98 protein-coding genes, 2 tRNA genes, 1 pseudogene and 1 riboswitch (2 of these 102 running past the window's edge) are annotated in these 114,672 nt (G+C 67.0%); of the genes and pseudogenes, 56 read left to right on the top strand and 45 right to left on the bottom strand.

What is annotated here, in order from left to right; all coding sequences use genetic code 11:
* The 3 genes from SOM47_RS06805 to SOM47_RS06795 form a co-directional block, all read right to left on the bottom strand.
* A protein-coding gene (locus SOM47_RS06805; protein WP_320505152.1) for a sigma-54 interaction domain-containing protein crosses the window boundary here: on the bottom strand, positions 1–1,319 show its 5' portion. 19 nt of this gene lie to the left of the window's left edge; 1,319 of the gene's 1,338 nt are visible here — the first part of the coding sequence; its start codon is at positions 1,317–1,319; the stop codon falls past the left edge of the window.
* A 230-nt stretch (positions 1,320–1,549) separates the two neighbouring features.
* The gene (locus SOM47_RS06800) at positions 1,550–2,311 is read right to left on the bottom strand and encodes a C40 family peptidase (RefSeq protein ID WP_320505151.1); all 762 of its coding nucleotides are present in this window, start codon (positions 2,309–2,311) and stop codon (positions 1,550–1,552) included.
* A gap of 132 nt (positions 2,312–2,443) precedes the next feature.
* Positions 2,444–2,980, bottom strand: a complete 537-nt coding sequence (locus tag SOM47_RS06795; RefSeq protein ID WP_320505150.1) for a C40 family peptidase — start codon at positions 2,978–2,980, stop codon at positions 2,444–2,446.
* A gap of 117 nt (positions 2,981–3,097) precedes the next feature.
* Here SOM47_RS06795 and SOM47_RS06790 point away from each other — a divergent pair, with 117 nt between their 5' ends.
* The 6 genes from SOM47_RS06790 (at position 3,098) to SOM47_RS06765 (ending at position 8,987) form a co-directional block, all read left to right on the top strand.
* Entirely contained in the window at positions 3,098–3,577 is a 480-nt protein-coding gene (locus SOM47_RS06790; RefSeq protein ID WP_042612288.1) for an FKBP-type peptidyl-prolyl cis-trans isomerase, read from the top strand.
* A gap of 610 nt (positions 3,578–4,187) precedes the next feature.
* Positions 4,188–5,444: a DUF418 domain-containing protein gene (locus tag SOM47_RS06785; protein ID WP_320505149.1), complete on the top strand. Its 1,257-nt coding sequence runs from the start codon at positions 4,188–4,190 to the stop codon at positions 5,442–5,444.
* Positions 5,445–5,529: 85 nt separating this feature from the next.
* Positions 5,530–6,897, top strand: a complete 1,368-nt coding sequence (gene gorA, locus SOM47_RS06780) for a glutathione-disulfide reductase (RefSeq protein WP_320505148.1) — start codon at positions 5,530–5,532, stop codon at positions 6,895–6,897.
* A gap of 73 nt (positions 6,898–6,970) precedes the next feature.
* Positions 6,971–7,888 carry a DMT family transporter gene (locus SOM47_RS06775; RefSeq protein ID WP_042614087.1) on the top strand — a complete coding sequence of 306 codons (918 nt, stop codon included), beginning with the start codon at positions 6,971–6,973 and terminating at the stop codon, positions 7,886–7,888.
* Positions 7,852–8,223, top strand: coding sequence for an MGMT family protein (locus SOM47_RS06770; protein ID WP_232767835.1), 372 nt, complete (start codon positions 7,852–7,854; stop codon positions 8,221–8,223). Before SOM47_RS06775 ends, SOM47_RS06770 begins: the two co-directional genes overlap by 37 nt.
* Positions 8,224–8,315: 92 nt before the next feature.
* Positions 8,316–8,987 carry a rhomboid family intramembrane serine protease gene (locus SOM47_RS06765; protein ID WP_042614086.1) on the top strand — a complete coding sequence of 224 codons (672 nt, stop codon included), beginning with the start codon at positions 8,316–8,318 and terminating at the stop codon, positions 8,985–8,987.
* 80 nt (positions 8,988–9,067) lie between these two features.
* Here SOM47_RS06765 and SOM47_RS06760 read toward each other — a convergent pair whose 3' ends face one another.
* On the bottom strand, positions 9,068–9,544 hold the full coding sequence (locus SOM47_RS06760; RefSeq protein ID WP_042614085.1) for a VOC family protein: 477 nt from the start codon (positions 9,542–9,544) through the stop codon (positions 9,068–9,070).
* Positions 9,545–9,694: 150 nt separating this feature from the next.
* Here SOM47_RS06760 and SOM47_RS06755 point away from each other — a divergent pair, with 150 nt between their 5' ends.
* On the top strand, positions 9,695–10,447 hold the full coding sequence (locus tag SOM47_RS06755) for a DUF4166 domain-containing protein (protein ID WP_320505147.1): 753 nt from the start codon (positions 9,695–9,697) through the stop codon (positions 10,445–10,447).
* Between the two features lie 155 nt (positions 10,448–10,602).
* Complete coding sequence (locus SOM47_RS06750) at positions 10,603–13,626, top strand: TonB-dependent receptor (RefSeq protein ID WP_320505146.1); 3,024 nt, start codon at positions 10,603–10,605, stop codon at positions 13,624–13,626.
* Between the two features lie 77 nt (positions 13,627–13,703).
* Here SOM47_RS06750 and SOM47_RS06745 read toward each other — a convergent pair whose 3' ends face one another.
* Together SOM47_RS06745 and SOM47_RS06740 are read right to left on the bottom strand one after the other, a co-directional pair.
* The gene (locus SOM47_RS06745; protein ID WP_320505145.1) at positions 13,704–15,710 is read right to left on the bottom strand and encodes a M13 family metallopeptidase; all 2,007 of its coding nucleotides are present in this window, start codon (positions 15,708–15,710) and stop codon (positions 13,704–13,706) included.
* 158 nt (positions 15,711–15,868) lie between these two features.
* Positions 15,869–17,974 (bottom strand): M13 family metallopeptidase, encoded by a 2,106-nt coding sequence (locus SOM47_RS06740; RefSeq protein WP_101100678.1) that lies wholly within the window; start codon positions 17,972–17,974, stop codon positions 15,869–15,871.
* 253 nt (positions 17,975–18,227) lie between these two features.
* On the opposite strand from SOM47_RS06740, the gene apbC reads away from it, so the two are divergent.
* Positions 18,228–19,082, top strand: coding sequence for an iron-sulfur cluster carrier protein ApbC (gene apbC, locus SOM47_RS06735; protein WP_042614082.1), 855 nt, complete (start codon positions 18,228–18,230; stop codon positions 19,080–19,082).
* Positions 19,083–19,145: 63 nt separating this feature from the next.
* Positions 19,146–19,718, top strand: a complete 573-nt coding sequence (gene dcd, locus SOM47_RS06730) for a dCTP deaminase (RefSeq protein WP_042614081.1) — start codon at positions 19,146–19,148, stop codon at positions 19,716–19,718.
* A gap of 49 nt (positions 19,719–19,767) precedes the next feature.
* On the opposite strand, the gene SOM47_RS06725 is transcribed toward dcd, so the two are convergent.
* From SOM47_RS06725 to SOM47_RS06710, 4 genes are all read right to left on the bottom strand, one after another.
* Complete coding sequence (locus SOM47_RS06725) at positions 19,768–19,935, bottom strand: LiaI-LiaF-like domain-containing protein (protein WP_042614080.1); 168 nt, start codon at positions 19,933–19,935, stop codon at positions 19,768–19,770.
* 16 nt (positions 19,936–19,951) lie between these two features.
* The gene (locus tag SOM47_RS06720; RefSeq protein WP_042614079.1) at positions 19,952–20,374 is read right to left on the bottom strand and encodes an HIT domain-containing protein; all 423 of its coding nucleotides are present in this window, start codon (positions 20,372–20,374) and stop codon (positions 19,952–19,954) included.
* Positions 20,371–21,045 carry a dienelactone hydrolase family protein gene (locus tag SOM47_RS06715; protein ID WP_042614078.1) on the bottom strand — a complete coding sequence of 225 codons (675 nt, stop codon included), beginning with the start codon at positions 21,043–21,045 and terminating at the stop codon, positions 20,371–20,373. The genes SOM47_RS06720 and SOM47_RS06715 overlap by 4 nt, the downstream gene beginning before the upstream one ends.
* Before the next feature lie 68 nt (positions 21,046–21,113).
* Positions 21,114–21,353 (bottom strand): hypothetical protein, encoded by a 240-nt coding sequence (locus tag SOM47_RS06710; protein ID WP_042614077.1) that lies wholly within the window; start codon positions 21,351–21,353, stop codon positions 21,114–21,116.
* 260 nt (positions 21,354–21,613) lie between these two features.
* On the opposite strand from SOM47_RS06710, the gene rimO reads away from it, so the two are divergent.
* Both rimO and SOM47_RS06700 read left to right on the top strand, forming a co-directional pair.
* Positions 21,614–22,987 (top strand): 30S ribosomal protein S12 methylthiotransferase RimO, encoded by a 1,374-nt coding sequence (gene rimO, locus SOM47_RS06705; protein ID WP_320505144.1) that lies wholly within the window; start codon positions 21,614–21,616, stop codon positions 22,985–22,987.
* A 29-nt stretch (positions 22,988–23,016) separates the two neighbouring features.
* The gene (locus SOM47_RS06700) at positions 23,017–23,853 is read left to right on the top strand and encodes a DUF3025 domain-containing protein (protein ID WP_320505143.1); all 837 of its coding nucleotides are present in this window, start codon (positions 23,017–23,019) and stop codon (positions 23,851–23,853) included.
* Positions 23,854–23,957: 104 nt separating this feature from the next.
* Here the strand turns inward: SOM47_RS06700 and greB are convergent, their stop codons facing one another.
* Both greB and SOM47_RS06690 read right to left on the bottom strand, forming a co-directional pair.
* Complete coding sequence (greB, locus tag SOM47_RS06695; protein WP_042614075.1) at positions 23,958–24,476, bottom strand: transcription elongation factor GreB; 519 nt, start codon at positions 24,474–24,476, stop codon at positions 23,958–23,960.
* Between the two features lie 43 nt (positions 24,477–24,519).
* Positions 24,520–26,025, bottom strand: a complete 1,506-nt coding sequence (locus tag SOM47_RS06690; RefSeq protein ID WP_192083263.1) for a helicase HerA-like domain-containing protein — start codon at positions 26,023–26,025, stop codon at positions 24,520–24,522.
* Between the two features lie 123 nt (positions 26,026–26,148).
* Here SOM47_RS06690 and SOM47_RS06685 point away from each other — a divergent pair, with 123 nt between their 5' ends.
* Positions 26,149–27,753, top strand: a complete 1,605-nt coding sequence (locus SOM47_RS06685; RefSeq protein ID WP_320505142.1) for a transglycosylase SLT domain-containing protein — start codon at positions 26,149–26,151, stop codon at positions 27,751–27,753.
* 199 nt (positions 27,754–27,952) lie between these two features.
* Here SOM47_RS06685 and SOM47_RS06680 read toward each other — a convergent pair whose 3' ends face one another.
* From SOM47_RS06680 to cysS, 3 genes are read right to left on the bottom strand one after another with little or no spacing between them, the layout of a single operon-like run.
* Entirely contained in the window at positions 27,953–29,200 is a 1,248-nt protein-coding gene (locus SOM47_RS06680) for an MFS transporter (RefSeq protein ID WP_320505141.1), read from the bottom strand.
* A complete protein-coding gene (locus tag SOM47_RS06675; RefSeq protein ID WP_192083266.1) occupies positions 29,197–29,649 on the bottom strand; it encodes a SufE family protein in 453 nt (150 codons plus the stop codon). The genes SOM47_RS06680 and SOM47_RS06675 overlap by 4 nt, the downstream gene beginning before the upstream one ends.
* A 56-nt stretch (positions 29,650–29,705) precedes the next feature.
* The gene (cysS, locus tag SOM47_RS06670; RefSeq protein ID WP_320505316.1) at positions 29,706–31,082 is read right to left on the bottom strand and encodes a cysteine--tRNA ligase; all 1,377 of its coding nucleotides are present in this window, start codon (positions 31,080–31,082) and stop codon (positions 29,706–29,708) included.
* A gap of 175 nt (positions 31,083–31,257) precedes the next feature.
* On the opposite strand from cysS, the gene SOM47_RS06665 reads away from it, so the two are divergent.
* The 11 genes from SOM47_RS06665 (at position 31,258) to SOM47_RS06615 (ending at position 42,520) form a co-directional block, all read left to right on the top strand.
* Positions 31,258–31,818, top strand: a complete 561-nt coding sequence (locus SOM47_RS06665) for a hypothetical protein (protein ID WP_320505140.1) — start codon at positions 31,258–31,260, stop codon at positions 31,816–31,818.
* Between the two features lie 262 nt (positions 31,819–32,080).
* On the top strand, positions 32,081–33,091 hold the full coding sequence (locus SOM47_RS06660) for an N-acetylornithine carbamoyltransferase (protein ID WP_320505139.1): 1,011 nt from the start codon (positions 32,081–32,083) through the stop codon (positions 33,089–33,091).
* A 60-nt stretch (positions 33,092–33,151) separates the two neighbouring features.
* Positions 33,152–34,348 carry an argininosuccinate synthase gene (locus SOM47_RS06655; RefSeq protein ID WP_320505138.1) on the top strand — a complete coding sequence of 399 codons (1,197 nt, stop codon included), beginning with the start codon at positions 33,152–33,154 and terminating at the stop codon, positions 34,346–34,348.
* Positions 34,349–34,438: 90 nt separating this feature from the next.
* The gene (locus SOM47_RS06650) at positions 34,439–35,527 is read left to right on the top strand and encodes an acetylornithine deacetylase (protein WP_320505137.1); all 1,089 of its coding nucleotides are present in this window, start codon (positions 34,439–34,441) and stop codon (positions 35,525–35,527) included.
* A 71-nt stretch (positions 35,528–35,598) separates the two neighbouring features.
* Positions 35,599–36,927, top strand: a complete 1,329-nt coding sequence (locus SOM47_RS06645; protein WP_320505136.1) for an acetylglutamate kinase — start codon at positions 35,599–35,601, stop codon at positions 36,925–36,927.
* The gene (locus SOM47_RS06640; RefSeq protein WP_320505135.1) at positions 36,924–37,526 is read left to right on the top strand and encodes a GNAT family N-acetyltransferase; all 603 of its coding nucleotides are present in this window, start codon (positions 36,924–36,926) and stop codon (positions 37,524–37,526) included. The genes SOM47_RS06645 and SOM47_RS06640 overlap by 4 nt, the downstream gene beginning before the upstream one ends.
* Positions 37,523–38,476 (top strand): N-acetyl-gamma-glutamyl-phosphate reductase, encoded by a 954-nt coding sequence (gene argC, locus SOM47_RS06635; RefSeq protein ID WP_042614063.1) that lies wholly within the window; start codon positions 37,523–37,525, stop codon positions 38,474–38,476. Before SOM47_RS06640 ends, argC begins: the two co-directional genes overlap by 4 nt.
* 40 nt (positions 38,477–38,516) lie before the next feature.
* Complete coding sequence (argH, locus tag SOM47_RS06630) at positions 38,517–39,812, top strand: argininosuccinate lyase (protein ID WP_320505134.1); 1,296 nt, start codon at positions 38,517–38,519, stop codon at positions 39,810–39,812.
* A 29-nt stretch (positions 39,813–39,841) separates the two neighbouring features.
* Positions 39,842–40,075 (top strand): YciI family protein, encoded by a 234-nt coding sequence (locus SOM47_RS06625; RefSeq protein WP_320505133.1) that lies wholly within the window; start codon positions 39,842–39,844, stop codon positions 40,073–40,075.
* Between the two features lie 7 nt (positions 40,076–40,082).
* Entirely contained in the window at positions 40,083–41,246 is a 1,164-nt protein-coding gene (gene proB, locus SOM47_RS06620; RefSeq protein WP_320505132.1) for a glutamate 5-kinase, read from the top strand.
* 17 nt (positions 41,247–41,263) lie between these two features.
* Positions 41,264–42,520, top strand: coding sequence for a glutamate-5-semialdehyde dehydrogenase (locus SOM47_RS06615; protein ID WP_320505131.1), 1,257 nt, complete (start codon positions 41,264–41,266; stop codon positions 42,518–42,520).
* 106 nt (positions 42,521–42,626) lie between these two features.
* On the opposite strand, the gene pgaD is transcribed toward SOM47_RS06615, so the two are convergent.
* The 10 genes from pgaD to SOM47_RS06565 form a co-directional block, all read right to left on the bottom strand.
* Complete coding sequence (pgaD, locus tag SOM47_RS06610) at positions 42,627–43,115, bottom strand: poly-beta-1,6-N-acetyl-D-glucosamine biosynthesis protein PgaD (protein WP_320505130.1); 489 nt, start codon at positions 43,113–43,115, stop codon at positions 42,627–42,629.
* A complete protein-coding gene (gene pgaC / locus SOM47_RS06605) occupies positions 43,112–44,362 on the bottom strand; it encodes a poly-beta-1,6-N-acetyl-D-glucosamine synthase (RefSeq protein ID WP_320505129.1) in 1,251 nt (416 codons plus the stop codon). The genes pgaD and pgaC overlap by 4 nt, the downstream gene beginning before the upstream one ends.
* Position 44,363: 1 nt before the next feature.
* Positions 44,364–46,265: a poly-beta-1,6-N-acetyl-D-glucosamine N-deacetylase PgaB gene (pgaB, locus tag SOM47_RS06600; RefSeq protein ID WP_320505128.1), complete on the bottom strand. Its 1,902-nt coding sequence runs from the start codon at positions 46,263–46,265 to the stop codon at positions 44,364–44,366.
* A gap of 1 nt (position 46,266) precedes the next feature.
* A complete protein-coding gene (pgaA, locus tag SOM47_RS06595; RefSeq protein WP_320505127.1) occupies positions 46,267–48,303 on the bottom strand; it encodes a poly-beta-1,6 N-acetyl-D-glucosamine export porin PgaA in 2,037 nt (678 codons plus the stop codon).
* Between the two features lie 276 nt (positions 48,304–48,579).
* Positions 48,580–49,800, bottom strand: a complete 1,221-nt coding sequence (locus SOM47_RS06590) for an MFS transporter (protein ID WP_042614056.1) — start codon at positions 49,798–49,800, stop codon at positions 48,580–48,582.
* Between the two features lie 171 nt (positions 49,801–49,971).
* A tRNA-Pro gene (locus SOM47_RS06585) sits at positions 49,972–50,048 on the bottom strand.
* 84 nt (positions 50,049–50,132) lie between these two features.
* Positions 50,133–50,209 (bottom strand) — tRNA-Pro (locus SOM47_RS06580).
* Between the two features lie 54 nt (positions 50,210–50,263).
* Positions 50,264–50,380, bottom strand: coding sequence for a cytochrome bd-I oxidase subunit CydX (gene cydX / locus SOM47_RS06575; protein ID WP_042614095.1), 117 nt, complete (start codon positions 50,378–50,380; stop codon positions 50,264–50,266).
* Between the two features lie 46 nt (positions 50,381–50,426).
* Positions 50,427–51,581 carry a cytochrome d ubiquinol oxidase subunit II gene (cydB, locus tag SOM47_RS06570; RefSeq protein ID WP_042614055.1) on the bottom strand — a complete coding sequence of 385 codons (1,155 nt, stop codon included), beginning with the start codon at positions 51,579–51,581 and terminating at the stop codon, positions 50,427–50,429.
* 15 nt (positions 51,582–51,596) lie between these two features.
* On the bottom strand, positions 51,597–53,183 hold the full coding sequence (locus SOM47_RS06565; protein WP_192083278.1) for a cytochrome ubiquinol oxidase subunit I: 1,587 nt from the start codon (positions 53,181–53,183) through the stop codon (positions 51,597–51,599).
* A gap of 221 nt (positions 53,184–53,404) precedes the next feature.
* Between SOM47_RS06565 and cydD the strand changes: the two genes are divergently transcribed.
* The 4 genes from cydD (at position 53,405) to SOM47_RS06545 (ending at position 59,817) form a co-directional block, all read left to right on the top strand.
* Positions 53,405–55,153, top strand: coding sequence for a thiol reductant ABC exporter subunit CydD (gene cydD / locus SOM47_RS06560; protein ID WP_320505126.1), 1,749 nt, complete (start codon positions 53,405–53,407; stop codon positions 55,151–55,153).
* On the top strand, positions 55,150–56,835 hold the full coding sequence (gene cydC / locus SOM47_RS06555) for a thiol reductant ABC exporter subunit CydC (protein WP_042614052.1): 1,686 nt from the start codon (positions 55,150–55,152) through the stop codon (positions 56,833–56,835). The genes cydD and cydC overlap by 4 nt, the downstream gene beginning before the upstream one ends.
* Before the next feature lie 144 nt (positions 56,836–56,979).
* A complete protein-coding gene (locus SOM47_RS06550) occupies positions 56,980–58,476 on the top strand; it encodes a S8 family serine peptidase (protein WP_320505125.1) in 1,497 nt (498 codons plus the stop codon).
* A 129-nt stretch (positions 58,477–58,605) separates the two neighbouring features.
* The gene (locus SOM47_RS06545; RefSeq protein WP_320505124.1) at positions 58,606–59,817 is read left to right on the top strand and encodes a trypsin-like serine peptidase; all 1,212 of its coding nucleotides are present in this window, start codon (positions 58,606–58,608) and stop codon (positions 59,815–59,817) included.
* Between the two features lie 15 nt (positions 59,818–59,832).
* Here SOM47_RS06545 and SOM47_RS06540 read toward each other — a convergent pair whose 3' ends face one another.
* The 4 genes from SOM47_RS06540 to SOM47_RS06525 all read right to left on the bottom strand — a co-directional run bounded on the left by SOM47_RS06540 (position 59,833) and on the right by SOM47_RS06525 (position 63,081).
* Complete coding sequence (locus SOM47_RS06540; RefSeq protein ID WP_414715773.1) at positions 59,833–60,231, bottom strand: DUF1294 domain-containing protein; 399 nt, start codon at positions 60,229–60,231, stop codon at positions 59,833–59,835.
* The gene (metX, locus tag SOM47_RS06535) at positions 60,228–61,340 is read right to left on the bottom strand and encodes a homoserine O-acetyltransferase MetX (protein WP_320505123.1); all 1,113 of its coding nucleotides are present in this window, start codon (positions 61,338–61,340) and stop codon (positions 60,228–60,230) included. The genes SOM47_RS06540 and metX overlap by 4 nt, the downstream gene beginning before the upstream one ends.
* 251 nt (positions 61,341–61,591) lie before the next feature.
* Positions 61,592–62,434: an archaetidylserine decarboxylase gene (gene asd, locus SOM47_RS06530; RefSeq protein ID WP_192083281.1), complete on the bottom strand. Its 843-nt coding sequence runs from the start codon at positions 62,432–62,434 to the stop codon at positions 61,592–61,594.
* A complete protein-coding gene (locus SOM47_RS06525) occupies positions 62,431–63,081 on the bottom strand; it encodes an SCO family protein (protein ID WP_042614091.1) in 651 nt (216 codons plus the stop codon). The genes asd and SOM47_RS06525 overlap by 4 nt, the downstream gene beginning before the upstream one ends.
* A gap of 127 nt (positions 63,082–63,208) precedes the next feature.
* Here SOM47_RS06525 and prmB point away from each other — a divergent pair, with 127 nt between their 5' ends.
* The 8 genes from prmB (at position 63,209) to SOM47_RS06485 (ending at position 71,239) form a co-directional block, all read left to right on the top strand.
* Positions 63,209–64,138 carry a 50S ribosomal protein L3 N(5)-glutamine methyltransferase gene (gene prmB, locus SOM47_RS06520; protein ID WP_320505122.1) on the top strand — a complete coding sequence of 310 codons (930 nt, stop codon included), beginning with the start codon at positions 63,209–63,211 and terminating at the stop codon, positions 64,136–64,138.
* Positions 64,135–65,238, top strand: coding sequence for a chorismate synthase (aroC, locus tag SOM47_RS06515; protein WP_320505121.1), 1,104 nt, complete (start codon positions 64,135–64,137; stop codon positions 65,236–65,238). The genes prmB and aroC overlap by 4 nt, the downstream gene beginning before the upstream one ends.
* The gene (locus SOM47_RS06510) at positions 65,231–66,268 is read left to right on the top strand and encodes a 2-hydroxyacid dehydrogenase (protein ID WP_320505120.1); all 1,038 of its coding nucleotides are present in this window, start codon (positions 65,231–65,233) and stop codon (positions 66,266–66,268) included. Before aroC ends, SOM47_RS06510 begins: the two co-directional genes overlap by 8 nt.
* A gap of 79 nt (positions 66,269–66,347) precedes the next feature.
* On the top strand, positions 66,348–67,376 hold the full coding sequence (locus tag SOM47_RS06505) for an aspartate-semialdehyde dehydrogenase (RefSeq protein WP_320505119.1): 1,029 nt from the start codon (positions 66,348–66,350) through the stop codon (positions 67,374–67,376).
* 65 nt (positions 67,377–67,441) lie between these two features.
* Entirely contained in the window at positions 67,442–69,370 is a 1,929-nt protein-coding gene (locus SOM47_RS06500; protein WP_320505118.1) for a type IV pilus assembly protein FimV, read from the top strand.
* A 26-nt stretch (positions 69,371–69,396) separates the two neighbouring features.
* Entirely contained in the window at positions 69,397–69,762 is a 366-nt protein-coding gene (locus SOM47_RS06495) for a VOC family protein (RefSeq protein WP_042614044.1), read from the top strand.
* 53 nt (positions 69,763–69,815) lie between these two features.
* Complete coding sequence (gene truA / locus SOM47_RS06490; protein WP_320505117.1) at positions 69,816–70,586, top strand: tRNA pseudouridine(38-40) synthase TruA; 771 nt, start codon at positions 69,816–69,818, stop codon at positions 70,584–70,586.
* On the top strand, positions 70,583–71,239 hold the full coding sequence (locus SOM47_RS06485; RefSeq protein ID WP_042614042.1) for a phosphoribosylanthranilate isomerase: 657 nt from the start codon (positions 70,583–70,585) through the stop codon (positions 71,237–71,239). Before truA ends, SOM47_RS06485 begins: the two co-directional genes overlap by 4 nt.
* 18 nt (positions 71,240–71,257) lie before the next feature.
* Here the strand turns inward: SOM47_RS06485 and SOM47_RS06480 are convergent, their stop codons facing one another.
* The gene (locus tag SOM47_RS06480) at positions 71,258–72,151 is read right to left on the bottom strand and encodes a LysR family transcriptional regulator (RefSeq protein ID WP_320505116.1); all 894 of its coding nucleotides are present in this window, start codon (positions 72,149–72,151) and stop codon (positions 71,258–71,260) included.
* 96 nt (positions 72,152–72,247) lie between these two features.
* Here SOM47_RS06480 and trpB point away from each other — a divergent pair, with 96 nt between their 5' ends.
* The 4 genes from trpB to glmM all read left to right on the top strand — a co-directional run bounded on the left by trpB (position 72,248) and on the right by glmM (position 76,879).
* Positions 72,248–73,465 (top strand): tryptophan synthase subunit beta, encoded by a 1,218-nt coding sequence (gene trpB / locus SOM47_RS06475; protein WP_057687222.1) that lies wholly within the window; start codon positions 72,248–72,250, stop codon positions 73,463–73,465.
* A 39-nt stretch (positions 73,466–73,504) separates the two neighbouring features.
* On the top strand, positions 73,505–74,314 hold the full coding sequence (trpA, locus tag SOM47_RS06470) for a tryptophan synthase subunit alpha (protein WP_320505115.1): 810 nt from the start codon (positions 73,505–73,507) through the stop codon (positions 74,312–74,314).
* Between the two features lie 325 nt (positions 74,315–74,639).
* A complete protein-coding gene (gene accD / locus SOM47_RS06465; RefSeq protein WP_042615364.1) occupies positions 74,640–75,515 on the top strand; it encodes an acetyl-CoA carboxylase, carboxyltransferase subunit beta in 876 nt (291 codons plus the stop codon).
* Complete coding sequence (gene glmM / locus SOM47_RS06460; RefSeq protein ID WP_042615365.1) at positions 75,515–76,879, top strand: phosphoglucosamine mutase; 1,365 nt, start codon at positions 75,515–75,517, stop codon at positions 76,877–76,879. The genes accD and glmM overlap by 1 nt, the downstream gene beginning before the upstream one ends.
* 58 nt (positions 76,880–76,937) lie before the next feature.
* On the opposite strand, the gene SOM47_RS06455 is transcribed toward glmM, so the two are convergent.
* The 3 genes from SOM47_RS06455 to SOM47_RS06445 form a co-directional block, all read right to left on the bottom strand.
* Positions 76,938–78,818 carry a DUF3413 domain-containing protein gene (locus tag SOM47_RS06455; RefSeq protein WP_320505315.1) on the bottom strand — a complete coding sequence of 627 codons (1,881 nt, stop codon included), beginning with the start codon at positions 78,816–78,818 and terminating at the stop codon, positions 76,938–76,940.
* A 97-nt stretch (positions 78,819–78,915) separates the two neighbouring features.
* Positions 78,916–79,773 carry a polysaccharide deacetylase family protein gene (locus tag SOM47_RS06450; protein WP_320505114.1) on the bottom strand — a complete coding sequence of 286 codons (858 nt, stop codon included), beginning with the start codon at positions 79,771–79,773 and terminating at the stop codon, positions 78,916–78,918.
* The gene (locus SOM47_RS06445) at positions 79,766–80,911 is read right to left on the bottom strand and encodes a glycosyltransferase family 4 protein (protein ID WP_320505113.1); all 1,146 of its coding nucleotides are present in this window, start codon (positions 80,909–80,911) and stop codon (positions 79,766–79,768) included. The genes SOM47_RS06450 and SOM47_RS06445 overlap by 8 nt, the downstream gene beginning before the upstream one ends.
* A 302-nt stretch (positions 80,912–81,213) precedes the next feature.
* Between SOM47_RS06445 and SOM47_RS06440 the strand changes: the two genes are divergently transcribed.
* The 4 genes from SOM47_RS06440 (at position 81,214) to SOM47_RS06425 (ending at position 85,165) form a co-directional block, all read left to right on the top strand.
* Positions 81,214–82,149 carry an isopenicillin N synthase family dioxygenase gene (locus SOM47_RS06440; RefSeq protein WP_101100725.1) on the top strand — a complete coding sequence of 312 codons (936 nt, stop codon included), beginning with the start codon at positions 81,214–81,216 and terminating at the stop codon, positions 82,147–82,149.
* A gap of 658 nt (positions 82,150–82,807) precedes the next feature.
* Complete coding sequence (locus SOM47_RS06435; protein ID WP_320505112.1) at positions 82,808–83,671, top strand: pirin family protein; 864 nt, start codon at positions 82,808–82,810, stop codon at positions 83,669–83,671.
* 91 nt (positions 83,672–83,762) lie between these two features.
* Positions 83,763–84,485: an aquaporin Z gene (aqpZ, locus tag SOM47_RS06430; RefSeq protein ID WP_320505111.1), complete on the top strand. Its 723-nt coding sequence runs from the start codon at positions 83,763–83,765 to the stop codon at positions 84,483–84,485.
* A 218-nt stretch (positions 84,486–84,703) separates the two neighbouring features.
* Positions 84,704–85,165 (top strand): hypothetical protein, encoded by a 462-nt coding sequence (locus SOM47_RS06425; protein WP_042614549.1) that lies wholly within the window; start codon positions 84,704–84,706, stop codon positions 85,163–85,165.
* Between the two features lie 56 nt (positions 85,166–85,221).
* On the opposite strand, the gene SOM47_RS06420 is transcribed toward SOM47_RS06425, so the two are convergent.
* A complete protein-coding gene (locus tag SOM47_RS06420) occupies positions 85,222–86,073 on the bottom strand; it encodes a pirin family protein (protein ID WP_320505110.1) in 852 nt (283 codons plus the stop codon).
* A gap of 218 nt (positions 86,074–86,291) precedes the next feature.
* Between SOM47_RS06420 and SOM47_RS06415 the strand changes: the two genes are divergently transcribed.
* Together SOM47_RS06415 and SOM47_RS06410 are read left to right on the top strand one after the other, a co-directional pair.
* Positions 86,292–88,373, top strand: coding sequence for a carbon starvation CstA family protein (locus tag SOM47_RS06415; RefSeq protein ID WP_320505109.1), 2,082 nt, complete (start codon positions 86,292–86,294; stop codon positions 88,371–88,373).
* Entirely contained in the window at positions 88,373–88,597 is a 225-nt protein-coding gene (locus SOM47_RS06410) for a YbdD/YjiX family protein (RefSeq protein WP_057509146.1), read from the top strand. Before SOM47_RS06415 ends, SOM47_RS06410 begins: the two co-directional genes overlap by 1 nt.
* Before the next feature lie 40 nt (positions 88,598–88,637).
* Here the strand turns inward: SOM47_RS06410 and SOM47_RS06405 are convergent, their stop codons facing one another.
* From SOM47_RS06405 to SOM47_RS06395, 3 genes are all read right to left on the bottom strand, one after another.
* Positions 88,638–89,888 carry a DUF819 family protein gene (locus SOM47_RS06405; RefSeq protein WP_320505108.1) on the bottom strand — a complete coding sequence of 417 codons (1,251 nt, stop codon included), beginning with the start codon at positions 89,886–89,888 and terminating at the stop codon, positions 88,638–88,640.
* Between the two features lie 122 nt (positions 89,889–90,010).
* The gene (locus SOM47_RS06400; protein ID WP_320505107.1) at positions 90,011–91,291 is read right to left on the bottom strand and encodes a sensor histidine kinase; all 1,281 of its coding nucleotides are present in this window, start codon (positions 91,289–91,291) and stop codon (positions 90,011–90,013) included.
* Entirely contained in the window at positions 91,281–91,979 is a 699-nt protein-coding gene (locus SOM47_RS06395) for a response regulator transcription factor (RefSeq protein WP_320505106.1), read from the bottom strand. Before SOM47_RS06395 ends, SOM47_RS06400 begins: the two co-directional genes overlap by 11 nt.
* 174 nt (positions 91,980–92,153) lie before the next feature.
* Between SOM47_RS06395 and SOM47_RS06390 the strand changes: the two are divergent.
* The 4 genes and pseudogenes from SOM47_RS06390 to SOM47_RS06375 form a co-directional block, all read left to right on the top strand.
* A pseudogene (locus SOM47_RS06390) lies at positions 92,154–92,468 on the top strand (hypothetical protein); the annotation flags it as partial.
* A gap of 107 nt (positions 92,469–92,575) precedes the next feature.
* A complete protein-coding gene (locus SOM47_RS06385; protein ID WP_414715780.1) occupies positions 92,576–93,334 on the top strand; it encodes a phosphatase PAP2 family protein in 759 nt (252 codons plus the stop codon).
* A complete protein-coding gene (locus tag SOM47_RS06380; RefSeq protein WP_320505104.1) occupies positions 93,331–94,977 on the top strand; it encodes a phosphoethanolamine transferase in 1,647 nt (548 codons plus the stop codon). Before SOM47_RS06385 ends, SOM47_RS06380 begins: the two co-directional genes overlap by 4 nt.
* Positions 94,978–95,076: 99 nt before the next feature.
* A complete protein-coding gene (locus tag SOM47_RS06375) occupies positions 95,077–97,062 on the top strand; it encodes a M2 family metallopeptidase (RefSeq protein ID WP_042613527.1) in 1,986 nt (661 codons plus the stop codon).
* Between the two features lie 134 nt (positions 97,063–97,196).
* Here SOM47_RS06375 and SOM47_RS06370 read toward each other — a convergent pair whose 3' ends face one another.
* Positions 97,197–97,589, bottom strand: a complete 393-nt coding sequence (locus SOM47_RS06370) for a hypothetical protein (RefSeq protein ID WP_042613526.1) — start codon at positions 97,587–97,589, stop codon at positions 97,197–97,199.
* Between the two features lie 58 nt (positions 97,590–97,647).
* The gene (locus SOM47_RS06365; protein ID WP_320505103.1) at positions 97,648–98,886 is read right to left on the bottom strand and encodes a multidrug effflux MFS transporter; all 1,239 of its coding nucleotides are present in this window, start codon (positions 98,884–98,886) and stop codon (positions 97,648–97,650) included.
* 306 nt (positions 98,887–99,192) lie between these two features.
* Positions 99,193–99,295, top strand: a riboswitch (glycine riboswitch).
* Positions 99,296–99,355: 60 nt separating this feature from the next.
* Between SOM47_RS06365 and gcvP the strand changes: the two genes are divergently transcribed.
* Both gcvP and SOM47_RS06355 read left to right on the top strand, forming a co-directional pair.
* Positions 99,356–102,223 carry an aminomethyl-transferring glycine dehydrogenase gene (gene gcvP, locus SOM47_RS06360; protein WP_320505102.1) on the top strand — a complete coding sequence of 956 codons (2,868 nt, stop codon included), beginning with the start codon at positions 99,356–99,358 and terminating at the stop codon, positions 102,221–102,223.
* 279 nt (positions 102,224–102,502) lie between these two features.
* A complete protein-coding gene (locus tag SOM47_RS06355; protein ID WP_152620625.1) occupies positions 102,503–102,733 on the top strand; it encodes a hypothetical protein in 231 nt (76 codons plus the stop codon).
* A gap of 47 nt (positions 102,734–102,780) precedes the next feature.
* Here the strand turns inward: SOM47_RS06355 and SOM47_RS06350 are convergent, their stop codons facing one another.
* Positions 102,781–104,163: an amino acid permease gene (locus SOM47_RS06350; RefSeq protein WP_320505101.1), complete on the bottom strand. Its 1,383-nt coding sequence runs from the start codon at positions 104,161–104,163 to the stop codon at positions 102,781–102,783.
* An 82-nt stretch (positions 104,164–104,245) separates the two neighbouring features.
* Positions 104,246–104,956 carry an AraC family transcriptional regulator gene (locus SOM47_RS06345; RefSeq protein WP_042613521.1) on the bottom strand — a complete coding sequence of 237 codons (711 nt, stop codon included), beginning with the start codon at positions 104,954–104,956 and terminating at the stop codon, positions 104,246–104,248.
* A 119-nt stretch (positions 104,957–105,075) separates the two neighbouring features.
* On the opposite strand from SOM47_RS06345, the gene SOM47_RS06340 reads away from it, so the two are divergent.
* Together SOM47_RS06340 and SOM47_RS06335 are read left to right on the top strand one after the other, a co-directional pair.
* Positions 105,076–107,193, top strand: a complete 2,118-nt coding sequence (locus tag SOM47_RS06340; RefSeq protein WP_320505100.1) for a catalase — start codon at positions 105,076–105,078, stop codon at positions 107,191–107,193.
* A 21-nt stretch (positions 107,194–107,214) separates the two neighbouring features.
* A complete protein-coding gene (locus SOM47_RS06335; RefSeq protein ID WP_414715772.1) occupies positions 107,215–107,403 on the top strand; it encodes a hypothetical protein in 189 nt (62 codons plus the stop codon).
* Between the two features lie 18 nt (positions 107,404–107,421).
* Here the strand turns inward: SOM47_RS06335 and SOM47_RS06330 are convergent, their stop codons facing one another.
* Positions 107,422–108,189: a hypothetical protein gene (locus SOM47_RS06330; RefSeq protein WP_320505099.1), complete on the bottom strand. Its 768-nt coding sequence runs from the start codon at positions 108,187–108,189 to the stop codon at positions 107,422–107,424.
* 259 nt (positions 108,190–108,448) lie between these two features.
* On the opposite strand from SOM47_RS06330, the gene SOM47_RS06325 reads away from it, so the two are divergent.
* On the top strand, positions 108,449–109,357 hold the full coding sequence (locus SOM47_RS06325) for a L,D-transpeptidase family protein (protein WP_414715779.1): 909 nt from the start codon (positions 108,449–108,451) through the stop codon (positions 109,355–109,357).
* A 4-nt stretch (positions 109,358–109,361) separates the two neighbouring features.
* Entirely contained in the window at positions 109,362–110,057 is a 696-nt protein-coding gene (locus tag SOM47_RS06320; protein ID WP_192083985.1) for a M23 family metallopeptidase, read from the top strand.
* A gap of 121 nt (positions 110,058–110,178) precedes the next feature.
* Here the strand turns inward: SOM47_RS06320 and SOM47_RS06315 are convergent, their stop codons facing one another.
* From SOM47_RS06315 to SOM47_RS06305, 3 genes are all read right to left on the bottom strand, one after another.
* Positions 110,179–110,613, bottom strand: coding sequence for a pyridoxamine 5'-phosphate oxidase family protein (locus SOM47_RS06315; RefSeq protein WP_320505097.1), 435 nt, complete (start codon positions 110,611–110,613; stop codon positions 110,179–110,181).
* Positions 110,614–111,436: 823 nt separating this feature from the next.
* Entirely contained in the window at positions 111,437–112,729 is a 1,293-nt protein-coding gene (locus SOM47_RS06310; protein ID WP_042613514.1) for an adenylosuccinate synthase, read from the bottom strand.
* Between the two features lie 207 nt (positions 112,730–112,936).
* A protein-coding gene (locus tag SOM47_RS06305) for a gluzincin family metallopeptidase (protein ID WP_320505096.1) crosses the window boundary here: on the bottom strand, positions 112,937–114,672 show its 3' portion. The gene runs 505 nt beyond the window's last position; the window shows 1,736 of its 2,241 coding nt (coding positions 506–2,241); its start codon lies beyond the right edge, outside the window — the gene reads right to left on this strand; the stop codon is at positions 112,937–112,939.

Genomic DNA, 114,672 nt, shown 5'->3' with positions numbered 1-114,672 from the left:
TCCACCTGGTGCTTGCGGCACAGCCGGTACACGGTGACCCGCGAGACCTGCATGTGGCGTGCGCAGGCGGACACATTGAACTCATGTTCGCGCAGGGCCTGCAGCAGCAGCTCGCGTTCCACCTGCTCGCGCGCATCCTGCAGCAGGGCGCGTGCGGCGGCGGGCAGGGTGACCACCAGGTCCAGGTCGGACGGCTCGATCAGCTCGCCGTCAGCGACGATCGCCGCGCGCTGCACGCGGTTGAGCAGTTCGCGCACATTGCCCGGCCAGTCGAAGCGTTGCATGGCCTGGCGCGCACAACTGCTGAAGCCGCGCGCGCGGCCCGGGTGGCGGGCACGGAACTGGCGCAGGAAATGCTCGGCCAGCACCAGCACATCGCCACTGCGTTCGCGCAGTGCCGGCATCGCCAGCCGCAGCACGTTGAGGCGATAGAACAGATCACGACGGAAGCGCCCTTGTGCCACGGCTTGTTCCAGATCCACGTGGGTAGCGGCCAGCACGCGCACGTCCACCCTCAGGGGCTGGCTGCTGCCGACGCGTTCGATGGTGCCCTCCTGCAGTACACGCAGCAGGCTGGTCTGCGCATCCAGCGGCAGGTCGCCGACCTCGTCCAGGAACACGGTGCCGCCGTTCGCGCTTTCGAACAGGCCCAGCCGCCGTTGCGCCGCACCGGTGAAGGCGCCGCGCTCATGCCCGAACAGTTCGGACTGCACCAGGTTGGCCGGGATGGCGCCGCAGTTGACCGCCATGAAGGGATGATCGGCGCGCGCGGACATTGCATGCAGCGCATGCGCTGCCAGCTCCTTGCCGGTACCCGTTTCGCCGGTGACCAGCACCGGCAGGTCCACCGGGGCGAACTTGAACAGCGATGCGCGGGTGGCCAACAGGGCCGGACTGTCACCGATCAGCCGCTGCGCCGGGCTATCCGCCGCGCTGGCCGTATCCGGCTCGTCGCGCTGCAGGTGGTCCACCAGCCCGGCCAGGTCCTGCGGCATCACGTACCGATGCGGGCAGGCGTCGAGCAGCGGCTGCCAGCTGGGCGGGGGACAGGTGATTCCGCCGGGCAGGGCAGCCAGCAGCGGCAGGTGATCGTGCTGCTGGATCCAGGCCTGGACCGGAATCAGCGCATCGGCGGGAATCTGCCGCAGGTCGATCATGCCGACCAGTTGATCGCGGGCACGCAGCCCGACGGCCTGTGCGTTGTGCGGATCCACGCTGCGCACCTGCCAGCCGGCCGCCGCCAGGGCGGCGCGTTCGGCGGCCAGCGGATGGCCAAACCAGATCACGCACCGTGACTGAATCTCCGAGACCGCCGCCATGCCTCACCTGTCCTTGTAGAGGGGCGGTCGACTACTCAGGAACACGTGCGTGCCGCCCCCACGCCGCCATCCCGGCCTGGCATTGCTGCCCGACCGCCGCCGGATCCATTCCGGGGATACCAATGCAAACGCGGTTGGCAGCCGATAGCGGCCATTGGATTGGAGATCCGCCCATGAAAAAAGCCGCTGCAGGGCAGCGGCTTTCAACATGCGGCGCGGTATGGCGGGGCTTACAGTTCGACCCGGCGCGCCTGCATGAACTTGTTGCCCCAGTAGCCGGTCAGCAGGGTGTCCACGCGGACGTCCTTGCCGGTGCTCGGCGCATGCAGGAAGCGGCCTTCGCCGACATAGATGCCGACATGGTCCACGCGACCCTTGCGGCCGAAGAACACCAGGTCGCCTTCGGTCAGCGCCGTGCGGTCGGCGATCAGCTGGTTGTTGCGGTCGCTGGCCATGTCGCGGGAAACACGCGGCAGTTCCACGCCAAGCGCGGTGCGGAACACGTAGCCGACCAGACCGCTGCAGTCGAAGCCGCTGTCCGGGGTGTTGCCGCCCCAGCGGTACGGGGTGCCCAGCAGGGTCATCGCGCGGCGCAGGACCGACTGGATCTTGCCGTTCTCTTCGGCGCCGCCGACCACGATCGAACCCGATGCGCTGGTGTCGTAGTTGGCGAGCAGGCGGCTGAGGTCGCCGGCAACCATCGCCGAACGGTCCATCAGGGGAATGCTGTCATTGGCTGCAAGATGCGGCAGCAGGGCGGCCAGGGTGGCGCTGGCGGCGGCATCGGCGCGGCTGCGCGTCGGTGCGGGTTCGGTCTTGGCTTTTGCAACGGCTACGGCGGCTTCGGCGGTGGCCGGTGCATTCTGTGCCCAGGCCGGCGCGCTGGTGAGCACGAGAGCAAGGGAGAGCAGGGCGGCGCGCTGGATGCGCTGGGTCAGGCGGGGTGAATTCACGGCGCGCTGGCCTTCACACATCAGTTCGTCGGTCGTCACTCGGCGGTCACAGGGTTGGAAGCGATGGGCAATCATGCCCTGCCAAAGCGTGGAACAAGTACAAATTTCGTTAAAGTTTCGTTTGTTTCAGTGTGATGTCCATCACGTTTTGGATCATTTCCCCTGTTCAGCTTAGTGCAGGACGCGTTTCGCTCCTGTGTAGTGGTCTTTCCAGTAGTGGCCGCCCAGGGAATCCAACCTGACGGTTCCACCGGAACTTGGCGCATGCACGAAGCGGCCTTCCCCGACATAAATTCCGACGTGGCTGACATTGCCACGGCTGCCGAAAAACACCAGGTCGCCGGTCGCCAGCCGCTGGGGCTCGATCTTCGGGCCCTGCACGGCGGCCAGTTCGCGCGAGGTCCGCGGCAGCTTCAGATCCACCATCTCGCGGTAGACATAAGTGACCAGGCCGCTGCAGTCGAAGCCGGATTCGGGCGTGTTGCCTCCGTAGAGGTAAGGCGTACCGACCAGCCCGATGGCGCGCATCAGCACCGCATTGGCGACCTGCGGGTTGGCCGGGGACGTACTCGGCCAGACCTGCGTGGCGGGCGGCGGGGCGGCGGGGCGGCGGGTCTTTCCGCCACCGCAGGCCGTCAGTGCGGCGGCGGCGATCAGCAGCGCCACGGTGGCCACGCGGCGGTGCCGTCCGGTCGAAACTGGCGTCATGTGCGTGATCTCCGGATAATGCGCGACCTCAGATAGGCCGTCATGATGGCGGCGTACCCGTCGGGCGGCAACCCGCCCCCACCGCCTGCCCTTGGCAGTTACCAGACAGAGTTGCGCATGAAGATCGAAAAAGACCGCGTCGTCCGTTTCCACTACACCGTGTCCGAAGTCGGCCAGGAGCCGATCGAGTCCTCCAAGGACCGTGAGCCGCTGGCGATCCTGGTGGGCCACGGCAACATCATCCCGGGCCTGGAAAAGGCCATGGAAGACAAGGAAGCCGGCGCCACTTTCGGCGTGGACGTTGTTTCGGCCGATGCCTACGGCGAGCGCCGCGAGGGCCTGACCCAGCGCGTGCCGAAGAAGCATTTCGGCAAGGAGAAGTTGGTGCCGGGTGCGCAGGTCGTGCTGCAGACCAACTTCGGCCCGCGCGCGGTGACGGTGCAGAAGGTGGGCATGAGCGTGGTCGACGTTGACCTGAACCACCCGATGGCGGGCAAGGACCTGCACTTCGACGTGGAGATCATCGACGTGCGCGAAGCCAGCGAAGAAGAGATCCAGCACGGCCACGTGCACGGCGATGGCGGCCACCAGCACTGAGTGCTGAGCGCATCTGAACCCGTTCGAACGGCCCGCGCAAGCGGGTCGTTTTTTTTTGGGGCAACAGCAACATCAACGGCTGCAGGGCTGTGTGTTGGCGGGGCGGGGTGGGTTGGCGGGAATCGCCGTGAATCCGTCCATGGAGGCTCGCCATCCGCATCCATGCGGATGAGCGTTCCCGCCAACCCACCCCGCCCCACCTTCGACAGGTCCATGGGGGCCATGGAACCTTCGGTAGCGCCGACCCACGGTCGGCGGAATGTTCCCGCCAACGGCCCGCTGCGCTCGCCGACCATGGCTATGCCGCTCGTCCTGACCGGCACCCTTCGGGCCGTCGCAAGCGACGTTGGCAGCGGCTCCTGCCGCTGCCTTCGGCGCTACCGCTTTTCTCTTTTTCTACGCGGGTGGCGGCCACAGGAACCTGTCCAGACGCCGGGTGGGTGGGGTTGGCAGGACGCTGAGCCGCATGGATGCGGCGATGCAGCCTACAAGGACGTACTTGCGGCGTGTCCTGCCAACCCCACCCACCCGGCGTCGAACACGCAGCCTGCTTTCAAACAACAGCCACCCGCGAGGGGGTCACACCCGTTCGACCCACCCCCACCGCATAATGGCGCCCCGCACCCCCGGATCCCCCGTGACCACCGCGACTCCTGCCTTGCAGCCGCTGCCCCCCGCCGACCGCATCACCGTGATGGACATCCTGCGTGGCGCCGCCTTGTTCGGCATCCTGTTGATGAACATCGAAGCGTTCACCGGTCCACTGGACCTGTCCTTCACCGGGGTGGATCCGCACTGGCACGGCATCGATTACCTCGCCGATGCGCTGGTGTATGTGTTCGTGCAGGGCAAATTCTTCCTGCTGTTCTCGCTTTTGTTCGGCGCTGGGTTCGCGGTGATGGCCCAGCGTGCACAGGGCGCCGGGCGGGACTTCACCCCGATCTACCTGCGTCGCAGCAGCGCCCTGCTGCTGATCGGCGCCTGCCATGCGCTGCTGGTGTGGTCCGGCGACATCCTGCTGGTGTATGCGCTGCTGTCCTTCCTGTTGCTGGGCACGCGACGCTGGCCATTGTCGATGCTGCCGGCAATGGGTGGGCTGGTGTATGCCTTCGCCGTGGGGCTCAGCCTGCTGTTCGCGCTGCTGGTGTGGGCGGCGGCGCGCGGTGGCAGCCCGCTGGACAGCGCAGGCAGCATGCGCGCGGCGCATGAGGTTCTCGAAGCCCAGCGCCTGGCATATGGGCAGGGAAGCTGGGCGCAGGCCAATGTGCAGCGGTTGGCCGACCTGCGCCACATGATCGGCGGCATCCTGATCACCGGCCCGGAAATCTTCGGCATGTTCCTGATCGGGGCCTGGTTCGCGCGCAGCGGTGCACTGGCCGATCCCACGCGCTTTGCGCCTCTGTACGCGCGCCTGCGCTGGATCGCCATGCCCGTGGGCGTGGTGCTGATGCTGGCCAGCGCCGCGTGGCATCCCTACCTGGCGCCCGGCGAGTTCACCGTGCAGACCGGGCTGTCCTACGCGCTGGCCGCGGTGGCCAGCCTGTTGATGGCGCTCGGCTATCTGGGCTGGATCGTGCACGCGCGGCACGCACTGGGCTGGCTGGCCGCCCCGGGGCGGATGGCGCTGACCCATTACCTGCTGCAGTCGCTGCTGTGCACTTGGCTGTTCTTCGGCTATGGCCTGGGCTTCTTCGAACAGCTGCCGCGTGCGTGGCAGCTGGTGTTCGCCGTGGCGTTGTTCGCGCTGCAGGTGGGCATCAGCCACCTGTGGCTGGCACGCTTCCGCCATGGCCCGATGGAATGGCTGTGGCGGGCGATGACCTACCTGCACTGGCCGCCGCTGCGGCGCACGCAGCCGACGCGCTGATCGGGCACCGTCACGTCTGGCGCGCGGCCGGCCGTGGCATGCTTTGCACTGCCCCCCTGTTGACGCAACGAAGCGAGCGAGCCCGATGACAAACACTGCGCATGACTACGACCTGATCGTCCTGGGGGGCGGATCCGGCGGCCTGGCCGCTGCCTTCCGCGCGGCACAGCACGGCAGGAAGGTAGCAATGCTGGAGCCCGGCGAACTGGGCGGCACCTGTGTCAACGTCGGCTGCGTGCCGAAGAAGGCGATGTGGCTGGCCGCCGACCTGGCCGGGCGCATCGGCCTGGCCCGCGCGATGGGCTTCGACGTCCCACTGCGTCCGGCGCTGTCCTGGAAGGAACTGGTGGTGCATCGCCAGGCCTATATCGAGAACATCCATGTCAGCTATCGCAAGCGCCTGGACGAGACCGGCGTAGTGCGCGTACCACGTCGTGGGCGGCTGGTGGATGCGCATACGGTGGAGTGCAGCGACGGGGTGCGCATCAGCGGCGAGCACATCCTGCTGGCCACCGGCGCCCACCCGCAGCGCCCCGACATCCCCGGTGCGGAACTGGGCCTGGTGTCCGATGACTTCTTCAATCTGTGCGACGCACCGGCGCAGGTCGCGATCGTCGGCGGCGGCTACATCGCGGTGGAGCTGGCTGGGTTGCTGCAGGCGCTGGGTAGCCGGGTAACGTTGCTGGTGCGCGGTGGCCGGCTGCTGGACCGCTTCGATGGCGAACTGGCGGCACAGCTGGCCGAGAACCTGTGCCACCAGGGAGTGCGCATCCAGTTCGACTACCGCCTGCGTGAACTCCAGCGCGACGATGATGGCCAGCATGTGCGCGTGCTGGGCCACGATGGTCCGTTGGACAGCGTGTTCGACACGGTGTTCTTCGCCATCGGCCGGCGTGGCAACTCCACCGATATCGGCCTGGAGCAGGTCGGTGTGGCGCTGGGTGACCGCGGCGAGGTGATCGTCGATGAGTGGCAGGACACGTCCGTGCCAAGCATCCACGCGGTGGGGGACATCGGCGGCAAGGTGGGCCTGACGCCGGTGGCGATCGCCGCTGCGCGGCACCTGATGGACCGGCTGTTCGGCGGCAAGCCGGACGCGAAGATGGACTACGAGAACGTCCCCAGCGTGGTGTTCTCGCATCCCCCGTTGGGCATGGTCGGCCTGGGCGAAGAGGAGGCGCGCGCCCGCTACGGCGAGGTGCGCACCTACCACAGCAACTTCCGGCCGATGCTGCAGGCGCTGGCCGACGGCACCCAGCGCAGCATGTTCAAGCTGGTCTGCGTGGGCGCCGAGGAGCGGGTGGTAGGCGTGCACCTGCTGGGCGAAGCGGCTGACGAGATCCTGCAGGGGTTCGCCGTTGCGGTGAAGATGGGCGCGACCAAGGCGCAGTTCGACGACACCGTGGCGATCCATCCCACCTCCTCGGAAGAAATCGTGCTGATGCGCGGCTGAGCGCGTAGTGCCGACCAAGGTCGGCATGCAGCAGGACGAGCAGGGCGGCGCGCATGCGATAATCGCGCGCTGCATGAGCGCTCCTTCGCCTATCGCCACCTCGTCCACCCGCATCGCGCTGGGAGGCATCGGGCTGGCCGCCATCGGTGCGGTGGCCGCGTCCGGCAAGGCCGTCATCGTCAAGCTGGGCCTGCGCCATGGCGTGGATCCGACCACGCTGCTGGCACTGCGCATGGCGATGGCGTTTCCGTTGTTCCTGCTGCTGGCCTGGTGGTCCTCACGCCGTGCCGCATCGCTGGGCTGGGCGGACCGCGCGCGCATCCTGTGGCTGGGTTTCACCGGCTATTACCTGTCCAGCTGGCTGGATTTCCAGGGGCTGCAGTACATCAGCGTGACGCTGGAACGGCTGATCCTGTACCTCAACCCGACCCTGGTGCTGCTGATCAACGTGCTGCTGGCACGGCAACGTCCGGGCCGTTGGCAACTGGCCGCGCTGGCGCTCAGCTATGCCGGCGTGCTGGTGGCCTTCGGCCATGACCTGCAGCGCGAAGGCGGGCAGATCGTGCTCGGCAGCCTGCTGGTGCTCGGCAGTGCGATCAGCTATGCGCTGTACCTGTTCGGCAGCGGGCAGGTGGTGGCGCGGATCGGCGCGGTGCGGCTGACCGCACAGGCCAGCTGCGTGGCCTGCGTGCTGGTGCTGCTGCACTTCGGCCTGACCCATCCGTGGCCGCTGCTGTTGCAGGCACCGGCACCGGTGCAGTGGCTGTCGCTGGTCAACGCCACGGTCTGCACGGTGCTGCCGGTGATGGCGATCATGCTGGCGGTCAAGCGCATCGGCTCGTCGCTGGCCGCGCAGGTCGGTATGCTCGGACCGGTTTCCACGATCGTGATGAGTCTATGGCTGCTCGACGAACCGATGGGTCCGGCGCAGATCGTCGGCACCGTGCTGGTGCTCTGCGGGGTGCTGCTGGTGACCCGCCTGCGGCGCTGACCCCGGAACAGGCACGCGAGCGCATCCTTGCGGTCATCCGCGCCATTCCGGCAGGGCAGGTGATGGGCTACGGACAGGTCGCCGCACGTGCCGGGCTGCCGGGCAGGGCACGACTGACCGCGCGCGTGCTGGGCATGAACGATGATCCGCAGCTGCCGTGGCACCGCGTGCTGCGCGCCGATGGCCGCATCGCCATGCCGGAAGGTTCACGCGGCTGGCGTGAGCAGAGCCAGCGGCTGCGTGCCGAGGGCGTGGTGGTGGAGCGAGGCCGCGTGCGCATGCCGGCGCTGGACCCGGCGCAGGCGCTGGATGCGGAGATCTGGGGGCCACGCTGAGCGCGACGGTGGGCTGAACGCGTGAGCGGCGGAAGGCAACGCCATCCACGGGCGCTGCCGTTATGATGGAGGCCGTTCCAGAGGATGCCCCCATGCTTCCGCGACTGCCCACCGTTACCAAGGCGTTGCTGATCGCCAACGCGATCCTGTTCCTGCTGCAACAGCCGTTCCTGCTGGGCGATGCGACCTTCGCACCGTTCATGCTGCAACCGCTGCAGGGCAGCTTCGATGCGTTTTCGCCCGGCGGCAATTTCCAGCCGTGGCAGCTGCTGACCTACGGTTTCCTGCATGGCAGCTTCGGCCATCTGTTCTTCAACATGCTCGCCGTCTTCATGTTCGGCGCGCCGCTGGAACAGACCTGGGGCGAGAAGCGCTTCCTGACCTTCTACCTGGTCTGCGTGGCCGGCGCCGGCCTGTGCCAGCTGCTGGTGGGCAGCCTGATGGAAAATCCGGCCACGGTGCTGGGGGCTTCCGGCGGCGTGTTCGGCCTGTTGCTGGCCTACGGCATGCTGTTCCCGAACCAGCGGGTGATGCTGCTGTTCCCACCGATTCCGATGAAGGCGCGCACGTTCGTGATCCTGTTCGGCGTGGGTGAACTGGTGCTGGGCGCCACCGGCTGGCAGCCGGGCGTGGCCCACTTCGCGCATCTGGGCGGCATGTTGTTCGGCTGGTTGCTGATCCGCTACTGGCGCGGCCAGCCGCCGTTCAAGCCGCGCCCGCCGGGCCCGCCGAAGCGGCCGAACCACCTGCGTTCGATCAAGTAAGACAGCCCAGGGTAGTGACGACCGCTGGCCGTCACGTGCGGGATGATCGGGTTGACGGCCAGCGGCCGTCACTACCGGGCTCACCGGATGGCGGCCTCGATGGTGGCGATGTCGATCTTGTGCATGGTCATCATGGCGTCGAAGGCGCGCTTGGCCAGCGCCTTGTCCGTACTGGTCACCGACTCCAGCAGGATGCGCGGGGTGATCTGCCAGGACACGCCCCAGCGGTCCTTGCACCAGCCGCACGCGCTTTCCTGGCCGCCGCTGCCGACGATGGCATTCCACAGCCGGTCGGTCTCGGCCTGGTCTTCGGTGGAAACCTGCAGTGAAAACGCTTCGGTCTGGCGGAAGGCGGGGCCACCATTGAGGCCGACGCAGGGCAGCCCGCAGACGGTGAACTCCACGGTCAGCACGTCGCCCTGGCTGCCTGATGGAAAGTCGCCGGGCGCATGATGGACGGCGACCACCTTGCTGTCCGGGAAGGTCTCCGCATAGAAGGTGGCCGCGTCCAGCGCGCCGTTGTCGTACCAGATGCAGACCGTGTTCTTGTGGACCATGGTGGTGCTCCCGAAGGGACGAGCGTGCAGCGATAGCACGGCCGATGTTAATCCCGGATCGTGTTCCACGGAGGCGCCGCCACGTTACCCTGTGGGCAGGGCGGACACGGACGGAACGCAGGTGAAGATTCTCATCCTCGGGGCTACGGTGTGTTCGGTGGGCGGCTGGCCCGGCTGCCGGCGGACCTTCCCGATCTTGAACTGCTGACCGCAGGGCGCAACCTGGCCGCGCCAACGGCGTTCTGCAACGCGTTTGCGGGCGATGCCTGCCTGCGCCCGCCTTCGCTGCAGCCGTTGTCTCCGCTGTTCCATCGGGTGTTGAACCGGATGAAGTCCGGCGAGCACCGCGGCGGCATGATGGTACGCGCCAAGGGGCTGCGTGCAGGCGTGTCCGTCGTGCAGAGCTGGCACTTGTTGGCCGAGGGCGATGACGGCCCCTACATTCCGTCGGTGGCCATCGAGGCGATCATCCGCAAGCTGCTGCAGGGAGAGCGCCCTGCGGTGGGTGCGCGAGCGGCCACGCATGCGCTGCAACTGGCGGACGATGAGCCGCTGTTCGAAGGCCGCTACACCCACACCGGATTCCGTCATGACGGAGCCGGTGCCAGCCTTTACCAACGCGTGCTGGGTACGGCGTATGCCACGCTGCCGGCGAGCGTGCAGGCCCTGCATGCGCCTTCGGCGGCGAAGCGTTGGCACGGCACCGCGCGCGTGGAGCGGGGCAGCGGGATGCTGTCGCGGTTGTTGGCAGGGAGGTTCGGGTTCCCCGCCGCAGGCGAGCAGGTGCCGGTCATGGTCGAGGTCACCGATGAGGCCGGTGGCGAGCGCTGGACGCGCACCCGGAGGAGAATGCGGGTGTCGCGAGTGGCTGGAACTCCGCTTTCGGCTGTCGTGCCTGTGTGACCGAGGCGGGCTGATTGCGTAACGGTGCGCCGTCATCGACCATGAAACGCCCTCATGTCGTGTTCTTCGTAGGCCTGCGGTTCAGCTGCTTGTTCAACTTGTGTTGCAGATCTGCGGTGGACCGCGGCCTGCTTCCCCTTGGACAAGGAGTTTGCATGAGCAGCATCAAGCGGGCCGCACCATTGAAGCGGACCAGCATCGTCGTGGCCCTGATGTCGATCATCGGCGCGGCCTCCGCACAGAGCACCACCGGCTCGCTGTACGGCAGCGCACCGGGCGCTGCGGGCGCCTCGATCATCGTGGAGAGCGACAGCGGTTTGAAGCGCACCGTGGAGGTGAATGCCAACGGCCGTTACACCCTCGGTTCGTTGCCGGTCGGCAAGTACACCGTGACCCTGCAACGCGATGGCAAAGTGGTGCAGCAGCGCGACAACGTGCAGCTCAAGGTCGGTGCGGGCACCGATGTCTCCTTCGCCGAAGCGGCTGCCACCACGCTGGAAACCGTGACCGTGACGGCGGCCCAGCTGCCGAAGATCGATGTCACCAACACCGTCTCGCGCTCGGTGATCACCTCCGAACAGCTGGATGTGCTGCCGCTGGGCCGCAGTGCCGAAGCGATCGCGCTGCTCGCGCCGGGCGTGGTTGCGGGCAGTGGGGCGTTCCTCAACGGTTCGCGGTCTTCGCTGTCCTTCGGCGGCGCCAGCGTCACCGAGAACGCGTATTACCTCAACGGCTTCAATGCCACCAATCCGCTCAACAATATCGGCGGGGTGAGCCTGCCCTACGGTTCGATCGACCAGCAGGAAACCTTCACCGGCGGTTACGGGGCCAGTTACGGACGCTCAACCGGCGGGGTGATCAACCAGCTCGGCAAGCGCGGGACCAACCAGTGGCATTACGGTGTCCAAGCCACGTGGCAGCCGGGTTCGCTGGCCGAATCGCCACGCGACATCCGCTACCCCGACGCTTCGCTGCCGCCCGGCTATGAACTGCAGGATCCGACCCTTCCCGGTTCGCTGTACCGTTCGCGGCGCGGCGACCGGACCGACCGGACCACCTATAGCGGCTATGTCAGCGGCCCGCTGATCGAAGACCGGCTGTTCTTCCATCTGGCTGGCGAAGTAGACAAGTCCAGCGGCGTCCTGACCCACAGCATCGAATCGGCACAGCAGGTGAAGCGTCATTACACCATCAATGCGCCGAAGTTCTACGGCAAGATCGACTGGAACATCAACGACAGCAATACGCTGGAGTACACGCGCATCCAGAATACGGATCGCTACGACGCCTACTACCGCGCCTACGACTACCCGACACGCCAGGAAGGCGAGCGCACCGGCACCTTCGCCAACACCACCAAGCTCAAAGACAACTTCGATATCTTCAAGTTCACCAGCTACCTCAGCGACGACCTGACGCTGAGTGCGCTGTGGGGGCGCAGCAGGCAACGCAACCTGGACGCGAACCCGCTGGATTCGTCCAACCCGTTCATCAGCGGAGCGAACAACCAGGATCCGTTGATCACCGGCGGCACGCCGATCCGCAACGACCAGGTTGCGATCAATGACAAGGCCTCCAATGCGGGCAGCAGTACGCGTGGCCTGCGCGTGGATCTGAAATACCGCATCGGCGACCATGAGCTCACCGCCGGCATCGACAACATGACGTTCAACGCCAGCAACGAAGGCCAGGCGATGACCGGTCCCGGCCATGCGTGGATCTATTCGCGCGTCGCCCCGGGCTCCTCGCCGTCGCCGGGCTTCGGTATCACTCCGCCCGGTGGTGACGGCTACTTCGTGCAGAAGTACATCTTCTCCACCACCACCAGCATGTCGCTGCAGCAGAAAGCGTATTACCTGGAAGACCGGTGGCAGGTGACCCCGGACTGGCTGCTGACCCTGGGCCTGCGCAACGACAAGTTCACCAATTACAACAGCGCCGGTGTCGCCTATGTGGAAAGTGGTGACCAGTGGGCCCCGCGGCTGGGCGCGGCCTGGGATGTGTTCGGCGATTCCTCGTTGAAGGTGTTCGCCAACCTGGGGCGCTACTACCTGGCGCTGCCCAACAGCGTGGCCATCCGTGGTGCATCGGCGTCGACGTATACCCGCGAGTATTTCACCTACAGCGGCATCGATGCCAACGGCAACCCGACTGGCCTGACCCCGCTGGGACCAGGGCCGGTCTCTTCCAACAACGAATACGGGCAGACGCCGGATCCACGTAGCGTGGCGCCGTCGGACCTGAAGTCGCAGTTCCAGGACGAGCTGATCCTCGGCTTCGAAAAGACCCTGGGCGAATCCTGGAACAGCGGCGCCAAGGCGACCTATCGCCGCCTGCAGACCGCAATCGACGACACCTGCGATTCCGCCCGCATCGGTGACAAACTGGACGCGATGGGGGTGGATTCCAGCACACTGGATATCCCCGGCTGCGTCATCTTCAATCCGGGCAAGAGCAACACCTTCCTGGTGAAGAAGCGTGACGGCTCGGGCTATGTCCCGGTGAGCATGAGTGGCGAGGATTGGGGGCTGGGTGGGCAGAAGGCCAAGCGTGACTACGTGGCGGTGGACCTGTTCATCGAGCACCCGATGCGCAACAACTGGTACGGTCGCGTGGACTACACCTGGTCGCGCAACTTCGGCAACACCGAGGGCCAGGTGAAGTCGGACCTGGGTCAGAAGGATGTGTCCAAGACCCAGGACTGGGATTCGTCGTACCTGATGGAGTACGCCGGCGGCTACCTGGCCAACGACCGCCGCCACCAGCTGAAGGGCTATGGCGCCTACCAGTTCACCGACGAATGGACGGCCTCGGCCACGCTGCGGGTGATGTCCGGTGCACCCAAGACCTGCCTGGGATACTACGGCGCCGATGAGAGTGACCCGATCAGTTATGGATCGTCGTACCACTACTGCAATGGCAGCCCGTCGCGTCCTGGCGATGCCGGTCGCCAGCCGTGGACCGCCCGCGTCGACCTCGGCGTGATGTATCGCCCCGGGTTTGCGCAGAAGCGGCTCGCGTTCGGGCTGGATGTGTTCAACGTGTTCAACCAGCGCCGCCCGCTGCAGTCCGAGAGCAAGTATGAGGAGGGCCCGTACACCGTCTCCAACATCTACGGCATCGGGACCTACTTCACTGCGCCGCGCTCGGCCCGGCTGACCGCCTCGTACGATTTCTGACGATCGAACGCTGCATCGGCCACTAAAAAAAGGGCGCCCCTCCGGGCGCCCTTCCTGTTGCGGCCCAAACAGCCGGCTCAACGCCAGACGCGGATCTGTTCGGCGTCGGTACGCTGCATCGGCTGGCCCGGCTTGCAGGTGAAGCTGGCGCCGAAGGCCGGCAGGTTGGCCAGCGGGCCATTGGTGCGCCACTTGCCCGGTGCTTCGATGTCCATGCTGGCGCGTGCCGCTGCTTCGTTGGGCGACAGCTGCTGCGGCCACAGGGCGGCCCAGGCAGTGAAGAAGCCCTGCTGGTCGGCCGGCTTGGCGTTGGCTTCGACGGCGCGGTAGGCCTCCCAGGCAAGTTCCAGCCCGGCCAGGTCGGCCAGGTTGTTGTCCGCGGTGAGCGCGCCGTTGACCTTGGCACCCTTCACGCCCGGGAAATCGTAGGCGCTGTACTGCGTGGCCATGCGCGTGCCGAGCAGGGTCCAGGCGGTCTTGTCGGCCGGGGTCCACCAGCTGCGCAGTTCGCCGCGCGCGTCGATCAGCGCGCCCTTGGCGTCGATCGCACGGGTCAGCTCATGGCCGACCAGTGCGCCGTAGCTGCCAAACTTGTTGGCCGCATTGGACTGGGCGTTGAAGATCGGGCCCTGCAGGGCGGCGGCGGTGACGATCAGGCGGTTCTGCGCCAGGTCATACGCCAGCGACGGCTGCTGTGGCAGCACGTCCCAGCGACGGTCTGCGTTGCCGCGGCCGATGCGCTTCATTTCTTCGCGGTGGCGCCAAGTGGAAGCGATCAGCATGTTGCCGCCGAAGCTGCCACGACCCATCGGCTGCACGCTGTAATCCAGGTCGCGCAGCGGGGTGCCGATCTCGATCTTCAACGCGCCCAGCTTGGCTTCCGCTTCGGCCTTGGCTTCGGCGCTCAGCCAGGTGCTGCGCTTGACTGCTTCGATCTGCGTTTCGCGCAGCTTGTCGATGATCCAGGCCGCCTGGCGGCGGTCTTCGGCGCTCAGGTGCTTGGCGGCGTACTCGCGGCCGAGCATCGGGCCGGCGGCGACGTTGATCGCATCCAGCACCTGCTCCCAGCGCGGGGCGGGCAGGGTCTGTGCACGCAGCACACGGCCACGGAATTCGAACTCGGCGTCACGGTAGGCCTTGGACAGGTACGGTGCCATCGCATCGCCCACGCGCCAGCGCAGGTAGGCCTTCCACTGGTCCGGCTTGATCCGGGTGACCATGCCGTCCAACGCCTGGAACAGCGCGGCGTCGGACAGCGACACCAGGTCGTCGTTGACGCCCTGTACCTTCAGGAACGCGTCCAGCTGCAGGTTCTTGTAGCGGCCGTTGAGGTCGCGGGTGGAGATCGGCGCGTAGTTGCGGAACGGGTTGTTGAGGTCGGCCAGCGACTGCGCGTTGCGCGCCAGCTCGGTTTCCAGCGCGATCACCGAGGCGACTTCGGCATCCAGCTTGGCCGCAGGGGTGCCGGTCAGCGCCAGGATCTGCTTGACGTAGGCGCGGTAGCGGCCCATCACCGCGACGGTGTCGGCGTCGGTGCGGGTGTAGAAGGCCGGGTCCGGCAGGCCCATGCCGCCCTGCATGAAGTAGCCGATGTGCCGGTCCAGCGCCTTCAGGTCAACGTCCGGGCTGAAGTTGAACGCCACCGGGATACCGACCTGGTGCAGGGCGGCGATCGAAGCGGGGACATCCTTGGCGCGCTTGATCGCGTTGATGCGGGTCAGCAGCGGGGCGATCGGGTTGGAGCCATCGGCTTCCACCGCCGCTTCATCCAGGCCGCTGGCCCAGAAGTCGCCGAGCAGCTTCTGCACGTTGCCCTGCGGGCTGGCCATGGCGGCGTCCAGCAGTTCGCGCTGCTGCAGGCGGCTGCGCTCGACCAGTTGCCCCAGCGCGGTGGTGGCGCCGGTCTGCGGAACCGGGTTGGCCTTCAGCCAGGCGGCATTGGCCGCGTCGTGGAAATCGGTGCACTGGGCGCTGACGGCCGGCGCACGTGCGGCCTTCTTCTTGGCGGCGAGCGCATCGTGGGCGGGGACCAGCATGACCAGGCTGACGCCCAGGGAGATGGCAAGCGGACGAAGAGTGGGCATGTAGAGCAAATCCATGATGGATTAAGGGCGGGCGAACTATAGCAAGCCGGACATGTGCACGGCATGCACGCCAGCGCCGATCACCCCGCGGCCGGCATCGCCAACGAAAAGGCCCGGGTTTCCCCGGGCCTCGCTTTCAACGCGGCGTCAGCCGTGGCTTACCAGATCACGACCTTGGCATCGCCAGCGCGCGACATCGGCGAACCGGCCTTGCACTGGAACGCGGCGGCGAAGGTCGGCAGGTTCGACGGCGCGCCCATCGCACGGAACTGCGCCGGTGCGTGCGGATCGGTGGCCAGGCGGACCTTGGCGTTTTCCGGGGTGTACTTGGTGCGCCACACGGTGGCCCAGTTGAAGAAGAAGCGCTGGTCGCGGGTGAAGCCATCGACCTTCGGATCTTCCTTGCCGGCCGACGCCTTCTGCAGCGCATCGTAGGCGGTTGCGAGGCCGCCCAGGTCGGCAATGTTCTCGCCCAGGGTCAGGCTGCCATCGACGGCCTGGCCATCCACCTTGTACTCGTTGAACTGCTTGACCAGCTTGCCGGTCAGGCCGGAGAAGTTCTTGCTGTCCGCTTCGGTCCACCAGTTCTCGAAGTTGCCGGTCGGTCCGAAACGGCTGCCCTGGTCGTCGTAACCATGGGTCATCTCGTGGCCGATCACCGCACCGATGCCGCCGTAGTTCAGCGCGTCGTCGGCGTTGGGGTCGAAGAATGGCGGCTGCAGGATGGCGGCCGGGAACACGATCTCGTTCTGCAGCGGGTTGTAGTAGGCGTTGACGGTCTGCGGGGTCATGCCCCACTCGGTCTTGTCCACCGGCTGGCCGACCTTGGCCAGGTTGAACTTGTAGTTGAAGGCGTTGGCGGCGCGGACGTTGCCGAGGAAGCTGTCACGGCCGGTTTCCAGGCCGGACCAGTCACGCCACTTGTCCGGGTAGCCGATCTTCGGGGTGAAGGTTTCCCACTTGGCGATCGCCTTGGCCTTGGTCTCATCGCTCATCCAGGTCAGGCCCTGGATGCGCTCCTTGAGCGAATCGGCCAGGTTCTTCACCAGCGTTTCCATCTTCGCCTTGGCTTCCGGCGAGAAGGCGACCTTGACGTACAGCTGGCCGAACGCTTCGCCGGCACCGTTTTCGATGGTGCCCAGCACGCGCTTCCAACGCGGCTTCTGTTCCTTCTGGCCGTTGAGGGTCTTGCCGTAGAAGGCGTAGTTCTCATTGGCGAAGGCATCGCTCAGGTACGGCGATGCGCTGTCCACGGTGTGGAAGCGCAGGTAGGCGCGCCACACGGCCGGATCGGTATCACCCAGTGCCTTGCTGACTTCTTCATGGAAGGCGGGGATGGCCAGCGAGAACTTCTCCGGCGCGGCCACGCCCTGGCTCTTGAAGAACTCGGTCCAGCTGAAGTTCGGGGTCAGGGTATCGGCTTCGGCCAGGGTGACCGGGTGGTAATACAGCGAGACGTCGCGCGACAGTTCGACGCTGGACTTGGAGGCCTTGGCCAGGCGGGTTTCGAACTTGATCACCTCGGCCGCCTGGGTGGCGGCGTCGGCGGCCGGCACGCCGGCCAGCTCCAGCACCTTGGCCACGTGGGCCTGGTAGGCCTGCAGCTTGTCGGCCTTGGCCGCGTCGGTATAGAAGGTCTTGTCCGGCAGGCCCAGGCCGCCCTGGCTGGCGTACGCCATGTTCACGGCGGAATTCTTGAAGTCCGCTTCGGCGCCGAAGCCGAACAGCACGTTCTCGCCCTTGGCGGCGGTGTCACGCAGGTAGGCCGCGATGGCGGCCTTGTCGGACAGCGCGTCGATGGCGGCCAGGTCGGCCTTCAACGGCTCGATGCCCTGGGCGTTGATCTTGGCTTCGTCCATGCCGGTGGCCCACAGGTCACCGACCACCTTTTCGATGTGGTTCGGGTTCTTGACCTGCGCGACCTGCTCGGCCAGCTGGTGCTGGGCGGCGACCGAACGCTCGTCGAGGATGGTGAACGCGCCCCAGCTGGTACGGTCGGCCGGGATTTCATTGGCGGCCAGCCACTTGCTGTTGACGTAGTCGCCGAAGGCGGTGCACGCGTCCAGCGTGGTGTCCAGGTCGCTGGGCTGGAAGGCGTTGTACGCCGGCAGCTTGGCCTGGTCCAGGGTGTAGGTGTGGGCTTCGGTGGCGGCGGCCGGGGTGGAGGCGGCGCCTTCCTTGGCCGGGGTTTCGCTCTTGCCGCAGCCGACCAGCGCGGCCGAAACGGCCAGGGTCAGCAGGACGATCTTGGGAGTACGGGTCACTTTTGTATGGCCTCCAGGCCGCGTGATGTCTGGGAAGGTTCCCAGAGGACGATAGGCCGGACGATACGCCTCCGGCCCAGCCTGCAAGGGTGTCGAAGGTCATGCCGGGGCGCAAGGGGCTCCGGTGGACAGGCTCGGCAAACGCTGGGCGGCGCCCGCATCAAGCCGCCACGCCACGCAGGCCAGCAGCGGCACGTGACCCACCGGCTTGTATCATGGCAGCCGACCGTCTTTAAGATTCCGGAGCACCGCAGTGAACAACCCGCAACGCCGCCCCCACGCCAGCCAGGTCCAGAAAGGACTGAGCCCGCATGCGCGCATCCGCAACGTCGTCGCGGTGGGCTCGGGCAAGGGCGGGGTCGGCAAGAGCACCACCTCGGTGAACCTGGCGGTGGCCCTGCAGCAGCTGGGCGTGCGCGTGGGGCTGCTGGATGCGGACATCTACGGCCCGTCGGTGCCTGCGATGATGGGTCTGTCCGGCCGCCCGGAAAGCCCGGACAACAAGAGCATCGAGCCGCCGCGCGCGTTCGGCGTGGACACCATGTCGATCGGCTACCTGATCGAGGACGAGACGCCGATGATCTGGCGCGGGCCGATGGCGACCTCGGCGATGACCCAGTTCTTCAACGACACCTTGTGGGACGACCTGGACGTGCTGCTGATCGACCTGCCGCCCGGCACCGGCGACATCCAGCTGACCCTGACCCAGAAGATTCCGCTGGCCGGCGCGGTGATCGTCACCACGCCGCAGGACATCGCCACCCTGGATGCACGCAAGGCGCTGAAGATGTTCGAGAAGGTGGAAGTGCCGGTGCTGGGCATCGTGGAAAACATGGCCGTGCACACCTGCAGCAACTGCGGCCACGTGGAGCATCTGTTCGGCCACGGTGGCGGGGAAAAGATGGCGGCGCAGTACGGTGTGCCGCTGCTGGGATCGCTGCCGCTGCAGATCGACATCCGCGAGCAGGGCGACGCCGGTACCCCGATCACCGCCGCACAGCCCGAGTCCACCGCAGCACAGGCGTACCGGCAGGCCGCCAGCCGGCTGCTGGAGGAACTGGCCAAGCGTCCGCGCGCGTCCATCCCGATCCTGTCCTCGCTGCTCTGAGCGGGTCGGGCCTGTAGAATCAGCTCCCGGGCGCGCGCCCGTCCCTCCCAGCCAGGACTTAGCATGAGCATCAAGAGTGACCGTTGGATCCGCCGCATGTCCGAACAGCACGGCATGATCGAGCCGTTCGAAGCCGGGCAGGTGAAGCAGGCCAACGGCGAGCGCATCGTCAGCTATGGCACGTCCAGCTATGGCTACGACGTGCGTTGCTCGCGCGAGTTCAAGGTCTTCACCAACATCAATTCCACCATCGTGGACCCCAAGCACTTCGACCCGAAGAGCTTCGTCGACGTGGTGGGCGATGAGTGCATCATTCCGCCCAACAGCTTCGCGCTGGCGCGCACGGTGGAGTTCTTCCGCATCCCGCGCGATACGTTGGTGGTGTGCCTGGGCAAGAGCACCTACGCGCGTTGCGGCATCATCGTCAACGTGACCCCGCTGGAGCCGGAGTGGGAAGGCCACGTGACCCTGGAATTCAGCAACACCACGCCGCTGCCGGCGCGCATCTACGCCAACGAAGGCGTGGCCCAGATGCTGTTCTTCCAGGCCGACCAGGATGACATCTGCGAGACGTCGTACAAGGACCGTGGCGGCAAGTACCAGGGCCAGACCGGCGTCACCCTGCCGCGCACCTGATCATCCGTGGCGTGCCGGCCCGGTTGGACCGGCACCGCCGGGCCGTGGCTTACTTGCCGCGGCCGAACAGCATGCCGATGCCCACCGCCACCAGGCCGACCGGCCACCAGGTGGTGAGCAGGCGGGTGAAGTTCATGTTGGTCCAGCCGAGGTTGGTGGCGAGCATGAACAGCCCGACCAGGATCAGCAGGATGGCAGCGACTAGATTGAAACGCATCGGAGTCTGCGAACGCTCAAGGGTGGGGCGGATATCCTAGCTTGTCCTTCCAGTGTGCGACACGCCGTTGCAGTTCGTCGGCGTCATGCCGATGCGCCTGGCCACTGCCCCAGACCGGTCCGGGCCAGGCCGGGTCGCCTTCATGGCGGCCGATCACGTGGAAATGCAGCTGGCGCACGATGTTGCCCAGTGCGCCGATGTTGATCTTCTCCACCCCGTCTTCGGACTTCAGTGCCTTGGAGGTGCGGTTGAGTTCGGTGCGCAGCTTGTCCTGCTGCTCGCCGTCCAGTTCGATCCACTCGGTGACACCGCCCAGCCGCGGCACGATCACCAGCCACGGGAAACGTTCGTCGTTCATCAGCCTGATCTGGGACAGGGGGCCTTCGGCCACCAGCACGCTGTCATTGGCCAGGCGCGTATCCAGTTCAAAATCGCTCATCCAAGATGCTCCGTGAAGAAGTCCAGGGTGCGTTGCAGCGCCAGGGCGGCGCTGTCTGGATCATACGCATGTCCGACGTCGCGGTTGAAGCCATGGTCGGCCGGGTAGACGAAGGTCTCCATCTTCGGCAGCTTCTCGCGGTGGGCGGCGATGGCTTCCGGCGGGATGCTCTTGTCCAGCGCGCCGAAGTGGAACATCACCGGCGCCTTCGGTGTTTCATCCAGGAACTGCACGTTGCGCGCCCCGTAGTAGCTGACCGACGGCAGGCCCAGACGCAGCGCGGCGAGCAGGGCGATGCTGCCACCCCAGCAGTAGCCCACGGTGCCGACCTTGCCATGGCCGGCCAGCCGGGTAGCCGCGGCGCGGACCAGCACCAGCGACTTTTCCACGCCGATGGCGTTGACCGCATCCAGGCCTGCCTTGACCCCTTCGTTGTCGTAGGGGAGTTCGAGCGGCTTGCCCGCGTCGGCATCGTCGAGCAGGTCGAAGAAGGAGGGCGCCAGTACCGCATAGCCTTCGGCGGCGAAACGCTCGGCCACCGAGCGCATGTGTTCGTTGACTCCGAAGATTTCCTGGATGACCACCAGGCCGCCGCGCGGGGTGCCCTCCGGCAGCGCCTCCCAGGCCCGGGCCTTGCCGTGGTGGGTATCCAGGGTGATCCAGTTTCCCATGGTGTGACGCCTCTTCAGTGTGATTTCGACAGCATTATCCTCCTCTGGGACGTCAGCGCGGGGTCAGCTCAGCGGCATCCCAGGTGTTGTGGGTGCTTGCCCTGCGCCCTGAGGTCGGCAAGAAAGGCCTCGAATTTGGCCATCGCCGCCTGCAGGTTCGCCTCGACGTATTCCACGCGGCGGACCACGGGCTGGCCGTTCTCGTAAAGCCGATAGGAGCAGGTGTAATGGTTGTCAGCGGCGCGGGCGCCGGGCAGGCCGGCGGCCAGCAGCACGGCGGCCAGGCAGGTGGCGGCAAAGGGTTTCATCGGGGGCTCCTGTTGAATGGATGCCGGCACCGTGCCGGCCCGGCACGCGGGCGGTGTCTGTCGCGCGCCCGTCCATCCTGTGACTGTCTGGGCTGTCTGACCATGCGAAATGCTGTGGAATCCACGTAGGTGACTAGCGTGTCCTTGCCGTGGCCCACCTGTGGGCCGGGCAGGGTTCAGGGGCGCCCGGCGGGCCCGGTATACTTGTCCGATCCAGGCCCCCAGGCCACGCCCGGCCCAGGCCCCCAGAGTCCCGATCCATGTCCCAGCTGAACCCCAAAGTCGGCTTCGTCAGCCTTGGCTGTCCGAAGGCCCTCGTCGATTCCGAGCGCATCCTCACCCAGTTGCGGGTAGAGGGATACGACATCGTCCCGACCTACGACGCCGCCGACGTGGTGGTGGTCAACACCTGTGGCTTCATCGATTCGGCGGTGACCGAATCGCTGGATGCGATCGGCGAGGCGATGAACGCCAACGGCAAGGTGATCGTCACCGGCTGCCTGGGCAAGCGCCCGGAGCAGATCCGCGAGGCATACCCGGACGTGCTGGCCGTGTCCGGGCCGCAGGACTACCAGAGCGTGATGGAAGCGGTGCATGCGGCAATTCCGCCGCGTCACGACCCCTTCGTGGACCTGGTGCCGGACTACGGGGTCAAGCTGACCCCGCGCCATTACGCGTACCTGAAGATTTCCGAGGGCTGCAACCACAAGTGCAGTTTCTGCATCATTCCTTCGATGCGCGGCAAGCTGGTTTCGCGGCCGGTGGATGAGGTGCTGCGCGAAGCCGAACGCCTGGTGCGTGGCGGTGTGCGCGAACTGCTGGTGGTGTCCCAGGACACCTCCGCCTACGGCGTGGACGTCAAGTACGCCGAGCGCATGTGGCGCGACAAGGCCTACCAGACGCGGATGAAGTCGTTGTGCGAAGGTCTGTCCGAGCTGGATGCCTGGGTGCGGATGCACTACGTGTACCCGTATCCGCACGTGGACGAGATGGTGCCGCTGATGGCGGAAAACCGCATCCTGCCGTACCTGGACATTCCGTTCCAGCACGCCAGCCCGCGCATCCTGCGGCTGATGAAGCGTCCGGGTGCGGTGGAAAAAACCCTGGAGCGGGTGCAGAACTGGCGCCGCATCGCGCCGGACATCACCGTGCGCTCGACCTTCATCGTCGGCTTCCCCGGCGAAACCGAAACCGAATTCGAGGAACTGCTGTCGTTCCTGGACGAGGCACAGCTGGACCGTGTCGGTGCGTTCGCCTATTCGCCGGTGGAAGGCGCCACGGCCAACGACCTGCCCAACCCGGTGCCGGAAGAGGTGAAGCAGGAACGCCTGGCGCGTTTCATGGAAAAGCAGGCGCAGATTTCCGCCTCGCGGCTGGAAGCCAAGATCGGCACCGTGCAGCAGTGCCTGGTCGATGCGATCGAGGGTGACATCGCGGTGGCGCGTTCCAAGGCCGACGCACCGGAGATCGACGGGCTGGTGCATATCCAGAATGCCGATGAGGTGACCCTGCGGGTCGGCGATTTCGTCGACGTCGACATCACCGAAAGCGACGAGCACGATCTGTATGGCGACGCGTTGCCGCCGGCTGCCGTGCCTGCCGCACGCAAGGCGCTCGACCTGAAAATGCTGTGACCCAGGCAGACGCGCCGGATCCCGGGTGGGTGGCGACTGTTGGCCGTCACTCTGCGGAGTCCGGCGCGACCCGCCGCCGCTTCGTCGCGCCACCGCGCGAGGCGGTGGATGCGGCCCGCTTCGCGCATCCTCTGTTTGACGCACTGGCGCCGTTTACCCGGCTGCTGGCGGATACGGAGTGGCCTTCCATCGAAATGCTCAACGCCGTGCTGCCATTGCAGGACAAGCGGCTGGTCGAGCAGGACGCGACCTTGCTCGCCGATGGCTGGCACTATGAGCAGCGCATTGCCGAAACCGGCCAGATTGCCACGCGCGCCTGCAATTGGCACGACCTGTTCAACGCGCTGGTCTGGGCGCGCTACCCGTACATCAAGCGGGCGCTCAATACCCGCCAGTGCGTGCATATCCAGCAGATGGGCCCACACGCCCGCAACCGCACGCAGGCCGCGCTGACCCAGTTCGACGAGTCCGGCGTGATCGTGCGGGTGCGTGACGCGCGCCTGCTGGCGGCGTGGGATGCGCACGAGTGGCAGGCGCTGTTCGTGCAGGGGGCAGGGCAGTGGGCGAGCGGGGACATCGGCGTGGCAGCGGTGATCGGCCACGCGCTGATGGAGCAGGCACTGCTGCCGACGCGACTGCTGGTAGGCAAATGCCTGGTGGTGCAGGGCGAGGATGACGCTGCCTCCATCGCGGCCGTGGCGCGTGCGCTGGACGAGGGTGCGGTGCTGCAGGATCCGCTGGAGTTGCGGCCATTGCCGCTGGCCGGCATCCCGGGCTGGCACCCGGCGCAGGACGCCGGGTTGTACGAACAGACGGCGTATTTCCGTCCGTTGCGGGCCGGGCGCGGGTATCCGCCGCCGCTGTAGGTCAAGGGTTCCCCGCGCGCGTCCCGCGCGTTCTGGTAGCGCCGAGCCATGCTCGGCGGCTTTTGGGGTGGCCGCGCTATGCGCTCGCCGAGCGTGGCTCGGCGCTACCGGTCCTGCGTTCCGGCGCCGTACCGCACGGACAGGATCGCGAAGCCATGCCGGCCGCCGGGCAGTTCGACCTCGAACTCATCGTCTACGCGCTTCTTCAACAGCGCCCGTGCCAGCGGGGAGTCAATGCTGATCCAGCCGGTGGCGGCATCGGTTTCGTCCGGCCCGACGATGCGGTAACGGCTGATCTCCGCCGTGTCCACATTCTCCAATTCCACCCACGCGCCGAAGAACACCGCCTGCGGGTCGCTCGGTTCGCCATCGACCACGCGCAGCGCCTCCAGCCGCTTGCTGAGGTAGCGCACGCGGCGGTCGATCTCGCCCAGCTGCTTCTTGCGGTAGGTGTACTCGGCATTCTCCGAGCGGTCACCTTCGGCCGCCGCCGCGGCCAGCGCCTTCACCACTTCCGGGCGGCGCGCGCGCCACAGGTCCTCCAGCTCGGCTTTCAGCCGTGCATGGCCGCCGGAGGTGATCAGCGCGGTGCTCTTTTCTGCGGGGGGACGCCAACGCGACATCTACTGCTCTCTACGCAACTGCAATGCGACAGCTTACGGGCCTTCAGCGCTTTCCGCCGAAGATGCCACCGAGGATCCCGCGCACGATCTGGTTGCCCAGCCTGGTGCCCACCGTGCGCGTGGTCTGCTTGGCCATGGTTTCGATCATGCCCTGGCGTCGCTTGGTGCCGAAGATCGCATCCTTGATCGTCTGGCCGAAACCGCCGTCGTGCGCGTCGTCCTGCTCGCGCGTGCGCGCCTTGGGGGTGGCGGCCTGCTCGACGCTCTTCTGCGCGCGCTGGGCCAGCAGTTCGGCCGCCGATTCACGGTTGATGGCGGTGTCGTAGCGGCTGCCGACCGGGCTGCCGGCACGCACCTGCGTACGTTCGGCGTCGGTGACCGGCCCCATCCGGCAGCGTGGCGGGGCGATCAGGGTCTGCTGCACCGGCATCGGGATGCCTTTGTCCTGAAGGGTGGACACCAGCGCTTCGCCGGTGCCCAGCGAGGACAGCACGCGTGCCACGTCCAGCTTGGGGTTCGGCACGAAGGTTTCGGCAGCGGTCTTCACCGCCTTCTGGTCGCGCGGGGTGAAAGCGCGCAGCGCATGCTGCACGCGGTTGCCCAACTGGCCGAGGATGTTGGATGGCACGTCATCAGGGAACTGCGAGCAGAAGTACACGCCCACGCCCTTGGAACGGATCAGCCGCACCACCTGTTCGATGCGCTGCACCAGGGCAGGGGGCGCATCGTTGAACAGCAGGTGGGCCTCGTCGAAGATGAAGACCAGCTTGGGTTTTTCCAGGTCGCCCACTTCCGGCAGGGTTTCAAACAGCTCCGACAGCAGCCACAGCAGGAAGGTCGAATAAAGCTTCGGCTTCAGCACCAGCTGGTCGGCGGCGAGGATGCCGATGACCCCGCGGCCATCGTGGTTGACCCGCATGATGTCGGCCAGTTCCAGTGCCGGCTCGCCGAAGAACGCTTCGCCGCCATCCTGCGACAGCCGCAGCAGGGCACGCTGGATCGCCGCCACCGACTGCGCACTGACCAGTCCGTATTCGGTTGAAATGTCCTTGCGCTCTTCGGCCACCAGCCCCAGCAGCGCACGCAGGTCGTCCAGGTCCAGCAGCAACAGGCCACGGTCGTCGGCCAGTTTGAACACGATGTCCATCACCCCGGCCTGGGTGTCGCTGAGTTCCAGGATGCGGGTGAGCAGGGTGGGTCCCATCTCGCTGACGGTGGTGCGCACCGGATGGCCCAGCTTGCCGTACAGGTCCCAGAAGATCGCCGGACTGGCGGCCGGCGCGTAGTCGGCCACGCCTATCTGCGCGGCGCGCTGCAGCAGCGTATCGCCGCCGGCGCCGGCCACGGCCAGGCCGGACACATCGCCCTTCACGTCGGCCAGGAACACCGGCACGCCGATCCGCGAGAAACCTTCGGCCAGCGTCATCAGGGTCACGGTCTTGCCGGTACCGGTGGCGCCGGCCACCAGGCCGTGGCGATTGCCGAGCTTCGGCAACAGGGTGACCGCTACGTCGTCGGTGATGCCCTTGCCGAGCAGAATCGGGTCCATGGTCCATCCCTTGTGATGAATGCGCGCAATGTTAACCGGCTGCACGGTGCGGGCCATCTCCGGGTTGCCCGGATCGTGGCGGCACCGCTACTCTGCCTGCCTGATTCGCACACAGTGCCAAAAATGCCCGTTCCTGTCCTGCTTGTTCGTGGATTGCCCGTCCTGGCCCTCGCCAGCCTGCTGCTGGCCGTCCCCGACGCCCATGCGCAACGTGTTTCCAACCGTGACCGGGCCAAGGCCGAAGCGCTGCAGCAGCGCATGGGCGTGGCCGAGAAGCGCTATACCGACGCGCTGCTGCGCGTGGCCAATGCCGATCCCAAGGGCGCCGCCGAGGCTGATGCCGCGCTGGAAGACATGGAAGACGTGCTGAGCGAGTGCGTGGTACAGAAGGGCTGCCAGATGAGCACCCTGCTGGCCACCTACAAGCGCCTGCTCAAGCGCGACGCCGACGCCGAGGGCCAAGACAGCGTCGCCGACGAAGCCGGTGACACCCTGCAGGCCGATCCGGACCACATCGGGCCGTTGGCGGCCGACGTGCCCGAAGCGGCGCGCGCGGCGGCGCTGCTCAATGACAAGCGCCACGCCTTCGACAGCATGGTGGAGTACAACCCGGCCATCCAGGCGGGTATCCGGCGCTGGCTGACCGATATGCGTCCGGCCCTGCTGACCAGCTACGAGAATTACCAGAACGTGCGCGCGGTGATGTGGCCGGAATGGGAGAAGCGCGGCCTGCCCGAAGCGCTGTTGTTCGGCATCATGGCCAAGGAGTCCAATGGCCGCGTGCACGCCTCTTCGCGTGCCGGCGCTGCCGGCCTGATGCAGTTCATGCCGGCCACCGGCCGGCGGTTCGGGCTGGGTCCGGATGGCACCGGCTTCGACACCCGCTTCGATGCGCGCAGCGCAGCCGAAGCCAGTGCGACGTACCTCAACGAGCGCATGCGCCAGCTCAACAACAACATCGAACTGTCGCTGGCCGGTTACAACGGCGGCGAAGGGCGCGCGCTGCGCGTGTTCCGGCAGAACGCTGGACAGAGCTTCTGGGTGGACAGCGTCTACAACGAGTTCCCCGCCGAGACCAAGGACTACGTGCCGATGGTCATTGCCGCAGCCTGGATTTTCCTGCATCCGCAGCAGTACGGCGTGGAGTTCCCGAAGGTCAACGCGCAGCCGGCGACGGTGCGCCTGGCCAAGTCCACCACGATCTATGAGCTGACCATCTGCCTGGGCAGCCAGGGTACGCGCGATGGCTACATGCGCACGCTGCGCAACCTCAACCCGCGTTACGAAGCGGACGGCTGGATTCCGGCCGGCACGCTGATCAACGCGACCACCCGCATCGCCGGCCTGTACACGCGCAACTGCGTGAGTGGCCCGCGCGCCGATCTGGCACGTACCTTGATCACGGCCGATCTGAACGCGGCGATCGTTCGCCCGAGCGCAGCCAGCTTCACCGGCAGCGTGGCGGTGGGCGGGGTGGTGCCGGTGGCCGCAGCGGAAGCCAGCGTGGTGGGCACCGCCCCGACCGCGCCGGTAGTGACGCCACGTCCCGCTGCGCCGCGCGCGCAGCCAGTGCGTTCGCACAAGGTGGGCCGGGGTGAAACCCTGGGCCGGATCGCGGCGAAGTTCAGCTGCGATGTGCCAACCCTGGCCCGCGCCAATGGCCTGAAGGCCCCGGCCTACAGCCTGCGCCAGGGCCAGACACTGAAGCTGCAGGGCTGCGGCAACTGACCAACCCGGTAGTGACGGCCGCTGGCCGTCATGGGGTTCCGCTGCCGTGGTGGGTGACGACCGTTGGTCGTCACGCGGCTGGATCCCGCCGAGCATGGCTCGGCGCTACCGATTCACCGGGGGGTAGTGACGGCCGCTGGCCGTCATGTTGTTCCGCTGCCGTGGTGGGTGACGACCGCTGGTCGTCACGCTTGTGGATCTATTGCAGGTCGCGCAGGTTCAGGCGGCGCAGCGTTGGATTCTTCCACGCGGTGATGCCCGCCACGCTCAATACCGCAAAACCGCCCAGCACCACCGCCGGCACCAGCCCCAGCCACCTGGCCATCGTGCCGGCATAGAACGCGCCGAGTTCGTTGGACGAACTGATGAAGATGCCGTTGATCGACGACACCCGGCCGCGCATTTCTTCCGGCGTGGCCAGCTGCAGGATGGTCGAACGCACCACCACCGACACGCCGTCGAACGCACCGTAGAACAGCAGGATCAGCGCCGACAGCCAGAAGTGGTGCGACAGCCCGAAGCCGATCACGCACAGCCCGAAGCCGGCCACCGCGAACAACAGCACGCGGCCGGCATGCTTCTGCAGCGGGTGGCGGGCCAGCCACAGGCCGACCGCGATGGACCCCAGCGCAGGCGCTGCACGCAGAATGCCCAGCCCTTCGGGCCCGTAATGCAGGATCTCCTGCAGGAACGCAGGCAGCATCGCCACCACGCCACCCAGCAGCACCGAGAACATGTCCAGCGCCATCGCCCCGACCATGATCCGGTTGCCGATCACGAAGCGCGCGCCTTCGGCGATGCTGCGGAAGATCGGCGCGGCCGGGCCGGTGTGCACCGGTTCGCTGACTTTCAGCGTGGCCAGGCAGGCCATCGCCATCAACGCAAAGCCAGTCGCAGCGCCGTAGGCCACGCCCTTTCCGCCCCAGCCTACCAGTACGCCGCCCAGCGCCGGCCCCACCACCATGCCGGCCTGGAAGAACACGCTGCCCAGGCCTGCGCCGCGGGCAAACTGATGCCGCTCCAGCACCCGTGCGAACAGCGCGTTGTAGATCGGCGACAGGAAGGCGCGGACCATGCCGGTCAGCGCGATGGCGGCATAGATCGGCCACACACCGTGGAACGGCAGCCAGCCCAGCGCCACCGCGCACAACACCAGTGCGGTCGCCACCAGTCCGGCGCAGGCCACCATGCCCAGCCGGCGTCGCGGCAGATGGTCGACCAGATAGCCGGCAAACGGGGCCACGCAGAAGAACGGCAGCACTTCGGCCAACCCGACCAGGCCCAGCGAAAACGGATTGCGGGTCACTTCATAGATGTGCCAGCCCACCGTGACCGCAACCACCTGGTAGGACAGCATCGCGAAGATGCGGTAGGCCAGCAGCTGGCTGAAGCCCGGCCGCGCCAGCAGGGTGCGCGCGGTCTCTTCGGTGGGGGCCGGGAGGCTCACGGGCGCGTGGAGTGCAGCTGGGCCTGCGCGGTTTCGCGGATGAAGGCCAGCATCGCGGCCACGCCGTTGCTGCGGGTGGGCGACAGGTGCCGCGACAGGCCGATGTCCTGGATGTAGCTGGGTTCGGTGTCGATGATCTCCTGTGCGGAGCGCCCGGAGTACACGCGCAGGGCCAGGAAGATCAGCCCGGACACGATCGCCGAGTCACTGACCGCACGGAAGTGCAGGGCATCGGCATTGCCCTCCGGCACGATCCAGACCATCGACTGGCAACCCAGCAGGCGGTGCTCCTCGGTCTTCCATTCTTCCGGGAAGACCGGCAGCTTGCGGCCCAGGTCGATCAGGTACTGGTAGCGCTCGGACCAGTCGCCGAAGAAGGAGAACTCCTCGGCGATGGTGGTCTGGGCCTCGGCGGCGGTAGGTTCAAGCGGGAACGGGGAATCGGTCATTTCATTCTTCATCTGGCGGGGTGCGGCCGGCCGGGATGGGGCCGGCACGAGGGCGATCAGGCGCGCTTGCGCACCCAGCGCACGCCCTGCGCGGTGTCTTCCAGCACGATGCCTTCGGCGGCCAGCTGGTCGCGGATGGCGTCGGAGCGGGCGAAATCACGGTCCTGTTTGGCAGCGGCGCGCTCGTCGATCAGGGCCTGGATGCGGGCATCGTCGTCGCTGCTGCCGCCAGCGGTTCCGAACCATGCGGCGGGATCCTGCTGCAGCAGGCCCAGCGCCAGGCCGGCGCCCAGCAGGTCCTGCTTCAGCTGGGCGCGCTCGGTGGGATCGGTGGCCTTGCGTGCTTCACCGGCGATGCGGGCCAGTTCGGCCAGCGCCAGCGGTGTGTTGAGGTCATCGTCCAGCGCGGCTTCGACCACGGCCGGGATGCGTGCAGCAGCCGGCAGGTTGGCGAGGTCGCGCAGGGTGCCGTACAGGCGGTCCAGGGTGCGCCCGGCCTGCTCGATCACCGCATCGGACCAGTCCAGTGGCTGGCGGTAATGCGCCGAAAGCAGGGCCAGGCGGAGGGCTTCGGGCGGATGCTTCTGGACCAGGTCGTGCACGCGCTCGATGTTGCCCAGCGACTTGCTCATCTTGGCGCCGCCGAAGTTCAGCATGCCGTTGTGCAGCCAGAACCGCGCGAAGACCTCACCGCCGTGGGCGCACTCGCTCTGCGCGATTTCGTTCTCATGGTGCGGGAACTGCAGGTCCACGCCACCGGCGTGGATGTCGATGGTCGGGCCCAGGTGGGCGGCGGCCATGGCCGAGCATTCGATGTGCCAGCCAGGGCGGCCACGGCCCCACGGCGAGTCCCAGCCGGGCAGATCGTCGCTGGAGGGCTTCCACAGCACGAAATCGCCGGCTGCGCGTTTGTACGGGGCCACTTCGACGCGGGCGCCGGCCAGCATTTCCTCAGGATCACGGCGGGAGAGCTTGCCGTAGCCGTCGAAGGTGTCCACGGCGAACAGCACGTGGCCTTCGGCGGCGTAGGCATGTCCGCTGCCGATCAGCCGGGCGATCATCTCGATGATCTGCGGCATGTGCGCGGTGACTTCCGGTTCGATGTCCGGCGGCACCACGCCGAGGGCGGCCATGTCCTCGCGGTAGGCGGCGGCGAACCGGTCGGTGATGGTGCTGATCGGGACGCCCTGCTCGCGCGCGGCGGTGTTGATCTTGTCATCCACGTCGGTGATGTTGCGGGCGTAGCGCAGGGTGCCGAAGCGACGGCGCAGCAGGTCGGCCAGCACCCCGAACACCACCGGGCCGCGCGCGTTGCCGATGTGCACGTAGTTGTAGACCGTGGGGCCGCACACATACAGGGTCGGACAGGCCGGATCGAGCGGAGTGAACGTTTCCAGCTGGCGTGTCAGGTTGTTGTGCAGGCGCAGGGTCATGGTGGGGGCGCTGGGGGACAAGCCGTCGATTCTAGCGCTGCAGGGGCTCCCGGGGTACCGCGCGGGGTCATCCGGGCACGCCATGGGCTGGCCCCCTGCGGCGCGGACGGGTAATGTTCAGCCCCTTGGCGTCCGTGCTGCCTACACTATCGATGTGCCCTCGAACCCGTTGCCGATGAGATACCTCTTCCTTCCCGCACTGGCTGCCTGCCTGCTGGCCGGCCCTGCCATGGCCCAATCGGAAGAGGCCGAGCCGCGCAACCGGGTGGTGATCGTGGAGAACATCAAGCTGGATTACGCCCAGGTGCTCAACGTCGAGCCGGTGTTCCAGATCCTGCGTGCCACCCGCACCGAAGAGCATTGTGAACCGGTCACCACGCGCAACCTGCCGCCGGTCAACGTTACCGGTGAAGAGCCGGTGGAAGAGAAGGGCCGCTTCGGGCGCCTGTGGGATTCGGTGCGATCGATCTTCAAGCCCGGCGAAGAGGGCAGTGACGAGGTGGCCGCCGTGCCGGCCGGGGCCCAGCCCAGCAACGCGCCGATCCTGACCCGGGACTGCCGCATCGTGCCGGTCGGTCGCGAGTTCCGCCGGCCCATCGCCTATGACGTGGATTATGTCTACAAGGGCACCAAGTACCGCTCGCGGCTGCCGGAAGACCCCGGCAACCGGCTGAAGATCCGCGTCTCGATCACCCCGTGGGTCGGAGCCGAGCAGGGCTCGCCGGCAAATCCCTGACGCCGGCTCTTGCACCGCACCATCGGCCATGCCACCATGGGCGGAAATGAACGCCACCGACTTCCAGCACGACTCCAGCGCCGCCCGCCAGGCCAGCAGCATGACCTCGCGTGCCCGCCGACCGGAATCCCACATTTCCGCTGGGTGACCGGAGCTTCGTGCTGTCTGTTCGGTAAAAAACCCAGCCCCCCGGCTGGGTTTTTTCGTTTCCGGGTTCTGAAAAGTTGCATCCGCACCCATTCCACACCGCAAGGATCGATTGATGTCCCTCACGCACTTCCTGAACACCCAGGACTGGAGCCGCAGCGAACTCGATGCGCTGTTGACCCAGGCCGCGCTGTTCAAGCGCAACAAGCTCGGCGACCAGCTGAAAGGCAAATCGATCGCGCTGGTGTTCTTCAACCCGTCCATGCGCACCCGCACCAGCTTCGAACTGGGTGCTTTCCAGCTTGGTGCCCACGCGGTGGTGCTGCAGCCGGGCAAGGATGCATGGCCGATCGAGTTCAACCTCGGCACCGTGATGGATGGCGATACCGAAGAACACATCGCCGAAGTGGCCCAGGTGCTCGGCCGCTACTGCGACATGATCGCGGTGCGTGCCTTCCCGAAGTTCGTGGACTGGTCGGTCGACCGCGAAGACACCGTGCTGAAGAGCTTTGCCAAGTATTCGCCGGTGCCGGTCATCAACATGGAAACCATCACCCATCCGTGCCAGGAACTGGCCCACGCGATGGCGCTGCAGGAGCACTTCGGCACCCAGGACCTGCGTGGCAAGAAGTACGTGCTGACCTGGACCTACCATCCCAAGCCGCTCAACACCGCGGTGGCCAACTCCGCCCTGACCATCGCCACCCGCATGGGCATGGACGTGACCCTGCTGTGCCCGACCCCGGATTACATCCTGGACGAGCGCTACATGGGCTGGGCCGAGCAGAACGTGGCCGAGAACGGCGGCTCGCTGCAGGTCAGCCATGACATCGAAAGCGCCTACACCGGTGCCGACGTGGTGTACGCCAAGAGCTGGGGCGCGCTGCCGTTCTTCGGCAACTGGGAACCGGAAAAGCCGATCCGCGACCAGTACAAGCACTTCATCGTGGACGAGCAGAAGATGGCGCTGACCAACAACGGGGTCTTCAGCCATTGCCTGCCGCTGCGTCGCAACGTCAAGGCCACCGATGCGGTGATGGATTCGCCGCAGTGCATCGCCATCAACGAGGCCGAGAACCGGCTGCACGTGCAGAAGGCCATCATGGCCGCGCTGGCCGGCCGCTGATTTCTTTCTGATTCGAACATTCCGCCGGGCATCACCTGGCGCTACCAGGACCTTACCCCCATGAGCAACAAAGACGTCGTCCTCGCCTTCTCCGGCGGCCTTGATACCAGCTTCTGCGTGCCCTACCTGCAGGAGCGCGGCTACAACGTGCACACCGTGTTCGCCGACACCGGCGGCGTGGATGACGAAGAGCGCGACTTCATCGAAAAGCGCGCCGCCGAGCTGGGTGTCACCAGCCATGTCACCGTCGATGGTGGTCCTGCGATCTGGGAAGGTTTCGTCAAGCCGTTCGTCTGGGCCGGTGAAGGCTACCAGGGCCAGTACCCGCTGCTGGTGTCGGACCGTTACCTGATCGTCGATGCTGCGCTCAAGCGCGCCGCCGAACTGGGTACCAACATCATCGCGCATGGCTGCACCGGCATGGGCAACGACCAGGTGCGTTTCGACCTGGCGGTGAAGGCGCTGGGCGACTACCAGATCATCGCCCCGATCCGCGAAATCCAGAAAGAACACACCCAGACCCGCGCTTACGAGCAGAAGTACCTGGAAGAGCGCGGCTTCGGCGTGCGCGCCAAGCAGCAGGCCTACACCATCAACGAGAACCTGCTGGGCCTGACCATGTCCGGCGGTGAGATCGACCGTTGGGAAGCGCCGGGCGAAGGCGCCCGCGGCTGGTGCGCACCGCGCAGCGAGTGGCCGGAGCAGGCCCTCACCGTCACCCTGAAGTTCGTCGACGGCGTTGCCGTGGCGCTGGACGGCAAGGCACTGCCGGGCGAGAAGATCCTGGCCACGCTCAACAAGCTGTTCGCCCCCTATGGCGTGGGCCGTGGCGTGTACACCGGCGACACCGTGATCGGCCTGAAGGGCCGCATCGTGTTCGAAGCGCCGGGGCTGGTGTCGCTGCTGGCCGCGCACCGTGCGCTGGAAGATGCGGTGCTGACCAAGCAGCAGAACCGCTTCAAGCCGGACGTGGCGCGCAAGTGGGTGGAGCTGGTGTACGAAGGCTTCTACCACGATCCGCTGAAGACCGACCTCGAGGCGTTCCTGAAGTCCTCGCAGTCCAAGGTCAACGGTGAAGTCGTGCTGGAGACCCGTGGCGGCCGCGTCGATGCGGTGGCCGTGCGTTCGCCGCACCTGCTCAACACCAAGGGCGCCACCTATGCGCAGTCGGCCGACTGGGGCGTGGAAGAGGCCGAAGGTTTCATCAAGCTGTTCGGGATGAGCTCCACCCTTTATGCGCAGGTAAATCGCGGCTGATTGCCGCTGAGGGACCTGCCGGCCGTTGGCCAGCAGGTCTTGCTGACATCGTTGCCGGCCAGCGGCCGGCACTACCGGGATCGTTGATTCATGTTGGAACAGACGCTTCATCACCTGCAGGCGCTGGTGTCTTTCGATACCCGCAATCCGCCGCGTGCGATCACCACGGGGGGAATCTTCGATTACCTGCGCGACAACCTGCCCGGCTTCCAGGTGGAGGTGATCGACCATGGTGACGGGGCGGTCAGCCTGCATGCGGTGCGTGGTACGCCGAAGTATCTGTTCAACGTGCACCTGGATACCGTGCCGGACTCGCCCCACTGGAGCGCGGATCCGCATGTGATGCGCCGCCTGGACGACCGCGTGGTCGGGCTGGGCGTGTGTGACATCAAGGGCGCGGCCGCGGCGCTGGTGGCTGCCGCCAATGCCAGCGAAGGTGATGCGGCATTCCTGTTTTCCAGCGACGAAGAAGCCAACGATCCGCGCTGCATTGCCGCCTTCCTGGCCCGTGGCCTGCCCTACGAGGCGGTGCTGGTGGCCGAGCCGACCATGAGCGAGGCGGTGCTGGCCCACCGTGGCATCAGCTCGGTGCTGATGCAGTTCGCAGGCCGCGCCGGCCACGCGTCGGGCAAGCAGGATGCGGCCGCCAGCGCGTTGCACCAGGCGATGCGCTGGGGCAACCGCGCGCTGGACCATGTGGAATCGTTGTCCTCGGCACGCTTCGGCGGGCTGACCGGGCTGCGTTTCAACATCGGCCGCGTGGAGGGCGGAATCAAGGCCAACATGATCGCGCCAGCGGCCGAGCTGCGCTTTGGTTTCCGTCCGCTGCCGTCGATGGACATCGATGCGCTGCTGGCCACTTTCGCCGGCCTGGCCGAGCCGGAAGCGGCGCTGTTCACCGAAACCTTCCGTGGCCCCAGCCTCCCGGCCGGGGACATCGCCGATGCCGAGAACCGGCGCCTTGCCGCGCGTGACGTGGCCGATGCGCTGGACCTGCCGATCGGCAACGCGGTGGATTTCTGGACCGAAGCCTCGCTGTTCTCCGCCGGTGGCTACACCACGCTGGTGTTCGGCCCGGGCGACATCGCCCAGGCCCATACCGCCGATGAGTTCGTGACGCTGGAACAACTGCAGCGCTATACCGACGCCGTGCACCGGATCATCAGCGCCGGCGCGTGACCCCCCAATGCCGTCGTGCCCCGGCACGGCGGAACTGCAACGCGGCCCCCGCCGCCTGTGATGAAACCGAAATGTCCCCAGCCCTCCAGCCTCATCGCCAGACCCGCCAGACCATCGTGCGCCTGCTTTCCAGCATGGCCAGCGCGAAGGAAATCAGCCAGTACCTCAAGCGTTTTTCGCAGCTCGACGCCAAACGCTTCGCGGTGGTGAAAGTGGGCGGGGCGGTGCTGCGCGATGACCTGGAGGCGCTGACGTCCTCGCTGTCGTTCCTGCAGGAAGTCGGGCTGACCCCGATCGTGCTGCACGGTGCCGGCCCGCAGCTGGACACCGAGCTGGCCGCTGCCGGCATCGAGAAGCAGACCATCAACGGCCTGCGGGTGACCTCGCCGGAAGCGCTGGCGATCGTGCGCCAGGTCTTCCAGCAGTCCAACCTGCGGCTGGTGGAAGCGCTGCAGCAGAACGGTGCGCGTGCCACGTCCATCACCGGTGGCGTGTTCGAAGCCGAGTACATGGACCAGGCCACCTATGGATTGGTCGGCGAAGTGAAGAAGGTCAACCTGGCGCCGATCGAAGCCAGCCTGCGCGCCGGCTCGATCCCGGTCATCACCAGCCTGGGCGAAACCCGCAGCGGGCAGATCCTCAACGTCAACGCCGACTTCGCCGCCAACGAACTGGTACAGGAGCTGCAGCCGTACAAGATCATCTTCCTGACCGGCACCGGCGGGCTGCTGGACGAGGAGGGCAAGGTGATCGACTCGATCAACCTGTCCACCGAGTACGAACACCTGATGAGCCAGCCGTGGATCCACGGCGGCATGAAGGTGAAGATCGAGCAGATCAAATCGCTGCTGGACCGCCTGCCGCTGGAGTCCTCGGTGTCGATCACCCGGCCGGCCGACCTGGCCAAGGAACTGTTCACCCACAAGGGCTCGGGCACGCTGGTGCGCAAGGGCGAACGCGTGCTGCGCGCGACCGCATGGGAGGAACTGGACCTGCCGCGCCTGCGCGGGCTGATCGAATCCAGTTTCGGCCGCGTGCTGGTGCCGGATTACTTCGACAAGACCCGTCTGCTGCGCGCGTATGTCAGCGAAAACTACCGCACCGCGGTGATCCTCACCGACGAAGCGGAAGGCGTGTACCTGGATAAATTCGCGGTGCTCGACGACGCACAGGGCGAGGGCCTGGGCCGGGCGGTGTGGAACGTGATGCTGGACGAGACCCCGCAGCTGTTCTGGCGCTCGCGCAACGGCAACCCGATCAACCACTTCTACTACGCCGAATCCGATGGCTGCTACAAACAGGGCACGTGGAAGACCTTCTGGTTCGGTGCTGATGGCTTTGACCGCATCAAGGCCTACGTCGACCATTGCGCGCAGCGTTCGCCGAGCCTGCTCGGATGAGCACGGTCACCGGGTGGACCGCTGCGCCGACGCTGTCAGGCCGCCATGTCTCGCTTGAACCGCTTCAGGCCGCACACGTGCCGGGCCTGCAGCGCGCCGTGGAAGGCACCGGGCTGGACCAGCTGTGGTTCACCCAGGTGCCATCGGTCGCGGGCGTGGCTGACTATGTCGAGGCGGCGCTGCAGGCGCAGGGCGAAGGCAAGGTGCTGCCGATGGTGATCCGTGATGCAAGCGGAGAGATCGTCGGTACCACGCGCTATTACGGACTGGATGCCAGCGTACCCAGGCTGAGCATCGGTTACACCTGGTATGCACCACGCGTGCAGCGCAGCGGGGTCAATACCGAGGCCGAACTGCTGTTGCTGCGGCATGCCTTCGAAACGCTCGGCTGCCTGGCCGTGGTGTTTGAAACCAGCTGGTTCAACCATGCCTCGCGCACGGCCATCGCGCGCCTTGGCGCCAAGCAGGACGGCGTGCTGCGCAACCATACCCGGCATCCCGACGGTACGCCGCGCGATACCGTCGTTTTCTCCATCATCGATACGGAATGGGCGGCGGTGAAACGCCACCTGCAGTTCCGCCTGGATACCCACGCATGAATGAAACAACCTTCACCCTGGGCATCGTCGGCGCCCGCGGCCACACCGGTGCGGAGCTGATCAAGCTGGTGGCCGCGCATCCGCGCCTGCAGCTGGCTTTCGTGTCCTCGCGCGAGCGCGCTGGGCAGCGGCTGGCCGGGCACCACCCGGAAATCACCGGCGAGCTGCAGTACGAAAACCTGGACGCCGATGCGGTCGCCGCCAAGGGTGTGGACGCGGTGATCCTGGCGCTGCCCAATGGCCTGGCTGCACCGTTCGTCGCCGCGCTGCAAGCCGCCAAGCCGGACACGGTCATCGTGGACCTGTCTGCTGACTACCGCTTCGAGGGAAGCTGGTACTACGGCCTGCCCGAGCTGACCCGCGGCAACTACAACGGTGAGAAGCACATCAGCAACCCGGGGTGTTATGCCACCGCGATGCAGCTGGCGATCCACCCGCTGCTGGACCTGCTGGCCGGTCCGCCGCAGTGCTTCGGTGTTTCCGGTTATTCCGGCGCCGGCACCACGCCTTCGGACAAGAACAATCCGGAACTGCTGGCCGACAACCTGATGCCGTACGCATTGACCAACCACGTCCACGAACGCGAGGTGTCCGCGCACCTGCGCGTGCCCGTGGAGTTCATGCCGCACGTGGCGCCGCACTTCCGCGGTATCACCATGACGGTCAATATCTGGCTCAACCAGGCCCAGACCCGCGAACAGATCGCCGCGCGCTTCACCGATGCCTATGCTGGTGAGCCGCTGATCGAAGTGGTCGACGAAGCGCCGTGGGTGAGCCGCATCGCCGGCCGCCACGGCGTGCAGGTCGGCGGATTCACCGTGGCGCCGGGCGGCAAGCGGGTGGTGGTGGTGACCACGCTGGACAACCTGTTGAAGGGCGCAGCCACCCAGGCCATGCAGAACCTCAACCTCGCCCTGGGCATCGACGAACTCACTTCGATCCCGCACTGATTGAATCAACGGGCGGCCCACGCCGCCGATGGAGCACAGCATGGCAGACCTTCTGTGGCAGAAGCCGGGCGTCGCGGTCGACGCAAAGATCCAGACCTTCCTGGCCGGTGATGACGTGATCCTGGATCGCGAATTCTTCCTGCATGACATCGCCGCCAGTGCCGCGCATGCCGAGGGCCTGCAGCACATCGGCATCCTCGGTGCCGACGAGCTGGCCGGGTTGCAGCGCGAACTGGAGGTGCTGGCCGATGACTTCCGCGCCGGCCGGTTCGTGCTGGACGAACAGTACGAAGACGGCCATTCGGCCATCGAAGCGCGCTTGACCGATCGCCTCGGCGATGCTGGCCGCCGCATCCACACCGGCCGCAGCCGCAACGACCAGGTGCTGGTGGCGACCCGGCTGTGGCTGAAGGAAAAGCTGCAGCGGGTGGCGCAGCTCAGCGCGGAGATCGCCAAGGTGGCGCTGGACCGTGCAGAGGCCGAGAAAGACCTGCCGATCCCGGGCTATACGCACATCCAGCGTGCCGTCGTTTCCTCCGCCGGCATGTGGTGGGCCGGCTGGGCCGAGGCGTTCATCGACAACGCCGTCCGCGCCCGCGATACACACGCGCTGGTGGATGCCAATCCGCTGGGTACCGCCGCCGGCTACGGCGTGAACCTGCCGTTGGACCGTGAACACACCACTGCCGCGCTCGGCTTCGCGCGCATGCAGGTATCGCCGATCTACGCGCAGCTGTCGCGCGGCAAGTTCGAGATGGCCGCGTTGGAAGCACTGAGCGGCGCCACCCTGGACCTGCGCCGCATCGCATGGGACCTGTCGCTGTTCACCAGCGCGGAATTCGGCTTCGTGGCGCTGCCGCCGCAGTACACCACCGGCAGCTCGATCATGCCGAACAAGCGCAATCCCGATGTCATCGAGCTGATGCGCGCCACCCATGCCAGCGTCGCCGCTGCCCGTACCGAGATCGAGCAGCTGCTGTCGCTGCCGTCTGGCTACCACCGTGACCTGCAGGGGTCCAAGGGCGCGATCTTCCACGGCTTCGGCCGTGGCCTGGCCGCGCTGGAACTGCTGCCGGCGCTGCTGGCCAACCTGGAATGGCGCAACGACAAGCTGCTGGCCGGCATCGATTCGGGCATGTACGCCACCGACGTGGCGGTCGAGGCGGCCGTCGCCGGGGTGCCGTTCCGCGAGGCCTACAAGGCCGCTGCGGCCGGCGCCGACAGTGCCGGGCAGGGACGGACGCCGGAAGGCAGCCTGGCCGCCCGGGTCTCGCCCGGCGCCGCCGCCGATCTGCGCCTGGACGTCCTGCGCGCGCGCTGGCAGGCGCTGGCCTGACGGCCGGCACCGTCTACCTGGTGATCGCGATGCGCCGGCCGGACTTCGATCCGGCGGCGGTGCAGCCGCATATCGCCTTCCTCGATGAACTGAATGCCGCCGGCCAGCTGCAGCTGACCGGCGGTTTCAGTGACGGCAGCGGCGGGGCGTACGTGCTGTGCAACGTCGCCAACCTGGAGCAGGCGCGTGCCATCGTCGCGCGCGATCCGCTGGTGACCCTGCAGTCTTCGGACCTGACCGTCCACGAATGGACCACCCGCTGAGCCCCTGATGAGCGACCCTGCCGCCATGACCGCATCGCCGTTTCCCGAACAAGCGTTGCCGGACTGGCGGCGCGCCGTGCTGAAGGTCGGCAGCAGCCTGCTCGCCGCCGATGGCGGCGGGCTGTCCCCGCGCTACGCATTGGGGCTTGCCCAGTTCGTATCGGCCAACGTACTGGCCGGCCGCGAGGTGGTGATCGTGTCTTCCGGCGCGGTCGCCGCCGGCCGCGCGATCCTGCCGCGGGTGGAGGCCAATGGCGCGGCGATGGCTGCCCGCCAGGCGTTGGCCGCACTCGGCCAGGCCCAGCTGATCGGGCTGTGGCAACGCTTCTTCGAACGTCCCGTGGCGCAGGTGCTGCTTACCCATGATGACCTGCGCAACCGCCGTCGCTACCTCAACGCCCGTGCCACGCTCAACGAGCTGCTGCGGCTGGGCGCGCTGCCGGTGGTCAATGAAAATGACACGGTATCGGTGGACGAGCTCAAGCTTGGCGACAACGACAACCTGGCCGCTACTGTGGCGGCGCTGGTGGATGCCGATGTGCTGTTCATCGCCACCGACATCGACGGCCTGTACAGCGCCGATCCGCGCCGGGATGCGTCGGCACAGCCGATCGCGCACGTGCATGAACTGACTGCCGAGGTGCTGGCGATGGCCGGGGGCAGCGGCAGCAGCGCCGGCACCGGCGGCATGCGCACCAAACTGGAAGCCGCATCCAAGGCAGCGCGGCTGGGCATCGAGACGATCCTGTTCAATGGCCGCAACGGCGATGTGGTGCGTGCGCTGGCACAGGGGCGCTTGCAGGGAACGCGCCTGCATGCAGCGCAGAGTCGCGAGGCCGCACGCAAGTACTGGCTGCGGCACGCACCCGTGGAACCCGGGGTGATCTGGGTCGACGATGGCGCGGTGCAGGCAATGCGGGCCAAGGGGGCTTCGCTGTTGCCCGGCGGCATCACCGGCGCGCACGGCGAGTTCCGCCGCGGCGACATGGTGGAGATCCGCTCCCGGGCGGGCGATGCAGGCAGCGAGGTCAGCGTGGCACGCGGCATCACCCAGTATGCGGCCAGCGACATACGCCGCATCGCTGGCCGCCATTCGCGCGACATCGAAGCGGCACTGGGCTACAACTATGGTGGAAACGTCGTGCACCGCGACGACCTGGTGCTGGTATGAACCACGAGGCGATTCCCATGAGTGACATCGAACAACAGGCACGCGCCTGCCGTGCCGCCGCCACCATGGTGGCCGGGCTGGACACGGCGCAGCGCGGCGCGCTGCTGCGGGCCATGGCTGCGGCGCTGGAATCCAACGCTGGACAGATCCTGGCCGGCAATGCGCGTGACCTTGCCGCAGCACGCGCGAAGGGCATCGGCAACGCCATGCTGGATCGCCTGATGCTGGACCCGTCGCGGCTGTTCGCCATGGCCGAGGCAGTGCGCGAGGTGGCCGGGCTGCCGGACCCGGTGGGCCAGGTGACGCGCGACGACGTGCGCCCCAATGGGATCCGCGTGCAGAAAGTGCGCGTGCCGTTGGGGGTGATCGCGATGATCTACGAGGCGCGGCCCAACGTCACCGCCGAGGCCGCGGCGCTGTGCCTGAGGGCCGGCAACGGGGTGATCCTGCGCGGCGGCTCGGAGGCGATCCATTCCAATACCGCGATCGCCGCTGCGCTGGGCAGTGCATTGGCAGCCCATGGAGTGCCGGAGGCGGCGGTGACGGTGCTGACCGACCTGCGCCGCGAGGCGATGCTGGAACTGCTGCAGCTGCACGAGCTGATCGATCTGGCGATTCCGCGCGGAGGAGAAGGCCTGATCCGCTTCGTCGCCGAGCATGCGCGCGTGCCGGTGATCAAGCACTACAAGGGCGTCTGCCACCTGTTCGTGGATGCCAGCGCCGATATCGGCCAAGCCCTCGAACTGCTGGTTGATGGCAAGTGCAGCCGGCCCTCGGCGTGCAATTCGCTGGAAACCCTGTTGGTACATCGTGATATCGCCGGGGAATTCCTGCCGCGCGCCGGCGAGGCCCTGGCTTCGCGCGGCGTGGAGCTGCGCGCCGATGCGCTGTCACAGCCGTTGCTGCCGGGCAGCACGTCTGCTTCCGATGAGGACTACGCGGCCGAGTTCCTGGATCTGATCATCGCGGTGAAAGTGGTGGATGACGTGGAGGCTGCGATCACGCATATCCGCCGTTACACCTCCGACCACACCGAAGTGATCGCTACCCAGGACGCCGCCAATGCCGAGCGTTTCATCCATGCGCTGCAATCGGCAGTGGTGATGGTCAACGCCTCTTCGCGCTTTTCCGATGGCGGCCAGCTCGGCCTGGGCAGCGAGATCGGCATCTCCACCACGCGCCTGCATGCGTACGGCCCGATGGGTCTGGAAGCGTTGACGGTGGAACGTTTCGTGGTGCGCGGGGAAGGGCAGGTGCGTACGGCAAAGGTGTGACGACCAACGGTCGTCACCCACCGGGGCGGGTCGTCACCCGGTAGCGCCGAGCCATGCTCGGCGAGCGCAGCGGCGAAGGCGTGAGGTTGACGGCCAGCGGCCGCCACTACCGGAAAGCAGGTTGCATCAGCACCTGTTCGGTCATGCCGACCGGGCGTGCATCATCGTCCATGTGCAGCGTGACCGCCTTGGCGCCGGACAGCTGGCGTGCCAGCGCATCGGTGGCTCCCAGGTCACGCGCGATCTCCGGCAGTTCGACATCCACGCGCGGGGCGCGGCGCTCCTTGCCACCGAAGCGGTAGCGGTTGTACTCCGCCCACAGGATCAGCAGCGCCGCGCAACCGATCAGCAATACCGGCAGGGCGATGACCAGGAACGGATCGAGCTGCTGCTTGCGCTCGTACAGCTGGATCCAGGCCAGGCGGCCACCCACCAGCCAGGACATCAGGGTCAGCACCGGCGCCCACAGATAGAAATAGAACGCCCAGAACGCGAGGGTGACGAAGCCCCACGCGGTGCGCTGCAGGCGGGGTTGCTGGCGCGGCTTCTGGATGAGGCGCGAATCAAAACGACGGGACGGCTTGTTGGCGTTCATCGAATTCCCCGGTCCGGGCTGACCCAGGTGGCGCGCTTCCTGCCTCGTTTCAGCAGTGTCTTCGGCAGTGCCACCAGGGTGGTGAAGAGGCTGATCAACCAGTAGGCCATCGGGTACCAGATCACCCAGAAGTAATTACGGCCGATGTTGATTTCGTAACGACGGTCGATGATCAGGCTGCTGGCAAACTGCAGCAGGCAGACCAGGGCCAGGATCACCCCGTGCCACTGCGGCAGCAGCGTCTGGATGTACAGCGACGGCGGCAGGTCGACGACCTTGCCCAGCGCCCACAACACGATGATCAACAGCATCACATAGGCCCACAGCACGCTGAAGATGTACTCCACCAGCACGCCCCACATGCGGCGCTTGCGCCAGTTGAACAGGCTCATGCCATGCCGCAGCAGCACCTCCACGCCGCCCTGTGCCCAGCGCAGGCGTTGCTTCCACAGCCCGCGCAGGGTTTCCGGCATCAGGATGAAGCACAGCGCGTTGGGTTCGTACCGGATGTCCCAGTGGTCCAGCTGCAGGCGCCAGCTGATGTCGATGTCTTCGGTGACCATGTCATCGGCCCAGTAGCCGATGCGGTGCAGGGCGGTGCGGCGGAAGCCGGCGATCACCCCGGAGATGGTGAAGATGCGCCCGTACACGCGCTGGGCCCGCTTGATCATGCCGATGATGGAAGAGAATTCGGCCACCTGCAGGCGGCCCAGAAGTGTGGAGCGGTTGCGGATGCGCGGGTTGCCGGTGACCGCGCCCACGCGGGAGCCACGGGTGAGATGCCAGACCATCCAGTGCATGGCGTGCTCTTCCAGCATCGCATCGCCATCGATGCAGACCAGGTACTCCGAGCGCGCCGCCAATGCCCCCATGCGCAGCGCATTGGCCTTGCCCAGGTTGCGGTCCAGGTGCACCACGCGCAGGCGCGGATGGATCGCCGCCAGCGCATCCAGGCGCGCGCCGGTGTCGTCGCCGCTGCCATCGTTGATGGCGATCACCTCGAAGTCCGGGTAACGCTGCGCCAGCGCCGCGCCGATGGTGTCGTCCAGGTTGTCCGATTCGTTGTGGCACGGAATCAGCAGCGAAGTGAACGGGTACTCGTCCATCGGCGGCGGATCATTGCGGTCGCGCGACTTCCGCTCGCGGCGGAGAAAGTAGTACAGGCCTCCCGACATCCAGAAGAACGCCATCACCATGGGGTAGAAGAAGGCGAACTGGAACAGGTAGTAGACAGGCGTGTGGTCCATGTCACCGCTCCGGATAGGGGAAGTTGCGCGCCGACATCGCCGCGCGTGCATCGGCGGTGGACGGCTTGTCGGCGATGAAGTCATCCGGGTACCAGGCCAGGTGACGCACGCCCTGTGCCTGCAGGCGACGTACCTGCGCACGCAGGCGCTCGCCGGGGATCGCGGTCCGGGTACGCCAGTCAACGGTCTGCAGCTCGAACAGGGTGTGCTTCAGCTCCGGATCGTGTTCACGCACCGCGGCCACCAGCCGGTCCAGCCAGCGCTCGGGGTGGCGGCTGCCTTCCATCCAGGGCATCGCCATCAGGGCGGTATGGTCGTAGGCGGCGTTGAACAGGTCCAGGCGCTGGGCGAACCATGCCGCGCTCTGCGGCTCCAGCACCGGCTGCGCGTACAGGTTGCGCACGGTGCCCAGCTTCGGCCGCCAGCGCTGCGCACGGTCACGCAGGGCCAGGGTGAAGTCGATCAGCGCCTGGGTGCGGTTGCCGTCCAGGCCTTCCTGCGCCAGGCCGGTGAGTTCGGTATCGCGTACGTAGGCATCGTCGTGGAACAGCAGCCCTTCGAAGTAGGAGTTGATCGCCAGGTCTTCGTAGATGTCCAGGATGATCTGGCGCGCGGCCGGCTTGGTGAAGTCCATCCGGTACATGCCGTCTTTTTCCGGACTGGCGATGCCCAGCGCCTGCTTCTGCGCCGGATCGGGCAGTTCATAACCCAGCACCGGCAGCCACGCGTACACCTTGACGCCTGCGCGGGTCTTCAGCTGCCATGCCACGCGGTTGAACAGGTCCGCGCGCATCGGCAGGTGGCGATTGGGGAAATACAGCGCATCGGCGGTGTTGTTGCCGTCCGGGTCGGCGAAGGCCTGCAGGTAGACGTGGGTGGGGCCGATCTTCTTGACCCGGTCGATCAGCATGTCCAGGTTGCGCGCCAGCTGCGCCGGATCCTTGTCATACACCGCGTCCAGGTCGATCTGAAGGGCGCGGGTGCCGTCCAGGGTGGTGTTGCGGCGCAGTTCGAAGGCCAGTCCAGTGACGTTCGGATTGCCGCTCACCAGCAAGCGTGCCAGGCCGTGCAGGTCGCGGGTGACCGGCGTGCTGCGGCCTTCCAGGTCGAAGGACACCGGCATGCCGAGCTGCTCGGCGATCGCGTTGCTGAGCTGGTTGTAGGCCGCGTACGGCCAGACGATGGCCTGCGGGCGCACGCCGAGGTTCTTTTCAATCAGTCCGACACTGCGCGAAAGGTCATCGCGCAGGCGCTTTTCGTAGGCGGCCGCGGACTCGTAGCGGCCGGTGGCCGGGTCGTAGGCACGGGTGATCACCGCAGGAGTGGAGTTGCCCTGTGGGTTGGACTGCACCCCGTGGTGCTGGTTGTCGGTATGGCTGGCCAGCTCGATCAAGCCGCTGTCCTTCATCTCGCGCAGCTGCTCCCAGGTCAGGAAATCATCGCGACCGAACGGACGGTAGCCGTAATCGATGGTGCGATCCGGCGCCATGTCCACGTAGTCGGTGATCACCGCCACCAGAGCGGGATAGTCGTACGCACGCAGCAGCGGGTAGACCTTGCTGTAGACGCTGCGCAGGCCGTCATCGAAGGTCAGCAGTACCGGCTTGGACGGCAGCACCGCTTCCCCACGCGATGCCTTGACCAGCTGGCTCAGCGACACCGGGTGGTAGCCGTGCGCGGACAGCCAGTCCAGGTGGGCAGCGAAGTTCTGCGTGCTCACCGCGTAGGCATCCGGATCGCCCTTGGCCGCCACGTCATCGCGGATGTCGTGGTAGCTCAGCACCAGCAGGCCGTTGCCGGCCGCATCCAGTTCCGGGCGGGTCTGGGCCTGCAGCGGTGCGCACAGCGCCAGCAGCACCAGCAGGATCATCATCATCGGCAGTCGCAGGTTGCTCACTCGCATCTCATTCTCCCCAGCGCAGGCCGGCTTCCAGGCCGACATGCCGCTCGCGTTGGCCGTCATACACCGGACGCGACCAGCGCACCCCGTACTCGAAAATGCGCCCCGCGCCGATCTGCCACTCGTGGCGATACTCCACCGAGGGCACCAGTGCGCTGCCGAAGTCCTCCTGCCAGTAGTCGCCTACCGACACGGTCAGGCGGTGTCGGAAATGCTTCTCGTAGTGCCGCCACAACTGCTGGTCGATGCGCAGGCCGATCTCCACCGAGCGGTCGCGGGAGGGATTGAAGTAGGGCACGTCATCGTGGCTGCCACGGCTGGCATACAGGCTGCCCAGCCCATCCACCTGCAGGGTCGGGCGGCTCAGCAGGCGCTGTTCCACCGAGGTGCTGATGGCGTCGCGGTGGTTGCCATCGTCATAGCGGTACTGGCTGGCGCCGATCCGCCACTGCGTGCGCTCGTTGCGGGTATAGGTAGTGGCCAGCGCCACGCTGTCGGCGGTGATGCCGGACACGCGGGCCTGCATCGAGGCATCGGCATCGTTGCGTGCGGCGCTTGCGCCAATGTGCCACTGGTCGTTGAACTGCCAGCCGAGCCCCGCGCGCAGGCCGGTATCGCCAACGTCGTCATTCGGATGCAAGGCCACCAGTTCGCCGTCCAGCTGGTCGAAGCGGTAGTTCACCCCGGCGCCGAACCACCACGGGTTGATGCGCTGGTTCTGGAAGTCCACCGAACGGCGGTCGGCGAAGGCCAGCACCCGCCAACGATCAGCCAGGATCGGCGAGGACGCCTGCACGCGGTAACTGCCGTCGTCGTTGCCCAGCGGCGAAGCGCCACCCCCGCCACTGCTGCGGCCGACTTCCGCGTTGGCTTCCAGCTGCCAGCCGCGGTGTGCGCGCCAGGCGCGGTCCATGCGCTGCACCGATGGCTGGTTCGGATAGCGGGCCAGCAGGTCGTCGTGTATCGGGCGGGCACGGTCGTCGCGCTGTAGCGCGATGTGGGACTCGGACATGCCGATGCGCGGAGAGACGTCGCGCGGATCCAGCGTGTAGGCCATCTGGTGGCGTTCCAGCGCACGCCGCGGCCAGCCGCGCATCTGGTAGACGCCGCCCAGCGCAGTCTGCAGGCCCCCGTTGCCCGGCCCGGTGGCGACCAGCTGCTCCAGCTCGCCCTGTGCGGTCGGCAGGTCGTTGCTGTAGGCGCGGATCATTGCAAGGTTGAGGTCGGCCTCATAGCGGGCCCAGTTCGCGTAGGGGGCACGCGCATTCGGGCCCCAACGCCAGATCGGCTCGTCTTTCTGCCAGCTCACCAGGTAGTCGATGGCAGTGCCGGCCTGCTCGGTTTCCAGGTACGCATAAGCCAGTTCCGAGCGTGCCTGGAAGCGCGAGGGGTCATTCTTCACCGCCTGCGACAGCACCGGGATCGCCTCGTCCGGATGCTGGGTGGCCATCAGCGAATCGCCCACCGCCGGCAGCACGTAGTCGGGCAGCTCCACGCCATCGGCGCGCAGGGCGAGATATTCCTCGCGCAACTGGGCGTGGCGGGACAAGCGGTTGAGCAGGATCAGGCGGTCCAGGCGGATGCGCCGGGGGGGCTGCGCCAGTGGGGTACCGTCGCGCTGCAGGTACTGTTCCATCAGCGCCAGGGTGTCTTCGGCTTCATCCAGGCGGGTGTCTTCGCTTTCGCCGTAGGCCATGCTCCAACCCACCAGGCGGGCCAGATAGTCCGCTTCGAAGCGCTGCTTCTGAGCCGCATCGAACAGCTCCGGGCGCGCCTGGTACAGCTGCCAGGCCCGGCTGGCGTTGCCGATGTCGCCCAGGGTCAGCACCTGCAGCTTGTACAGCAGGTCATCACCGGGGCTGGACTGCTGCGCGCGCTCGATCGCCGCCAACGCGTCCAGCCACTGGGCCTGGTCGCGATGGCCGCTGATTTCAGCCATCTGCCCGGCGCGGTTGGACGGGGCAGGGGCGGCGTGCGCGCCTGTCGCCAGGACGAGGCAGGCCAGGCCGACGCAACGCGCCAGCGGACGATGGACAAACATGAAACCCCCAGAAGCTGGTTCGTGCGATGAAGAATTAGAAAGTGTGACGCACATCACGTGCCAACGGCCTGAAGCACGGAACCGCGAAGCGCATCCTCCTCCCCAGGCGCAGTGCAGGGGCGGCTGGAAGCTCGCCCGGGAAAGGACATTCATGCTGCGGCCCCCCGCAGAAAGACATCCTGCGGTACGCGCAGGGTCAACTACTGACGTGCTGCGTCAGTTACGACGGATTATGGCGTGATTGTCGTGGCTGGATTTTTCGCCCAGCGATGTGTCTCACCACAGGTCTTCAAGCTTGCGCGGCTTGCAGGCGAACCACGACGCGCACAGCATCACCAGCGCGCAGCAGAACAGGAAGCCGAATGGCAACGTCCAGCTGCCGCTCACGTCGTGCAGCCAGCCCACCAGGAACGGACCCAGGCAGCTGAAGCTGTAGCCCACGCCCTGCATGAAGCCGGACAGGGCGGCCGATCCGGTCGGGGTGCGCGTGCGCAGGTTGATCAGCGTGAGCGCCAGCGGGAAGGTCGACGGACCGAGTCCCAGCAGGCAGGCCCACAGCAGCGGGGCCTTCATCGGCGCCAGCAGCAGCCCGGCGAAGGCCACCACGAAGGAGCCAAAGCCGATCAACACCAGCGGGAACGGGTTGGCCATGCGCACCGCAAGCGAGGGAATCACCAGCGAAGGCAGCAGGCCCAGCGCGGAGAACATCGCCACCATCACCCCACCGAAGGCCGGCGAGGCGCCCGCTTCCACCACGATGCGCGGCAACCAGGTGAACATCGAATAGGTCATCAGCGAGGTCATGCCGAACATCAGCGTCATGCCCCAGCCCAGCGAGGTCGCGGAGACCCGGCCGTGCGGCTGCGCACTCGGATCCGGGCCGTCGGTGATCACATCGTGGCGCGGGGTGCGGCGCACCAGCATCAGCCACGGCAGGGCCGCGGCCAGTGCCAGCAGCGCCCACATGCCCAGCGACACGCGCCAGCCGGCCGCGTTGGCCACCGGCACCGCCAGCAACGCAGGCAGCATGGTGCCCAGCTGCAGCGCGCTGATGTACAGCGTGCTCATCGTGCCCACCTTGTTGGCGAAGTAACGCTTCACCAGCGGGGGCACCACCACGTTGCCGATGCCCATGCCGGCCAGCGCGATGATCGAGCCGCCCAGCAGGCTGCCCACGCCGACCGCGCTGGAGCGCAGCAGCAGGCCGACCAGCGCCAGCAACATCGCCAGCAGCGTGGTGCGCTCCAGCCCGAGGCGGCGCGCCAGCATCGGCGTGCACACGCCGAACAAGGCGAACGAAGCGGTCGGGAGCATGCCGAGCACACCGGTCATGGTGGTGCCGAAGCCGAACGTCTGGCCCAGCACGTCCAGCAGGGGGGTGACCGAGGTGACCGCGGTACGCAGGTTGACCGCGGCCAGCACGATGGCCGCGAAGACCAGGGCGCGCCCGTGCAGCAGCGAAGGCGCAGGCGACGAAGCGGAAGCGGTGGGGCTCATGGTGGATCCTTGCCGGTGGCGCGCGCGGCGGCCTCCGGATGCAACGGCGGCACCGGGCGGACGCCGGTGCGGCAGGGTGGGGGAGGGCGCCATTGTACGTCGCCATAAAACGACAGGCACAAAAAAACCCGGGAGACCGTCGTCTTCCAGGTTTCTTCGTGACCAACAAAGTGGTCGGGGAGACAGGATTCGAACCTGCGACCTCTACGTCCCGAACGTAGCGCTCTACCAGACTGAGCTACACCCCGAAGGGTAGCCGCCTATCATATCGATTCCCGCACTGGGCGGCAAGGGGAATCGCATTTTTCCTTCGGTCGTTCCGACCACCGGAGTGGTCGGGGAGACAGGATTCGAACCTGCGACCTCTACGTCCCGAACGTAGCGCTCTACCAGACTGAGCTACACCCCGAAGGAGCCGCCTAAGATACCGTGTGAAGGCCAAGGCGGCAACACTTTTGTTACGTCATTTACCGTCGCGGCCGTCGATGCTGCCCGATTCGCGGGCTTCGAACCACATGCCGTTGAGGATGGCCACGACCGAGGCCAGGCCGGTGCCGAGGATCCAGGCGAAATACCACATGGTGTGCTCCTTCAAGAGGTGCCGGCCGTTGGCCGGCACGTGGGAATCAATACGCGTTGGGGTTGTCTGACATGTCTTCCGCAGTGGTCTTGCCCTTCATCACCCGGTAGACCCAGGTGGTGTAGGCCAGCACGATCGGCAGGAAGATCACCGTAGCCACCAGCATGATGAACAGCGTCAGGTGGCTGGAGGATGCATCCCACACGGTCAGGCTGGAACCGGGCTGGCTGGAGGACGGCAGCAGGAACGGGAAGATCGCAAAGCCGACGGTCAGGATGATGCCGGTGATCGACGCGCCCGAGGCCAGGAACGCCAGCCCGCCACGCCGGGCACGCAGCAGCACCGCGCTGGCCAGCGCACCGAGCAGGCCGACGATCGGTGCCAGCAGCGTGGCCGGCATGCTGCTGTAGTTGCGCAGCCAGCCGCCGGCAGCGGCCCCTTCAGCGGCGGTTTTCAGCAAGGGATTGGTTGGCCCATCGGTCACCACCTGCGAGGTGATTTCATAGCCGGGCAGGCCGAAGGCCACCCAGGCGCCGGCCAGCGCAAACAGCACGAAGCTGAGCAGCGCCGCCACGCTGCCATAGCGGGCCGAGCGTTCGGCCACCGGGCCGTCGGTCTTCAGCACCAGCATGGCCGCCCCGTGTGACACCAGCATCGACACGCTGACCAGTCCGGCGATCAGCGCGAACGGGGTGAGCAGGCCGAAGAACGAGCCGGTGTAGAAGATCCGCATGCTGTCATCGAAGTGGAACGGCACGCCCAGCAGCACGTTGCCCACCGCCACGCCGGCGATCAGGCCGGGCAGCAGGCCGCCGACGAACAACACCCGGTCCCAGTTGTCGCGCCAGCGCTTGCCGGGCATCTTGCTGCGGTACTTGAAGCCCACCGGGCGCAGGATCAGCCCGAACAGCAGGGCGAAGATGGCCAGGTAGAATCCGGAGAAGCTGACCGCGTACAGCGGCGGCCAAGCGGCGAAGATCGCGCCGCCGCCGAGCACCAGCCATACCTGGTTGCCTTCCCACACCGGGCCGATGGTGTTGATCACCAGTCGGCGTTCTTCATCGGTCTTCGCCACGAACGGCAGCAGCGTGCCGACGCCGAGATCGAAGCCGTCCATCACGGCCCAACCGATCAGCAGGATGCCCAGCAGCAACCACCAGATGATGCGCAGGGTGGTGTAATCGAGTCCAAGGAATTCCATCGGGGTTCTCCTGCCTTATGCCTGGCCTGGGGCCGGGGCGGCATTGTGGGAAACGGACACGCGCGGCGCCTGCAGGGACGGCAGGATCTCGTCGGGACCGGTGCGGATCCCCTTCAGCATCAGCTTGACCTCGATCACCAGCAGCACCGTGTACAGCAGCGTGAACACCGCCAGGGTGGTCAGGATGTCATGCAGGGCCAGGCCGGAGGCGGCGTAGAAAGTGGGCAGCACGCCATCCACGGCCCATGGCTGGCGACCGTATTCGGCAACGAACCAACCGCATTCGATGGCGATCCACGGCGCCGGCAGCGACCACAGGGCCAGCGTCAGGAACCAGCGCTTGTCCTGGAAATTGTTGCGGCAGGAGTAATAGAACGCCAGCGCGAAGAAGGCGATCAGGTAGAAACCCAGCCCGGCCATGATGCGGAAGGTCCAGAACAGCGGCGCGACCCGCGGTACCGTATCCATCGCTGCCTTGCTGATTTCTTCCGGCGTGGCGTTGCCGATGTCCTCGCGGTAGCGCTTCAGCAGCAGGCCGTGGCCCAGGTCCTGCCAGTGGCGGTCGAACATCTCGCGCGCCTGCACATCGTTCTTGTCCGCACGCACCCGCTGCAGCGCACCGTAAGCGATCTGCCCGCCGCGGATGCGATGCTCGGCCCGTTCCACCAGTTCCAGGATGCCGGGGATCGGCTGGTCCACCGAACGGGTGGCGATCAGGCCCATCAGGTACGGAATCTTGATCGCGAAATCGTTCTGCTGGGTGGTCTGGTTGGGAATGCCGAAGGCAGTGAAGTCCGCCGGTGCCTGCTCGGTCTCCCACATCGCTTCGATCGCCGCCAGCTTCATCTTCTGGTGCTCACTGGCGGCATAACCGCTCTCGTCACCCAGTACCACCACCGACAGCGAAGACAGCAGGCCGAAGGCTGCGGCCACGGCGAAGGAACGGCGTGCCATGTCACGGTGCTTGTTGCGCAGCAGGTACAGCGCGCTGATGGACATCACGAAGATCGCACCGGTTACGTAGCCGGCACTGACGGTGTGCACGAACTTGGCCTGCGCCACCGGGTTCAGCAGCACCGCGGCGAAATCCACCACCTCCATGCGCATCGTTTCCGGGTTGAATATCGCCCCGGTGGGATTCTGCATCCAGCCGTTGGCGATCAAGATCCACACCGCTGACAGGTTGGTTCCCAGCGCCATGAACCAGGTCACGGCCAGGTGCTTGACCGGCGTCAGCCGCTTCCAGCCGAAGAAGAACAGGCCGATCAGGGTGGCTTCGAGGAAGAACGCCATCAGGCCTTCGATCGCCAGCGGCGCGCCGAAGATGTCGCCGACGTAGTGGCTGTAGTACGACCAGTTCATGCCGAACTGGAACTCCATCACCAGCCCGGTGGCCACGCCGATGGCGAAGTTGATGCCGAACAGCGTGCCCCAGAACAGGGTCATCTGGCGCCAGACCGGCTTGCGGGTCATGACGTACACGCTCTCCATGATGGCCACCATGAAGGACAGGCCAAGGGTCAGCGGAACGAAGAGGAAGTGGTACATCGCGGTCAGGGCGAACTGCAGCCGCGACAGTTCTACGACTGTCGAATCAATCATGGCCTGGCTACCTCGTGGGATAGTGCCGTGGGGGTGCGGGAAGGGTGGTCTACGTGGAGCGATGATGTGACCGACTACTTCGAACAGCCTTGATTCAGATCAATGTAGAAAAGGATCCCCGCCGTGATCGTATGCCAACCGCAGTGTCCGTGCGACCGTACGCCGCAGGGGCGCGGTGAGCTGCGCCTACAATGCCCCCAGACCGTTGCCGCCGAGCCACCGTGAGCCAGGACACCGAAACCCAGCTGAGGCAAGCCCAGCGCCATGAGGCGCAGCAGCGCAGACTCCGCCAGCACTGGCTGGATACGCTGGGAGCGGCGGCAGGCGGCCGCCGCCGGCTGGCCGCCATCGCGATAAGCGTGTCCGGGGTGCTGCTGGTGGCCCAGGCCGGCGCCATTGCCTGGCTGGTCCAGCACGTGCTGCTCGAGCGGGCGCCGCTGGCCGATGGCCTGTGGGTGCTGGCCGCCCTCGGTGGGGTGCTGCTGTTGCGTACCCTGCTGGGCAGCGTGACCCAGGCGTGCGCCGGCGACGTGGCCGATGCAGCGCGACTGGCGCTGCGCGAGCGCGCCTACGCCAGCGTGCTGGGCAAGGGGCCGCTGTGGCTGCGGCAACAGCGCAGCGGCGAGTTGGGCGAAGTGATGCTGGCCCATGCCGATGCCATCGAAAATTATTACAGCGGCTTCCAGCCGGTGCGCATCGAGGTGGTGGTGGTGCCGCTGATCATCGCCCTGGCGGTGGCCTGGGTGGACTGGGTGGTGGCGATCATCTTCATCGCCACCGCGCCGCTGGTGCCGTTCTTCATGATGCTGGTGGGCTGGGGCGCCGAGGCGGCCGGGCGCGCACAACTGGGTGAACTGGCGCGGATGAGCGGGCACTTCGCCGACCGCATCAAAGGCCTGGGCCTGCTGCGCCTGTACGGCCGCGGCCAGGCCGAACTGGAGGGCGTGGCCGACGCGGCCGAGGGCGTGCGCGAGCGCACCATGAAAGTGCTGCGGATCGCGTTCCTGTCCTCCACCGTGCTGGAGTTCTTCGCATCGGTCAGCGTGGCGATGGTGGCGCTGTACCTGGGGCTGAGTTACCTCGGCATGATGTCCCTGCACGCGCAGGTGCCCACGCTGGGGGCCGGCCTGTTCTGCCTGCTGCTGGCACCGGAGTTCTATGCGCCGCTGCGCCGCCTGGCCGCGCACTACCATGATCGTGCCAACGCGCTTGCCGCCGCCGCCGAAATCGAGCGTCTGCTCGGCGCGCTGCCGGGGCCGTCTGCGGCGCTGGCTACGGTGCGGCCACTGGCCAGCGCAGCTGCCGAGCCGCTGCAACCGCATGCTCCGTTGCTGCAGGCGCGCGCGCTGGTGCTGCGTCCCTTGGGTACCGGTCACGATGTGCTGAGGGACATCAGTTTCCAGCTTGAATCCAACCAGCGACTGGCGGTGGTGGGCCCCAGCGGCAGCGGCAAAAGCACCCTGCTGGAAGCCTTGGCCGGCTGGCTGCCGCCGCGCGAGGGCAGCCTCTTGCTACGCCCCGGAGTGGAGGTCGGCTACGCCGGCCAACGCCCCTACCTGTTCCACGGCAGCATCGCCGACAACCTGCGCCTTGCCGATCCCACCGCCAGCCTGGCCACCCTGCGCCACGCGGCCGAGGCCGCGCAGGTGCTTGCCTTCGCCGACCACCTGCCCGACGGGCTGGACACGGTGATCGGCGAGCGCGGATTCGGCTTGTCCGGCGGTGAGGCGCGGCGCATCGGGCTGGCCCGGCTGCTGCTGAGAAACCCCGGCATCGTGCTGCTGGATGAACCCACCGCATTCCTTGATCCGCATACCGAAGCGGCCCTGCTGCATGCGCTGGCGGTGTATGCGCGCGGTCGCAGCGTCATCATCGCCACCCACAGTCCGCTGGCCATCGCCTGGGCCGACAGCACCCTGCGGCTGCCCGCCGGCCACCTGCACCACGACCCGCGGCAGGTGCGCGCATGAGCGCCGCGCAACGCGACCCGCTGCGCAAGGTGTTCGCCCGGCACATGCCGCGGCTGCTGCTGACGGTACTGCTGTTATGGACCACGATGCTGGCCGGGACGGCGCTGCTCGGGCTCTCCGGCGGCTTCCTGACAGCGGCCGCGCTGGCGGGCGCGGCGGGACTGGGTAGCGGTTTCAATTTCTTCTCACCGTCTGCCGGCATCCGTGGCCTGACCATGGCGCGCATCGTGTCGCGCTACTTTGAAAAGCTGGTCGGCCACGATGTGACGTTGCGCATCGCACGCGATGCACGGGTGTGGTTCTTCCGCCGCGCCCTGCCACTGGCACCGGCGCGGCTGGGCAGCACGCGCACGGGTGAGCTGCTGGCCCGGCTGCTGGGCGACATCGCCGAGGTGGACGGTCTGTTCGTGCGCGCGCTGGGACCGCTGTGCGCGCTGGCAGCCCTGAGCCTGGTGGCCATCGGATCGGCGTGGCTGATCCTGCCGCAGGCAGCGGTGCTGCTGGCGGCCATGGCGGTGCTGGTCGGCGTGGGCGTGCCGTGGCTGGGCGTGCGCGGGCGCGCCGGCGAAGAGCGGGACCGCGCCGCGCACCGCACGCAGCTGCGCAATCTTTCCTTCGAGGGCATCGAGGGCGCTGCCGACCTGGCGGCGCTGGATGCGCTGGACCACTGGCAGGGCAGGGTGGAAGTGGCCGCACGCCAGCTGCGCGCGCGCGATCGTCGGCGACGCTGGCGCCTGTTGGCCGGCACCACGTTGCACGGCGTGGTGACCGGCGGCGGGCTGTTGGCGATGCTGGCGCTGGCGCTTTCGTCGCATGAGCAAGGGCGCGTCGATGCGCCCATGGCGGCCGGACTGGTGTTTCTCACCGTGGCCATGATCGAGCTGTGGGCCGGCCTGGGCCTGGCCTGGCAGGCACTGCAGTCCGGCCAGGTGTCAGTGTCCCGGCTGCAGGCCATCGTCGACCAGCCGCCTATGGTCAGCGAGCCTGCATTGCCGCGGCCCCTGCCGACGGTAGCGGCGGCGGTAGGCTGGGAAGCCGTTTCGTTCACCTGGAAGGACGGCGGTCGCAGCGTGCTGGACGGTGTGGACCTGCTGTTGCAGCCGGGCCGGCGCATCGCCATCCGCGGCGACAGCGGCAGCGGCAAGACAACGCTGTCCAGCCTGCTGCTGCGCCTGCATGACCCGACCAGCGGACGCATCACCCATGGCGGGACCGACATCCGCCATTACGCGCAGGACGACTGGCACCGGCAGCTGGCGTGGCTGCCGCAGCACGCCCCGGTATTCGCCGGCAGGGTGTCCGACAACCTGCGTCTGGGCGACCCCCACGCCAGCGACGCCAGATTGTGGGCAATGCTGGAGCGGGTGCGGCTGGGTGACTGGGCACGTGCGGTCGGTGGCCTGCAGGGCTGGGTCGGCGAGAACGGCGCCACGCTGTCGGCGGGGCAGGCGCGCCGCTTGGCACTGGCGCGCGCGCTGCTGCGCGATGCCCCGATCCTGATACTGGACGAACCTACCGAAGGCTTGGACGTGGATGCCGCGCATGCACTGCTGGCCGACCTGCCCGCGCTGCTTGAAGGACGCAGCCTGCTGGTCATAACCCATGATCCGCTGCCTGCCGGCGTGGTGGACCAGGTGTACCGCCTGCAGGGCGGGCGGCTGCACGCGGTGGAGCCCTCCTGAGCCCGACACCGGCAGGTGATTCCCGGAGCTGGCGCGGCAGCGTTGTCCGATGGAACCAATCCTGGCGTTCAGCACACTGGCGTTGCGCCACCCCGTGGCGTGCGCGGGCATCGGTCCGCGCCACTGTCCCCAGGAGGAACCTCCATGCGCCTGACCTTGTCCCAGGCCCTCTTCGCCAGCGCTGCCTGCTCGCTGCTGCTGTCGCCCTCGGCCGCCGGTGCGCAGGCCAGCACTGATGACCCGGCGTGGTCCATCGAAAAACCACGCCAGACCCGGATCGGCCCTGGCTACTCGCAGGAGCTCATCGAAGTGAAGTTCCGCAATGCCGACCGCACGGCGCCAGGCAAGGCCGGCTGGACCTCCCGGCGCAGCGGCGCACTGCCCCGGCTTGATGCATTGACGGCCGAGGGCGGTCCGGTACTGCGGGTCACCCCCCTGTTCTCTGCGGATGTCGTGCACGACACATCCGATCGCGTGGACCTGCCTGCACTGGGCCAGTGGTATCGCATGCAGTTGAAACCGGGCCAGGACGCGGCCGTCATCATTGACCTGTTGAACGGCATGGACGCGGTGGAAATCGCCTACGCCGCACCGCTTCCGGCGCCACCGCCATCGGCCGCTCCGGCGCCCGCCACGGCGCAGTGGGCGTCACCGCTGTTCATTGAGCGGCAGGGGTATGCGCTGGCTGCCTCGTCCGGTATCGACGCCGTCCACGCACGCACGGTGCCGGGGGGCGACGGAACGGGCATACGCGTGGTCGACATTGAATACAGCTGGAACTGGCAGCACGAGGACCTGACCAAACTGCGCGTGCCGGGAACCTGGATCAGGCAGGGGGCCAGCATCTCTGATCCGTTCAATGACAACAACCACGGCACATCGGTGCTTGGCGAGATGATCGCCGATGACAACGGGTTCGGGGTGCGCGGGCTGGTCAGTGGGGCCACGCCGCACTACGTCAATGTCACCAGTCCACAGACCGGCTACAACGCAGCCAATGCCGTGGCGCTGGCGGCGGCGAAGCTGGGGCCGGGCGATGTGATCCTGATCGAACAGCAGTTCCCCGGCCCGGCGCCCTGCAACGGCTACGTGGCGCCGGAATGGATCCCCTCGATCTACGACGCGGTGGTCTCCGCGGTCAGGCGTGGCATCCACGTGGTGGAGACCGCAGGCAACGGCAACGTCAACCTGGACTCCGGCTGCTTCGGTCCGGGTTTCCCGCGCGGGCGGCCTGATTCGGGCGCCATCCTGGCGGGCGCGGGTGGCGCGGCGGCCACGCAGTGGTGCAGAGATGCCGTGGTACCCCGCTCACGACTGGGTTTCTCCACCCACGGGCGCCGGGTCAACCTGCAGGGATGGGGCGGCTGCGTGGCCACCACCGGAGGCCGCGACCTGTACAGCGGTGGGCCCAATGCGGGCTACACCCAGCGCTTCAACGGTACGTCCAGCGCGGGACCGATCGTGGCTTCGGCGGTCGCGGCGGTATCGGGTGCGGCCAAGGCCAGCGGCAAGACGCTCACGCCGCTGCAGATGCGCAGCCTGCTCGTTGAAACCGGCACGCCACAGGTCGGCAGCAATGGCCACATCGGCCCTCTTCCCAACCTGCGTGCGGCACTGGACCGGCTTGCTGGCATGCCATGACAGGACGTCGACCGGCGAACCCCGATGTCTGCCAGGGCCATCTGCCCGGCAGGCGTCGGGTGTTTGCCCGAGGTCGCTTCATGGTCGAGCGCTGCACAGTCGAACTGTGTCCTTTCCCTGGAGCGCGCAATGAAACATGCAGCAGCAAACGCCCGTCGCCTGAGCTGTGTCCTGGCCCTGGGTTCAACGCTTTCCGTGGCTGCCAATGCAACTGAGCCGCTTGTCGCCGGGATCACCCGCGCAACGGACCTGCGGCTGGTCCCCTCCGCGTCGCGCGATGCGGGTGAAACCACGCCCATCGTCGTGTCTGCACAAGATGCCACCTACATCAAGGTCCATCTGGGCCGGTTCGATCTGCCGCGGGGGGTGACGCTGGAGGTTTCCAGCCCGGACGGAACGCAAGTCCACCGTTACAGCAGCCAGGCTCGTGATGCCCACACCGTTGATGCGGGCCTTGATGAGGACGGTCGCTCCCGGTTCGGTGTGATGTCCATTCACGGCGACACCGCCATCCTGCGCCTGACCGGCACGGCGGAAGAAGCGTGGGACGGCCATCGCGGCGTGCAGGTCGCGCACTACGACGCAGGGTTGCCCCTTGACCAGGTTGCCCGGGCCGCTGCGGCCAGCCCCGCGGCGGGCGCGGCCGCAGGGACGCGCGCGATCTGCGGCGCCAATGACCTGCAGCCGGTCGCGTGCCTGGCAGGAAATGACCGCCAGGCGTACAACGCGGCCAGGCCGGTGGCACGATTGCTGATCGGTGGGCGTTTGCTATGCACCGCGTGGCGGGTGGGCAGCGACAACCGACTCTTCACCAACAACCACTGTTTCAACAGCGCCGCAGGGGTCGCCTCCACGGAGGTCTGGTTCAATCATGAGGCAGCGCGATGTGGCAGCGGGATCCCAGCGGCGGTGACGAAAGTGAGTGGCGCCACCCTGCTGAAAACCGACGCTGCACTCGACTACAGCCTGTTCACGGTCAACCAGTTCGCGACCATCGCACGCTTTGGCCACCTCGGTCTGGATGTCGGCACGCCGCGGCCCGGGCAGGAGATCTTCGTCCCGCAGCATCCTGGCGGTCGCCTGAAAGAGCTGTCGGTCACCAGCGATGCGCAGGGTGGGGGGCGTTGCACGCTCATCAGCACCACGGTGAACAGCGGGCGCGATGCCAGCTACAGCTGCGATACCCAGGGCGGAAGCTCCGGATCGCCTGTCATCGGGCGTGCCAGCAACCGCGTGGTCGCACTTCATCACCTCGCTTGGGGAAACTGCACCAATTCCGGGGCAAGGATCGACCTGATCTGGCCGCAGGTAAAACAGTACTTCAACAACGTCGTGCCGTAGGCACTAGCCGGCACGTCAGCCGAACGCGCGCAGCAGTGCCATGGTGCACGCTGCGTTTGCCACCACGCAGATCCAGAACACCTGCTGGAAGGAAACTTTCCGGTTCTTGTGGCGCAACAGCGACTGGGCAAACAGGGCGCCCGGCCAGCCGCCAAGCAGCGCAAGCACCTGCAACGTGCGCTCCGGCGTACGCTGCTGGGCGCGGGTCGCCGCGCGCTTGTCGCGCCAATAGAGGACGAAGGTCCACACGCTGGCCAGCAGCATCCAGCCAGCCAGCCACTGCGGCAGCCAGCCGGCCACCGTGCAGCCCAGCAGCATCCCGGCCACCAGCAGCGCCAGGGCGGTCCGCAGGCTCAGTGCGGGTGCAGTGGCCGCAGGCTTTGCGCGCTTGCGTGGCGCGGCGCGGCGACTCACAGTTCGCCGAGAAAGCCCCGCACCGCGGGACCGAAACGCTCGAAATCAACCAGGAATGCGTCGTGTCCCTGCGGCGAATCCAAGCCGATGAAGCGTGCTTCGGCGCCACCCGCGCGCAGCCCGTCGGCGATCTGCTGCTGCTGCTGTACCGGGAACAGGATGTCGGTATTCGCACCGATCGCCAGTGCCTTCTCCACCTTGATCCGCGCCAGGCCGGCCAGTACGTCGCCATCACCTTGGTCGGCCAGGTCGAACCAGTCCATCGAGCGGCTGAGGTACAGATAGCAGTTCGGATCGAAGAAGCGGACGAAGCGACGAGCGTGGCCTTCCAGGTAGCTTTCCACCTGGAATTCCAGCCCGAAGGGATCGTCGTCGGCCTGGTCCGAATCCAGCCGCACGCGACCGAAGCGACCATCCCACTCCAGCGCCGAGCGGTAGGTGATCACCCCCAGCTTGCGTGCCATGCGCATGCCCGATTCGGGATAGTGATCGTCATCGTACTGCCCCCCGTTCCACTGCGGATCCAGGCGGATGGCTTCGCGCTGCAGCGAGCGGATGGCGATGGAAAACGGCAGGGCCTGGGCACTGCCTGAAATGTTGACGTGGCTGCGCGCGATGCCCGGATGCAGCAGCAACAACGCCAACGCGGTCATCCCCCCCATCGAGTTGCCGACCAGGCAAGCCAACTGCGTGATGCCCAGTGCACGCACCACCTCGACAGACGCGCGTGCGCCGTCTTCGACCGACAACTCCGGGAACGTCAGGCGATAGGGCTCGCCGGTCGCCGCGTTGATGCTCGCCGGGCCGGTGGAGCCCTTGCAGCTGCCTAGCGAGTTGACGCAGATGACGAACCAGCGCTCGGTATCGATCGGCTTGCCGGGGCCAACCATGCCTTCCCACCAGCCAGCGGCCGGGTTGGCGGTGTTGCTGGCGGCGTGCGCGTCGGGCGAGAGCCCGGTGACGATCAGGATCGCATTGCCGGCATCGGCATCCAGCGTTCCCCAGGTCTCATACGCCACGCGTCCATCGATCAGCGTGCCGCCGCGCTTGAACGGGAAGGGCGAGGGCAGGGCGTGGAACAGCGTGCCGGGCGGAATGAATTCAGTCATGGCCGCATTCTATCCCCAGCGCTGTCGCCGCTGCGCTCTGCGGTAGTGACGGCCGCTGGTCGTCTCGCTGTTGTTCTGGTGTGGGTGGGTGACGACCGTTGGTCGTCACGCTGTTGCTTGCCGCTGCGCTCGCCGAGCATGGCTATGCCGGCCGTCCTGACCGGCACCCTCCGGGCCGTCGCAAGCGACGTTGGCAGCGGCTCCTGCCGCTGCCTTCGGCGCTACCGCAGCGGCAGTGGCAGACGGCCCGATCAGCGCAGCGTGGCCAGCGCCTGTCCCAGCTGCACGGCGTGTTCGGCATCCAGGTGCGGGGCGAAATCGGCCACGCCGGGCGGCAGCAGGACGATCACGGTGGAGCCATAGTTGAACCGCGCCATTTCGGCGAAGCGCTCCAGCGTGATGCCTTGGCCGCGGTAATCCTTGCGCGTGATGCGATCGCCGTAGTGCGGGATCTCCTCGCCACTCCAGACGGTCTCCACGCCGGACACCAGCAGCGCGCCGACCATCACGCTGACCATCGGACCGAAACTGGTATCGAAATGGCAGACCAGCCGCTCGTTGCGGGCGAACAGCCCGGGCACCTTGTTGACCGCCGCCGGGCCCACGCTGAACAATCGACCCGGCACGTGCACGGTTTCGCGCAGGGTGCCGGTCCACGGCATGTGCACGCGGTGGTAGTCCTTAGGCGACAGGTACACCGTGGCGAACAGGCCGTCATTGAACGGCTTCGCATCCTCGGCGCTGCCGAGCAGTTCGGCAGCGGTAAAAGACTGACCCTTGGCCTGGAAGATGCTGCCGCCTTCGATGCGGCCGAGCTGGCTGATGCGGCCGTCCGCAGGCATCACCAGGTTGCGCGGATCGGCATCGGCGACGCGCGAGCCGGGTTTCAACGCCCGGGTGAAGAACTGGTTGAACGTCTTGTAGCTGCGCGGGTCCGGGTCGGCCGCCTCGCCCAGGTTCACCCCGAACTTCGCGGTGACGGTATCGATCAACCACTGCGACACGCGCGGGTTGTCCGAGTACGCCAGCGCGCGCGCCATCGAGGACAGCAGACGGTGGGGCAGGGCGTAGCTCAGGGTGGTCATCAAGCTCATGGGGCGGATTTCTCGGTCAGCTTCTGCAGGTCGCGGGCGATCGCCGGCGCATTGAACGGGGGACGGATGATGCCGGCCAGCCGGCCTTCGGCATCCAGCACGGCCAACGTGGCCGAGTGTTCCATCGTGTAGTCCTCGGGGTCTTCATCGAATGCCTTGCCGGGCACCTTCTGGAACACCAGGCCCAGCGAGGTCGCGAACTTTTCCAGCGACGGCACGTCGCCGGTGGCGGCCAGGGTGTCCTTGTGGAAGGCGTGGACGTATTCGCCGAGCCGGGTGGCGCTGTCGCGCTGCGGGTCGACCGACACGAACAGCACGCGCGGGCGCAGGGTCTCAGGCACCGTCTCCCACTGCTTTTGCGCCTCCGCCAGTTCCAGCAGGGTGGTGGGACAGACATCCGGGCAGAACGTGAAGCCCAGGAAAACCAGGGTCCAGTGGCCCTTGAGCTCGCCGGAGATGAGGCGGGTGCCGTCGGACTGGGCCAGGTTGAAGTCCGGCAGCGGTCGCGGCTGGGGATAGAACGTGATCGCTTCGGTGGCGGGCTGGCCGGTGGGCGCCTTGGGCGCGAACACCTTCTGCGCGGCCAGCAGGCCCAGGCCCGCGGCCAGGGCGATCAGCAGGATGATGCCGACGTTGCGATTGAACATGAGGGCCTGCGCTGCCGAGGGATCGGCCCCCATCATAACGGCAGCGGGGCGGCGGTTTCCCCTGCAACGGATGCCGAGGCAGGCGCCAGACCCTATAATCGGGGGCCAATCTACCCGTCGTACCGCCATGACCGCCGAACCGGCCGCCGAACTCCACACGATCATCGACCTGATCCGCTACGGCACCAGCCGTTTCAACGCCGCAGGCCTGACCTTCGGGCACAGCTACGACAATGCGCTGGATGAAGCGACCCAGCTGGTGCTGCACGGCCTGCACCTGCCGCACGACCTCGGGCCGGCGTACGGGCAGGCGCGCCTGCTGCAGTCGGAAAAGCAGGAGGTGCTGGCGCTGTTCGAGCGTCGTATCGACGAGCGCGTGCCGGCCGCCTACCTGACCGGGGAGGCGTGGTTTGCCGGGCTGAGCTTCAAGAGCGACAGCCGTGCGCTGGTCCCGCGTTCGCCGATCGCCGAGCTGATCGAAACCGGTTTCGAACCTTGGCTGGCTGGCCGCCACGTGGACCGCGCGCTGGACCTGTGCACCGGTTCGGGCTGCATCGCCATCGCCATGGGCCACTACTACCCGAACTGGGAAGTGGACGGCGTGGACCTGAGCGATGATGCGCTGTCGCTGGCCCACGAGAACAAGGAACGCCTGCAGGCACACAACGTGACCCTGCTGAGGTCGGACCTGTTCACCGGCCTGGCCGGGCGCCATTACGACCTGATCGTGACCAATCCGCCGTATGTCACCAATGACGAAACCGACGCCCTCCCGCAGGAGTATTCGTACGAGCCTGAAATGGGCCTGCGCGCCGGCGACGATGGCCTGGAACTGGTGTTGAAGATCCTGCGCGATGCGCCGCTGCACCTGAGCGAAGACGGCCTGCTGATCTGCGAAGTGGGCGAATCCGAACAGCACCTGGTCAAGCTGCTGCCGGAAGTGGACTTTGCCTGGGTGGAGTTCAAGGTCGGCCAGATGGGCATCTTCGCGGTGGAATGCCGTGAGCTGATCGCCCACAGTGCGCGCATCACCGAGCTGGCGGCGCAGCGGCCGTGAGTTCCAATTCGTTCGGCAAGCTGTTCACCGTCACCACCTTCGGCGAGTCGCACGGTCCGGCCATCGGCTGCGTGATCGACGGCTGCCCGCCGGGGTTGGCGCTGGACGCGGCCGAATTCGCCCACGACCTGCAGCGACGCGCCACCGGCAAGAGCCGGCATACGTCCGCGCGCCGCGAGGCCGATGAGGTGGAGATCCTGTCAGGCGTGTACGAGGGCTTGACCACCGGCACCCCGATCGCGCTGCTGATCCGCAATACCGACCAGCGCAGCAAGGATTACGCCAACATCGGCCAGCAGTTCCGCCCGGGCCATGCCGACTACAGCTACTGGCACAAGTACGGCATCCGGGATCCGCGCGGTGGCGGCCGCTCGTCGGCACGTGAAACCACCATGCGCGTGGCGGCCGGCGTGGTCGCCAAGAAGTGGCTGGCCGAGCGCTTCGGGGTGACCGTGCGCGGCTACCTGTCCCAGCTGGGCCAGATCACGCCGAACGGCTTCGACTGGTCGGCGGTGGAAGACAATCCGTTCTTCTGGCCCGACGCCGCGCAGGTGCCGGAGCTGGAGACCTACATGGATGCGCTGCGCAAGTCCGGCGATTCAGTCGGGGCGCGCGTGGACGTGGTGGCCGACAACGTTCCGCCAGGCTGGGGCGAACCGATCTACGGCAAGCTGGATGGCGAACTCGCTTCGGCGCTGATGAGCATCAACGCAGTGAAGGGCGTGGAGATCGGCGACGGCTTTGCCAGCGCCGCCCAGAAGGGCACCGAGCACCGTGACCTGCTGACCCCGCAGGGGTTCGCCAGCAATCATGCCGGTGGCATCCTCGGCGGTATTTCAACCGGGCAGCCGGTGACGGCGTCGATCGTGCTCAAGCCCACCTCCAGCCTGCGCCTGCCCGGCGCCTCGCTGGACAGCGAAGGCAATGTCATCGAAGTGGTGACCACCGGCCGGCATGACCCCTGCGTGGGCATCCGTGCAGCGCCGATCGCCGAGGCCATGATGGCGCTGGTGCTGATGGACCAGGCGCTGCGCCACCGCGCGCAGTGTGGCGATGTCGGCAGCATCACCCCGCGCATCCCGGGCCACATCGATGGCTGATGCGCGCCCCGTCGTCTGGGTCAGCCAGCCGCTCATCGATGCGGTGATCGAGCCGCTGCGTGCGCAGGTCGAGCTGGTCACCACCGACGAGGTGACCACGTGGACGCCGGAGCAGCTGGCAGAACGGCTGGTGGGCGTCGATGGTGCCATCATCACCCTCAACGAACGTATCGGCGCGGCCCAGCTGGCCGCTGCTGATCGCCTGCAGGTGATCGCCAACGTCGGCGTGGGCTACAACAATCTGGATGTCGATGCGCTGAGCGCAGCCGGCATCCTGGCCAGCAACACCCCGGACGTACTGACCGAGACCACCGCGGACATGGGCTTTGCCCTGTTGATGGCTGCGGCGCGCCGGATCACCGAATCCGAACGCTGGCTGCGCGACGGCCAGTGGGGCCAGTGGTCGTTCCAGACCATGCTGGGCGCGGACATCCATGGCAGCACGCTGGGCATCCTGGGCATGGGCCGCATCGGGCAGGGCATCGCCCGGCGCGGTGCGCACGGCTTCGGCATGCGCGTGCTGTACCACAACCGCTCGCGGCTTCCGGCTGCGACCGAAGCGGACGTCGGCGCGCAGTATGCCGAGCTTGATGCTCTGCTGGCGCAGAGTGACCACCTGGTGCTGGTGCTGCCGTACACGGCAGCCTCGCACCATCTGATCGATGCGGCCGCACTGGCGAAGATGAAGCCCACCGCGACGCTGGTGAACATCGCCCGCGGCGGCATCGTCGACGAGCTGGCGCTGGCCGATGCACTGGCCCACGGCAGGCTGGCGGCGGCCGGGCTGGATGTCTACGAAGGCGAGCCGCAGGTGCGTCCGGAGCTGCTGGCGCTGCGCAACGTGGTACTGACACCGCATATCGGCAGCGCCTCGCTGGGTACCCGCAAGGCGATGGTGCAGCTGGCGGTGGACAACCTGCTGGCCGCGCTGGGCATGGCCGGTGAAGCGACGCGCATGCCAAGCGCGATCAATGCCGACGCGGCGCTGGCCGTGCGCGCTGCTTCGGGCGATAAAAGCAAAAAACGATAGGGAGCCTCCGCGCCTGCACGAGGAGGTTCCCCGAACCCGGCCGCATTGCGTGAACCCCCTCCTTTTTTGAGAATGCCCCATGAGTACCGAACAACGTTCCTTCCATGTCGCCGTCGTCGGCGCCACCGGTGCGGTCGGCGAAACCATGCTGTCGATCCTGGCCGAGCGTGACTTCCCGGTCGGCACGCTGACCCTGCTCGCCTCCTCGCGCTCGGCCGGCGGCGAAGTCGAGTTCAACGGCCAGAAGCACATCATCAAGGACCTCGCCGACTTCGATCCGACCGGCGTGGACATCGCGTTGTTCTCCGCCGGTGGCAGCGTGTCCAAGGAATACGCGCCGAAGTTCGCCGCCGCCGGTGCGGTGGTGATCGACAACTCCTCGGCGTTCCGTTACGACGATGACGTGCCGCTGGTGGTCTCCGAGGTCAATCCAGACCAGGTCGCCAACCGTCCGCGCGGGATCATCGCCAACCCGAACTGCTCCACCATGCAGATGCTGGTCGCGCTGGCGCCGCTGCATCGCCGTTACGGCATCGAGCGGATCAACGTGGCGACCTACCAGTCGGTGTCCGGCGGCGGACGGTCGGCGCTGGAAGAGCTGGGCAAGCAGACCGGCCAGCTGCTCAGCTTCCAGGAAATCGACCCGCAGCGTTTCCCGGTGCAGATCGCCTTCAACCTGATCCCGCACATCGACGACTTCCTGGACAACGGCTTCACCAAGGAAGAGATGAAGCTGGTCTGGGAAACCCAGAAGATCCTCGGCGACAGCAGCATCCTGGTGAACCCCACGGCGGTGCGCGTGCCGGTGTTCTATGGCCACTCCGAAGCGGTGGCGATCGAAACCCGCGACAAGGTCACCGCCGGCGAGGCGCGTGAACTGCTTGCGCAGTCGCCGGGCGTGGAAGTGGTGGATCGCCACGAAGCGGGCGGCTATCCGACCCCGGTCACCCACGCCTCGGGCACTGATGCGGTGTACGTCGGCCGCATCCGCGAAGACCTTTCGCACCCGCGCGGCCTGAACCTGTGGATCGTCTCGGACAACATCCGCAAGGGCGCTGCACTCAATGCGGTGCAGTTGGCCGAGCTGGTCGCCGCCGAACCGCGTTGAGCAGGCGGGGGGCGTGCCGGTCACGACCCCCCACTTTGTGGCGGCCAGCCGTTATATTGGCCGCCATGAACAACGGGGCCCGCGGCGTCATGCGACCGCTCAAGTATCTTTCCACCCTCCTGCTGGCGCTCGCCAGCAGCTCGGCGATGGCGCTGGGGCTGGGTGACATCCGTGTGCTGTCCCGTCCCGGGCAGCCGCTGGTAGCTGAAATTCCGATCATTTCCGCCGATCCGTCCGAACTGCAGAACCTGCGGGTCGGGCTGGCTTCGCCGGTGACGTTCGAACGCGTGGGCCTGCAGCGCCCGACCGGCCTGGTCAGTGAACTGCAGTTCGAACTCACCCGTACCGCACAGGGACGGGCGGTGGTGCGCGTCACCTCGGCTTCGCCGGTGGAAACCCCCGCGCTGGCGTTCCTGATCGAGGCCGACTGGGGCCAGGGCAGGCTGGTGCGTGAGTATTCGGCGTTGATGGACGCACCGACCAGCGCGGTTGCACTGAGCGAGCCGGAGATCGAGGCGCCGGCCGGCGCGATGTCCAATGCGATCATCCGCGAGCCGCAGGCCGCACCGGCGCAGTCGCCGCCGGAAACCTCGACTGCAGCCGCTGCACCTGCCCCTGCAGCGCGCACCGCCAGCACGGCTGCACCACGCGCGCCGGTGCCCGAGGCCACCGTCGCTGCCGGCGATATCGCGGTGCGGCAGGGGCAGACCCTTTCGCAGATTGCACAGTCGCTGGCCGTCGGCCAGCAGATCAGCCGCGAACGCGCGATGATCGCCCTGCTGCGGGCCAATCCGGAAGCCTTCATCCGCGGCAACATCAACCTGCTCAAGCAGGGTGCGGTGCTGCGCGTGCCCGATGCGGCCTCGCTGGCCGCCGTTGATGGCAGCGAGGCGGCAGCGATGGTGAGGGAGCATGCTGCGCAGTGGCGGCAGTCGCGCACCATTCCGCAGCCGGCCGCGGCTGATTCGAATGTTGTGGCCGCCACGCCGGCTCCCGCCGCAGCGGCGGCCCGCGGCACCGGCGCGCGTCTTGAAATCGCTCCGGCGGTGGCGGCTGCCGCTGCCACGGCTGGCTCAACCACCGGCACCGGTGATGGCAACGAGGGTGACATGCTCGGCAACGAACAACTGCGTCAGGCAAGGGAAGACGTCGCCACGCGCGATGCCGAGATCGATGAACTCAAGCAACGCGTCGCGGATCTGGAAAAGCTGAAAGCGCAGCAGCAGGCGCTGGTCAGCCTGAAGGACACCGAGATCGCGGCCGCACAGGCGCGCTTGGCAGAGGCCCCACAGCAGGCGTCCAGCGGCCCTTGGTTCTGGCTGGCGCTGCCGTTGTTGCTGCTGGTGGCCGTGGGCTGGTGGCTGTCGCGTCGCCGCAAACCCTCGCCACTGCCGCCGCTGCGCCGTGACGACCACGACGACAGCGCGCTGTCGGCCGCCGTCCCGGCCGGTGCCGGGCTGGATGTGCTGGCCGAGCGCGCGGGGTGGGAGCAGGAGCCTCGGGAACAGGCCGACGCCGAGACCGACGCCGGCAGGGTGGTCGACGTGCTGCCCGATGCGCACATCGAAAGCCGCACCGACACCGGCATTGCCGGCGAAGCGCCGGTGCATTTCGATCTGGAACCACCGGCCAGCGTTTCGACCGCGGCGCCGCCTGCCGAGGAACCCTTGCTGGAGGCAGAACCGGTCGTTGACCCGGTGCCCGCCTACGCCCGCCATGCCGAGCAGCAGGAGGCCTTCCGCGGCGTCTTCGAGCTTCCCGCCGGGGACGCGCCGGTGGCGCCGGAGATGTCGGACGATGCAGCGACGCACGCCCCCGACGCGATCGCCGCCGCGCCAGCGCATGCCGGTGGCCATGACCGCCTCGAACTGGCCATCGCCTATCTGGACCTGGGGGATGCGCAGACTGCGCGCTCACTGCTGGAAGAGGTGGCCCGCAGCGATGATCCCCATCTGCAGGCGCAGGCGCGCGAACTGTTGGCGCGCCTCGGCTGACCCCTGGGCTGTACGGAGTATCGACCATGCAACGCGACCATCGCATCGACTACATCGAATTCGCTTCGCAGGATCCGGCGGCGAGTCGCGCGTTCTTCCAGGCCGTGTTCGGCTGGCAGTTCCAGGATTACGGCCCGGACTACACCGCCTTCGATGACGGGCGGCTGCAGGGCGGCTTCTATCGTGCCGCGCCGGTGTCCACCGACACCGCAGGCGCGCCGCTGGTGGTGCTGTATGCCGACCAGCTGCAGCCGGTGATCGAGGCAGTCCTCGCTGCGGGCGGTGAGCTGCTCAAGCCGGTCTTTTCGTTTCCGGGGGGCAGCCGGTTCCACTTCCGCGAGCCCGGCGGCAACGCGCTGGCGGTATGGTCCGAGCGCGATCCAGCCGGCTGACGCCGGCACCGGCGGCCGGCTTGGCGTCTTTTCACAGATTCAGAGGTAGCAGCATGCGTTACGCCTTGGGCGTGGAGTACGACGGCAGCGATTACAAGGGCTGGCAGAATCTCGGCGAAGCCGGCCCGAGCGTGCAGGCCAGCCTGGAAAAGGCGCTGTCGTCGGTCGCCGATTCGCCAGTACGCGTGGTCTGCGCCGGCCGTACCGATGCAGGCGTGCATGGTCAGTGCCAGGTCGTGCATTTCGATACCGATGCCGTGCGCGAACCGCGCGGCTGGACCCTGGGCACCACCGCGCGGCTGCCCAGGTCGATCGCGGTGCGCTGGTGCACGCCGGTCGCCGATGACTTCCATGCGCGCTTTTCCGCACGCGCACGACGCTATCGCTACCGTCTGTTGAACCGTTCGATACGACCGGCGCTGCAGCGGCAGACGCTCAGCTGGGAGCGGCGCCCGCTGGATGCCGGGCTGATGCACCAGGCCGGGCAGGCGCTGCTCGGCGAGAACGACTTCAGCGCCTTCCGCAGCATCCAGTGCGAAGCGTTGCACGCGCGTCGCCAGATGCAGTCGGTCAGCGTGCTGCGCAACGAGGAGGTGATCGAAGTGTCGGTGCAGGCCAATGCATTCCTTCATCACATGGTTCGCAATATCGTGGGTTCGCTGATCCTGGTGGGCAGCGGGGAGCGTCCGGTCGAGTGGATCGGTGAGCTGCTGGCCGGCCAGGACCGTACCGTCGCCGGGCCCACTGCACCCCCTCAGGGCCTGGTGTTCCTGGGCCCGTTGTACCCCGACAACTGGCACCTGCCTGCCGAGGTCACCCTATGAGCCGCTCCTACTACCGTACCCGCATCAAGTTCTGTGGCATGACCCGCGCCGGCGATGTCCGCCTGGCCGGCGAGCTCGGCGTGGATGCGGTGGGCTTCATCTTCGCCCGCGAGAGCAAGCGCCGCGTGGCGCCCGCCGAAGCACGTGCGATGCGCCAGGCGATCGCGCCGATGGTCGATGTGGTGGCCCTGTTCCGTGACAACACGCGTGAGGAAGTGCGTGAAGTGCTGCGCACCGTGCGTCCTACGCTGCTGCAGTTCCACGGCGATGAAGACGAGGGTTTCTGCCGCGGCTTCAACATGCCCTACCTGAAGGCCATCGCGATGGGCGGCCGCGAAGAGGTCAACGCACGCACCCTGCAGCTGCGCTACCCCAGTGCGGCCGGTTTCCTGTTCGACAGCCATGCGCCGGGCGGCGGCGGCGGGACCGGCGTTGCCTTCGATTGGACGCGCATTCCGAGCGGCCTGCACCGACCCTTCCTGCTCGCCGGCGGGCTGACCCCGGAAAACATCTTCGACGCGGCCGTGGCGACCCTGCCGTGGGGCGTGGATGTGTCCAGCGGGATCGAATCCGAGCCGGGCATCAAGGACGGTTACCTGATGCGCAAGTTCGTCGAAGAAGTCCGTCGCGCGGACTGCGCAAGTCTCGATTGAGCGCACCCTGCTGCCGGTTTACCGATCAGCAAGTTCGGCCTTCAGCCAGGCCACCAACGCATCGACACGCGGATCCGCACGGGCAGCCTGCCGCGCCAGCACCCAGGCGCCGGCGGTGGCGGTGAATCCCCACGGCGCGATCAGTCGCCCGCCTGCCACATCATCGGCAACCAGGGGTTCCGGCGCGATCGCCACGCCCAGTCCCGCCACCGCCGCTTCCAGCAGGTAATACAGGTGTTCGAAGCCCTGGCCTCGCCGTAGCGCGCGCGCGTCCAGCGCATGCGCAGCGGCCCAGGCCGGCCATGCCTGCGGCCGCGAGGTGGTATGCAGCAGTTCCTCGGGCAGCAATGCGGACGCCGGCCGACCCTGCAGGCGTGCCGCTGCCGGGTGTTGTGGGGAGAGCACCGCGCCGACCCGTTCCGGTGCCAGTTCGATCACCTCCCAGCCGTTCGGCCACGGCGGTTCAGCCAGCAGCAGCACGGCATCCAGCCGTGCCTGGGCTTCGCTGAAGCTGCCGTCCAGCGCCGACCAGTGGACGTTGAGCGCGGGCAGGGCGGCCTGCAACCGCGGCAATCGCGGGATCATCCAGCGCGCCAGCACGCTGCTGCTGCAGCCAAGCACCAGGGCGTCGTGCAGGGCCGGGCGATGCAGCTGGTCCACTGCGGCGTGCAACCGTCCAAACGCATCCTTGCAGGCGGCCTGCAGGGTCTGGCCGCTGGCGGTCAGGCGCAGGCCGCGCCCGTCGCGCTCGAACAACGCCAGGCCGAGATCTGCCTCCAGCAGCTTGATCTGCCGGCTGATCGCGCCGTGGGTGACATGCAGGGCCTGCGCTGCGCGTCCGACGCCGCCCAGCCGGGCCGTCGCTTCAAAGGCGCGCAGGGCATTGAGTGGGGGCAGCGGGCGCGTTGTCATGTGAGAAATACTGACATGATGTGGCGGAAATATCGATATTCCCCGTGCAACCCGTGCGCTAGAGTGGCGGTCCACCTGCTCGACCCGGTTGCCCTCATGTCGCTCCCCCCGATTCCTGACTTCCATGCCTATCCCGATGCCAACGGGCATTTCGGGCGTTACGGTGGCAGCTTCGTCGCCGAGACCCTGGTCGGACCGCTGCAGGAGCTTGCCGCGGCCTACGACCAGGCGCGCAAGGATCCGGCCTTCATCGCCGAATACGACCACGACCTGGCCCATTACGTGGGCCGACCCAGCCCGATCTACCATGCGCGGCGGCTCAGCGACCACGTCGGCGGCGCGCAGATCCTGCTCAAGCGCGAGGACCTGAACCACACCGGCGCGCACAAGATCAACAACACCATCGGCCAGGCGCTGCTGGCCTCGCGGATGGGCAAGAAGCGCATCATCGCCGAGACCGGCGCTGGCCAGCACGGCGTGGCCAGCGCGACGGTGGCCGCACGCCTGGGCCTGGAATGCGTGGTGTACATGGGCGCCACCGACATCGAACGGCAGAAGATCAACGTCTATCGGATGAAGCTGCTGGGCGCGACCGTGGTGCCGGTGACGTCGGGTTCGGCGACGCTGAAGGATGCCCTCAACGAAGCGATGCGCGATTGGGTCACCAACGTGCAGGACACCTTCTACATCATCGGCACCGTGGCCGGCCCGGATCCGTATCCGCGCATGGTGCGCGATTTCAACGCCATCGTCGGCCGTGAAGCACGCGAACAGATGCTGCTGGAATACGGCCGCCTGCCCGATGCGATCACCGCCTGCGTGGGCGGAGGCAGCAATGCCATCGGCCTGTTCCATGCGTTCCTGAATGACCGCGAGGTGCAGATCTTCGGCGCCGAAGCGGCCGGTGATGGCATCGAGACCGGGCGCCATGCCGCCTCCATCGCGGCAGGCCGCCCGGGTGTGCTGCACGGCAACCGCACCTATGTGCTGTGCGATGACGATGGCCAGATCATCGAGACCCATTCGGTGTCCGCTGGCCTGGATTACCCGGGCGTCGGGCCGGAGCACGCGTTCCTGGCCGACAGCGGCCGCGCCACGTATCTCGGCATCACCGATGAGGAGGCCCTGCAGGCCTTCCACCTGCTGTCGCGTACCGAGGGCATCCTGGCTGCGCTGGAGTCCAGCCATGCGCTGGCGCAGGCGATCAAGCTGGCCCGTGAGCGTCCGCGCGACCAGCTGGTGCTGTGCAACCTGTCCGGCCGCGGTGACAAGGACGTGCATACCATCGCCGCGCGCGAAGGCCTGATCCTGTGATGTCTGCCATCCCTGTATTGATCCAAGGACGTGCCTGAAATGCCTGTATCCCGACTTGATGCCCGTTTCCAGCGGCTGCGTGATGCGCAGCGCAAGGCGCTGATTCCCTTCATCACCGCCGGCGATCCGTCGCTGGAGGCCACCGTCCCGGTGATGCACGCGCTGGTCGAGGCCGGCGCCGACGTGCTGGAACTGGGCGTGCCGTTTTCCGATCCGATGGCCGATGGCCCGACCATCCAGCGCAGTTCGGAGCGCGCGCTGGCGCGCGGCGCCGGGCTGCGTTACGTGCTGCAGGCGGTGGCCGAGTTCCGCAGCCGCGACACTGAAACGCCGGTGGTGCTGATGGGCTACCTGAACCCGGTGGAGATCCACGGTTATGCCCGCTTCGCCACTGAGGCCGTTGCCGCTGGCGTGGACGGGATCCTGCTGGTCGACCTGCCACCGGAAGAAGCGGGGGAGGCCAACGCAGCGTTCGACGCGGCGGGCCTGGCGCTGGTGCTGCTGGCCTCGCCGACCACCAGCGATGCACGTGCCGATACGCTGCTGGGCTTGGCGCGCGGTTATCTCTATTACGTGAGTTTCGCCGGTGTTACCGGGGCATCGGACCTGCTCGACCATGAGGCGGCGGGGGCCCGCCTGCAGGCGCTGCGCGACCGGGCCAGCGTGCCGGTGGTGGCCGGGTTCGGGATCAAGGATGCGGCCAGTGCGGCGTCGATGGCGCGCCAGGCCGATGGCGTGGTGGTGGGCAGTGCGTTGGTGTCGGTGTTGGCGCAGGCGACCACGGTGGAGGAAGCGGTGCAGGCGGCGGGGGCGTTCCTGGCGCCGCTGCGGCAAGCGTTGGATGCTTGAGGCGTCTGCAGGGCTAGCGGGGCGGTGGGGCGGGGCGGCCGTGCAGGACACGCCGTGAACCCGTCCTTGGGGGCTCGCTGTTGCCATCCATGGCAACAGACGGTCCTGCACAGCCACCCCGCCCCACCTTCGACAGGTTCCTGATGGCCTTGGTAGCGCCGACCCATGGTCGGCGGATCATGGCGGCGGGGTGGTGGATGGCGTGGTTTTGCTGCAAACGTACGCCGGGGCACGGTTTTATGGGGGTGCACGGGTGGGGAAGGGCTGAGCTAGACTGTCGGCCTTTGCGGCCTTCGGGCCGCCCTGAACGGAAGTAGCAACCCGCATGAGTTGGCTCAGCAAGTTGATGCCGTCGGGCATCCGCACCGACAACGTCCCCAACAAGAAGCGCAGCGTGCCCGAAGGCCTGTGGGAGAAGTGCAGCAGCTGCGGCAGCGCGCTCTATGGCCCGGAGCTGGAAAAGAACCTGGAGGTCTGCCCCAACTGCGGGCACCACATGGCGATCCGCGCGCGTGCGCGGCTGGCTTCGCTGTTCGACGCCGACAGCATGACCGAGATCGCCGCGCGGCTGGGTCCGAATGATCTGCTGAAGTTCAAGGACCAGAAGAAGTACGCCGAGCGCATCAAGATCGCGCAGAAGAACACTGGCGAGTACGACGCGCTGATCGCCATGCGCGGCCTGCTCAAGGGCCGTCCGCTGGTCGCGTCCTCGTTCGATTTCGCCTTCATGGGCGGCTCGATGGGTTCGGTGGTCGGCGAGCGTTTCGCGCTGGCTGCGGAAACCGCGCTGGAGATCGGTGCACCCTACATCTGCTTCTCCGCCAGCGGCGGGGCGCGCATGCAGGAAGGGCTGTTCTCGCTGATGCAGATGGCCAAGACCTCTGCGGCGCTGGGCAAGCTGCGCGCTGCCGGCCTGCCGTATATTTCGGTGCTGACCCATCCCACCACCGGTGGCGTGTCGGCATCGTTCGCGATGCTCGGCGACATCAACATCGCCGAGCCGCAGGCACTGATCGGTTTTGCCGGTCCGCGCGTGATCGAGCAGACCGTGCGCGAGAAACTGCCGGAAGGCTTCCAGCGCTCGGAGTTCCTGCTCGAACACGGTGCCATCGACCAGATCTGTGATCGTCGCGAGCTGCGCGACCGGCTCTCCGAGCTTCTGGCGATGATGCGCCGCGAACCTGCGCCGACGGAGGCTTGATGGGAACGCGCAAGTATTTCGGCACCGACGGTATCCGTGGCCGGGTCGGCCAGGGCGTGATCTCGGCTGATTTCGTACTGCGGCTGGGCAATGCGTTCGGCCGCGTGCTGCTGGCCCAGCAGGCGGCGGGCAACCGTCGCCCGATCGTCGTCATCGGCAAGGACACGCGCATTTCCGGTTACATGTTCGAAGCGGCGCTGGAAGCCGGGCTGGTTGCTGCGGGCGTAGACGTGCAGTTGCTGGGGCCGATGCCCACGCCGGCTGTTGCCTTCCTGACCCGAACGCTGGGGGCGGACGCCGGCATCGTGATCAGCGCCTCGCACAACCCGCATCATGACAACGGCATCAAGTTCTTTTCCGCCCAGGGCGAGAAGCTGGACGATGCCACCGAACTGGCGCTGGAAGCGGGCATCGATGAGCCGTTCACCACCGCCGAATCGGAAAAGCTGGGCAAGGCGATGCGTGCGCGCGAGGCGATCGGCCGCTACATCGAATTCTGCAAGGCCAGCGTGCCGCGCGACTTCGACCTGCGCGGCGTCCGGCTGGTGCTGGATTGCGCGCATGGCGCGACGTACCACATTGCACCGCTGCTGTTCCGCGAGCTGGGGGCGGAGGTGATCGCCATCGGCGCGGCGCCGGACGGGGTCAACATCAACGACGGCGTCGGCTCGACCCACATCGACAACCTGGCGGCCAAGGTGCGCGAAACCGGTGCCGACCTGGGCATTGCCTTCGACGGTGACGGTGACCGGGTGCTGATGGCCGACGACCAGGGCAACCCGGTCGATGGCGATGACCTGCTGTTCATCCTGGCCCGCGCCTGGCAGGCCGATGGCCGCCTGCGCGGTCCCGTGGTGGGCACGCTGATGACCAACTTCGGGCTGGAACAGGCGCTGGAAAAGCTGCAGATTCCGTTCGTGCGCAGCAACGTCGGCGACCGCTACGTGCACCAGGCGCTGGTGGAAGGCGGCGGCGTGCTCGGCGGTGAAGCGTCGGGGCATCTTCTGTGCCTGGATCGCGCCACCACCGGCGATGCCATCGTCAGTGCGCTGCAGGTGCTGGTTGAACTGCGCCGCAGCGGGCAGAGCCTGCGTGAGGCCCTGCAGCCGCTGTCCCGGGTGCCGCAGAAGACGGTCAATGTGCGGCTCGGCAACGTGTCGGCCAAGGCCACCGTGCAGGCCGCAAGCGTGCAGCAGGCGCTGGTGCAGGCGCAGCAGGCGGTCGCCGGCAGGGGCCGCGCGTTCCTGCGCCCGTCCGGCACCGAGCCGGTGGTGCGGGTGACCGTGGAGGCCGACGAGGCTACGCTGATGCAGGAAACGCTGGATCGTTTGTCCGATGCAGTGAAGGCCGCCGCTGCGGCCTGACCCCGTTCCGCGGCGCCGCCGGGCATCGGCGGCGCGCGCGGAGTGCGCAGGATGTGCCTCAGCGGCGGCGGAAGCGGGTCAGTTCGTCCCAGGCTTCGCGCAGGCCGGCGCTGTCCGGCTGCTGCACGGGCAGCGGCAGGTAGTCCGGCCCCAGTGCCGTGCTGTTGCCGAATTTGTCGAACACATAGGTATCCGGACCCTGGCGGATGCCACGCTGCGACCAGCTTTCCACCAGCAGCGAACGCGGTGCCATCGGTGCCGGTGCCAGCAGGTCCTGGCCGGTGCTGAAGTCTTCCAGCGGGTTTTCGCAGCCCAGGGCATGCCGCATCAGCGTCGGCACCCAGTCCTCATGCGAACTGATGCGCGCCTGCCGCGATGCCGTCATTCCCGGCCAATGCAGCACGAACGGCACCTGCAGTTGGAAGTCGGAGAAATTGCCGTTGTGGCCCCAGTAGTTCAGGCCGAGGTCGTTGAATTCTTCGGCGTGGTCGCCGGTGACCAGCACGATGGTGTTGTCCTCCACGCCGGCTTCGCGCAGTGACTGCAACAACTGGCTGACCAGGCTGTCCGCATAGTGGACGGCGGTGCGGTAGCGATTGCGCTCCGGGGTGGCATCGTGGTCCTGGTCCAGCGCCAGGAAGTTGATGTCCTGGGCCATCGGCGTGTCCAGCGCAGGGTAACCCTTGGGCAGGTGGTACGGCGCATGCGTGGCATCGAGGAAGGCGAAGCCGAACCACGGCGTGCCGGAGGGGGTCGCGGTGATTTCCGCACGCAGCGTGTCGACCACGTGGCGGTCACGTTCGGCGACGCTGAGTGCCGCCGGTGCGGTCTGCAGCAGCTCCCGTACGTCGGCGAAGGCGGTGCGGTCGAACTCCGGGCTGTACAGCGGCGCGCTGCCATGCAGGTACATCGCATAGCCCTGCTGCTTGAGCACGTCGAACAGGACCGAGCCGCGCTGCTCGGCCAGCATCGGCTGCCAGTAGCCGCCTGGCAGGCCGTACAGCAGGCCGAACAGGCCGAAACGGGTGGCGTTGCCGGTGCTGTAATGGCGGTCGAACACCTGCGATTGCCGGGCCAGCGCCCAGGTGCCGGGCATCGTCTGTGGATCCAGTGCGTCGGCGCGCAGCGATTCCAGCACTACCACCAGCACGTTCGGTCGCCGGTGGCTCTGGCAACGCAGCGGGGCGCTCGGGTAGGCCAGTTCACTGAGCTTCGGATCGGTCAGTGCGGCGGCGCGATCGACCACCGGCACGCCCATCGCACGCATCTGCCGCTTGGCCGTGATCGGCTGCGCCCAAGGCAGGTAGGCCCACTGGCTGATCACCGCGCGTTCGCCGCGTGCGTCGTAGTAGGCCGTGGCGATCTGGCCTGCGGTCATCAGCACGGCCGCTGCCGTCCACCCGGCCAGCACCCAGGCGCGACGCGGACGCATTGGCAGCAGCCGCCAGCAGCCCCAGGCCAGCAGCGCCTGGGCAGCGAACACCGCCGCGACCACGCCGGCAACCTGCAGCCAGTTGCTCCAGGACAGGCTGACCTGGTCCTGCATGGCGCCGCCGAACACCATGTTCAGCACCATCGCATTGAGGTGGAAGCGATACAGCGCGAAGACCTTGGCATCCACCAGCAGCAGGCACAGCCAAAGGCCCTGCATGACCACCGCCGTGATCGTGAGCGGCCGCGCGCTGCGCGTCCACAGGCCTGCCAGCAGCGCCGGCAGCATCACCAGCGCGCCGAAGGCAAGGAAATGACCGGGTACGGCCAGGGTCAGGTACAGCTTGCCGAGCATTCCGCCGGGATTGGACATCCATGGGATGTTGGCCGCGCTGATGCCGATCGCCAGCACAGCGCCCACGGCGGTCATCAAGCTCGCCCATGCAAGGCGCTGCCACTGCGGGAATGAGGTGGGGGAAGAGGGGCGTGCAGGCATCGAGGGGTTCATCGTGCAGGGGAGGGCAGCACGCAGGCGTCTGTCGTGGAGGGGGCGCATTGTATCGGCTTGTATCGCTGCGCCGATGGCCGCTGCCGGAAGGCGACGCTCAGGGGCCGGGGGGCAGGCCCTTGCGACGGGCCTTGAAGCCGTTGAACAGGGGAGCCAGTGCCGGCAGGTAGCTGCAGGCAATGCGCCTGCGCAGCCACGAAGCCGGGCGGTCGCGCACGGCGAAGCGATAGATGTGCCCGGCGTCGCCCCCGATGCGGTTGCGACCGAACGGGTGCGTCGTATGCAGGTAACGGAATCCATGCGCGCGGGCGATCTTTACGTGGTCCGCGTCGAAGTCGCCGTAGGGCCAGCACAGTGTGTCCGAGACGCTGCCCAGTTCCTGCTGAAGCACCTGGCGTGCTTTGGCCAGATCGGCATCCAGCCCGCTTCTGCGCTGGCTGCGGTCCAGGTCCGCGCGCTGCAGCCAGCGCGTGTGCGAGTGCGTGTGGCAATGCACTTCGAAGGTGCCGGCGGCGATGGCCGCGCGTGCCTCGTCCCAGCGCATCATCACCTGGTCGGCCTGCCCTTGGCGGAATATCGCATCTTCGCATCCACGATGGTCCGGCGTGGCGGGCAGCAATGCGCCGGAGTGACCCGCGTGCGGACGTACCGATCCCTGGCCCATCCAGCCGGTGACGACGAAGACCACGGCATGCATGCCATGTGCCTGCAGGATCGGGTGGGCGTACACCCAGTTGTCCAGATAACCGTCGTCGAAGGTGATGACGATGGACTTGCGCGGGACCGGCTTGCCCACCAGGAAGCCGGCGTACTGATCCAGTGTCAATGACGTCCAGCCGGTGTCGGCGAGCCATGCGATCTGGCTTTCGAAGTTCGCCGGGGACACGGTGATCATCCCCGGCGAAGGGCTGACATGATGGTGCATCAACACCGGCACGCTGTGGGCCTTACGCATGTCCAAGTTCCTCCAACCATTGGTAGTAGCAGGCTTCCGTCGCGCGGCAGTGCCCGACGGGGCTGAATCGTTCGTCGCGGCGCATCCAGTCCCAGCCGGCACGGCCCATCTGCCTGCGCAGCCCCGGCTGCTCGACCAGGCGTTGCAGGGCCATGGTCAATGCGGCTGGATCACCCGGCTCGACCAGCAGCGCGTTGGAACCCTCGCGCACCATCTCCGGTACGCCGCCAACGCGCGTGGCCACGATGGGCACGCCGACGAAGGCGGCCTCCAGGAACACGGTGCCGGCCGCCTCTTTGTGCGTGGCCAGGGCAAACACGTCCAGTCCTGCCATCAGGCGCTGCGCGTCGGAACGGTGACCCAGCAGATGCACCTGCCGCTGCAGCCCCAGCCGCTGGCTGGCGGTGCGCAGTTCGGTCATGACCGGCTCGCCATCGCCGATCACCACCAGGTGAAGCGAGGGATGGGCGTGGCAGAGCGGCGCGATGGCGTGCAGCAGGTCCATGTGGCCCTTCGGGCGACGAAGCACTGCGACGCAGCCGACCACCACATCACCGGCGACGAATCCAAGCTCGGCCCGCACCCGGGCGCGGGTATCCTGCAGGCACTGCCAAGGATCCGGTCCGCGTACACCCTGCCATTGCGGTGGAATCGCGATGGGCGGTACCACGCCGATGCGCCCCTCCTGGATGCCCCGCGCGACCAGCTGCTGCTTCACGAAACGGCTGACGGTCAGCACGCGGTGGGGCAGGCCGGTGTAGGTCAGCAGCGAGTTCACCGGACTCATCAGGTGGCGCGAGCGCACCACCAGCGGCGCGCGCGCCAGGCGTGCCCCGGCCGCGGCGATAAGGGCGTCGCGGCGGCTGGTCGTGTTCACTACGTCGAAGCGATGCGACCTTACCAGCGCGGCTACCCGGTCGATGCCCCGCAGCAGCCGGAGCAACCCGCCCATCCGCAGCCGGTGCACGATGAATCCATTGGCTTGCGCCAATGCGCCCAGGCGGGCGCCTGGCTGGCATAACAGCGAGACATCATGGCCGCGCGCCCGCATCGCGATCATGTGGCGGAAGATGTAGATCTCCTGGCCACCCAGGCCCATCGCCGCTTCGGTATGCAGAATGCGCAGGGGACGTTGCATGTGAAGCCAGTGCACGCGTTCGGGGCAGGGAGGCCAGCGTGACGCGGAAGATGCGGGCGCTTGGGCGGCGGAGCGTGCGCCGGAGATCAACGATGTTCGCTGCGACATACGGGGGCGATATCGGCCGGGTCGGTGGGGTGTTCCGCGTGGCCCGTCGTGCCTGATGCGACACGGTGGTGGCGCGCCTGGGGCAGCCTGGGAGGCAACGTGCCGCAGCCTGATCTGTCACAATGCGGGCACGGAAACGCGGCCCGTAGGCAGCGTGTGCCGCTGTCCAGACCCATGACCAACCAGGTACCGTTGTGAGCCAGATCCCCACCCTCGACATCACCCGCTTCGACAGCGACCGCGAGGCCTTCGTGGCCGAGCTGGGCGCCGCCTACCGCCAGTGGGGCTTCGCCGGCATCCGCAACCATGGCATTCCGCAGGCCGACATCGACGCGGCCTACGACGTCTTCAAGGCCTTTTTCGCGCTTCCGGAAGAGGTCAAGCGCCGTTACCACGTCGCCGGCAGCGGCGGCGCGCGTGGCTATACCCAGTTCGGTGTGGAAACGGCGAAGGGCTCCAGCCACTTCGACCTGAAGGAGTTCTGGCACATCGGGCGCGAGATTCCCGATGATTCCAAATACCGCGAGGTGATGGCGCCGAACCTGTGGCCGAGCGAAGTGCCGGAGTTCCGTGAGCGTGGCTATGCGTTGTACCAGGCGTTGGACCACCTGGGTTCGCGGGTGCTGTCTGCCTTGGCGCTGCACATCGGCCTGCCGCAGGATTTCTTCGCCGACAAGACCAACAACGGCAATTCGATCCTGCGTCCGATCCACTACCCGCCGATCACCACCGACGACATCCCGAACGTGCGCGCGGGCGCGCATGGTGATATCAATTTCATCACGCTGCTGGTCGGCGCAAGTGCCGCTGGCCTGGAAGTGCAGTCGCACGATGGCAAATGGGTGCCGTTCACTTCGGATGCGGACACCATCGTGGTCAACATCGGCGACATGCTGCAGCGCCTGACCAACCACGTGTATCCCTCGACCATCCATCGCGTGGTCAATCCGCCGGGCGAGCTGGCACGCCAGCCGCGTTATTCGGTGCCGTTCTTCCTGCACCCGAACCCGGATTACCTGATCGACGTGCTGCCCTCGTGCATCACCCCGGAAAACCCGAGCCGGTATCCGGAGCCGATCACCGCCCATGGCTTCCTCGAAGAGCGCCTGCGCGAGATCAAGCTGAAGTAGTGCCGGCCGCTGGCCGGCAATCAGGCAACGTCAACGTCAACGTCAACGTCAACGTCAAAAGCTGCAGGGCTGCTTGTTGGCGGGGCGGGGTGGCTGTGCAGGACACGCCGCAAGTACGTCCGTGTAGGCTCGCTTTTCGCATCCATGCGAAAAGACGGTCCTGCACAACCACCCCGCCCCACCTTCGACAGGTCCATGGCGGCCATGGAACCTTCGGTAGCGCCGACCCATGGTCGGCGGACTGTGGGGGAATGGGGTTTTGATGGTTTCCACCGACCATGGGTCGGCGCTACCAGAGCGCCGTAGCGTGTCGGGTGGAGGGAGCCCCTGAGTCAGGGGCGGCCGCGAAGCGGCAGGGTGTGGGTGTTGGTGAGACGGGGCCCGCGGTTTGCGCAGCAAAGCGTGGGAGCGTCAGCGCGAATGCGATGACGTGTCCCCACGCCATGGATGGCGCGAAACGAGGCCCGCAGAGCGGCTCTTGCCGTCCCCCGACCAGCCCCACCGCCCGGCCCCAACCACGTATCCAGCTGTAAGCAGCCACCCGCGAGGGGGTCCCACCCGTCCGCACCGCGCAACAGCCTGTTGCCCATTCGGGGCATCCCAGAATCCACATCGCGTGCGATCCTGCGCCCCTGTCCCCGCCAGCGAGATCGCCCGCATGACCACCATCATCGCCCCCCGCGTGCACGACATCGGCGGGCTGGAAGTACGCCGCGCCGTGCCGTCCCTGCAGGCACGCAGCGTCGGCCCGTTCGTGTTCGTCGACCAGATGGGCCCGGCCCTGCTCACTGCCGGCACCGGCATCGACGTGCGTCCGCATCCGCATATCGGCCTGGCCACGGTAACTTTCCTCTGGGCCGGTGCCATCGGCCACCGCGACAGTCTCGGTTCGGACCAGGTGATCCGCCCCGGCGATGTCAACTGGATGACCGCCGGCCGTGGCATCTCGCATTCCGAACGCACGCCGCCGCCAGAACGCGAACACGGCCATCCCCTGCACGGCATGCAGACCTGGATCGCACTGCCCAGGCAGTACGAGGAAGTTGAACCGGCCTTCCACCACCACAGTGCCGCCACCCTGCCCCAGCAACGCCGCAATGGCGCCTGGCTGCGGGTGATCGCCGGCCGCGCCTATGGCGAAGAATCCCCGGTCAAGGTGTTCGCCGATACGCTCAACGTGGCCATCGACCTGGAACCGGATGCGGAGATCGACATCGACACCGGCCACCGCGAGCGCTCGCTGTACATCCTGGAAGGCCAGGCGCAATTGGACGGTGTGGATGTTCCCGCCCAGCACCTGATCATCCCGGCCGAAGGTGCCCGCGGCCGGCTGCGCGCGAAGACGCCGGTCAAGGCGATGCTGATGGGCGGTGAGCCGCTGGATGCACCGCGCCATCTGTGGTGGAACTTCGTCTCCAGTTCCCAGGAGCGCATAGAGCAGGCCAAGCATGACTGGGATAACGGCCGCTTCGGCACCATCCCCGGCGACGCAACGGAGTTCATTCCACTTCCGGCAAAGTAGGCCTTCATCGAACATTGACATCGCCTTCACCGCCCTGACACGTAAATGGCGGCGTCCCGGCACCGCCGGGGCCCCAATGGAGGCTGCTGCGATGAGCATGGGCAAGCGTCTTGCTGCCGAGTTCCTCGGCACGTTCTGGTTGGTCCTGGGGGGCTGCGGCAGCGCGGTCCTGGCCGCGAACTTCGGCGGCGATGGAAATCCACTCGGCATCGGCTTTCTCGGCGTCGCGCTGGCCTTCGGGCTGACCGTGGTGACCGGGGCGTACGCGTTCGGCCACGTCTCAGGCGCACACTTCAATCCGGCCGTGAGCATCGGGCTGTGGGCCGGTGGCCGCTTCGCCGGCAAGGACCTGGGCCCGTATGTCATCGCCCAGGTGCTGGGCGGATTGCTCGCCGGCTTCATCCTTCTGCAGATCGCCAAGGGCAGCCCGGCTTTCAGCATCACCCCGGGACAGGCCGGTGCTTTCGCCAGCAACGGCTATGGCGCACTCTCGCCCGGCGGCTACAGCGCGGCCGCCGCCTTTCTTTGCGAGGTGGTGCTCACCGCCGCGTTCCTGGTGGTCATCATGGGCGCCACCCATGGCCGCGCGCCCGCAGGATTCGCCCCGCTGGCGATCGGCCTGGCCCTGACCCTGATCCACCTGATCAGCATCCCGGTCACCAATACGTCAGTGAACCCGGCCCGCTCCACGGCCGTGGCGCTGTTCGCCGGCAGCGGGGCCGTCTCCCAGCTGTGGTTGTTCTGGGTCGCTCCGCTGCTGGGTGGGTTGATCGGCGGCATGATCTACAAGTGGCTGGGCAGCGCGCGCGACTGACCCGCTACCGCATCGTCTGCCGTGCAAAGCGCAGGAATTTGGTTGCCGATGAAACCGCGATTTGTGCAGTTGCTCACGTTCCGTTAAGGTCAAGGAACACCCGCCAGCTGGGCTGGCGGGCCGACGCGGCATCCGGGGATGGATGCCAGGTCGCAACGGCGACCACGCAGGCCCGCCGCTGGCGGTGCCGTCGACTTGAACGCCTCTGGGGGAACTGCATGAAAACCGTCTCTGCCGCCATATTGCTGTGCCTGTGCGCCATTGCCATCACCGCTCACGCGCAAAGCGCACCCAAGTGTCCGTCGCTGCCCGCCTCCAGCAACCTGCAATGGCAGGAGCAGGCCACCGGCGATTTCCTGGTGTGCCGCGCCAGCACCAGCGACGGCCGCGAAGTCATGAGCCTGATGCTGACGGGGAATGATCCAGCGCTGCGCTTCCCGCGCGCGCTGCGCCAGGAAAAGGACAGCTTCGCCGGCGAAGAGCTTTACTGGTACTTGCCCGACCTCGGCGGTCAGGAACCCCCGGGCTTCGCCGACCGCCGCGTCAGCGTGGTGAAGATCGACAAGAACCGATACGCACAGCTGGCGCTGTATCCCGGCGACAGCGAAGAGCGCGCCGGCCTGCAGCAGATGATCCGCAGCATGAACCTCAATCCGGCAGCCGTGGCCGCCGGTCGCTGATCATGCGCCCCCTGTCGGCGGGGCCGGCGGATGACCGGCCCTACGCCACGGAAGCCTCAGAAACGGCCTTCCTGGAAGTCCACGAAGGCCTGCATCAGCTCCTGCCGGGTATTCATGACGAACGGGCCGTGCCGCATCACCGGCTCGCGCAGCGGACGACCCGCCACCAGGATCAGCCGCGCACCGCTGCCGCCCGCAGCCAGGTGCAGCGCATTGCCGCCGCCCAGCACCGCCATCTGCTGCGCTGCCACCGCTCGCGCGTCCTCGCCGCTTCCGATCTGCAGCTCGCCCTCGAACACATAGGCGAACACGTTGTGGCCGTCGGGCAGCACGTACTCCCACGCCGCGCCGGCGTCCAGGGTGATGTCCAGATACACCGGATCGGTGGCCGGCTGGATGATCGGGCCGGCGGTGCCGTCGACCTCACCGGCGATGATCTTGACGCTGACGCCGGCCAGCGGCGTGACCTGCGGGATGCGATCCGGGGCGAACTCCTGGTACTTCGGCGCGGTCATCTTGTCGCGCGCCGGCAGGTTCACCCACAGCTGGAAGCCGCGCATGCGGCCACTTTCCTGCTCGGGCATCTCTGAATGCACCAGCCCACGGCCAGCGGTCATCCACTGCACGCTGCCCGGGGTGAGCAGGCCTTCGTTGCCGTGGTTGTCCTTGTGCCGCATGCGCCCGTCGAGCATGTAGGTAACCGTTTCGAATCCGCGGTGCGGGTGGCTGGGGAAGCCGGCCAGATAGTCTTCGGCCTTGTCGGTGCCGAATTCATCCAGCAGCAGGAACGGATCCAGGTCCGGCAGAGCCGATCCGCCGATGACACGGGTAAGGCGTACGCCGGCGCCATCGGACGTAGGCGCGCCTTCGATGATGCGCAGCACGCGGGCCGCGGTCTGGGTGCTCATGGAAACTCCAGCAAAGTGTCTACCTGCAAGATGGCGGCTGTCGCCGGCAGCGCCAAGCCCTCGCGCCGCAACCCATTGTTCCAGCGGTGCCCGCCACGGCCGGGGAGCCGCCGTGACCGCGTTACGACCAAAGTACTAGCTGGGAAACACCCTGTCTGCATTGACCCGGCACTGGGCAAGGCGGACCCTTGTGATGTTCTTAAGGGAGAGTTCACCTCATGAAAGGCTTCTCAAAGCTGGGCTGGGCACTGCTCGCACTGCTCGGCGCATTCTGTCTGGGCACCGTGGCACTGCGCCGCGGTGAACCGATCAACGCCTTGTGGATCGTGGTTGCCGCGGTCTCCATCTACCTGATTGCCTACCGCTTCTACGGCCTGTTCGTAGCCAGCAAGGTGCTGCAGCTGGACCCCACCCGGGCCACGCCGGCGGTGCTCAACAACGATGGCCTGGACTACGTCCCGACCAACAAACACGTCCTGTTCGGCCACCATTTCGCCGCCATCGCCGGCGCCGGCCCGCTGGTCGGCCCGGTGCTGGCCGCGCAGATGGGCTACCTGCCCGGCCTGCTGTGGCTGGTGGTCGGCGTGGTGCTGGCCGGTGCGGTGCAGGACTTCATGATCCTGGTGCTGTCCAGCCGCCGCAACGGCCGTTCGCTGGGCGACCTGGTGCGCGAGGAAATGGGGCCGGTTCCCGGCACCATCGCGCTGTTCGGTGCGTTCCTGATCATGATCATCATCCTGGCCGTACTGGCGATGGTGGTGGTCAAGGCGCTGGCAGAAAGCCCGTGGGGCATGTTCACGGTGATCGCCACGATGCCCATCGCGATCTTCATGGGCGTGTACATGCGCTACATACGTCCCGGCAAGATCGGCGAGATCTCGGTGGTCGGCCTGATCCTGCTGCTCGGCTCGATCTGGTTCGGCGGCATCGTCGCGGCCGATCCGGTCTGGGGCCCGGCCTTCACCTTCACCGCCAAGCAGATCACCTGGATGCTGATCGGCTACGGTTTCATCGCTTCGGTGCTGCCGGTGTGGCTGCTGCTGGCGCCGCGCGACTACCTGTCCACCTTCCTCAAGATCGGCACCATCATCGCGCTGGCGGTCGGCATCCTGATCGTCATGCCCGAACTGAAGATGCCCGCGCTGACCCAGTTCGCCGCCAGTGGCGATGGCCCGGTGTGGAAGGGCGGGATGTTCCCGTTCCTGTTCATCACCATCGCCTGCGGTGCGGTGTCCGGCTTCCACGCCCTGATCGCCTCGGGCACCACGCCCAAGCTGCTGGCCAATGAAGCGCACGCGCGCTACATCGGCTACGGCGGCATGCTGATGGAATCCTTCGTCGCGGTGATGGCACTGGTCGCCGCCTCGATCATCGAGCCCGGCATCTACTTCGCCATGAACAGCCCGGCCTCGGTGATCGGTGCCGATGCGGTATCGGCGGCGCACTACATCACCACCAACTGGGGCTTCACCATCACCCCGGAGCAGCTGGAAGCCACCGCGGTGGCCATCGGCGAGCCGACCATCCTGCATCGCGCAGGTGGCGCGCCGACCCTGGCCGTGGGTATCGCGATGATCCTGCACGAAGCGATCCCCAGTGCCGGCGATGCGATGATGGCGTTCTGGTACCACTTCGCCATCCTGTTCGAAGCGCTGTTCATCCTGACCGCCGTCGATGCCGGTACCCGTGCCGGTCGCTTCATGCTGCAGGACCTGCTGGGCAACTTCATCCCGGCGCTGAAGAAGACCGAATCGTGGACGGCCAACATCCTGGCGACCGCCGGCTGCGTGGCGCTGTGGGGATACCTGCTGTACTCCGGCGTGGTCGATCCCTTCGGCGGCATCCAGACCCTGTGGCCGCTGTTCGGCATCTCCAACCAGATGCTGGCCGGTATCGCACTGATGCTGGGCACCGTGGTGCTGTTCAAGATGAAGCGCGACCGCTACGCCTGGGTCACCGCCGTGCCTGCCGTGTGGCTGCTGATCTGCACCACCTACGCCGGGCTGATCAAGATCTTCGACAGCAACCCGGCGCAGGGCTTCCTGGCCCAGGCGCACAAGTACCAGGACGCCATCGCCAGCGGCACCCTCACCGCCCCGGCCAAGACCGTCGGGCAGATGCAGCAGATCGTGGTCAACGCCTACGTCAATACGAGCCTGACCGTGCTGTTCCTGCTGGTGGTGCTCTCGATCCTGTTCTATTCGCTGAAGACCATCGCGGCCGCACGCCGCACGCCGCAGCGCACGGACAAGGAAACCGAGTACGTGAAGCTGCTGCCGCACCAGATGGCGGACCTGTGATGAGTACCGAACTGGTACCTGTCGGCCAGCACCAGGCCCATCGCCGTATCTGGCGGCGACTGGTGCAGACCGCGCGTCTGTGCTGCGGCATCCCGGACTACGACAACTACGTCCGGCACGTGCTGGAAAATCATCCGGACCGCACGCCGATGGACTACAAGACGTTCTTCCGCGAGCGGCAGGAAGCGCGTTATGGCGGCAGGAACGGCGGACGCTGCTGCTGAGTCAAACTGAAAACGGCGGGGCTTCGGCCCCGCCGTTTTTTCATGCCCCGGCCATCCATTTCAGGATCAGGCCGGTGACGTACGCAAGCCCGGTGCCGGTGGCATAACCCACCGTCCCCAGCAGCACGCCCACCGGTGCCAGCGAAGGATGGAATGCGGCAGCCACCACCGGTGCCGATGCCGCCGCGCCGATGTTGCCCATCGAACCAACGCCGAAGAAGAACAGCGGCGCGCGCAGCAACTTGGCCACGATCCACAGCACCAGCACATGGGTGGCCATCCAGATCAGGCCCAGCACGAACAACCACGGACGATCCAGCAGCGACAGCAGGTCCATCTGCATGCCGATGCAGGCAATCAGGAAATACAGGAACACCGTGCCCAGCCGCGAGGCACCGGCAGATTCCAGCCGGCGCGCACGGGTGAAGCTCAGGGCCAGGCCCAGCGCCGTGGACAGCAGCACCACCCAGACGAACGGGCTGTCCAGGCTGAACTGGCTGGACCAGGCCACGTTGGCCCTGAACCAGCCCGCCAGCGGCGTGGCGATGGCATGCGCCAACCCCACCCCGCCCAGCGCCACGCCGACGATCACCATCAGGTCGGTCAGGCTGGGAATGCGCGCGTTCTGCGCCTCGTAGGCACTGATGCGCGCCTTCATTTCATCGATGGCGCGGGTGTCGGCGCCGTTGCGCGCATCGATCTGCTGCGAGCGGTTGGCCAGGAACAGCAGGATCGCCATCCACAGGCTGGCGCAGGCCACGTCCACCACCGCGAACTGGCCGAAGGTGGTGGCATCGGTGCCGAAGATCTCGCGCATCGCCACCATGTTGGCGCCGCCGCCGATCCAGCTCCCCGCCAGCGCGGCCATGCCCGCCCAGGTATCACCGGCCACCGTCTCCGGATGGATCAGCTTCATCACCTGGAAGGAGACAATCGCACCCAGCATGATGCCGGCCGTGCCGGCGCAGAACACCACCAACAGCTTCGGACCCAGCTTGGCGATGCCCTTGAGGTCGATGGACAGCGTCAGCAACACCAGCGCCGCAGGCAGCAGTACATCGCGCGCGACCGGGTTGTACAGCGCGGTGCCATGGCCATCGATCAGTCCGACGGTGTTGTAGATGGCCGGGATGAAATAGCACAGCAGCAAGGCGGGCACCCACGCGAAGATTTTCTTCAGCAGTGGCGTGGGGCCACTGGCTGCCCAGAAAATGAGCGCAAGGGTGGCGGCGATGAGCCCCAGGCCGACGATGTCGCTGGAGATCAGGGCGGTAGCAGGTTCGGTCGGCATGCAGTCCTCTGTCGATCGAAAAGTGACGGGCGAAAAAAATGCCGCAGGAGGCGGCACCCGCTGAGCTTACCATCGGCCCTGCAGCGAGAGTAGCGGACCGGGGTGCCGGCCCTGGCCGGCAGTCACTGCAGGCGCGAGGCACTCACATCCAGCGTGGCCAGGGTGCCGCGCGGCTTCACCGGTTCGAACCGCAGCGTCCAGCCCAGGTGTTCGCACAGGCGTGCGACCAGCTCCAGGCCGATGCCGCCGTGTTCGTTGCGCAGCCCGCGCGCCATCCGCGCGTGGATCGCGGCGATCTCCTCCGGGCTCATGCCATGCCCGGGATCGCGCAGGGTCAGCACGCCATGCGATGAAAGCTCCAGCTGGATGTTGCCACGCCCACTGTTTTCGATGGCGTTGCGCAGCAGGTTGCCGATCGCCGCCTGCACTACCGCAAGCGGTGCCACCAGGTCCACCGGCGCAGCCTGCAGGCTCACGGTCAGGTCCTTGTCGCCCAGCAGGTGGCGATGGTCCTCGATGATCTGCGGCAGCAACGGGGCCAACGCGATGCGTTCGGCACGCGCGGCCAGCCGCGCCGGATCGCGCGCCAACACCAGCAGCAGTTCGATCAGTGCCTCCATGTCTCCTGCGGTGCGTTGCACGCGCAGTATCTGCTGGCGCGCACGCTCGGGCAGGCCGGGCTGTTCCAGCGCCAGCTCGGCTGCCCCGGTGATCACCGCCACCGGCGTACGCAGCTCATGGCTTGCGGTGCTGATGAACACCCGTTCGCGCTCGACGAACTGCTCGTTGCGCGCCAGGTAATCGTTGAGGGAATCGGCAATGGTGTGCAGCTCGGCGCTTCCACGCGTATCCACGACGATGCGCTGCCCCGGCGCCCCCGGCTTCAGCGCGGCGATATCGCCGGCCAGCAGGCTCAAGGGGCGTACCACCCGCTGCATGCCCAGGCGCGCCATGATCACCGTGACGATCACCATCACCAGCCCGGCCAGCAGCACCCAACGCGTGGCGAACTGCTCCAGCGCTTCGAAGTCGGAGATATCCAAGGCCAGTGCCACCCGGCCCATGGTGTCGGTCTGCCGCACCATCACCGCCGCCTTGCGCTCGCCGATCGGGATGCCGTCATGCAGCCCGGGGTGCAGGCCGCGCAGCGTTGCCGGGGTCCCCGGCTGATCCAGACGGAACAGGCTGAGCGTGTCTGAATCCTGCCAGCGATAGTCCGGATCGCTTTTGCTGTGCAGGATGATGCTGTCCAGCTCGGAGTTCAGCAGCGCGCGCCACGCCGCGTGTTCGGCATGTTCATGCACGTTGTTGCCCACGCCGAACACCGCCAGCGAAATCAGCGCAAGGTAGGTCAGCAGCCAGCCCAACACGCGCCGATACAGGGGGGCGGGCCTAGAGGCCATCGATGGCCTCTGCTTCCTGCACGGCCAAGCGATAGCCGACCCGCGGCAGGGTATGCACCAGCTTGCGCGCGAACGGTCCGTCCACGCTGCGGCGCAGTTCGTAGACGTGGGATCTGAGCAGGTCGCCATCCGGGGGTTCATCGCCCCACAATGCGAACTCCAGCTGCTGCCGCGTCACGGCGGCGGGACTGGCACGCATCAGCACTTCCAGCAGCTTGCGGCAGGCCGGATACAGGCGCAGCGCCTGGCCTGCGCGCTGGGCTTCCAACGTGGCCAGGTCCAGCACCAGGTCGGCCACCTGCAGGCGTCTGCGTGGGTTGCGCCCCTGCGCGCGCAACACCAGCGCGTCCAGCCGGACTTCCAGCTCGGGCAATGCGAAGGGCTTGGTCAGGTAGTCATCGGCGCCGGCGCGGAAGCCGGCGATCTTGTCCGGCAGTTCATCGCGGGCCGTCAGCATGATCACCGGCACTTCCGAGGCGTGTTCGGCGCGCAGGCGACGCAGTACTTCAGGGCCCTCCATGCGCGGCAGCATCCAGTCCAGGATCAGCGCGTCGTAGACCTGCGTGGTGGCCAGGTGCAATCCGGTGATGCCGTCCGGCGCTACGTCCAGCACATGCCCGCGCGACTCGAAGTAGTCGAACAGGTTGGCGACCAGTTGCCGATTGTCCTCGATCACCAGCAGACGCATGCGCGTATCCCTCCCGTAGTTCCCTGCATGGTAGCGCCGCCGATGTCGGAATCCCGTGCCCCCGCGCTTCCGACGAATTTCCCACGCGCCCGGGTGGATAGTCCGGCTTTACCCGGACGCTCCCCCTTTGTCGCTGTCTTCCTTCCCTTGCGGGCGCTGGCGCCTGCCCCTGCTCTGGCTGCGCAGACAGAACTGGGCCTGCTGGCCTGGCGGGAGCAGAACCTGCTGCAGGCGGATCGGAAGGTACGCGAGTTCGGCTTGAAGCGCCCGTGGGACCTGCAGTGGCGTGATGCGGGCCGCTGGCCTGCTGCTGCACCGCAGGCACGCTGGCTGCTGGTGCAGGATGCGGCGATGAGCCCCTGCGTGGATACCGCGCAGGTCATCGACATCGGCATGTCCAACCGCAACCGGTGGCGACTGGTGCCGGGAACCGCATGGTCCAGCGGCTGTCATGCGGCGATGATCGGCGCCAGCAACGCCGAAGAATGATCGAAAGCGCCACGCATTCGCGCTTTAACCAAAGGCGAACGGGGCTCCGATTTTTCTCCGACAGCATGCTCCCTAGCATGGCCGAGGATCCTCAGATGGCCTCGACCATGCACCGCACCGCTGTTCCCGGATATTCGCTCCTACGCGTTCGGCAGATCGCAGGCAGCGGATTCACTGCAGGCCATCTTTGGTTGCCCTTGATCGCCGCATCCCTGCTTTTCAGCGTGCTGGTGCTGGTCGGCGACCAATGGATCGCCGACCGCATTTTCGCGATGGAAGGCCACCAATGGCTGCTGCGCGAGGCGTGGATGACCAGCACGCTGATGCACAAGGGTGGCAAGTGGCTCAGCGCCGCCGCTACGCTCATGGTGCTGGTGCTGTGTCTGTACCAGTGGCGCCAGGGCAAGGATCGCCGCCTGCGCTGGGCCCTGTTGCATCTGGTACTGGCCATCGCGCTGGGCACCGGCGCGGTATCTCTGCTGAAATCACTGACCCACATGGACTGCCCTTGGGACCTCGTGCGTTACGGAGGCGAGCGCCCGTTCGTCGGCCTCCTGCAGGCCCGCCCCGCCGTCCTGCCCGCCGCGGCCTGCTTTCCCGCCGGCCAGGCCAGCGCGGGCTATGCGTGGGTCAGCCTGTACTTCTTCGCGCTGCTGTGGCGCCCGGCCTGGCGCTGGCGCGGGCTGGCCGTCGGCCTGCTCGCCGGCATCGCGCTGGGGTTTGCCCAGCAGCTCCGCGGCGCACATTTCATGTCGCACGACCTCGCCACCCTGACCGTCTGCTGGCTGCTTTCGCTTGGCCTTTATGCACTCATCCGCGGCTACCTGCAGCGCCCGGCCTCTCGCCCGGTGGGCGCGCGCGCATGAATGCCAATGTCGCACGCACACTGCGCCTGCCTGCCATGGCTTGGCTGCAACGGCGGCCCCGGCTCTCCAGCGAAGCGCTGATCGCGCTGGCCAGTCTGTTTTTCGCCATCGCCGGCAATAGGCTGTTCTGGACCAGCGCGATGGCCACCCATCCCGGCAGCCTCCGCTATGCGCTGTCGCTGCTGCTCCTGCTGCTGGGCACGCATGCCTTCCTGCTTGGCCTGCTGGTCTGGCGCTGGAATGCCAAGGTGGTGGTCAGCGCGCTGCTGATGCTGACGATGCTGGCTTCCCACTACATGGGCCTTTACCACATCTACCTGGACGCGGACATGCTGCGCAACGTGCTGGCCACTGACCGCCGCGAAAGCAGCGAACTGCTGACCGCCTCGCTGGCCGGTCCGTTGCTGCTGGGGCTGGTGCCCACGCTCGCGGTCTGGCGCCTGCAGCTCACCGAACGGCGCTGGACCGACGCGCTGTCGTGGCGGGCGGGATTCCTGCTGCTGGCGGCCTGCGTTGCCTTGGGCGGCGCACTGCTGTCGTTCCAGGAGATTTCCGCCTTGATGCGCAGCCAGCGCGAAGTGCGCTACCTGGCGACCCCGGCCAACGTCCTGCTGGGATTGCCCCGTGCGCTGCGCGGCGACAACCCGGTGCAGCGCGCGCCCAAACTGCCGATTGGTACCGATGCCCAGGTCCTGGCACGTGCGTCGGGCAGCAGGCCGCGACTGCTGCTGGTCGTCCTCGGCGAAACCGCGCGTGCGCAGAACTGGGGCCTGAATGGCGGCGCGCGCCAGACCACCCCGGAGCTGGCGCAGAAGCCGGTGATCAATTTCCCCGACATGCATTCCTGCGGCACAAGCACCGAGGTGTCGGTGCCCTGCATGTTCTCGCCCTGGGGGCGCGGCGACTATGACGAGAAGAAGATCCGTGCGCACCAATCGCTGCTGCATGTGCTGGACCACGCCGGCATCGGGGTACTGTGGCGCGACAACCAGTCCGGCTGCAAAGGCGTCTGCGAAGGGCTGCCGTTGCAGTCACTGGCTGATGCAACCACGCCGGGGCTCTGCGCCAACGGGCGCTGCCTGGACGAGATCCTGCTGCAGGACCTTCCCCAACAGGCGCGCGCGAAACCCGGTGACCGGGTCATCGTGCTGCATCAGCTGGGCAACCACGGCCCTGCCTACTTCGAGCGCCATCCCCCGCGGTTCCGCCGCTTCACCCCCACCTGCGATACCGTCGACCTGGGACGTTGCACCCGCGAACAGATCGCCAACAGCTACGACAATGCGCTGCTGTACACCGACCACGTGCTTGCCCAGGCCATTGGTACGCTGCAGGGAATGGAAGACTACGACACGGCGATGATCTACGTGTCCGACCACGGGGAATCGCTGGGCGAGAAAGGTCTGTTCCTGCATGGGATTCCATACGCAATCGCCCCGGAAGAGCAGACCCATGTCCCGATGACGATGTGGTTCTCGCCTTCGTTCGCGCGCAACCGCGGGCTGGACCTGCAGTGCGTGCGCCAGCGCGCTGGCCAGTACACCGACCACGATGCGCTGTTTTCGTCTGTGCTCGGATTGATGCAGGTACGTACGGCCCTGTACGCGGCGCAGCGGGACCTGTTTGCCGCTTGCGAGGGGTGATCATCGGCAGGCGCCTCCGGCGCCCCCGACCTCTGCCCCTTGCGGCAGCGGGCCCGGCCCACTAGCCTTCAGCGGTCGTTCACCGCCCAAGGACCACCCGTGAAACACCGTCATCTCCTGCTGGCTTCGGCAATCGCCGCCGCCACGCTGTCGCTGGTCGCCTGCAAGAAGGAGCCCTCCCCGGGCACCGGACCGGCAACCGCAACCGCGCCGGCCGGCGAAACCGCCGACCAGTTCGTGGCCCGCATCAATGCCGAATACAAGGCCGCGTACCCGGAGATGACCTCGGCGCAGTGGTTGTCCTCGACCTATATCAACAGTGATTCCGAGCGCGTGGCGGCCAAGGCCAACGAGCGCTCCTTGACCCAGCTCAACAGCTGGATCGAACAGGCAGCGAAGTTCGAAGGTCAGCCGATGTCCGATGACAGCAAGCGGGCCCTGCAGCTGCTCAAGCTGATGTCGTCGATGCCCGCCCCACGCGACCCGGCAAAGCTGGCGCAACTGACCCAGATCGCCACCCGCATGGAAGGCAGTTATGGCGCCGGCAAGTACTGCACCGATGCCAACGATCCGAATTCCTGCCGCCAGCTGGGCGACCTGGAGCAGGTGCTGTCCAGCAGCCGCGACTACGACCAGCAGCTGGATGCGTGGCAGGGCTGGCACGGCACCACCAAGAACATGCGTGGCGACTACCAGCAGTTCGTCGGCCTGGTGAACGAAGGCGCCAAGGGCCTGGGCTTCGCCGATGCCGGACAGATGTGGCGCAGTGGTTATGACATGCCGCCAGAGCAGATCGGACCGGAAACCGACCGCCTGTGGGAACAGGTCAAGCCGATGTACGAGCAGCTGCACTGCTACGCACGCGGCAAGCTGGATGCCACTTACGGCAAGGACAAGGCCGAAGTGGGCAATGGCCTGATCGCTGCCCACCTGACCGGCAACATGTGGCAGCAGGACTGGTCCAACCTGTGGGACCAGCTGCAGCCGTACCCGGGCGCCGGCAGCCTGGACATCACCGCTGCGCTGGAAAAGCAGTATCAGGGCAACCTCAGCGGCGCGCTGGCCAAGGCCGGCAGCAATGCCAACGTGGAAGGCCTGTACAAGGCGCAGCGTGAAGCCGAACTGCGCACCGCGCGGCAGATGACCGAACGCGCGCAGGACTTCTACGTGTCGCTGGGCATGCCGGCGCTGCCGAAGTCGTACTGGGAAAACACCCAGTTCATCAAGCCGCAGGACCGCGACGTGGTCTGCCATGCCAGCGCCTGGGACATGAACATGGACGGCGATGTGCGCACCAAGATGTGCATCAAGCCGAACGAAGAGAACTTCACCACGATCTACCACGAGCTGGGCCACATCTATTACGACCTGGCCTACAACCCGCTGCCGCCGCTGTTCCAGGGCGGTGCCAACGATGGCTTCCATGAAGCGATCGGCGACACGATCGTGCTGGCGATGACGCCGAAGTACCTCAATTCCATCGGTCTGGTCGACAAGCCCGAAGAGAGCCGCGAAGCGGTGATCAACAACCAGATGCGGATGGCACTGTCCGGCGTGGCCTTCCTGCCGTTCGGCCTGATGATCGACCGCTGGCGCTGGGGCGTGTTCGATGGCTCGATCACTCCGGACAACTACAACAAGGCCTGGTGGGACCTGAAGGCGCGTTACCAGGGCGTTGCCCCGCCGACCACCCGTGGCGAGGAGTTCTTCGATCCGGGCGCCAAGTACCACGTGCCGGGCAACACGCCGTACACCCGTTACTTCCTGGCGCGCATCCTGCAGTTCCAGTTCTACAAGGGCCTGTGCGATGCATCCGGCTACAAGGGTCCGCTGCACGAGTGCAGCTTCTACGGCAACAAGGAGGCCGGGCAGAAGTTCTGGTCGATGCTGAGCAAGGGCGCCAGCCAGCCGTGGCAGGCCACGCTGAAGGAACTCACCGGCGGTGACAAGCTCGATGCCGGCCCGATGATCGAGTACTTCACCCCGGTCAATGCCTGGCTGAAGGAACAGAACCAAGGGCAGGTCTGCGGTTGGCAGGCCAGCGCCGCGGCACCTGCGGCACCGGCCGCGCCTGCACAGCGCTGACCCTGCGGTGGCGCCGGGCACGGCTCGGCGCTACCCTCCTGATGCCGGTAGTGACGGCCGCTGGCCGTCACTACCTGCCGCTGCGCTCGCCGAGCATGGCTCGGCGCTACCTCCGGACTCCATGCAACGCCTGATCAGTTGGCCTTGCCGGCCGCCATCTTCGCGGCAAGCGCGTCCTTGAACTCATCGAAACTGAGCCCCTGTGCATTGGCCTCGGCCTGCGCGGCGTCGCGCAGCGCGTCCGAGTACACCAGACGCACCGGCGTGCCCTTGCGTTCGTGCAGCTCACCGGCCTGCATGATCAAGGCCAGCACCTGGGCGGCACTCTCACTCTGGCCGGCGATGCGGCCATCCATGCCCAGCACCCATTCGCCATCGCGCCGCACGATGCCGGCCAGCAGCGTGCGCTGCTGGTCGCGCAGTTCGGCGTGCGGCTCGACCGGCGAGGCGTTCGCGGCTTCGCGGTTGGCGGCCTGGGTTTCGCGGCGCCGGCGGATGTCACGGCGCAGTTTGGAGGTGGTCGACATCAGGGGCTTACGGTCAATCGGGCCGGCAAGGATACCGCACGCCACGCGCGGACCTGCTTCACGGCGGCCCCTCGCCCGTGGCCACCCGCAGCGCCTGCTCAGCGCGCTCGCGCCGGTGTTCCCGATACCAGAACACGAAGCCCACCGCGAAGAAGGCCGCCTGGCCCAGCGCCAGCTGCAGCGGCGAATGGCTGAGCAGCGGCGACACCAGCCCGGCCACCAGAGTGCTGACCATCAGCTGCAGGAAGGCCTGCAATGACGAGGCCAGCCCGCGCTGGTGCGGATACATGTCCAGCACCGCCAGCGCCAGGATCGGGAAGATCAGCGCCATGCCCAGGCCACCGATGAAGATCGGCAGCACCGCCCACGGCAGCGCCAGCTGCGGGGCCATGGCAACGTAGCCGGTGTTCAGCACGGCCGAAACCGCACAGCAGATGAAGCCGATGCTGACCTGGCGCGTCGGCGTGGTACGGCCGGCCATGCGCCCGGACAGGAACGAACCGGCCGTCATGCCGCCGATGGTCGGGATGAACAGCCAGGCGAATCCGCCTTCGCCCAACCGCAGGTGCTGCATCACGAACATCGGCGCGGAGGCGATGTAGAGGAAGATGCCACCGAAGTTGATGCTGCCGGCCAGCGCCAACCGCATGAAGCGCGGGTTCGAGCCGATGCGCAGGTAGTCGCGCACCAGCCCGCGCGGCGACAGCGGCGTGCGCGCGTCGATCGGGTGGGTTTCCGGCAGGAAGCGCGCGGTAGCCACCAGCAGCAGCAGCGAGAACACCACCAGGAACCAGAAGATCAGCGGCCAGCCGGCACCGCTGAGCAGGATCCAGCCGCCGATGATCGGCGCGATGGCCGGCGCGATGCCGAAGATCATCGACACCTGGCTCATCAACCGCTGCGCATCGTGGCCGTGGTACAGGTCGCGGATCACCGCGCGGCCTACGATCATGCCGACGCCGGCCGACAGGCCCTGCAGCGCGCGGAACATCAGCAGCGTGGTCAGGTCGGTGGACAGCGCGCAGCCGACCGAGGCGCCCACGAACACCACCAGCCCGCCGAGGATCACCCTCTTGCGCCCCCAGGCATCGGAAAGGGGGCCGTGGGCCAGGCTCATCAGCCCATAGAACAGCAGGTAGACGCTGACGGTCTGCTGCACCGCTACTTCATCCACCCCGAGCCGCTGCGCCAACTGCGGAAATGCCGGGAAAATGGTGTCGATGGAGAACGGGCCGAACATCGCCAGGCCTGCAAGCAGCAGGGCCAGACGGCGGGTCGAAGGCGAGGCGGCAGTCATGGGAGCGTCCGGAGGATCCGCGCAGGCCATGCGCGGCGGGCGCCCGGTCCGGCCCAGGCAGGACAGGAAAGCGGCGCCGGATGAATACGAGAATGGCGCCATGATAGGCCGTTGTCCGGCCCATTACCATGCGATCCGCGCCGAATCCGTCCGGTGGGTCGCACCGCATTCAGCCGTGTGTATCGGCCCGCCGCGCCCCCGGCTTCCACGCGGGCCGCTATAATCGACGGGCAACAAGGTGGGAGAAGCAGGACACCGCTGCCGAAGGCGCAAACGCCCGTAATCGCTCAGGCCCGTGACCACCCGCATCAAAACTCTGGAGAGACCGGTTCGATCCGGCGCCGAAGGGGCACGAAGCCGCGCACACGCGCGCTTCCAAACTCTCAGGCAAAAGGACAGAGGGGCGCCCCGCAGGCTGCTGATCGGCAGCCTGCCCACGTGCGTGCCCTTTCCCGACGGATCCTTCGCCATGTCCCAGAACACCCCTTCGTTGCGCGAGCTTGAACACCACAACGCGTTCGTCGAGCGCCACATCGGCCCCAACGATGCGGAGATCGCGCAGATGCTGAGCGTGGTCGGCCATGCCTCGCTGGATGCGCTGACCGACGCCATCGTGCCAGCCCGGATCAAGTCGCCGGCGCCGCTGGCGCTGCCCGAATCGATCACCGAAGTGCAGGCACTGGCCAAGATCCGCGCCATCGCCGACCAGAACACCGTGCTGCGCAGCTTCATCGGACAGGGCTACTACGGCACCCACACGCCGAACGTCATCCTGCGCAACATCCTGGAAAATCCGGCGTGGTACACCGCCTACACCCCCTACCAGGCCGAGATTTCCCAGGGCCGCATGGAAGCGCTGATCAACTTCCAGACCCTGTGCGCGGACCTGACCGGCATGGAAATCGCCAACGCCTCGCTGCTGGACGAAGCCACTGCGGCGGCCGAAGCGATGACCCTGGCCAAGCGTTCGGCCAAGTCGAAGTCGGACACCTTCTTCGTGCATGACGCGGTGCATCCGCAGACGCTGGAACTGCTGCGCACCCGCGCCGAACCGCTGGGCATCGTGCTGCGCGTGGGTACCCCGGCCGAAGCGCTGGAAGCGGAGGCCTTCGGCCTGCTGCTGCAGTATCCGGACACCTTCGGCCAGGTGGCCGACCACAAAGCGCTGGTCGATGCCGTGCACGCCCGCGGCGGCCTGGTCGCGGTGGCGACCGATCTGCTCGCATTGACCCTGCTGGCCGCCCCCGGCGAATGGGGCGCGGACATCGTGGTCGGCAACAGCCAGCGCTTCGGCGTGCCGTTCGGCTTTGGTGGCCCGCATGCCGCCTTCATGGCCTGCCGCGATGCCTACAAGCGCTCGATGCCGGGCCGCCTGATCGGGGTCTCCATCGATGCACAGGGCAACCCCGCCTACCGCCTCACCCTGCAGACCCGCGAGCAGCACATCCGCCGCGAGAAGGCCACCTCCAACATCTGTACCGCCCAGGTGCTGCTGGCGGTGATGGCCTCGATGTATGCGGTGTACCACGGCCCGGACGGGCTGACCCGCATTGCACGCCGCACCCACCGCCTGGCCGCGATCCTGGCCGCTGCGCTGCGCAGCAACGGCGTGGCCGTCGGCAGCGACTTCTTCGATACGCTGCATGTCACCGGCATCGACGCCGCGGCCATCCACGGCGCCGCGCGCGCGGCCGGCTACAACCTGCGTGCCATCGACAGCAGCTCGGTCAGCATCAGCCTGGACGAGACCGCCACCCGCGAAGATGTGATCGCGCTGGCCGCGGTGTTCGGCGCACAGGCCGACGTGGATACGCTGGACAGCAGCACTGCCGACGCCATCCCTGCCGCCCTGGTCCGCCGCAGCGGATTCCTGACCCACCCGGTGTTCAACACCCACCACAGCGAGCACGAACTGCTGCGCTACCTGCGTTCGCTGGCCGACAAGGACCTGGCGATGGACCGCACGATGATCCCGCTGGGTTCGTGCACCATGAAGCTCAACGCCACCGCCGAAATGATCCCGGTGACCTGGCCGGAGTTCGGCAACATCCATCCGCTGGTGCCGGCCGACCAGGCCGTGGGCTACAAGGCGCTGATCGAAGGCCTGGAAGCGATGCTGGTGGAATGCACCGGCTACGACGCGGTCAGCCTGCAGCCCAATTCCGGCGCGCAGGGCGAATACGCCGGCCTGCTGGCAATCCGCGCGTATCACCGTTCGCGCGGCGATGACCATCGCGATATCTGCCTGATCCCGGATTCGGCGCACGGCACCAACCCGGCGTCGGCGCAGATGTGCGGCATGAAGGTCGTGGTCACCAAGACCGATGCAAACGGCAACGTCGATGTCGACGACATCCGCCGCAATGCGGAAAAGTACAGCGACCGCCTCGCCGCGCTGATGGTCACCTACCCGTCCACGCACGGCGTGTTCGAGGAAGAGATCGTGGAGATCTGCGAGATCATCCACCAGCACGGCGGCCAGGTGTACACCGATGGCGCCAACATGAACGCACTGGTCGGCGTGGCCAAGCCCGGCAAATGGGGCTCGGACGTGTCGCACCTGAACCTCCACAAGACCTTCTGCATCCCGCACGGCGGCGGTGGTCCCGGCGTGGGTCCCTGCGCGGTGAAGTCGCACCTGGCCCCGTTCCTGCCACGCGTGCTCGGTGGCGAAGGTGATGTCGGCATGGTCTCGGCGGCATCCTTCGGCAGCGCCTCGATCCTGCCGATCAGCTGGATGTACATCACGCTGATGGGCAGCGAAGGCCTGCGCAAGGCGACCCAGGTCGCCCTGCTCAACGCCAACTACATTGCCACCCGCCTGGCCCCGCACTTCAAGACCCTGTACACCGGCCGCAACGGGCTGGTGGCACATGAGTGCATCCTGGACGTGCGCCCGCTGGAAAAGACCAGCGGCATCGGCGCCGAGGACATCGCCAAGCGACTGATCGATTTCGGCTTCCACGCGCCGACGCTGAGTTTCCCGGTCGCCGGCACGTTGATGGTGGAGCCGACCGAAAGCGAATCCCAGCACGAGCTGGATCGCTTCATCGACGCGATGATCCAGATCCGCGAAGAGATCGCCGCGATCGAAGATGGCCGCCTGGAGCGTGAGGACAATCCGCTGAAGAACGCACCGCACACGGCCACCGCAGTAACCGCAAGCGAGTGGACCCACGCCTACCCGCGCGAACTGGCGGCGTTCCCGCTGGCCAGCCTGAAGCAGTCCAAGTACTGGCCGCCCGTGGCCCGGGTGGACAACGTGTACGGCGACAAGAACGTGATGTGCGCCTGCATCCCGGTCGATGCGTACAAGGATGACGAAGTCGACGCCTGATCGGCCTCCCGGGGCATCCACGGTCAGCCACAAGGCCCGCGCAAGCGGGCCTTGTGCGTCATGGGCAGTCGTTCGCCATCGCCATCATGCAGAACGACGACAAACAGGCGCGCAGGCCCCTGACGGGTGCGCACCTGCTTCCCTGATGGGTCTGATGCGGCGGTAGCGGGACGATGCTGGCACGTTCCGGCGCGACAGCCCGGAACGGCCCCGCATCAATCGGGGGCACGTCCGCTTCCTGCAGCGCAGGAAGCCTCTCCTCACCAGTGGAGACATTCCATGAAACGCATCAGAACATTGCCCGCCATCGTCCTGCTCGCCGGGTTCCTTGCCGCGCCGGCCGCCCTTGCGCAGAACAACGCCGAACAGCGCGGCATCATCGACTGCGGCATTCAATATGCAACCTGCATGATCACCCAGAACATCTTCACGTGTTCAGCGGAATTCGCTCTGTGCATGCTGGGCGGTGGCGGTGGCAGCGGCTCAGCCGCCATGGACCGCCGTGACTGACGGCGTCCCAGGCGTAGCGGTACGGATCGCTACGCCTTCATGGCCGCTCAGCCTGCGCTGCTGCGAAGTCGCCGCGCGGTGGCGCTGCAGCCGGCAATGAACAAGGTCAGCACCACCATCGACAGGAACTGCAGGCGGGTCTGGTCGCCGTACAGCAGCAGCGCGAAGATCAGCGCCAGGATGCCCAGCGCCAAGGCCGTCAACCAGGGGAAGGCGGCCATGCGGAACGGCAGCGACACACCGGCGCGGTCCGCCCGCCGACGCAGCACGAGCTGCGACAGCAGCGACAACGTCCACACCAGCAGGCAGGTGGAACCGACGATGTTCAGCAGCACCGGCAGCACCCTGTCCGGAAACAGCAGCTCCATCACCGTGGCGGCAAAGCCGAACAGGACGCTTGCCAGCACCGCCAGCACCGGTACCTGGCGACGGTCGGCCCATCCCAGCATGGATGGCGCTTCATGGCGCTGTGCCAGCGAGAAGATCATCCGCGACGCCCCGTACAGATTGGCATTGAGCGCCGATAGCAGGGCGATCACCGCAACCAGCGTGATGGCCGTCCCGGCGCCAGGGATATTGGCCGCTTCCAGCACGGCGGCGAACGGCGACTTCAATGCCTCGCTGGTCCACGGCACCACCGCGATGATGACGCTCAGCGAGCCGATGTAGAACACCAGGATGCGCCATGCCACGGTGCGGATCGCGCGCGCGATGCTGCGCTCGGGATCCTCGGTTTCGGCCGCGGCGACCGCCACGATCTCGGTGCCGCCAAAGGCGAAGATCACCACCAGCAGCGCCGCGCCCACGCCGGCGAGCCCGGTCGGGGCAAAGCCGCCATTGCCGGTGAAGTTGGACAGGCCCGGTGAGGTCGCATCCGGCAACCAGCCCAGCAGAAGCGCCGCACCGATGGCGATGAAGCCAAGGATCGCGGCCACCTTGAGGATCGCGAACCAGAACTCGAACTCACCGAAATTCTTCACCCCCAGCAGGTTGATGGCGGTGAAGAACAGCATGAACGCCAACGCCGCCATCGGCACCGACAGCCCGGTCCATACGGTAGCCAGCAGGCCGGCCGCGCCCACCGCTTCGGCGGCGATCACGATCACCAGCTGCACCCACCACAGCCACCCGACGGTGGCACCGGCGGTCGGCCCCAGGGCGTCGGCGGCATACACCGAAAAGGCGCCGCTGGTGGGCTTGTTGGCCGCCATTTCGCCCAGCGCGTTCATCACGATGATCACCAGCGCACCGGCCACCAGGTAGGACAGCAGCACGGCCGGGCCGGCCAACTGCACGCCGACACCGGAGCCGAGGAACAAGCCGGCGCCGATGGCACTGCCCAGCCCCATCATGATCAGCTGGCGGGGCTTGAGCGCATGCCCAAGGCGGGTGGTTGAAGCAGGAGCGGCAGACGTCGGGTTGGCGGGCATCGAAGGACACTGTGTGCGGCAACAAGGCCGTCACATTACCTTGTCCAGCGCGCCGGTGGGATAGGCCGGATGGGCTGCGGGCTCAGCCGCCGGCCAGTTCGGTGATGCGGGCCCGGTAGGCGCGCGGGGAAACCCCCGCCTCCGCCTTGAACTTGCGGGTGAACGCGCTCTGGTCGCTGAAGCCGCAGGCCTGGCCGATGCTGGCAATGCTGTCGTTGCCATGCAGCAGATGCATGGCCATCTGGATCCGCAACCGGGTAAGCACCTGCTGTGGGGTCATCTGGAACACTTTGCGAAAGCTGCGCTCCAGCTTGGACAGCGAGAACCCGGTGATGTCCAGCAGGGTCTGCATGCGCACGTTTTCGGCGTAATGCGCATTGAGGTGCGCCAGCGCCAGCCGCAGGTGCTCGTACTGCGCGCCCAGGCTGTGCTTCTGGCCGAGATCGCGGGAAATGCCGATCAGCCCCTTGATCTCTCCCTCAACGACGAGCGGACGCTTGCAGGTCAGGCACCAGCCCGGTTCGCGGTTGGCGAACAGGTGCAGTTCCATCAGGTTTTCGATCACCGCCCCGCCGATCACCCGCGCATCCTGGTCGGCGTAGTCCGCGCTCAGTCCGGTCGGATAGATCTCCGCCGCGGTGCGGCCGATGACCTCCTTGCGCGATTTCAACCCGAGCCGGCGCAGCATGGTCTGGTTGATGTGGGTGTAACGCCCCTCGCAGTCCTTCATGAAGAACAGCACGTCCGGGATGGCGTCGAACAGGGCTTCGATGTCGGCAGGTTCAACACGCATGGACACAGCATAGCCGACCGCCGTTTTCCCTGCGCACTCACCTGGCCGGGACCCGGGGTTAACACCTGTGCCTCCACAGTCAATGGGAGCACCCCGCCAATCCCCCAGGAGATCCCTCGATGGCCGCCAGCAAGCCCACCGGCAAGCGCGCACCCGCCCAGCCCACGTCGTCGTCATCACCGCCCAGCGAAGCGCTGGAGCAGCGCGGCCAGGGCGATGAACTGCACCAGCTGGCCGGTGGCTCCCACCCGGTCCTCACCAGCAACCAGGGCATTCCGGTTTCCGACAACCAGAACTCACTGCGTGCAGGGCCGCGTGGCCCCAGCCTGCTGGAAGACTTCCTGCTGCGCGAGAAGATCACCCACTTCGACCACGAACGGATCCCGGAACGCATCGTGCATGCGCGCGGCAGCGCTGCCCATGGCTACTTCGAGCTGACCCGTTCGCTGGGCAAGTTCACCCGCGCGAAGGTGCTGACCGAAGTCGGCGTCAAGACGCCGGTGTTCACGCGTTTTTCCACCGTGGCCGGCGGCGCGGGCTCGGTGGACACCCCGCGCGACGTGCGCGGATTCGCGGTGAAGCTGTATACCCCTGAAGGCAACTGGGACCTGGTCGGAAACAACATCCCGGTATTCTTCATCCAGGATGCGCTGAAGTTCCCCGACCTGATCCACGCAGTGAAGATGGAGCCGGACCGTGCCTTCCCGCAGGCCGCCAGCGCCCATGACACGTTCTGGGATTTCGTGTCCCTGATGCCTGAATCCATGCACATGATCATGTGGGCGATGAGTGATCGCACCATTCCGCGGTCGCTGCGGATGATCGAAGGCTTCGGCATCCACAGCTTCCGCCTGCTCGACGAGGCCGGAAACTCCACGTTCGTGAAATTCCACTGGCGGCCCAAGCTGGGCCTGCAGTCGACCGTCTGGGACGAAGCCCTGAAACTGCAGGGTGCCGACAATGATTTCCAGCGCCGCGACCTGTTCGAGGCGATCCAGCGTGGCGACTTCCCCGAATGGGAACTGGCCGTGCAGCTGTTCACCGAAGAAGAGGCCGAGCAGTTCCCGTTCGACCACCTGGACCCGACCAAGATCGTCCCCGAATCGCTGGTGCCGCTGCAGGTGATCGGCAGGATGGTGCTGGATCGCTGGCCGGACAACTTCTTCGCCGAAACCGAACAGGTGGCGTACTGCCCGGCCAACGTGCCGCCCGGCATTGATTTCAGCAACGATCCGCTGCTGCAGGGGCGCTTGTTCTCTTATCTGGACACCCAGCTGATCCGCCTGGGCGGGCCGAATTTCCACCAGATTCCGGTCAATGCACCGAAGTGCCCGTTCGCCAACCACCAGCGCGATGGCCACATGCAGATGCAGGTGCCCAAGGGCCGGGTGGCCTATGACCCCAGTTCGCTGGAAGCGGACACGCCGCGAGAGACGCCGGGCGGTTTCCGCAGCCATGCCACCGCCGATGACGGGCGCAAGGGCCGCACCCGCGCCGAGAGTTTTGCTGACCACTTCAGCCAGGCGCGGATGTTCTTCCGCAGCCTGGAGAAGCCGGAACAGGCGCACCTGGCGTCCGCGCTGGTGTTCGAGCTGTCCAAGGTGGAAACCGCAGCGGTGCGCGAGCGCACTGTCAGCCAGCTGCGCAACATCGATGACAGCCTGGCCCAGCGCGTGGCCGATGGCCTGGGCATGGACGAACTGCCCGCACCTGCCCCGGCTGCGGTTCCCGCGCAGGACCTGCCCAACGCCCCGGAAGTGCGCACCATCGGGCGCGGCAAGGACACCCTGCAGGGCCGGTGCATCGGCATCCTGTTCGACGAAGGATCCGATGCCGGCGCCATCGCCGCGTTGCGCGATGCGGCGCAGAAGGCGGGCGCGGATGTGAAGCTGGTGGCGCCCAAGCTGGGCGGCGGTGTGCTGAGCGACGGCAAGCGCCAGGCCGCCGATGGCCAACTCGCCGGTACGCCGTCGGTGGTATTCGATGCGGTCGCGGTGGTGCTGAGTGCGGAGGCCGGCAAGGCGCTGTCCAAGGAGTCCGCCGCCATTGATTTCGTCAGCAACGCCTGGGCGCACCTGAAGGCCATCGGCCACGACGAGGGCGCCAAGGCGCTGCTCAAAGCCGCTGGCGTCGGCAGTGATCCGGGCATCGTGCAGGCGTCCGATGCCAAGGGGTTCATTGCGGCCGCCGCAACCCGCCAGTGGGCACGCGAACCGAAACTGCGCCTGCTGGCCTGATCCCCTGAGAGGAGCAACGTCATGACCCAAGGTGATAAATCCGCCTACACGGACAAGCAGAAGCGCAAGGCGGCGCACATCGAAGAAAGCGAAAAGGACAAGGGCCGCTCGGCCCCTGATGCCGAACGGATCGCGTGGGCCACGGTCAACAAGCAGGATGGCGGTGGCAACAAAAGCGGCAGTGGCCGCAAGGATGCCAAGGACAGCTGACCCGGCCGGGGCGGGACGTCAGCGGGCGGTTCGGGCCGGCGGCGTCGGTGCTGCGCCGCGCCGTACGCCGGCTGCCTGCACACGGCGTACGGCGGCGATCGGAACCGCTTCCGCCCGCCGCTGCGCCGGCCACCACAGGAACACGAACGCGCTGCTGGTGCCCAGCAGCCGCGCCTGCCCCGGTAGTGCGGTGGCATCACCGATCAAGTGCACGGTCACCGTATCACCGGCGCGACGATCGCGGATGTCGTCGCCACGCTGGGATACGTACCCGGCTGCCGCCACCGCCATGAACAGCGTCACGGCTACGGTCATCGCGGTCAACGGACGCATCCGCGTGGCCTCCCAGCTGGTGAACACCGAACGCCCCAGCAGCAGTCGCCACAACCGGTTGCGACCTATCAAGCGAGCAACCGTGTCCGGATTGCGCAGGCGCAACGTCTCCGGCCAGGTGACCAGCAATACCAGCAGCATGCCCAGCAGCAACAGGCCGATGTATACCGGGTCGCGCACGCCGGCGACCAGGAAGTCACTGGCCTGCAGGTAATCCAGGATCGATACCCCGAATCCGCGATAGAACCAATAGCTGCACCACAGGCCCAGTGCCGAGACCAGCAGGTAAGCGGTGGTGAACAGCAGCGCCGGCTCGCGCTGCATGCGGCGGGAAGCCTGCAGCACGATCGAATCTTCGTTGCCCTCCGAAACCGGTATCAGCGACCAGTCAAACGCCCTGGGCGACGTCCCCGCCCGTGCGCCTGCCGGCGTTGGATTGTCACTGCTGTCCATGGCATCCCCCTGTCTGCTGCGTAGCATCGGCCAAGTTGCAGCGCAGCGGTAGTGTCTGGCTCGCTCGACACCCCGAGAGCTCACTCGACACCTGGCCACGCCGGGCGCTCAGCCACCCGTCAGCCTTTTCACGGTGGCTGCGCATGCCCCATGGGCATGGTGGGAACATTCGAACAAGGAGTCCCCGATGCTGCCTACGCGCTTGCCCCTCTCTTCCCTGCTGATCGCCTGCCTGGGCCTGGCGGCTACGCCCTTCGCGATGGCCCAGTCAGCGGATGCGTCCGCGTCCAGCGCAGGCGCTGCCGCTACCACCCCGCCGGTGAACATCGAGCCACGCTCGCCCCTGCATGCGCAGGTGTTGCTGGACCGGGCCAACTTCTCGCCCGGCCAGATCGACGGCGAGGTGGGCTCGAACCAGCGCCGTGCCGTTACCGGCTTCCAGGCTGCACGCGGGCTCAAGGTGACCGGTGAGCTGGACGAGGCAACCTGGCAGGCGCTGCAGGCCGACAGCACCAACATCCTGGTGCGCTACACGCTCACCGCCGAAGACGTGGCCGGTCCATTCCAGCCTACGCCGAAGGGGCCTGCCGCGCAGGCGCAGCTCGAAGCGCTGGGCTTCGGCTCGGTGGCCGAAGCGCTCGGCGAGCGCTTCCACGCCTCCCCGGACCTGCTCAAGGCGCTAAACCCGGGCATGGATCTGGGCAAGGCCGGCACGTCGATCCAGGTGCCGAACATCGGTAGCGGCGCCTTGCCGAAGGCGGCGAAGGTGCTGATCGACAAATCCGATTCCACCCTGCAGCTGTTGGATGACCAGGGCAAGGTGCTGGCGCAGGTTCCTGTCTCCTCTGGCAGCCAGCACGATCCGCTGCCAATCGGTGAGTGGAAGATCCTCGGCGTTGCGCGTGATCCCACCTTCCACTACAACCCCAAGCTGTTCTGGGACGCGAAGAAGGGTGACAGCAAGCAGACCCTGCCGCCGGGCCCGAACAATCCGGTGGGCGTAGTGTGGATCGACATTTCCAAGCCCCATTACGGCCTGCATGGCACGCCCGAGCCGGGCCATGTCGGCAAGACCGAATCGCATGGCTGTGTGCGCATGACCAACTGGGATGCGCTGCGCGTGGCCGATGCCGTGGGACCGTCGTTGACCGTGGTGATGCAGGAGTAAGCCGATGCGCGTGATGCCGTTGATCGCAGTGGGGTTGGTGGTGGGTATCGGCACCGGTTGGTGGCTGTTCGGCCAGCGCGGCGCGGCGGTGGACATCGCGCCGGTGGATCCGGCGTCGGTGATCGCCGTGCCGGGTGAACCGGCGCGGTCGCCTTCGTTGACGCCCGAAGCCGTGTCCGGACCGTCTCGTTCATCGCTGCAGGTGGCCGCTGCGGCGCCGGCCCTGCCGGTTGCACCGGCGGTCGCCACGCCTGCCTCCTCACCCGCGTCCCGCGGACTGCTGTTGCCGGTGCAGGGCATCGCGCCTTCGCAGTTGCAGGACACCTTCACCGATGCGCGCAGCGAGGGCCGGGTGCACGATGCCATCGACATCATGGCGGCCGAAGGAACGCCGGTGCTGGCGGTGGCGGACGGCCATGTCGAGAAGCTGTTCGATAGCGACAAGGGCGGACTGACGATGTACCAGTTCGATCCCGACGGCGTGCACTGCTACTACTACGCGCACCTGCAGCGTTACGCCGACGGGTTGATGGAGAAGAAGCAGATCAAGCGTGGCGAGGTGATCGGCTACGTGGGCAGCACTGGCAACGCCGATCCGCAGGCACCGCACCTGCACTTTGAAGTACATGTGCTGGGACCGGAGAAGCAGTGGTGGAAGGGAGATTCGATCAATCCGTATCCCTTGCTGACGGGGCGATGATCCCAGGAACGGGCATACCGCGCGAAGAGCCCGCTGCGCTCGCCGACCATGGGTCGGCGCTACCGGGGTAGCGGGTTTCTGGTAGCGCCGAGCCATGCTCGGCGGATTCCATCAGCGCGCGTCAGACGCGCAGCTCACCCTGATCTTCGCCATCCCACCAGGTGATGCGCGAGGCACGCACGTGCAGCAGCACGATGCCCGGGGTATCGATGCCCTGCTCGAACCAGCGCTCCAGGTCCTTGACCCAGTGCTCGGCGAAGGTGGCCTTGTCCGTATGCAGGTGGCAATGGCCCTGAACGGCGACGAAGATCGGCGGCTTGCCCAGCAGCGACTTGGCACCGGTGAATGAAAGTCCCACCTTCGGATCGCGGCGGATATCGGCCACCATGCGCGTGTTTTCGAAGGTGAAAAACCAGCTGTCACCGTCGTAGTCGACGTCGCCGTTGTTGCTCATCGGCCGCGCCGCATGCTCACCCCCGTCGGTGGTGGTCTGCAGCATGACGAAATCGATGTCGGCCATCTTCTTGGCCAGGTCCTGCAGGGTGTAGGCGCTCATCGGTGATTCCTGGTGGGTGATGCACCGAGGGTGGGGCGGCCGCGGTAAATGCACCGTGTAGGGCCAGCGAGGGCGATGTGCAGTGTCGCCGATGAGGGCATGCAGTTGCGTGCCCGGGGGAGAGAAAACACCCCTGGTTCTCCGCCGCCCCCCGTGGGGCAACAACAGACTGACTTCGATATGCGTTACAGGATGCCAGTCCCGGCGTGTGCTGTTGCATCCCCCCGCGCATCCTCGAGGCGGTGGCGCGCTCGCGATATGGGTAATGTGTAAAACACCTGCACGCAAGCGCTGGCGTCTCGAATGCAGTCACGACGTGCCCTGACGGCGTCGCCGACACATGAGTCTTCCGTGCGCGAGGTCACTCCTCGCTCCAGTCATCTGGTCACAGACTCACAGTTGCGCACACCATGTGCGCGAATTCTGGAGGAGTCGATGACCATTACAGCCACGTCATGTGTGACCGCCCTGCTTCTCACCGCAAGCGTGCTTGCAACCAGTACGAGTGCACATAGCGCCACCGCCAGCCAGAATCCCGGGGTGGCGGCCTGCTCGGCCGCGTTTTCACAATCGCCCGCCAGTCAATCCTGCGTCTCGCGAGGCATCGGCGGGAGGGACGATGGATACTGCGTGATGAGGGCCGTATGCACCACAGCCGATGGCTCGCCAAGTCCCTCAACCGGCGCATTCTCGCTGACGGAGATGGCGACACTGCACAACTGCGATGGAAAGCTGAGGGCTGGCGGCTGCTGATTGCCCCGCCCGATGCGGTGAGCCCCGCAGATGCGGGGCTCACCGGGTATGCACTAATGCTCGCTCTGGATCAGGCAAACGGGTCCTGCAGGACCATGGTGTGGTCACGGTCCGGACCGGTCGACACGATGCTGATCGGGCAACCGGCCAGCTCTTCCAGCGAACGCAGGTAAGCACGTGCGGCCGGCGGCAGGTCGTCCCAGTTGGTGATGCCGTGGGTGTTCTCGGTCCAGCCCGGGAATTCCAGGTACACGGGCGTGCACTCTTCCCAGCCCTGGCCATCCAGCGGCGCGTACTCGGTGCGCTTGCCACGGTATTCGTAGGCGATGCAGATTTTCAGCTTTTCCATGCCATCCAGCACGTCCAGCTTGGTGATGCACAGGCCGCTGATGCCGTTGATGGCCACCGCGCGCTTCAGCGCCACGATGTCCATCCAGCCGCAGCGACGCGGCCGACCGGTGGATGCACCGTACTCGGCGCCACGGTCACGGATGCCCTGGCCGATTTCATCGTCCAGTTCGGTCGGGAACGGGCCACCGCCCACGCGCGTGGCGTAGGCCTTGGCGATACCCAGCACGTAGTCGATGGAATCAGCGCCCACGCCGGCACCGGCCAGTGCACCACCGACGGTGGTGTTGGAGCTGGTGACGTACGGGTAGGTGCCGTGGTCGATGTCCAGCAGCGCGCCCTGCGCCCCTTCGAACAGCACCCGCTTACCCTGCTTGCGCAGGTCGTGCAGGATGCCGGCCACGTCGGACTTCATCGGCTGCACGTACTCGCCGAAGGCCAGCGCTTCGTCGAAGGTCTGCTGGAAATCGACCGCGTCGGTGCCCAGGTACTTGGTCAGCACGAAGTTGTGGTAATCCAGCGCAGTGCGCAGCAGTTCTTCCAGCTGCGCCGGGTAGTGCAGGTCAGCGATGCGGATGCCGCGACGCGCCACCTTGTCTTCGTAGGCCGGGCCGATGCCACGGCCGGTGGTGCCGATCGCCTTGCCACCGGCAGCGCGTTCGCGCGCCTGGTCCAGGGCGATGTGGTACGGCATGATCAGCGGCGCGGCCGGGGAGATCTTCAGGCGCGAACGCACTTCCACGCCGGAGGTTTCCAGCTCGGCGATTTCCTTCTGCAGCGCGGCCGGGGAGATCACCACGCCGTTGCCGATGAGGCACAGCGCATCGGCGCGCAGGATGCCCGACGGAATCAGGTGCAGGACGGTCTTCTTGCCATTGATGACCAGCGTGTGGCCGGCATTGTGGCCACCCTGGAAACGTACTACGGCACCGATTTCCTCGGTGAGCAGATCGACGATCTTGCCCTTGCCTTCATCGCCCCACTGGGCACCAAGCACTACGACAGACTGACCCATGACGGGCTCCTCGAATTGTGTGCGGCCATCGGGGCCGCGGACGGGTAAACCGTGGCGAGGCTGGCCAGCGCGGGGTGGCGGCTCCAACGGGGAGGCGCCGGCGATGGAGGGCCCGGACACGGAAAAAGCCGAACGGGAGGCCCGTCCGGCTTTTGTGCATTATCCGGGTTTCGGGGGGCAGGTGCCACCCTGTGCCGGCGCCATGGGTCAGCCCGTGTTGGGGTCGGCGGCGGCCTGCACCGGCGCCGCCTGGGTGAACATCCGGTCAAACGGGGCCGAGGGGCGCGGCTCGCAACCGAAGGCCTCGTCGAATGCTTTGAGCGAACGCCCCAACTCGGCCCGGAACGGGCCCGGCGGATGGTGATCCTCGCTGATCTTCGCCCGGAGCTGGGCCGCGGTGGGGTTGGCTGCATGCAGTCCGGCCGCTGCAACGAAGAACCGTCGGTGATCGAACGCCCTGCCCTCGCGCGCGGCCTCAGCCTCCCCGGCACGCCGGCCGGCGCTTAATCCACGCAGGTCACACGCCGCTTCGCCACGCATTCGCTGGGCATCGAGCTGGGGCTCGCTGCTCCACAGGTCCCCGATGCGCTGGCCGATGGCCGCGTTCTCCTGTTCCATCATCGCCGCGCCCACTGCACTGAGCGTGCACCCATCAACCATCAAGTGACCCAGTTCATGCCCGAACATCACGCCCAGCGTCGCCCATTCGTGCTCCGCTGATGTCGCCCCTGTCTGCACGCTTCTCAGCAGCGCCGGCGTGGTGAACACCTGCCCGTCCAGCACGTTGGTGCCCATTGCAAGGTGGTGGGCCGGACTGCCGGCGCGGCTTGCTCCGGCCGGATCCTCGATGATCTCGATATCTTCCCGCACCTTGAGTCCGGCAAGGCGCTGCAGGTTGATCGCAAACGAAGGCGACGCCACGAAACCGCTCCACTCCATGTCTCGCCCGTCGTCCAACCGCAGGCTGGCGTCGTGCAGTACCTCCTGCAGCAGGCGTATATCCTCCACCGGCAATGACGATGCTGCCAGGTCCTCCAGATAGACCTGCTTCACACCCTCGAACAGGGCCCTTGCCCGGGTTTCCAGTGCGGGGGCGGCGCTGCTTCCGTACCACGCCCCCAGCAGGCGGCGCCCGCCACGGGAATCCTCCAGCCGGTGCAGGAGCTGTCCGGGCTCGCGCCCAGTCTGCAGCAGATGCTCCATCCGTCGTGCCTGCTGGCAGCGCAGGAAGGCTTTCCACTCGGGCAGCGAACGGCTGCTCAGCAGGCCATCCAGGCTCCGGCAGGTTTCCACGCTGGTGAACAGCGCGGTCATGGGATCCAGCCTGAGCGCGCTCCACACCTTGGCCCAGGGGAAACCCGGCAATGCGAGGATCGCCTGGGACAGGCTGTAGGACCCCATACGCATCGGTTCCATCGGCACGCGGGCCAGCTCGGCTTCCATGTCGAAGATACCGCCAGCCGCTTGTTCTGCTTCCCCCTGCGGCATACCGGTGTGTACCAGCAGCCGGGCGATATCGGCCTTGTGCGCCAGCACGGCCGGATGTGCAGGCGGGAAGCCGTACAGTCCAGCGGGCTCGGCCGGTTGCAGCGCCAGGCCGACCACCAGCACGCCGGCGCGGAAGTAGCGTTCCAGCCCCAGTACGCTCTCCTGCCCCTTCAGCATCGAGGCGCAGATGTGTTGCATGACGTCGTCCATGCTGGCCAGTGCTGCGATCTCATCGCGCTGCGCAGCGAACGCGCTCCACGACCAACCGCCGACGTCCCGTGCACTTGCCCAGGTCAAGGCAAGTGCCTGCTCCGCGCCGGGCGCATCCGGCGATGCGTGGGCCAGGTCGTCCAGCATCTGCGCCTGTAGGATCTTCTTGGCTTCGCTGAAGAAACTGGGCGCGACGGGCCCGGCAGGATGCTGGAGTTTCCAGAACCCGTTGGCGTACTGGTCCA

This window comes from Stenotrophomonas sp. CFBP8980 (assembly GCF_034046095.1).
GTDB classification, from domain to species: domain Bacteria; phylum Pseudomonadota; class Gammaproteobacteria; order Xanthomonadales; family Xanthomonadaceae; genus Stenotrophomonas; species Stenotrophomonas lacuserhaii.
Note: the sequence above shows the minus strand (reverse complement) of the source record. Positions and strands in the feature narration are given on the sequence as shown.

Excerpts from the sequence above, each read along its gene's own strand:
- SOM47_RS06725 (WP_042614080.1), bottom strand. The coding sequence starts at position 19,935 with ATGCGTTTCAATCTAGTCGCTGCCATCCTGCTGATCCTGGTCGGGCTG.
- SOM47_RS06425 (WP_042614549.1), top strand. The coding sequence starts at position 84,704 with ATGAAAACCGTCTCTGCCGCCATATTGCTGTGCCTGTGCGCCATTGCC.
- SOM47_RS06505 (WP_320505119.1), top strand. The coding sequence starts at position 66,348 with ATGAGTACCGAACAACGTTCCTTCCATGTCGCCGTCGTCGGCGCCACC.
- SOM47_RS06550 (WP_320505125.1), top strand. The coding sequence starts at position 56,980 with ATGCGCCTGACCTTGTCCCAGGCCCTCTTCGCCAGCGCTGCCTGCTCG.
- SOM47_RS06525 (WP_042614091.1), bottom strand. The coding sequence starts at position 63,081 with ATGTTCAATCGCAACGTCGGCATCATCCTGCTGATCGCCCTGGCCGCG.
- dcd (WP_042614081.1), top strand. The coding sequence starts at position 19,146 with ATGAGCATCAAGAGTGACCGTTGGATCCGCCGCATGTCCGAACAGCAC.
- SOM47_RS06685 (WP_320505142.1), top strand. The coding sequence starts at position 26,149 with ATGCCCGTTCCTGTCCTGCTTGTTCGTGGATTGCCCGTCCTGGCCCTC.
- SOM47_RS06615 (WP_320505131.1), top strand. The coding sequence starts at position 41,264 with ATGAGTGACATCGAACAACAGGCACGCGCCTGCCGTGCCGCCGCCACC.
- SOM47_RS06750 (WP_320505146.1), top strand. The coding sequence starts at position 10,603 with ATGAGCAGCATCAAGCGGGCCGCACCATTGAAGCGGACCAGCATCGTC.
- SOM47_RS06395 (WP_320505106.1), bottom strand. The coding sequence starts at position 91,979 with ATGCGTCTGCTGGTGATCGAGGACAATCGGCAACTGGTCGCCAACCTG.
- SOM47_RS06445 (WP_320505113.1), bottom strand. The coding sequence starts at position 80,911 with ATGCAACGTCCCCTGCGCATTCTGCATACCGAAGCGGCGATGGGCCTG.
- SOM47_RS06340 (WP_320505100.1), top strand. The coding sequence starts at position 105,076 with ATGGCCGCCAGCAAGCCCACCGGCAAGCGCGCACCCGCCCAGCCCACG.
- SOM47_RS06665 (WP_320505140.1), top strand. The coding sequence starts at position 31,258 with ATGAGATACCTCTTCCTTCCCGCACTGGCTGCCTGCCTGCTGGCCGGC.
- SOM47_RS06565 (WP_192083278.1), bottom strand. The coding sequence starts at position 53,183 with ATGATTGATTCGACAGTCGTAGAACTGTCGCGGCTGCAGTTCGCCCTG.
- SOM47_RS06400 (WP_320505107.1), bottom strand. The coding sequence starts at position 91,291 with ATGGCCTCTAGGCCCGCCCCCCTGTATCGGCGCGTGTTGGGCTGGCTG.
- SOM47_RS06365 (WP_320505103.1), bottom strand. The coding sequence starts at position 98,886 with ATGACTGCCGCCTCGCCTTCGACCCGCCGTCTGGCCCTGCTGCTTGCA.
- trpA (WP_320505115.1), top strand. The coding sequence starts at position 73,505 with ATGCCTGTATCCCGACTTGATGCCCGTTTCCAGCGGCTGCGTGATGCG.
- gorA (WP_320505148.1), top strand. The coding sequence starts at position 5,530 with ATGACAAACACTGCGCATGACTACGACCTGATCGTCCTGGGGGGCGGA.
- SOM47_RS06355 (WP_152620625.1), top strand. The coding sequence starts at position 102,503 with ATGAAACGCATCAGAACATTGCCCGCCATCGTCCTGCTCGCCGGGTTC.
- cydB (WP_042614055.1), bottom strand. The coding sequence starts at position 51,581 with ATGGAATTCCTTGGACTCGATTACACCACCCTGCGCATCATCTGGTGG.
- SOM47_RS06335 (WP_414715772.1), top strand. The coding sequence starts at position 107,215 with ATGACCCAAGGTGATAAATCCGCCTACACGGACAAGCAGAAGCGCAAG.
- SOM47_RS06660 (WP_320505139.1), top strand. The coding sequence starts at position 32,081 with ATGTCCCTCACGCACTTCCTGAACACCCAGGACTGGAGCCGCAGCGAA.
- SOM47_RS06325 (WP_414715779.1), top strand. The coding sequence starts at position 108,449 with ATGGCCCAGTCAGCGGATGCGTCCGCGTCCAGCGCAGGCGCTGCCGCT.
- glmM (WP_042615365.1), top strand. The coding sequence starts at position 75,515 with ATGGGAACGCGCAAGTATTTCGGCACCGACGGTATCCGTGGCCGGGTC.
- pgaD (WP_320505130.1), bottom strand. The coding sequence starts at position 43,115 with ATGAACGCCAACAAGCCGTCCCGTCGTTTTGATTCGCGCCTCATCCAG.
- SOM47_RS06675 (WP_192083266.1), bottom strand. The coding sequence starts at position 29,649 with ATGACCGATTCCCCGTTCCCGCTTGAACCTACCGCCGCCGAGGCCCAG.
- SOM47_RS06790 (WP_042612288.1), top strand. The coding sequence starts at position 3,098 with ATGAAGATCGAAAAAGACCGCGTCGTCCGTTTCCACTACACCGTGTCC.
- SOM47_RS06330 (WP_320505099.1), bottom strand. The coding sequence starts at position 108,189 with ATGGACAGCAGTGACAATCCAACGCCGGCAGGCGCACGGGCGGGGACG.
- SOM47_RS06715 (WP_042614078.1), bottom strand. The coding sequence starts at position 21,045 with ATGGGAAACTGGATCACCCTGGATACCCACCACGGCAAGGCCCGGGCC.
- SOM47_RS06405 (WP_320505108.1), bottom strand. The coding sequence starts at position 89,888 with ATGCCGACCGAACCTGCTACCGCCCTGATCTCCAGCGACATCGTCGGC.
- SOM47_RS06435 (WP_320505112.1), top strand. The coding sequence starts at position 82,808 with ATGACCACCATCATCGCCCCCCGCGTGCACGACATCGGCGGGCTGGAA.
- asd (WP_192083281.1), bottom strand. The coding sequence starts at position 62,434 with ATGAGCTTGATGACCACCCTGAGCTACGCCCTGCCCCACCGTCTGCTG.
- trpB (WP_057687222.1), top strand. The coding sequence starts at position 72,248 with ATGTCGCTCCCCCCGATTCCTGACTTCCATGCCTATCCCGATGCCAAC.
- SOM47_RS06765 (WP_042614086.1), top strand. The coding sequence starts at position 8,316 with ATGCTTCCGCGACTGCCCACCGTTACCAAGGCGTTGCTGATCGCCAAC.
- pgaA (WP_320505127.1), bottom strand. The coding sequence starts at position 48,303 with ATGTTTGTCCATCGTCCGCTGGCGCGTTGCGTCGGCCTGGCCTGCCTC.
- pgaC (WP_320505129.1), bottom strand. The coding sequence starts at position 44,362 with ATGGACCACACGCCTGTCTACTACCTGTTCCAGTTCGCCTTCTTCTAC.
- SOM47_RS06455 (WP_320505315.1), bottom strand. The coding sequence starts at position 78,818 with ATGAACCCCTCGATGCCTGCACGCCCCTCTTCCCCCACCTCATTCCCG.
- SOM47_RS06420 (WP_320505110.1), bottom strand. The coding sequence starts at position 86,073 with ATGAGCACCCAGACCGCGGCCCGCGTGCTGCGCATCATCGAAGGCGCG.
- cysS (WP_320505316.1), bottom strand. The coding sequence starts at position 31,082 with ATGACCCTGCGCCTGCACAACAACCTGACACGCCAGCTGGAAACGTTC.
- SOM47_RS06495 (WP_042614044.1), top strand. The coding sequence starts at position 69,397 with ATGCAACGCGACCATCGCATCGACTACATCGAATTCGCTTCGCAGGAT.
- proB (WP_320505132.1), top strand. The coding sequence starts at position 40,083 with ATGAGCGACCCTGCCGCCATGACCGCATCGCCGTTTCCCGAACAAGCG.
- prmB (WP_320505122.1), top strand. The coding sequence starts at position 63,209 with ATGACCGCCGAACCGGCCGCCGAACTCCACACGATCATCGACCTGATC.
- SOM47_RS06310 (WP_042613514.1), bottom strand. The coding sequence starts at position 112,729 with ATGGGTCAGTCTGTCGTAGTGCTTGGTGCCCAGTGGGGCGATGAAGGC.
- SOM47_RS06500 (WP_320505118.1), top strand. The coding sequence starts at position 67,442 with ATGAACAACGGGGCCCGCGGCGTCATGCGACCGCTCAAGTATCTTTCC.
- cydC (WP_042614052.1), top strand. The coding sequence starts at position 55,150 with ATGAGCGCCGCGCAACGCGACCCGCTGCGCAAGGTGTTCGCCCGGCAC.
- SOM47_RS06745 (WP_320505145.1), bottom strand. The coding sequence starts at position 15,710 with ATGCCCACTCTTCGTCCGCTTGCCATCTCCCTGGGCGTCAGCCTGGTC.
- aqpZ (WP_320505111.1), top strand. The coding sequence starts at position 83,763 with ATGAGCATGGGCAAGCGTCTTGCTGCCGAGTTCCTCGGCACGTTCTGG.
- gcvP (WP_320505102.1), top strand. The coding sequence starts at position 99,356 with ATGTCCCAGAACACCCCTTCGTTGCGCGAGCTTGAACACCACAACGCG.
- truA (WP_320505117.1), top strand. The coding sequence starts at position 69,816 with ATGCGTTACGCCTTGGGCGTGGAGTACGACGGCAGCGATTACAAGGGC.
- SOM47_RS06380 (WP_320505104.1), top strand. The coding sequence starts at position 93,331 with ATGAATGCCAATGTCGCACGCACACTGCGCCTGCCTGCCATGGCTTGG.
- SOM47_RS06485 (WP_042614042.1), top strand. The coding sequence starts at position 70,583 with ATGAGCCGCTCCTACTACCGTACCCGCATCAAGTTCTGTGGCATGACC.
- SOM47_RS06640 (WP_320505135.1), top strand. The coding sequence starts at position 36,924 with ATGAGCACGGTCACCGGGTGGACCGCTGCGCCGACGCTGTCAGGCCGC.
- SOM47_RS06775 (WP_042614087.1), top strand. The coding sequence starts at position 6,971 with ATGAGCGCTCCTTCGCCTATCGCCACCTCGTCCACCCGCATCGCGCTG.
- SOM47_RS06480 (WP_320505116.1), bottom strand. The coding sequence starts at position 72,151 with ATGACAACGCGCCCGCTGCCCCCACTCAATGCCCTGCGCGCCTTTGAA.
- SOM47_RS06760 (WP_042614085.1), bottom strand. The coding sequence starts at position 9,544 with ATGGTCCACAAGAACACGGTCTGCATCTGGTACGACAACGGCGCGCTG.
- SOM47_RS06795 (WP_320505150.1), bottom strand. The coding sequence starts at position 2,980 with ATGACGCCAGTTTCGACCGGACGGCACCGCCGCGTGGCCACCGTGGCG.
- argH (WP_320505134.1), top strand. The coding sequence starts at position 38,517 with ATGGCAGACCTTCTGTGGCAGAAGCCGGGCGTCGCGGTCGACGCAAAG.
- accD (WP_042615364.1), top strand. The coding sequence starts at position 74,640 with ATGAGTTGGCTCAGCAAGTTGATGCCGTCGGGCATCCGCACCGACAAC.
- SOM47_RS06720 (WP_042614079.1), bottom strand. The coding sequence starts at position 20,374 with ATGAGCGATTTTGAACTGGATACGCGCCTGGCCAATGACAGCGTGCTG.
- SOM47_RS06370 (WP_042613526.1), bottom strand. The coding sequence starts at position 97,589 with ATGTCGACCACCTCCAAACTGCGCCGTGACATCCGCCGGCGCCGCGAA.
- SOM47_RS06690 (WP_192083263.1), bottom strand. The coding sequence starts at position 26,025 with ATGGACCCGATTCTGCTCGGCAAGGGCATCACCGACGACGTAGCGGTC.
- metX (WP_320505123.1), bottom strand. The coding sequence starts at position 61,340 with ATGACTGAATTCATTCCGCCCGGCACGCTGTTCCACGCCCTGCCCTCG.
- SOM47_RS06590 (WP_042614056.1), bottom strand. The coding sequence starts at position 49,800 with ATGAGCCCCACCGCTTCCGCTTCGTCGCCTGCGCCTTCGCTGCTGCAC.
- SOM47_RS06650 (WP_320505137.1), top strand. The coding sequence starts at position 34,439 with ATGTTGGAACAGACGCTTCATCACCTGCAGGCGCTGGTGTCTTTCGAT.
- SOM47_RS06410 (WP_057509146.1), top strand. The coding sequence starts at position 88,373 with ATGAGTACCGAACTGGTACCTGTCGGCCAGCACCAGGCCCATCGCCGT.
- SOM47_RS06315 (WP_320505097.1), bottom strand. The coding sequence starts at position 110,613 with ATGAGCGCCTACACCCTGCAGGACCTGGCCAAGAAGATGGCCGACATC.
- SOM47_RS06625 (WP_320505133.1), top strand. The coding sequence starts at position 39,842 with ATGCGCCGGCCGGACTTCGATCCGGCGGCGGTGCAGCCGCATATCGCC.
- SOM47_RS06785 (WP_320505149.1), top strand. The coding sequence starts at position 4,188 with ATGGCGCCCCGCACCCCCGGATCCCCCGTGACCACCGCGACTCCTGCC.
- SOM47_RS06710 (WP_042614077.1), bottom strand. The coding sequence starts at position 21,353 with ATGAAACCCTTTGCCGCCACCTGCCTGGCCGCCGTGCTGCTGGCCGCC.
- SOM47_RS06510 (WP_320505120.1), top strand. The coding sequence starts at position 65,231 with ATGGCTGATGCGCGCCCCGTCGTCTGGGTCAGCCAGCCGCTCATCGAT.
- SOM47_RS06655 (WP_320505138.1), top strand. The coding sequence starts at position 33,152 with ATGAGCAACAAAGACGTCGTCCTCGCCTTCTCCGGCGGCCTTGATACC.
- SOM47_RS06350 (WP_320505101.1), bottom strand. The coding sequence starts at position 104,163 with ATGCCCGCCAACCCGACGTCTGCCGCTCCTGCTTCAACCACCCGCCTT.
- cydX (WP_042614095.1), bottom strand. The coding sequence starts at position 50,380 with ATGTGGTATTTCGCCTGGATCCTCGGCACCGGCCTGGCCTCGGTCGTG.
- rimO (WP_320505144.1), top strand. The coding sequence starts at position 21,614 with ATGTCCCAGCTGAACCCCAAAGTCGGCTTCGTCAGCCTTGGCTGTCCG.
- SOM47_RS06645 (WP_320505136.1), top strand. The coding sequence starts at position 35,599 with ATGTCCCCAGCCCTCCAGCCTCATCGCCAGACCCGCCAGACCATCGTG.
- argC (WP_042614063.1), top strand. The coding sequence starts at position 37,523 with ATGAATGAAACAACCTTCACCCTGGGCATCGTCGGCGCCCGCGGCCAC.
- SOM47_RS06415 (WP_320505109.1), top strand. The coding sequence starts at position 86,292 with ATGAAAGGCTTCTCAAAGCTGGGCTGGGCACTGCTCGCACTGCTCGGC.
- SOM47_RS06320 (WP_192083985.1), top strand. The coding sequence starts at position 109,362 with ATGCGCGTGATGCCGTTGATCGCAGTGGGGTTGGTGGTGGGTATCGGC.
- SOM47_RS06450 (WP_320505114.1), bottom strand. The coding sequence starts at position 79,773 with ATGCGTAAGGCCCACAGCGTGCCGGTGTTGATGCACCATCATGTCAGC.
- SOM47_RS06385 (WP_414715780.1), top strand. The coding sequence starts at position 92,576 with ATGCACCGCACCGCTGTTCCCGGATATTCGCTCCTACGCGTTCGGCAG.
- greB (WP_042614075.1), bottom strand. The coding sequence starts at position 24,476 with ATGTCGCGTTGGCGTCCCCCCGCAGAAAAGAGCACCGCGCTGATCACC.
- SOM47_RS06345 (WP_042613521.1), bottom strand. The coding sequence starts at position 104,956 with ATGCGTGTTGAACCTGCCGACATCGAAGCCCTGTTCGACGCCATCCCG.
- SOM47_RS06545 (WP_320505124.1), top strand. The coding sequence starts at position 58,606 with ATGAAACATGCAGCAGCAAACGCCCGTCGCCTGAGCTGTGTCCTGGCC.
- pgaB (WP_320505128.1), bottom strand. The coding sequence starts at position 46,265 with ATGCGAGTGAGCAACCTGCGACTGCCGATGATGATGATCCTGCTGGTG.